The organism is Variovorax dokdonensis, assembly GCF_030316895.1.
GTDB lineage: Bacteria > Pseudomonadota > Gammaproteobacteria > Burkholderiales > Burkholderiaceae_C > Variovorax > Variovorax dokdonensis.
In genome coordinates this window covers 1-112290 of record NZ_JASZYV010000006.1, presented here as the reverse complement: position 1 = coordinate 112290, position 112290 = coordinate 1, and the positions used below count along the sequence as shown (strand labels likewise).

Sequence of the window (112290 nt, the reverse complement as noted above, 5' to 3'; positions counted from 1 at the left end):
CTTTCGCCCTCGCCATCGACCGCGTGCTCAATGGCCTGACCCGCCCTTTCTTCGGTTGGGTTTCCGATCGGATCGGCCGTGAACTGACCATGTTCGTCGCCTTTGGCCTGGAAGCCTTCGGCATCCTGGCGCTCTACCACTACGGCCACCATCCGGTGGCCTTCGTCATCCTGACTGGCCTGGTGTTCTTCGCCTGGGGCGAGATCTACAGCCTGTTCCCGTCGACCTGCGCCGACACCTTCGGCAGCAAGTTCGCAGCGTCGAACGCCGGCATGCTGTACACGGCCAAGGGAACGGCTTCGCTGGTGGTGCCTTTGACGAGCGTGCTGACCACCATGACGGGCAGTTGGCACGCGGTCTTCATCGCCGCCAGTTCGCTCAACGCGCTGGCTGCGCTGATGGCCTGGTTCATCCTGCGGCCGATGCGCCGGGCACACATCGAAGCGGCGAACCACGAGGTGAGTGCCGTCGACGCTCGGCCGGCTGGCGATCAGAGCGCGCTCGCGCACTGATCGGCGGGATCGCACATCGCTATTCGGAAAGGGCTTCGACCAGTTCCGTCTCGATGTCCATCTGAGAGCGGTGGGCCTGCAGTTCGTTGCCGCTGATGAGGAAGGTGTCTTCGACCCGCTCGCCCAGCGTCGTGACCTTGGCCAGTTGAAGGTTGATGTGGTGTCTGGCCAGCACGCGCGCCACCGAATACAAGAGGCCGGCGCGGTCGCTCGCGGAGATGTTGAGCACCCAGCGCTGCGCCTTCTCGTCGGGCGCAAGGGTCACGCGGGTCTTGATCGGGAAGCTCTTGACCCGGCGCGACACGCGGCCCCGGCTGGGCGCCGGCAGCTCGCCGCTTTGGGTGAGCGCCAGGGGCAGGTCGGTCTCGACCATGCTGATCAACTCGCGGTAGTGCTCGGGCAGGAAAGTCGTCACCACCTGGAAGGTGTCGAGCGCGTAGCCGTTGCTGGCGGTGTGGACCTTGGCATCGAGAATGCTGAACGAGGCCTGGTCGAAGTAACCGCAGATGCGCGCGAAAAGATCGGTCTGGTCGGGCGTGTAGACCAGCACCTGCAGCCCTTCGCCGACCGGTGAAAGGCGGGCGCGGACGATCGGTGCCGCATTGACGTCCACCGGCACGCCGCGCAGCGGCACATGGCGCGACAACTGGCGCGCATGCCAGGCGATCTCGCTGGCGTCGTGGCGCATGAAGTAGCCGACGTTCAGCGTCTCCCACAATGCCTTGTGGGCTTCGAAGGGCATGGCGTGCGGTGCGAGCAACGCCAGCGCCTCGCGCTTGCGCGCCTCGATCTCGGCGCCCGGGTCGGGTGCGTGGCCGCCCAATGCCCGCGACGTGGCCCGGTACAGGTCTTCGAGCAGCTTGCCTTTCCACGCGTTCCAGACGCGCGGCGACGTGCCCCGGATGTCGGCCACGGTGAGCAGGTACAAGGCAGTGAGGTAACGCTCGCTGCCCACCAGCTTGGCGAAATCGGCGATCACCTGAGGATCGCTCAGGTCCTTCTTCTGTGCGATCTGGCTCATCACCAGGTGCGATGCAACGAGGAACTCGATCAGCTTCGCGTCTTCGCGGTCGATGCCGTGCTGCTTGCAGAAGCGCCGCACATCACGCGCGCCGAGCTCGGAATGGTCGCCGCCCCGGCCCTTGGCGATGTCGTGGAAGAGGGCCGCCACGTAGAGCACCCAGGGCTTGTCCCATCCGCCGGCCAGCTGCGAGCAGAAGGGGTATTCGTGCGCATGCTCGACGATGAAGAAGCGGCGCACGTTGCGCAGCACCATGAGCACGTGCTGGTCCACCGTATAGACGTGGAACAGGTCGTGCTGCATCTGACCGACGATGTCGCGGAACACCTTCAGGTAACGGCCCAGCACCGAGGTCTGGTTCATCAGCCGGAACGCGTGGGTGATGCCGCGCGGCTCCTTGAGGATGCGCATGAACATCCCGTGATTGGCCGGGCTGTTGCGGAAGTCTGCATCCATCACGTGGCGGGCGTTGTAGAGCGCACGCAGCGTGCGCGCCGACAGGCCCTTGATTCCGACCGTCTTCTCGTAGAGCCAGAAAGTCTCGAGGATGGCGTTGGGCTGGCGCAGGTACAGATCGTCGCTCGCCACCTCCAGCGTGCCGCCCTTGTCGAAGAAGCGTTCGTTGATCGGCCGCGGCACCTCGACTTGCGGCGACAGGCGCTCGGCGATGTTGAGCAGCAGGATCTCGTTGAGCTGCGCCACGGCCTTGGCGGCCCAGTAGTAGCGGCGCATCAGCGCCTCGCTGGCCTTGCGCTTCGAATCGCCTTCGTAACCGAAGGCGGCCGCCACGGCGGTCTGCATGTCGAACACCAGGCGGTCTTCACGGCGGTTGGCAATCACGTGCAGCCGGGCACGGATGAGCGAGAGCAAGGCTTCGTTGCGCTTGATCTGCTGCACCTCGAACGCGGTGGCCAGTCCGTTCTTGGCCAGATCGTCCCAGGTGTTGCCGAAACCGGCCGCTCGGGACACCCACAGGATCACCTGCAGGTCACGAAGCCCGCCGGGCGACTCCTTGCAGTTGGGCTCGAGCGAGTAGGGCGTGTTGTCGAACTTCTGGTGGCGGTGGCGCATCTCCTGCGTCTTGGCCTCGAAGAAGTCGTTCGGGTCGATGGCGGCCATGAAGCGCTCGCGAAACCCGAGGTAGAGCTTGCGGTCGCCGGCCAGCAGGCGCGATTCGAGCAGGGCGGTCTGCACCGTGACGTCGCTGGCCGCCTCGGCCAGGCACTGCTCCGAGGTGCGCACCGACGAGCCGATCTCCAGGCCAGCGTCCCAGCACTGGCTGATGAAGGTCTCGATCCGAGCCAGCTCCTCGCCCTCGGCGGGCGCGTCGTCCGGCATGAGCAGAAGCACGTCGACATCCGAATGCGGAAACAACTCGCCGCGTCCGAATCCCCCCACGGCAACCAGCGCAAAGCGGTTGTGAAACCCGCCGGCGGTCCACAGGGCGCGCAGCGCCTCGTCGGCCAGGGTGGCCAACTGGCGCAGCACGCCACGGACGCTGCGGGCCGGCGCATGCGCGCTGCGCAGCGTGTCGAACACCGCGAGCTTGTGGCCGCGGTAGGCGTCGCGCAGCATGGGGAGGTCGACCATGTCCGCTCTCTCGAAATGCGGGAAGAGCCGCGAGCGCGCCGTTCGGTTCAAGCGGTCGCGACGCTGGGATTGACGAAATCGGGGATGGGCGGGCTGCCGGCCGACAGGGTCAACACCTCGTACCCGGTCTCGGTGACCAGCACCGTGTGCTCCCATTGGGCCGAGAGCGAGTGGTCGCGCGTGACGATGGTCCAGCCGTCGTTGCCGAACTCCTTGATGTCGCGCCGGCCGGCATTGATCATCGGCTCGATGGTGAAGGTCATGCCTGGCTTGAGTTCCTCCAGCGTGCCCGGCCTGCCGTAATGCAGAACCTGCGGCTCTTCGTGGAAGACCCTGCCGATGCCGTGGCCGCAGAACTCGCGGACCACCGAGAAGCCATTGCTTTCTGCAAAGCGCTGGATGGCAAAGCCGATGTCGCCCAGCCGCGCGCCCGGCTTGACCTTGGTGATGCCGTGCCACATGGCGTCGTAGGTGAAGGCGCAAAGGCGCTTGGCGGCAATCGATCCGTCGCCCACGATGAACATCCGGCTCGTGTCGCCGTGCCAGCCGTCCTTGATGACGGTAACGTCGATGTTGAGGATGTCGGCCTTCTTGAGCGCCCGGTCGTTCGGAATGCCGTGGCACACCACGTGGTTGACCGAGGTGCAGATCGACTTGGGGTAGGGCACGGTGCCGGCGCCCATGTAGTTCAGCGGGGCGGGGATCGCGCCTTGAACCTGGGTGATGTACTCGTGGGCCAGGCGGTCGAGTTCGTTCGTGGTCACGCCGGGCTTCACGTGCGGCGTGAGGTAGTCCAGCACTTCGGACGCAAGCCGGCACGCCACGCGCATGCCAGCCACGCCTTCGGCGTCTTTGTAGGTGATGCTCATGCCCGGGATTATCCCATCGGGCCTGAAAACACGTTCTAAAATTCACGGTTTGCGCGAATTGGCCCCAGTCAGCGGCCAAGCCCGTCGCAGCCCGAGCACCTGGCATCCGCCCCCATCTGCCCAAGTTACGCCTTCAACCTGCGGCCGCAAGGCCCGAGCACTCGTGACCTCTCAACGGCCCCATTCCCCCCCGCATGTAACGCGTTTTCATGGCGCGCGCGCCCTGAGCGACTTCCGCGCCCGCCAACTGCTGCCCCGATTGGCAGCGCTGGACGAGCGGATCGAGGCCATTTCGGCCCACTTCGTCCACCTGGTGGCCACCGACGAGGCGCTCGATGCTGCGCACCAGCAGCGCTTTGCCGCCCTGCTGACCTACGGCGAGCCGGCCGAGGCGCAGCAGGCGGCGCATGCCAGCCTGGTGGTGTCGCCCCGGCTGGGTACGGTTTCGCCGTGGGCTTCCAAGGCGACGGACATCGCGCGCAACTGCGGCCTTTCCGTGCGCCGCGTGGAGCGGGTCACGCAGTACCACCTGCAGCTCAAGTCCTCGCTGTTCAACCGTTCGCCCGAGCTTTCCGCGCAGACGCTGGCCGCCGCTGCCGAGTTGCTGCACGATCGAATGACCGAATCGGTCCTGCCCTCTCTGGAGGAGGCGCAGGTGCTGTTCGCCGAACTGCCCGCCACGCCGATGGCGCACGTGGACGTCGCCACAGGCGGGCGCGCCGCCCTGGAGGAGGCCAATCGCACCTTCGGCCTGGCGCTCGCCGACGACGAGATCGACTACCTGGTCGAAGCGTTTACCCGCCTGGGCCGCAACCCGACCGATGTCGAGCTGATGATGTTCGCCCAGGCCAACAGCGAGCACTGCCGCCACAAGATCTTCAATGCGGAGTTCAGCATCGACGGGCAAAAGCAGCCGCTGAGCCTGTTCGGCATGATCCGCAACACCGAGCGCCTGCACCCGCAGCACACGGTGGTGGCCTATTCGGACAACGCCGCCATCATGGAAGGCCATGACGTCGAGCGCTTCGCCGCGCGCATGGACATGCAGGGCTCGCCGCAATACGGCAAGCAGGCCGCCACGCATCACGTGCTGATGAAGGTGGAAACCCACAACCATCCGACGGCCATTTCTCCGTTTCCAGGCGCCTCGACCGGCGCGGGCGGCGAGATCCGCGACGAGGGTGCCACCGGCCGGGGCTCCAGGCCGAAGGCCGGCCTGACGGGCTTTTCCGTCTCCAGCCTGTGGCCGAAGGAGGGCGACGACTACGGCAAGCCCGAGCACATCGCCAGCCCGCTGCAGATCATGACCGAGGGTCCGCTGGGCGGAGCCGCCTTCAACAACGAATTCGGCCGGCCGAACCTGCTGGGCTATTTCCGCGAGTACGAGCAGACGGTGGCGAGCGATGTCGACAGCATCCGCCGCGGCTATCACAAGCCCATCATGATCGCCGGCGGCCTGGGTCAGATCGACGCTGGGCTGACGCAGAAGATCCAGTTTCCCGCCGGCACGCTGCTGATCCAGTTGGGAGGCCCCGGCATGCGCATCGGCATGGGCGGCGGCGCCGCCAGCTCCATGGCCACCGGCATGAACGCCGCCGAACTCGATTTCGACTCGGTCCAGCGCGGCAATCCGGAGATCGAACGCCGCGCGCAGGAGGTTATTAATCACTGCTGGTTGCAGGGCGATGCCAATCCGATCCTGGCCATTCACGACGTGGGTGCCGGCGGCCTTTCCAATGCGTTCCCCGAGATCACCAACGATGCCGGGCGTGGCGCCCGTTTCGACTTGTCGGCTGTCCCGCTGGAGGAAAGCGGTCTGGCGCCGAAGGAAATCTGGTGCAACGAAAGCCAGGAGCGCTACGTGCTGGCCATCGCGCCGGAATCGCTGCCGCAGTTCCAGGCCTTCTGCGAACGCGAGCGTTGCCCCTTCGCCGTGGTCGGCGTGGCCACGGAAGAGCGCCAGTTGATGCTCACGCAGGAAGGCGGCGAACAAGACCAGCCCGTGAACATGCCAATGGACGTGCTGTTGGGCAAGCCGCCCAAGATGCACCGCGACGTGAAGACGGTGGCCCGCCAGTTCAGGCCGCTCGAGCTGACCGGCGTCGAGTTGCAGAAGGCGGCGATCGACGTGCTGTCGCATCCGACGGTGGCCTCCAAGCGCTTTCTCGTCACGATCGGCGACCGCACGGTCGGTGGTTTGACCCATCGTGACCAGATGGTCGGCCCATGGCAGGTGCCGGTGGCCGACTGCGCCGTCACACTGGCCGATTTCAAGGGCTTCGCCGGCGAGGCAATGAGCATGGGCGAGCGCACGCCGCTGGCGGCGCACGATGCGCCGGCATCGGGCCGCATGGCGGTGGCCGAAGCCATCACCAACCTGCTGGCCGCGCCCATTGAACTGGCGCGCGTCAAGCTGTCGGCCAACTGGATGGCCGCCTGCGGGGAGCCTGGCGAAGACGCTGCGCTGTACGAGACGGTCAAGGCCGTCGGCATGGAACTGTGCCCGGCGCTGGGCGTGTCGATCCCGGTGGGCAAGGATTCGCTGTCCATGCGCACCCAGTGGAAGGAGGAGGGCGCGGACAAGCGCGTGACCTCGCCCGTCAGCCTGATCGTGACAGCGTTCGCCACCATCGACGACGTGCGCGCCACGCTCACGCCCCAACTCGATGCGCAGACCGAAGACACCACCCTGGTGCTGATCGACCTGGGTCGCGGCAAGCACCGCATGGCAGGCAGCGTGCTGGCCCAGACGCTGAGCCAGAGCGGCGACACCGTGCCCGATCTCGACGATGCGCAAGACCTGGTGCGGCTTGTGGATGCCGTCAACGAACTGCGTGGCCAGGGCCGCATCTTGGCCATGCATGACCGAAGCGACGGCGGCCTGTTCGCCAGCGCCTGCGAGATGGCCTTCGCCGGCCAGGTGGGCATTGCGCTGAATGTCGACATGCTGGTCACCGAAGGCGACGGCATCAGCGACAGCCGCGCCGAATACGGCGACGCCAAGAACTGGGCCGGCCAGGTGAGCGCGCGGCGCGAGGAACTCACCCTCAAGGCGCTGTTCAGCGAAGAGTTGGGCATGCTGCTGCAGGTGCGTACCTCCGAGCGCAACGAGGTCATGCAGATCCTGCGTTCGCACGGTCTTTCGGCATGCAGTCATTTCGTCGGCAAGACCCGTCCGGTGAGTTCGCCGATCGACGCCGGCAAGGGCCGCGTCGAGGTATGGCGCGATGCCAAGTCGGTGTTCGGCGCAAGCTTGCAGGATCTGCAGCAGGTCTGGGATTCGGTCAGCTGGAAGATCGCCCGCGAGCGCGACAACCCCCAATGCGCCGACGAGGAACACGCCGCCGCCGGCGATCCGTCCGACCTGGGCTTGCAGGTGGTGCTGCCGCGTCCGCTGCCCGAAGCACCGGCGGTGCTGACGGAACGTCCGCGCGTGGCCATCCTGCGCGAGCAGGGCGTCAATTCGCATGTCGAGATGGCCTACGCCTTCACCGAGGCCGGCTTCGACGCTTTCGACGTTCACATGAGCGACTTGCAATCGGGCCGCGCCGATCTCGCCAGCTTCAAGGGTGTGGTGGCTTGCGGCGGCTTCAGCTACGGCGACACGTTGGGCGCCGGCATCGGTTGGGCGCGCTCCATCACCTTCAACCCGCGCCTGTCCGAGCAGTTCCAGGGCTTCTTCGGGCGTGCTGACACCTTCGGTCTGGGGGTATGCAACGGCTGCCAGATGTTCGCCGAGCTGGCCGACATCATTCCCGGCGCACAGGATTGGCCACGCTTTACGACCAACCAGAGCGAGCGCTTCGAGGCGCGCCTGTCGCAAGTGGAAGTTCTGGATTCGCCCAGCCTCTTCTTTGCCGGCATGGCCGGTGCGCGCCTGCCGATTGCCGTGGCGCACGGCGAAGGCTTCGCCAATTTCCGCCATCGCGGCAACGCGGATCGAGCCATCGCCGCCATGCGCTATGTCGACAACCACGGCGTGGCGACAGAGCGCTATCCGTTCAACCCGAACGGCAGCCCGGGCGGATTGACGTCGGTCACCACCGCCGACGGCCGCTTCACCGCGCTCATGCCGCATCCGGAGCGCGTGTTCCGCAACGTGCAGATGAGCTGGACTTCGGGCGACAAGAGTGCGTTCAGCCCATGGATGCAGATCTGGCGCAACGCGCGCAAGTGGGTGGGATGAACACCCCGCTTCGGCCTTCGCCCACCATGCCGGTGATGTTCATCGGGCACGGCAGCCCGATGAACGCCATCGAGGACAACCATTGGCGTGCCGCCTGGCAATCGCTGGGCACGGAATTCGGCGAGCGCTATCCCACGCCGCAGTTGATTCTTTGCATCTCGGCGCACTGGCTCACGCGCGGCGGCTGGTTCCTCACCGGCATGGCCCAGCCGCGCACGATCCACGACTTCGGCGGCTTTCCGCAGGAGTTGTTTGCGCAGCAATATCCCGCGCCCGGCGCGCCGCAGGCCGCCGAGGAGATCGCTGCGGGCGTGCACCAGCCGGACAGTGGCGCTGCGTTGGGCATCGATGCAGACCAATGGGGGCTGGACCACGGCGCCTGGTCGGTGCTCAAACCCATGTTTCCTCAGGCGGACATTCCGGTGGTCCAACTGAGCATGAACTACGCCCGGCCCCCGGCCGAACACTTCGAACTTGCCCGCCAGTTGCGCGCACTGCGTGATCGCGGCGTATTGATCGTCGGCAGCGGCAACGTCGTGCACAACCTGCGGCAGATCCGCTTCGGCGTGCCCGACAACCAGGCTTACGACTGGGCGGTGGAGTTCGACGCGGTGGTCAGCGACCAGGTGAAAGGCGGCCGGCTGAGCGAACTCGTGAACTTCCAGCAGCTTGGCGCCGTGGCCCAGCAGGCCCACCCGACCTACGACCACTACCTGCCGTTGCTCTACGCGGCCGCAGCGGTCGACCCCGACAAGGACGTCCCGCGCTTCTTCAACGAAGGATTCCAGGCCGCATCGATCTCCATGCGCTCGATGGTCTGGGCCTGAATACCCGGGTGCCCCGCGCCCGATCCGCAGCCCAATGCAAAACGCCCTCCACCCCGAAGGGAGGAGGGCGTCGAGCGTGAACCGTTGAACGCTTACTCGACCTTGGCCTTGGCGCGAAGGTCTTCCTGATACTTCTGCAGTTGTTGCTGCTGCAGTTGCTGAGCGATCTGCGGCTTGAGTTCAGCCATGGTCGGCAGCTTGGCCTGGCGGACGTCGTCCACGCGGATGATGTGCCAGCCGAACTGGGACTTGATCGGCGCCTGGGTCATCTGTCCCTTGTCCAGCTTGACCATGGCTTCGGAGAATTCGGGCACGAAGCTGCTCGGCGTGGCCCAGTCCAGATCGCCGCCGTTGGCTGCGGAACCCGGGTCCTTGCTCTGCTTCTTGGCGATGTCCTCGAACTTGCCACCCTTCTTCAGGTCGGCGATGACCTTCTTGGCTTGGTCTTCGGTTTCGACCAGGATGTGGCGGACCTTGTATTCCTTGCCGCCATTGGCAGCGGCAAACTTGTCGTACTCGGCCTGGATCTGCGCGTCGGTGACCGGATTTGCCTTGGAGTAGTCGGCAAACAGCTGGCGGATCAGGATGGCCTGGCGGGCGAGTTCGACCTGGGCCTTGAAATCGTCGGTCTTGTCCAGGCCCTTGCTGCGGGCGGCCTGCATGAAGACCTCGCGCATGATGATCTCTTCCTTGAGCGCCGGTTCCATCTCGGGCGTGACCGGGCGGCCGGCAGCCGTCAATTGCTGCGTCAGCGCGTCCATGCGCGCCTTGGGCACCGGTTGCCCGTTGACGATGGCGATGTTCTGCGCCTGGGCGGCCACAGTCACCGCGCCAAGGAACGCCGCGGTCGCGGCGACCTTCAAGAGCTGTTTCTTCATGGGAAGCAAAAAAGGGAAGTTTTGTAGCGCCGACGCTGAAGGCGGCGGCAGGGTTCGATCCGGTGGGCCTAGAGGACCTCGATCGCCAGGGCGTGCAGGCCGCGGGCCATCAGATCGTGCGCCGCATCATACACAAGGCGGTGCCGCGCCACGCGCGGCTTTCCGGCGAAAAGAGGCGACGCGATTCGCACCCGGAAATGGGTGCCGTAGCCGGCGTCGTTGGCGCCCGAATGGCCGGCGTGCTGGGCGCTTTCGTCGATCACTTCGAGCTGCGTGGGCTGGAGCGCCGAGCGCAAAAGCGCATCGAGTTCGGCGGCGGTCGGAAGATTCTGGTCGATCAAAGCGTTCATTCGCATCAGGTTCCGGATTCGTCGGACTTCAGGTGAGGGGCGATGTACAGGCCTTGTGCCACCAGGAAGACGATCGGGAACGCGTAGCCCCAGAGCTTGAAGTTCACCCACGCCTCGGTGCTGTAGAAGGCCGCCACCCACGCATTGATGGCAGACATGAAAAGGCAGTAGCCGATCCAGGCGACGTTCAGGCGGCCCCAGACGCCGTCGGGCAGCGTCATCTGCGTGCCCAGCAGCATCTTGAGGAAGTTCTTCTTCATCACCCAGTAGGCGACCGCCAGTGCGATGCCCATGGCGGCATAGAGCACCGTGGGCTTCCATTTGATGAAGCGATCGTCATGCAGGGCGAGCGTCAGGCTGCCGAACAGCAGGATGAGCACCAGCGTGGCCTTCTGCATGGTCTGCAGCTTGCCGTCGATGAACTTCACGATGATCATCTGGACGACAGTGGCGGCCATCAGCACGCCGGTGGCGACGTAGATGTCGTAGAACTTGTAGGCGCCGAAGAAAAGCAGGATCGGCAGGAAGTCGAGCAGGAGTTTCATCAGTCCTTGGGCTGGAAATCCAGCGAAGCCGAGTTCATGCAGTAGCGAAGACCGGTGTCGGTGGGGCCGTCCGGGAACACGTGGCCGAGGTGTGCGCCGCAGTTGGCGCAGACGTTTTCGGTGCGCACCATGCCGTGCGAGCGATCCACCACGTTCTTGATCGCGCCGGGCACTGCCTCGCGGTCGAAGCTGGGCCAGCCGCAGCCGGCATCGAACTTGGCGCCGGACTCGAACAGCTTGGCGCCGCAGCAGATGCAGTGGTAGGTGCCGTCCGCCCACTCCGCTTCGTACTTGCCGGTGAAGGGGCGTTCCGTCGCCGCATGGCGGGTGACTTCGAAGGCGGCTGGCTCGGCGCCTTTTTCGGCCAGCAGGGCTTTCCAGTCGGCCTCGGACTTGTTCACGGGGAAGGTCATGGTGGCGTGCGGTGTGGGGCGGCTGTGCGCCCGGTTCTCGAAAAGCGCCATTGTCGTTCAGCCGCCTTAAAGACCCCTTATGCGCCGGGGCCAAGCGCAACCTGCCGCGCTACGGGCATTCCCCCAAACCGGACGATGCTGCATCGCGCAATACTCGGTTGCATTCTTTATCAGTGCTTCAGACCGAGGAGTTATCGACATGTTGAGCCTGATGCAGGACCATCCCCTGCTGATCTCGTCCCTGCTGACCTTCGCCGAGCGCCATCACGCGGACGGCGAGATCGTCTCTCGCCGCGTGGAAGGCGACATCCATCGCTACACATGGGCGGGCGTGGCGGACCGCTCGCGCCAGGTGGCCAATGCGCTGGACGCGGCCAAGCTGGCCTTCTCCGACCGGGTCGCCACGCTGGCGTGGAACGGCTATCGGCACCTCGAGCTGTATTACGGCGTCTCGGGTTCGGGACGGGTGCTGCACACGATCAATCCGCGGCTTCATCCCGACCAGATCGCCTGGATCGTCAACCATGCCGAAGACCAGATGCTGGCCTTCGACATCAACTTCCTGCCACTGGTGCAAGCCGTGCACGAGCGCTGCCCGACCGTGCGGCAGTGGATCGCGCTGTGCGACGCCGACAAGCTCCCGCAGGACTGCGGCGTCCCCAACCTGGTGAGCTACGAAGCGTGGATCGGCGCGCAGTCGACCCGCTATGACTGGCCCGTGTTCGACGAGAACTCCGCCTCGAGCCTTTGCTACACCAGCGGCACCACCGGCAATCCGAAGGGCGCGCTGTACGGCCACCGTTCGACCGTTCTGCATGCCTATGCCGCGGCGCTCCCCGACGTGATGCGCCTTTCCGCCCGCGACTCGGTGCTGCCGGTCGTGCCGATGTTCCACGTCAACGCCTGGGGCATTCCGTACTCCGCGGCGCTCACCGGCTGCAAGCTGGTGTTTCCGGGCGCGGCGCTCGACGGCAAGTCGGTCTACGAACTGATCGAGCAGGAGAAGGTGACGTTCGCCGCCGGCGTGCCGACCGTCTGGCAGATGCTGCTCACCCACATGAAGCCGCAGGGCCTGCGCTTCTCGACGCTCAATCGCACGGTGATCGGCGGCTCGGCCTGCCCACCGGCCATGATCCGCGCCTTCCAGGACGAATACGGCGTCGAGGTCCTCCATGCCTGGGGCATGACCGAGATGTCGCCGCTGGGCACGCTGTGCACGCTCAAGAACAAGCATCTGGATCAGTCGCCTGAAGAGCAACTGGCGGTGCGCCTCAAGCAGGGGCGGGCCATCTGCGGCGTCGACATGAAGATCGTCGACGGCAACGGCAAGGACCTGCCGTGGGACGGCAAGGCCTTCGGCGACCTGCTGGTGCAGGGGCCGTGGGTGGTCAAGTCGTATTTCAAGGGCGAGGGCGGCGATCCGCTCGTGAAGGACGAGCGCGGCAGCGGCTGGTTCCCGACAGGCGACGTGGCCACGATCGATCCGGACGGCTTCCTGCAGATCACCGACCGCAGCAAGGACGTCATCAAGTCCGGCGGCGAGTGGATCAGCTCCATCGACATCGAGAACATCGCCGTCGCCCACCCGGCGGTGGCCATGGCGGCGTGCATCGGCGTGTTTCACCCCAAGTGGGACGAGCGGCCGATCGTGGCGGTGATGAAGAAGCCCGGCGCCGAAGTGAGCCGCGAGGAACTTCTGGCCTTCTACGAAGGCAAAACGGCCAAGTGGCAGATTCCGGACGATGTCGTCTTCGTGGATGCGATTCCGATCGGCGCCACCGGAAAGATCCTCAAGACGCGCCTTCGCGAGGCCCTGAAGGACTACAAGCTCCCTGGCCTGTAGCCGCCGAACGACTCACTGCCACGCGCGTTTCCTACCCTCGGGTAGGAGGCGTGTCACCTGTGCGATAGCTTAGGGGCAATCCCGGGGAAAAGCTGCATTCGAAAGCGCTTGTAATTCCCTCGTTTCTTCGGGCAAATGCCCTGCAACTCTGGAGACCTTGAATGAAGTTCGCATTGAAGATCGTGACCGCCGGCGTCCTGGTGGCCAGCGCCACCGGCGCATTTGCCCAGAAGGGCGAGACCGTCAAGGTCGCATGGCTCGATCCGCTGTCTGGCCTGATGGCCGCCGTGGGTACCAACCAGCTCAAGACGCTGCAGTTCTTTGCCGAGAAGCTCAACGAAAAGAACCCTGCTGGGGTGAAGTTCGAAGTCATCGCGATCGACAACAAGCTCAGCCCGCAGGAAACCACCGTCGCGCTGCGTTCGGCCATGGACCAGGGCGCGCGCTACATCCTGCAAGGCAACGGCTCCGGCCCGGCCTTGGCCATCATCGACGCGCTGGAAAAGAACAACGCCCGCAACCCCGGCAAGGAGGCGCTGTACCTCAACTACGCCGCGGTCGACCCCGACCTGACCAACAGCAAGTGCAGCTACTGGCAGTACCGCTTCGACGCCGACACCTCCATGAAGATGGAGGCGCTGACCACCTTCATCAAGGAGCAGCCGGACGTCAAGAAGGTCTACCTGCTCAACCAGAACTACTCGCACGGCCAGCAGGTCTCGAAGTTCGCCAAGGAAAACCTGAAGGTCAAGCGTCCCGACATCGAGATCGTCGGCGACGACCTGCATCCGCTGGCCCAGGTGCGCGACTTCGCGCCCTACATCGCCAAGATCAAGCAGTCGGGTGCCGACAGCGTGATCACCGGCAACTGGGGTTCGGACCTGGCGCTGCTGATCAAGGCTGCCAACGACTCCGGCCTGAACGTCAAGTTCTTCACCTACTACGCCGTGACCACCGGCACGCCGACCGCCATGGGCGCGGCTTCCGATGGCAAGGTCTACCAGGTCGGCTATGCCCACTACAACATGGGCGGCCAGATGCAGAAGTGGGCCGACGAGTACAAGAAGCGCTTCAACGACGACATGTACACGACCGACCTGTACACCGTGCTGCTGGCACTGTCCGAAGCCATGGCCCGTTCCAAGTCGACCGATGTGCTCAAGGTCGCACAGACGATGGAAGGCATGAAGTTCACCAGCTACAACGGTGACATGGAACTTCGCAAGGCTGACCACCAGATGCAGCAGGGCCTGTACATCACCCGCTGGGAAAAGGCGAGCGCCAAGTACCCCTACAGCCCGGAGAACACCGGCTACACGCTGGCGCCCGTCAAGTACTACGAAGCCTACGTGGCGAGCACGCCCACCACCTGCCAGATGAAGCGTCCGGGCGGCTGATCCAGCCAAGCGGAGTCGCCGGGCCGAAACGCCCGGCCGCCCAGGGCCCGACACGCTATCGGGCCCTTTTTTTCTCTTGAAGGGGAGTGCAAGGTGGAATTTTTCGTGATCTCGTTGCTGAATGGACTCAGCTACGGGTTGCTCTTGTTCATGCTGAGCTCGGGCCTGACGCTCATCTTCAGCATGATGGGCGTTCTCAATTTCGCCCATACCAGCTTCTACATGCTGGGTGCCTATTTCGCCTACACGATCTCGGGCGTGCTGGGCTTCTGGCCGGCGCTGGTGATCGCACCGCTGCTGGTCGGCGGACTGGGCGCGCTGTTCGAACGCTACAGCCTGCGCCGCGTCCACAAGTTCGGCCATGTGCCCGAACTGCTGGTCACCTTCGGCCTGTCCTACCTGATCCTGGAACTCGTGCAGCTCGTCTGGGGCCGCTCGACGGTGCCCTATGGCCTGCCCGAGGCGCTGCAAGGGCCGCTCTTCACGCTCTACGGCACGCAGTTCCCCAAGTCGCGCTCGTTCATCATGCTGGTCGCGCTCCTGATGCTGCTGTCGGTGTGGCTGCTGCTGACGCGCACCCGCATCGGCCTGGTCATCCAGGCCGCCCTGAAGCATCCCGAGATGGTGGAAGCGCTCGGCCATAACGTGCCGCGCGTGTTCATGATGGTCTTCGGCGGCGGCGCTGCGCTGGCCGGCCTGGCCGGCGTGATCGGCGGCAACACCTACGTCACCGAACCGGCCATGGCCGCATCGGTCGGCTCCATCATCTTCGTGGTGGTGGTCGTGGGCGGCATGGGGTCGCTGGCCGGGGCTTTCCTGGCTTCGCTGCTGATCGGCATCGTGCAGACCTTCGCGGTGGCGCTCGACCATTCCGGCGCCTCGGCGCTGGCCGCGGTCGGCGTCAACGTGGGGCCGGACAACTTCGCCTACCCGCTGCTGTCGCTCACGATCTCGCAGGTGGCGCCAATCCTGCCGTACCTGTTCCTGGTGCTGATCCTGATCTTCCGCCCCAAGGGCCTGCTCGGAACCCGGGAGGACTGAAATGAACGCCACTTCCACCACAGTGAATTCCACTGCGCACCATCGCCAGAAGGGCTCGCTCAATCGCGGCCGGGTCATCGTCTGGTCGCTGTTCGCCATCGCCCTGATCGTGGCGCCGCTGATCTTCAAGAGCAGCCTGGCGCTGACCATGCTCTCGCAGATCGGCTACCTGATCATCATCTGCCTGAGCTACAACATGCTCCTGGGCCAGGGCGGCATGCTCAGCTTCGGGCATGCGGTGTACGTCGGGCTCGGATCGTTCATCGCCGTGCACGCCATGAACCTCGCCGGGGGTGACAAGCTCCCCATTCCGCTGAGCCTCATGCCGATCATCGGCGGACTGGGCGGGGCATTCTTCGCCGTGCTGTTCGGCTACGTCACGACCAAGAAATCGGGCACCACCTTCGCCATGATCACGCTGGGCATCGGCGAGCTGGTGGCGGCGATGTCGCTGATGTTCCCGGGCTTCTTCGGCGGCGAGGGCGGCGTGACCACCAACCGCGTGTATGGGCAGTCCTTCATGGGCATCACCTTCGGCCCGCAGATCCAGGTGTACTACCTGATCGCGGTGTACTGCTTCATCTGCACGGCCGCGATGTTCGCCTTCACCGGCACGCCGCTTGGGCGCATCCTGAACGCGGTGCGCGACAACCCCGAGCGGGTGGAGTTCATCGGCTACAACACCCAGCGGGTGCGCTACATCGCCTTCATCATCGCCGGCTTCTTCGGCGGGATCGGCGGGGGGCTGGCTGCCATCAACTTCGAGATCGTGAACGCGGCCGACAGCCTGAACGCCATCCGCTCCGGCGGCTACCTGCTGTTCACGTTCCTGGGCGGCGCTACCTTCTTCTTCGGTCCGATCATCGGCGCGGTGCTGTTGGTGTTCGCTTCGGTGCTGCTGTCCGAGCTCACCAAGGCATGGCTGCTTTACCTGGGGCTGGTGTTCCTGTTGATGGTGATGTTCGCTCCTGGCGGCGTGGCCAGCCTGATCATGATGAACGTGCGCGTGGCCGCCTTCGGCAAGTTCAAGCGCCTGGTGCTGCCTTACCTGGGCCTCATCGCCACGGGGTTGGTCGCACTCGTCGGCGCCGCCATGCTGATCGAGATGGCCTACCACATGCAGCTCAATGCGGCCCTGGGCCCGATGGTCCCGCTGGCCGGCTTCGAGCTCGACACGTCGCATGCACCGGCGTGGATCGGCGCCACGGCGGCGCTGGTGATCGGCCTGGGGTTGCTCGAGATCGTGCGCCGCCGCTTCGTGAAAGCCTGGGGCAGCGCGCAGGAAGAGATCGAGGCGGACATCAAGCGCCGCGAACGCCAGTGAGACGGGGAGCCAAAGAACACTCATGACCTACGCACTCGAACTCAAGAACCTGCGCAAGAGCTTCGGCCGCACGGAGATCATCCGCGGCGTCGACCTCGCGGTGAATGCCGGCGAACGGGTGGCCATCATCGGCCCCAATGGCGCTGGCAAGTCCACTCTGTTCAACCTCATCAGCGGCAGGCTCGCGCCCACCAGCGGCGAGGTGTTCCTCAACGGCAAGCGCATCGACGGGCTCAAGCCCTTCGAAGTCAACCGGCTGGGGCTGTCGCGCAGCTTCCAGATCACCAACATCTTCCCCAAGCTCAGCGTGTTCGAGAACCTGCGCTGCGGCGTTCTGTGGAAGCTGGGCTACCGCTACACCTTCCTGCGCTTTCTCTCGCGCCTGGACGACGCCAACGAGCGTGCGGAGCAGCTCATGCAGCAGATCGGCCTGGCGCGCAAGCGCGACGTGCTGGCGATGAACCTGACCTACGCCGAACAGCGGGCGCTGGAGATCGGCATCACGATCGCCGGAGGCGCCGAAGTCGTCCTGCTGGACGAACCCACGGCGGGCATGAGCAAGACCGAAACCGAGCACTTCACCGCGCTCATCAAGGAAGTGACCGTCGGCCGCACGCTGCTGACGGTCGAGCACGACATGGGCGTGGTCTTCGGCCTGGCCGACAAGATCGCGGTGGTCGTCTATGGGGAAGTGCTGGCCTACGACACGCCCGAGGCCGTGCGCGGCAACGCGCGAGTGCAGGAGGCCTACCTCGGCTCTCCGGTGGCCGACGCGCAGGGGGCGGGACACTGATATGTTGAAGCTGAACGACCTCCACGCCTATTACGGCAAGAGCCATGTATTGCATGGCGTTTCATTCGAGGTGGGCAAAGGCGAGATCGTGGCGCTGCTGGGGCGCAATGGATCCGGCCGCTCCACCACCGCCAAGGCCATCATGGGCCTGGTGCACGCCGAAGGTCATCTGAGCTGGAAAGGCCAGGAGATTCTCGGGCGCAAGGCGTACGAAGTGGCGCACCTGGGCATCGGCTACGTTCCGGAGAACCGCGACATCTTCCCCAAGCTCACGGTGCATCAGAACCTGCTGCTGGGCGTCAAGGGCAGTGGCAAGGGAAGCCGCTGGAGCTTCGACGACATGTACGACATGTTTCCGCGCCTGAAGGAGCGGCAGCACACCGAAGCGGGCGTGCTCTCAGGCGGCGAGCAGCAGATGCTCACGCTGTGCCGCACGCTCATGGGCGACCCCGACCTGATCATCATCGACGAGCCTACCGAAGGCCTTGCGCCCAAGATCGTCGAACTGGTCGGTCAATACCTGCAGCAACTCAAGGCGCGCGGCATCTCCGTGCTGCTGATCGAGCAGAAGCTGACCATCGCCATGCACATCTCCGACCGCGCGCTGGTGATGGGCCACGGCAGCATCGTGTTCGACGGCACGCCCGACTCGCTGCGTGCCGACGCCAACATCCGCAAGGAGTGGCTCGAAGTCTGAGCCCGCAAGGCGCCGGCGTTTGCCGGCTTCCCGGCCCGGCATCGGGCTTGGCCTGGACAAGTGCAAGGTGAGGGCGCTTGTCCCGGCTGCGACTTCAAAGGCGCTTTCCAAAGCCCTAGAATGCACGCAAAAAAAGAACACTCGTGCTTTTTATGTGACAACCCGGTGATGCCCCCGCTGGCATCGCCGAATTCCCCCGGGACGATCCCCTTCTTTCCAATCCAAAGGAACGCAGCATGACGGCTGAATACCAAGTTCGCGGCGATGTGGCCGTGATCACGCTGAACAACCCGCCGGTCAACGGACTGGGCTATGCCACCCGCCGGGGCATCACCGACGGCCTGGCCAATGCGCTGGGCGATGCGGCTGTCAAGGCGATCGTCATCACGGGGGCCGGAAAGGCCTTTTCCGGCGGCGCGGACATCAAGGAATTCGGCTCGCCCAAGGCGCTGGCAGAACCCAACCTCCTGTCGGTCATTCTTGCCCTGGAAGCCAGCACCAAGCCCATCGTGGCGGCCATCCACACCGTCTGCATGGGCGGCGGCCTCGAACTGGCCCTTGGCTGCCACTACCGCGTGGCCGCGCCGGGCACCAACGTCGCGCTGCCTGAAGTCAAGCTGGGCCTGATCCCCGGCGCTGGCGGCACGCAGCGCCTGCCGCGCGTGCTGGGCGTCGAGACCGCCTTGAACATGATCGTGAGCGGCGAGCCCGTCAAGAGCGAGATGCTCGCCAGCCTGCCGGGCCAGAAGCTGTTCGACAAGATGGCCGCATCGGCCGAGACGGTGGTCGCTGAGGCCATCGAGTTCGCCCAGGGCGTCGTCGCCAAGGGCTCTGAGATGCCGCTGGTGCGCAACCTGCCTTGCAAGCACCCACAAGGCGATGCCTACTTCCAGTTCGCCAAGAACATGGTCGCAGGCATGGCGAAGAACTTCCCCGCGCCCGTCAAGTGTGTGGAGACGGTGCAAGCCGCCACCAAGCTCAAGTTCGACGACGGCATGGCCGAGGAGCGCCGTGTGTTCACCGCGCTGATGTTCACGCCCGAATCGGCGGCGCTGCGCCACATCTTCATGGCCGAGCGCGGTGCGAGCAAGATTCCCGACGTGGCGGACGACACGCCCAAGCGCGAGATCAAGCTGGTCGGCGTCATCGGCGCCGGCACCATGGGTGGCGGCATCTCGATGAACTTCCTCAACGCCGGCATTCCGGTCAAGATCCTCGAGATGAAGCAGGAGGCGCTGGACCGCGGCGTCGCCACCATCCGCAAGAACTACGAAGCCCAGGTCAAGAAGGGCAAGCTCAAGCAGGACAAGTACGACCAGCGCATGTCGCTGCTGTCCACCACGCTGAGCTATGACGACTTCAAGGACTGCGACCTCATCATTGAGGCCGTGTTCGAGGAAATGGGCGTCAAGGAGCAGGTGTTCAAGAAGCTGGACGAAGTCGCCAAGCAAGGTGCGATCCTCGCGTCCAACACCTCGACGCTGGACGTGAACAAGATCGCCTCGTTCACCAAGCGTCCGCAGGACGTGGTCGGCATGCACTTCTTCAGCCCGGCCAACGTCATGAAGCTGCTGGAAGTCGTTCGCGGCGAGAAGACCGCCAAGGACGTGCTGGCCACCGTGATGGCCATCGGCAAGAAGATCAAGAAGACGGCCGTGGTCTCGGGCGTGTGCGACGGCTTCATCGGCAATCGCATGATCGAGCAGTACAGCCGCCAGGCCGGCTTCCTGCTCGACGAAGGTGCCACGCCGCAGCAGGTGGACAAGGCCATCGAGAAGTTCGGCTTTGCGATGGGTCCGTTCCGCATGGGCGATCTGGCCGGCAACGACATCGGCTGGGCCATCCGCAAGCGCCGCGCCGTCGAGCAGCCCGACATGAAGTACAGCCGCACCGCCGACAAGCTGTGCGAACTGGGCCGCTTTGGCCAGAAGACCGGCGCCGGCTGGTACGACTACAAGCCGGGCAAGCGCGACGCCATTCCGTCGGAGCTGGTCAACAAGATGGTCGAGGACCATCGCAAGGAACTGGGCATCACGCCGCGCAAGATCAGCGACGAAGAGATCGTCCAGCGCCTCGTATTCGCCCTGGTCAACGAAGGCGCCCACATCCTCGAGGACGGCATCGCTTCCAAGGCGGGCGACATCGACATGGTCTACCTGACCGGCTACGGCTTCCCGATCTGGCGCGGCGGCCCGATGCACTACGCGAGCCAGGTTGGCCTGTACAACGTGGCCTCGACCATGAAGCGCTTCGCCGCGAATCCGCTGGACGACGGCGCATTCTGGGAACCGGCTGCGCTGATCCAGAAGCTGGCCGCCGAAGGCAAGGGCTTCTGAGGCTCGACGCCCGGGCCAACCTCAAGCTGAACTGCCGATGACTTTCAAGCGCATTGTTTCGTTCCTCCTGCTGGCCATCCTTGCGCTGGCGGCGGTGGTGGGTGTCAAGACCTGGCGCACGCCGTCGCGCCAGGTCAGCGTGGCGCCGATCCAGAAGGCGCCCGTCGACGCCAAGGCCGTGGCCGAAAGGCTGGCCGGCGCGGTGCGCTTCAAGACCATCAGCAGCCTGGAAGACCCGCAGGCCAACAACGATCAGTTCGCTGGCCTGCATGCCTACCTGGCGCAGCAGTTCCCCGCGCTGCACGCGACCATGAAGCTCGAGCAGCCGGGCGACAACGCGCTCGTCTACGTCTGGCCCGGCAGCAATGCCAAGGCCCAGCCGATCGCGCTCATGGCGCATCAGGACGTGGTTCCGATCGCGTCCGGCACCGAGAACAAATGGCAGGCCGAACCGTTCGCAGGCACGATCCGCGATGGCTATGTCTGGGGGCGGGGTGCCTGGGACGACAAGGGCAACCTGCTGGCGCAGATGGAGGCGATCGAACTGCTGGCCAAGTCCGGCTTCAAGCCGGAGCGGACCATCTACCTGATCTCGGGCGCCGATGAAGAGGTGGGCGGCCATCGGGGCGCCGAGCGCATCGGCCAGAAGCTCAAGGCGCAAGGCATCCGCTTCGCCTGGGTGCTCGACGAGGGTCTGCTCGTCACCGAAGGCGTCCTGCCGGGCCTGAACCAACCGGCGGCGCTCGTCGGCGTGGCCGAGAAGGGCTACGCCAGTTTCAAGCTGAGCGTCGAAGCCACGCCCGGCCACTCGTCGATGCCGCCTTTGCATGGCAGCGCGATCGGCACGATGGGCGGAGCCCTGTCTCGCCTGGAAGCCCACCAGATGCCCGCCACGCTGGACGGCGGCGTGGCCCGCAGCATGTTCGACACGCTCGCGCCCGAGATGAGCGGATTCGGCCGCGTCGCCTTGTCCAACCTGTGGCTGTTCGGGCCGCTGGTTCAAAAGCAGCTGTCGGCCAGTCCCGCGAGCAATGCCATGCTGCGCACGACCACGGCGCTGACCATCATCGAAGGCGGCAACAAGGACAACGTGCTGCCCGGCCATGTGGAGGCGACGGTGAACTTCCGGGTGCTGCCTGGCGACACGCTGGCGTCGGTCGAGGAGCACGTGCACAAGGTGGTGGCCAACGACGCCGTCAAGGTGGCGCCGTATCCCGGCAACGCGGAGCCTTCGCCGGTGTCGCCGACGGACGGCCCCGGCTACGTCGACATCCAGAAAACCATCCGCCAGGTGTTTCCCGAAGGCGTCGTCGCGCCGGGCTTGATGCTCGGAGCCACCGATGGTCGTCACATGGCTGTAGCTGCCGACGCCGTCTATCGCTTCTCGCCAGTGCGTGCCAAGCCGGAAGATCTGCCGCGCTTCCATGGCACCAATGAGCGCATCTCGATCGACAACTACGTCGAGATGATCCAGTTCTATCACCAGCTTCTGCGCAACGCCGGCGTCGCCGCGCCGCAGGGCTGATCTCCAACCCTTTCCCGACCCCGCACACGCCAAAGGAACCCATCATGACCAATGCCGTCATCGTTTCCACCGCCCGCACGCCGCTCGCCAAGAGCTGGAAGGGCGCCTTCAACATGACGCACGGCGCCACGCTCGGCGGCCATGCGGTTCAGCATGCCGTGGCACGCGCCGGCATCGACGGCGCTCTGGTCGACGACGTCATCATGGGCTGCGCCACGCCCGAGGGTGCCACCGGCTCCAACATCGCGCGTCAGATCGCGCTCAAGGCCGGGCTGCCGATCACCACGTCGGGCATGACGATCAACCGCTTCTGCTCGTCGGGCCTGCAGACCATCGCCACCGCGGCTCAGCGCATCATCGCCGGCGAAGGCGAGGTGTATGTGGCCGGCGGCGTCGAGAGCATCTCGTGCGTGCAGAACGAAGCCAACACGCACATGCTGGTCGACCCCGCGCTCATGAAGCAGAAGCCCGAGATCTACTGGAACATGCTGCAGACGGCGGAGATGGTGGCCAAGCGCTACAACATCGGCCGCGAGGCGATGGACGAATACGGCGCGCGCAGCCAGCAGCGCGCCACCGCCGCGCTCGAAGCCGGCAAGTTCAAGGACGAGATCGCCCCCATCACCGTCCTGGCCGGCGTGGCCGATCCCGTGATGGGCCTGCGCACCAAGGAAGTCACCGTCGAGAACGACGAAGGCATCCGTCCCGGCACGACCGTCGAGGGCATCAGCGGCATTCGCACGGCCATTCCCGGTGGCGTGATCGCTGCGGGCAATGCGAGCCAGTTCTCCGACGGCGCCGGCGCCTGCGTGGTGGTGGACGAGAAGTTCGCCGAGAAGAACGGCCTCAAGCCGCTGGGCCGCTTCCTGGGCTTTTCGGTCGCCGGCTGCGAGCCCGACGAAATGGGCATCGGCCCGGTGTTCGCCATTCCCAAGGTGCTGAAGAAGCTCGGCCTGTCGGTCGGCGACATCGACCTGTGGGAACTGAACGAAGCCTTCGCCGTGCAGGTCATTTACTGCCGCGACAAGCTGGGCATTCCCGATGACCGCCTCAACGTCAATGGCGGCGCGATCGCCGTGGGCCATCCCTACGGCGTAAGCGGCCAGCGCCTGACCGGCCACGCGCTCATCGAAGGCAAGCGCCGCGGCGCGAAGAAGGTGGTGGTGACCATGTGCATCGGCGGCGGCATGGGCGCTGCAGGTGTGTTCGAAGTGCTCTGACGCTTACTCCAGCCAACAAGGGCGCATGCGGCATCTCGGATTGCCACATGCGCCCTTTGTCTTTGTGCCGCACCATTGGCTTGTGACCCGACTGTCATGAAGGAGTCAATGCACGCGGTGCGATTGGATTACATTGCCTCGCAACGCGGACCACGCTTGCCACAGTTCATCTCATGACGCTGCGCACCACCCTCGATTTCCTGCTCTACGATTGGCTCGCCGCCCCCGTTCTGACCGAGCGCGAGCGCTTTTCGGACCACTCCCGCGAAACCTTCGACGCCGTGCTCGACACCTGCGAGCGCATCGCCCGCGAGAAGTACGCGCCGCACAACCGAACGGTCGATACCCAGGAGCCGCACTTCGACGGCGAGAAGGTCATCCTGCCCCAGGCCACGCACGATGCGCACAAGGCCTTCGTCGAATCGGGAATGATGTCGGCCGCGCAGGACTACGACATCGGCGGCATGCAACTGCCCTATACCGTCCAGGCGGCGGCCAACAGCTTCTTCGCGATGGCGTCGGTGAGCATCGGCTCGAACATGCTCACCAGCGGCAATGCCAACCTGCTCATGGTGCATGGCACCGAGATGCAGAAGCAGGTGTTTGCGCTCAACGAGTTCTCCGGTCGCTGGGCGGGCACCATGTGCTTGTCGGAACCGCAGGCCGGCTCGTCGTTGAGCGACGTGGCAACGCGCGCGGTGCCCGACGGCGAGGACTACGAAAGCGATCCCCTGGGCCCGCGTTACCGCCTCACCGGCCACAAGATGTGGATCTCGGCGGGCGACCATGAGCTGACCGAAAACATCGTCCACATCGTTCTGGCCAAGATCCCCGATGAAAACGGCAAGCTCATCCCCGGTACCCGCGGCATCTCGCTGTTCATCGTGCCCAAGCGCATGGTCGACACCGAAGGGCAGCTGACGGGCGAGCGCAACGACGTGGCGCTGGCGGGCCTCAATCACAAGCTGGGCTGGCGCGGCACGACCAACACGCTGCTGAACTTCGGCGAAGGCAAGTACCCGGTGGGCGGCAAGGCCGGTGCGGTCGGCTATCTGGTCGGCAAGCCCGGCAAGGGCCTGGCCTGCATGTTCCACATGATGAACGAGGCGCGCATCGGCGTTGGCACGGCCGCCACGATGCTGGGCATGGCTGGCTATTACGCATCGCTCGACTACGCCAAGAGCCGTCCGCAAGGCCGCCCGGTCGGGCCGGAGGGCAAGGACGCGTCCCGCCCGCAAGTGCGCATCATCGAGCACGCCGACGTGCGGCGTATGCTGCTGGCGCAGAAGTCCTATGCCGAAGGCGCCCTGGCGCTCGAGCTGTATTGCGCGCGCCTGGTGGACGAACACAAGACCGGCGAAGCCCAGGCGGCGGACGACGCGCGCCTGCTTCTCGAAGTGTTGACGCCCATCGCCAAGAGCTGGCCCAGCGAATGGTGCCTGGAGGCCAATTCGCTGGCCATCCAGGTGCATGGCGGTTACGGCTACACGCGTGACTTTCCGGTGGAGCAGTACTGGCGCGACAACCGGCTGAACATGATCCACGAAGGCACGCACGGCATTCAGGCGGCAGACCTTCTGGGTCGCAAGGTGCTGATGGAAGAGGGCCGCGGACTGCAACTGCTGGCCGGCCGCATCCAGCAGACCATCGCACGCAGCGCGAGCGTGCCCCGGCTTGCCCCGCACGCCAAGGCGCTGGGTGCGGCGCTCGAACAGGTGGGCAAGGCCACGCGAGAAGCCTGGGCCACCGGCAACCCGCGCGATGCTCTTATCAATGCCGTTCCCTACATGCAGGCTTTCGGGCACATGGTCCTGGCATGGCTGTGGCTCGACGTGGCTGAGCGCGCGCTGGCCCTGGATGCCGATGCCGCCCAGCCAGCCACGGCCGGCCGTCTTGGCGCCACCGACTATTTCTTCCACTACGAGTTGCCCAAGATCGGTGCCTGGCTGCAGGTGGTGGAAAGCCGCGACGCCACCTGCGTCGACCTGCACGAGGACGCGTTCTGATGGCTGCGCCCAAGCCGCATGCCAGGCTCGAAGGCTGGATCTGGGTCCTGATCTACGGCGGGCTGTTCGGCGTGGTGCTTGGCCTGGCGATCGGCCGCGTCCATGAGGTAGCGGGCTGGTCGCTGGGCGTGCCGGGCGCCATTCTTGTCGTGGTGGGCGCGGCGCTCATCTACGTCCGCTCGCGCCTCGAGGACTCGCCCTGAGGCCCAAGGCCTTGCGCGCATTCCAAACATCGTTCGAAGAACCATTCAGCCATCCAACGGAGACCACCCGATGACCACTCCCCGCAACGTCAAGCAATTGTTCGACCTGACCGGCAAGACCGCGCTGGTCACCGGCGGCTCGCGCGGCCTGGGCCTGCAGATGGCCCATGCCCTGGGCGAGGCCGGCGCGCGCATCATGCTCAGCTCGCGCAAGGCCGATGACCTGGAACAGGCTGCGGCAGAGCTGCAGGCCGCCAACATCGACGCGCGCTGGATCGCCGCCGATTGCTCAAAGGAAGAAGACACCCGCCGCCTGGCCGACGAGACGCTGGAGCGCATGGGCCAGGTCGACATCCTGGTGAACAACGCCGGCGCCAGCTGGGGCGCCCCGGCGGAAGAACACCCGGTGCAAGCCTGGGACAAGGTGCTCAACCTCAACGTGCGCGGCTACTTCATCCTGTCGCAGCAGATCGCGCGCGCCAGCATGATTCCGCGCAAATCGGGTCGCATCATCAACATCGCGTCCATCGCCGGCCTGGGCGGCAATCCGCGCGAGATGAAGACCATCGCCTACAACACCTCCAAGTCGGCGGTGATCGGCTTCACCCAGACGCTCGCCTGCGAATGGGGCCACTACGGCATCAACGTCAATGCCATCTGCCCGGGCTTCTTCATGACGAAGATGGCCGCCGGCCTGATCCAGCAGCTGGGCGAAGACAAGATGGCCGCCCACGCGCCGCTGGGCCGCCTGGGCGACACCGAAGACCTCAAGGGCATCACGCTGCTGTTCGCCAGTGACGCGGGCAAGCACATCACCGGCCAGCACATCGCGGTGGATGGTGGCGTCAGCGCTGTCGTGGCCGGCTGAGGACGTGCTTCGAAACCGATGAGCGATACGCCAGCCGCATCCGCCATGCCCGCCGCCGACGAGCCATCCCGTGCCTTTACCCGCCGGATTCCCTTTGCGCGCCACCTCGGCATCGAGCTGGTCGCCTTCGGCGGCGGCCAATCCGAGTTGCACTACACCGCGAAGCCCGAGCATCTCAACACCTTCGACGTGACCCACGGCGGTGCGGTGATGACGCTGCTCGACGTGACGCTGGCGTCGGCAGCGCGCAGTGTGTCGCCCGAGATGGGCGTGGTCACGATCGAGATGAAGACCAGCTTCATGCGCCCGTCCGTCGGCCCCTTGGTGGCCAAGGGGCGGCTGATCGAACGAACCCTCACGCTGGCCTTCACCGAAGGCACCATCTACGACGCCAAGGGCCGCGCTTGCGCACACGCCACCGGCACCTTCAAATACGTCAAGCGGCGATTGCCCGCCGACCCGGCGGGCGCGGCCGAACCGCTGCCGCTATCGACCGACTGAGACTTTCATCCCTGGAGGGGCAGCGGGCGCTGGGCATCACCCTCGCGCCGCCAGCAGCACCTTCCGCCATCGAACCAGGAGTTCAACATGCCCACCAACAAGCAACAGCACCTCGACAACCGCCCCGAAGGCGAAGCCGTCGCCAGCAACTTCAAGCTCGTCACCTCGGAAACGCCGGCCCTGAAGGACAACGAAGTGCTGGTCCGCCATCACTACCTGAGCCTGGACCCGTACATGCGCGGCCGCATGAATGATTCCAAGAGCTATGCCCAGCCGCAGCCGCTCGGGCAGGTCATGCAGGGAGGAACCGCGGGCGAGGTGGTCGAAAGCCGCCATCCCAAGTTCGCCGTCGGCGACAAGGTCGTGGGCTTCGGCGGCTGGCAGGAATACAGCGTCGTCGATGCATCGCAACCCGGCATGCTGCGCAAGGTCGACACGACGCACGTGCCGCTGTCGTACTACCTCGGCGCGGTGGGCATGCCCGGCGTGACAGCCTGGTACGGGCTGGTGAAGATCATTGCGCCCAAATCGGGCGACACGCTCGTGGTCTCGGCCGCCAGCGGCGCGGTGGGCAGCGCTTTCGGCGCATTGGCCAAGGCGCGCGGATGTCGGGTCGTCGGCATCGCCGGTGGTCCGGACAAGTGCAAGTACGTGACCGATGAGCTGGGCTTCGACGCCTGCATCGACTACCGCCAGCACCCCGACGCCAAGTCGATGTCGCAGGCGTTGAAGGAAGCCTGCCCGAACGGCATCGACGGCTACTTCGAGAATGTCGGCGGCTACATCCTCGACGCCGTGCTCTCCCGCATGAACGCCTTCGGCCGCATCGCCCTGTGCGGAATGATCGCCGGCTACGACGGCCAGCCGCTGCCGATGACCAACCCGTCCATCCTGCTGATCAGCCGACTGAAGATCGAAGGCTTCATTGTCAGCGAGCACATGGAAGTGTGGCCCGAGGCGCTGCAGGAACTCGGCGGCCTGGCGGCCAGCGGCAAGCTGCGCCCACGCGAGAGCATTGCCCAAGGCATCGAATCGGCGCCCGAGGCTTTCCTGGGGCTGCTGAAGGGACGAAACTTCGGCAAGCAGCTCGTCAAGCTGATCTGAAACCGCGCCCGCCAAGGCGGGCAGCCATCCCCTCTGAAGGAGCACCACGTGGCCGAACTGATCCTGCATCACTATCCGACGTCGCCTTTTGCCGAGAAGGCACGCACGCTGCTGGGCTTCAAGCAGCTGCCCTGGAAGTCGGTGCACATTCCGCCCGTGATGCCCAAGCCTGACGTGGTGGCGCTCACCGGCGGCTATCGGCGCACGCCCTTGCTGCAGATCGGCGCGGACATCTATTGCGACACCGCGCTCATCGCCGACGTGCTGGAACACATCGCGCCTACGCCGACGCTGTACCCGCCGCTGCACAAGGGCATGGCGCGCACGCTGGCGCAGTGGGGCGACACCACGCTGTTCTGGACGTCGATGGCCTACAACTTCCAGCCGCAGGGGCTGGCCGACATGTTCGGCGCGCAGCCGGCCCTGGCCAAGACCTTCGCCGACGACCGCATGGCGATGAACAACAACCAGACGCGGCTGCGTCCGAAAGACGCGATCGCGGCGTACAAGTCGTACCTTCGCCGCATCTCCGAGACGCTGGGCAGCCAGGAATTCATGATGGGCGACGTGCCGACGATCGCGGATTTCTCGCTCTACCACCCGCTGTGGTTCACGCGGGTGCGCACGCCTTCACTGGCGGGCATCCTCGAACTGACACCGGCGGTGCTGCAGTGGATGGACCGCATGGCCGGCATCGGCCACGGCGAGCACGAGCCGATGAATTCGGCCGACGCCATCGCCGTGGCGGCCGCATCGACGCCGGCCTCGCTGCTGACCGACAGTACCTTCCAGGACGACCACGGCATCCCGCTGGGCTCGGCGGTGAGCATCACCCCCGAGAGCTTCGGCAAGGAGTCGTCCGAAGGCGAACTCGTGGCCGCCACGCGCACGCATTTCACGCTGCGCCGCACCGATCCGCGCGCCGGCACGGTGCAGGTGCATTTCCCAAGAATCGGCTATGTGCTGAAGAAACTGGAGACTCCCGCATGATTTCGGATTTCAAGGGCAAGACCGCCGTGCTCACCGGCGCCGGCTCGGGCTTCGGCCTGGAGTGCGCCCGCATCGGCGCCGCCCGCGGCATGAACCTGGTGCTGGTCGACGTGCAGCAGGACGCCCTCGACGCGGCCCAGGCCGAGATGGAAAAGGCCGGCGCGCAGGTGCTGGCCCGCAAGGTCGACGTGTCCGACGCCGCCCAGATGGAAGCGCTGGCCGAGGCCGTCAAGGCCCGCTTCGGCGCACCGCACTTCGTCTTCAACAACGCCGGCGTCGGCTCCGGCGGCCTGGTCTGGGAAAACTCCGTTGCCGACTGGGAATGGGTGCTGGGTGTCGACCTGTGGGGCGTGATCCACGGCGTTCGCCTGTTCGTGCCGATGATGCTCGAAGCGGCCGCCAAAGACCCGCAATGGCGCGGTCACGTCACCAACACGGCCAGCATGGCCGGCCTTCTGACGCCGCCCAACATGGGCATCTACAACGCGGCCAAGGCCGCGGTCGTCAGCCTGACCGAGACCATGTATCAGGACCTGCGCCTGGTCACCGACCAGATCGGTGCCAGCCTGCTGTGCCCTTATTTCGTGCCCACCGGCATTGCCGCCAGCGACCGCAACAAGCCCGGATCCCTGGCTTCGGAGAAGCCCACCCGCAGTCAGCTGATCGGCAAGGCGATGAGCGAGAAAGCCGTGGGCAGCGGCAAGGTGACGGCCGCCGAGGTGGCGCAGAACGTCTTCCATGCCATCGAGAACGACCAGTTCTACGTCTACAGCCACCCCAAGGCGCTGGGGAACGTGAAGAGCCGCATGGAAAACATCGTGGCCGGCGTCAACCCGGCAGACCCATTCCTGGAGCGGCCCGAAATCGGCCAGAACCTGCGCGCTGCGCTGCGCGGGATCTGACCGCTGCGCCGGTCAGGCGCGCTGGGGCGTGATGGTCATGACCTGGCCATTCACCCGAACTTTGACGCTGTCGGCGGCTCCGGGGCGGTCCGCGACGACGGTGAAGGCGGTCACCACGCCGCCGATCCAGGTGCAGCCGACCTTGAAGCCACCGCGTGCACGCAACCCGGTGAACGAGCCCGAAGGCCAGTCGGCCGGGCAGGCGGGCAGCAGGTCGATCATCCCGGCATGGCTTTGCAGAAGCATTTCGGGCACGGCGCCCACGATGCCCAGGTTGCCGTCAATCTGGAAGGGCGGATGCGTGGTGAGCAGGTTGCTGTTCGTGTTGTACGTGAGCAGCCCGCGCACCATGGTGCCCGCCCGCATGCCGTCGCCCAGGCGGGCGAACATGGCGCAGCGCCATGGCCACGTCCATGAGCGGCGGCTGTCGCCTGTCACCGATGCGGCGGAAAAGGCCACGCCGGCCCGCTCGCCGCAGCGCGCCTTGAGCGACACCTTGGCCGCCGCCGCCAGCGCGGGCGTCGCCGCGGGCGTGATCTGGCGGCCCGGATACACCGCAAACAAGTGCGACGTGTGGCGGTGCACGTCGGTGGGGTCGTCTCTGTCCACCTGCCATTCCTGCAACTGGCCCCAGGACCCGACCTTGTTGGGAGCCAACCGCGCTTGCATGGTCTGGACCGTATCGCGGAAGGAGCGGTCGACGCCCAGCGTGTCGGCCGCATCGATGTAGTTCTGGAACAGATCCCAGATCATCTGCTGGTCGTACATCACGCCGTCTTCGATCGGGCCATGCTCGGGCGACCAACCGTTGGCCGAAACCAGCAGGCCGTCGCCACGAGTCTTCAGCCGGTCCTGCCAGAACTCGCAGATCTCCTTGAGCATTGGGTAGACACGCTGCAGGTAGGCGCGGTCTTGCGTGAAAGCGAAATGCTCGTACAGATGCTGCGCATACCAGGCGCTGCCCACGTTGTTCCATTCCCAGCCGTTGCCGCCAAAGATGCTCTGGCTCATGCGCACCGTCCAGCCGCGCACGTTTGCGCCGAAGGCGCGACGTGTGGCCGTCCGATTGGGCACCAGCCCCGCCTCCAGGAAGTCGACCAGCGGCAGATGACAGGCGGAAAGCGCCGTGGTTTCGGCGCCCCAGTAGTTCATCTGGATGTTGATGTCGGTGTGATAGTCGCTCGCCCACGCGGGCGAGTTGGAGTTGTTCCACAACCCTTGCAGGTTGGCGGGCAGCCCGCCCGGGCGTGAGCAACTGGCCAGCAGATAGCGGCCGAAGTTGAACAGAATCTGCTCCAGCCGCGGGTCTGCCGCGCTGTCCTTCTCGCGGTAGCGCGCCAGTCGGTGGTCGGTAGGCAGCATCTCGACCTCGGCCGACGAAGCACCCCAATCGATCGCGATGGTCGACAGAAGCGACGACACGTCGGCCATGTGCGCCGACTGCAAGGCATCGAAGCCCTTGCTCGCTCCCGCCCCCAGCGTCTGGAGTGCCACCGGAAGGGGATCGGCACCGCGCCAGCCCTGGGCATGACTGGCCCGATAGTTCGTGCGCGCGTCCAGCAGCACGATCAGTTCGTTGACGCCCGCGAAGGCGATCTCGCGCCCGTTGGCCGAGAGCGTTCCCCCCACGTTGAACACGCGCACTGCGGCAGCGTGCTTGAGGCCGTTGGGCAGCACGCCGGCAAACGTGAGCTGGTTTCCCGAAGCGCTGGTCGAGGCGCCTGCTTGTGCCGACGTCAGTTCGACAAGGCCGGCCAGCGCGCCCGGCTTGTCAACGACATAGCGCAGCACGATCAACTGGTCGACATGACTGGCAAAAGCTTCGCGCGTGATGATGACGCCATCCTTGACCAAGCGCGTGGTGTGAACCGCCTTGGCAATGTCGAGTTGCCGCCGGTAGCCCGCCACGACGGGGTGCCCTGCGGTGTCGAAGCCGTTGCCCGAGAGGGAGATGCCGGCCACCTGGAAGTGAGTCACGCCTGCGGTCGGCGTGAAGCTGAACCGATAGAAGCGGTAGCTGCTGTTGTTGGAAAAACCGAATGATTGGGTCTGGTAGCGCTCCGGGAAGGGGCCGCTCAGGTTGCGACTGTCGAGTTGCACCCAGTTGTGGCCGTCGTTGGACGCATCGAGTGTCCAGCGCTTGGGGTCGCGCGCGGGGACGTCGTCGGCGCTGGTCAGTGCGTAGGCATTGAGCGCGCGTGGTGTGCCCAGGTCGATCTGCCAGCGCAGAGGGCTGCGGGGGTTTTCGATGCACCACTTGGTGCCACTGTTGCGATCCACCGTCCGCGAGATGTCCTGATCCGGTGTGCCGTTGCTGAAGTCTTCTCCACTGGGCGAATGGACGTACAGCGGTGCGATGCCTGCCAGGTTGACGCCGGTCAGGTCGATGTTCGCCACCTGGAAATGGCTGACGCCCCTGCGCGGCACGAAGGCGAAGCGATAGAAGCGGTAGTTCGCCGTAGCGCCCAATGCGAAGGTCTTGGTCCGGTAACGCGTCTCAAAGGGGGCGGGCAGTGTCCGGCGGTCGAGTTCGACCCACGAGCTGCCATCCATCGAGCCGGAGAACACCCATGTGGCCGGGTCGCGATCGGGCACGTCGTCGGCGCTGGTCAGCGAGTAGCTGCTGACGGCCTGTTTCGCTTTCAGGTCGAGCTGCCACACCACCAGCGAACCGGGGCCGTCAATGCACCACTTGGTGCCGGCGTTTCCGTCGATGGTCCGCAGCACGCCTTGGCCCTGTCCTTCAGCGCCCTGCATGCCCGGCGAAGTGAGCGTCGGGTCCTGCTGCTGGCCGAAGCCGATAGCCAGTTCGCCGAAGTTCAGGTACGACCCGAAGCCAGTCAGCCCCATGTCGTAGTTGGGACTGTCGTAGTTGTTCGCGCCGCCCCAGAGACTCTGCTCGTTGAACTGAATGGTGTCTCGCGTGACGCCGCCGAAGAGCATGGCGCCCAGACGTCCGTTGCCGATGGGCAGAGCTTCGGACTCCCAGTCGGCCGCCGGCCTGGCGTACCACAAGGTGCTGGCGCCGGGCCCCGTGACTGGCCCGACCGAGCTCGCCCTGGCCGAGGATGCGCGGCCCTGCGAGTCGGACACTGCGCTGAGCTGGTTCAGCCCAGCTTTCCCGCTTGTGGCGCTTGGCCCACTTGCGCCGCTGCTGCCGCCGCCACACGCAGCCAGTGCCAAGGGCATGGCGGCGACGCCGCATAACTTGCCGAGCGCCGTGCGCCGTTGTGGATTGGTGGGTTCGTTTCCTGCTGCTAACGAACGAGAACTAGCCGAATCGGCTGATGACATGATGACCTCCCTCTTTTAATAATCATTTGTGCCTTGGTGACGCTCGTGAAAGGCGCCTGACGCTCGAAACGCCTACACGCAAGGCCAAAAGAATCGGTTAGGGTTGGGAGCGATGCAAGAAGTTCCCGACCTGATCGTGTGCGAAGGCTGCGACGCGGTTTACCCGCGACCGGAGCTGCACAGCCGCGAGGTCGCGCGGTGTCGCCGCTGCGGCACCGTGATGGCGCGCCACTGGGGCCGGATGCACGAGCGGATGCTTCCGCTCACCGTGGCCTGCCTCATCCTCTTCGCCATCGCCAACTTCTTTCCGATCGTCAAGATTCAGTTGCGGGGCCTGCACAGCGAAACCACGCTCGTCGGCGCGGTCATGACGCTGGCGGGGGAGGGCTTGTCGGAAGTGGGCCTGCTGGTGCTGCTGACCACCTTGCTCTTTCCGCTGGTGCAGCTGTGCGTCCTGTTGTACCTGCTGCTACCGATCTCCCTTCGCAACCAGCCACCCGCGGGGTTTCGGATCCTGGTTCGGGCAATGCAGGTGATGCGGCCCTGGGGAATGATCGAGGTCTTCCTGCTGGGCGTGCTGGTGGCAGTGGTCAAGTTGTCGGGCATGGCGCAGGTCATTCCCGGTGCTGCGCTGTGGGCCTTCATGGGGCTGACGGTGCTGCTGACGGCGGTGCTTGCCTTCGAGCCGCAGGCTTTCTGGCGCCTTACCTTCGGCCGGCAGGGGGAGAACATGCCATGACGCAGGCCCGCGCCGCGCAGGGCGGCACGGACTATCGCACCGCCTCGCAATGCGGCCTGCTGGCCTGCCACCACTGCGGCACCGTGTGGCGCGGGGCGCAGGTCGGCCAGGCCTGCGGCCGCTGCGGCACGCACCTGCACCGGCGCAAGACCGACAGCCTTCGGCGCACCTGGGCGTTGCTCATTGCGGCGGCCATCCTGTACCTGCCTGCCAACCTGCTGCCCGTGATGGTCACCCGGTCGTTGTTCGGCACGCAGTACGACACGATCATGAGCGGGATCATCTACTTCTGGGTCACCGGTGCCTGGGGGCTGGCGGTCATCATCTTCGTGGCCAGCTTCCTGGTGCCGCTGTTCAAGCTGGTGGTGCTGGCCCTGCTGGCGATCGCCGCGGCCCGGCACAGCCGTTGGCGCCGGGAAGAGCGGGCCAAGCTGCATCGGATCGTCGAGTTCATCGGGCGGTGGTCGATGCTGGACGTGTTCGTCGTCTCCCTGCTGACGGGCCTGGTGCAGATCCACGGTTTCGCGGAAATCAGGGCGGGTGTCGGCATCGCGGCGTTCGGCGGCGTGGTGGTACTGACGATGCTCGCGTCCCTGAGCTTCGATCCGCGCCTGACCTGGGACGACGCGCCCGTCCCCGACAATGCAACACCGCTCGCGCACCAAGCAATTGCACATCCTCAATGAGTGAAGAGAAACCCGTCGCGACCCCAGAACCCTCACCAGACCGGCTTCCGGAGCCCGTGGTCGAACGCCGCCGCAACTGGCTGCCCTCGCTGATCTGGTTGATTCCCATCGTCGCGGCACTCGTCGGGGTGTTCCTGATTGCCCGCATCCTGCGCGAACAGGGGCCGGAGATCGAGATCACCTTCCTCACCGCCGAGGGCCTGGAGGCGGGAAAGACGGCCGTCAAGTACAAGGAAGTCGAGATCGGGACCGTGCAGTCGATCCGGCTGACGCGGGACCGGCTCGCCGTGCGCGTGCGGGTGCAGTTGCGAAAGGATGCCGAAGGCTTCACCGCCGCCGACACGCGCTTCTGGGTGGTGCGACCGCGCCTGGGTTCCAGCGGCATCTCCGGCCTGGGCACGCTGCTGTCCGGGGCCTACATCGGCGCCGACGCCGGCGAGTCGGAAGAGACTTCCAGCGAGTTCAAGGGCCTCGAGCAGCCACCCATCATCGTCAAGGGAACCACCGGACGCCAGTTCGTCCTGCACGCCAAGGACGCCGGCTCGGTCGACATCGGCACACCCGTCTATTTCCGGCGCATCGAGGTGGGGCAGGTGGCTTCCTACACCCTGGACGAGGACGGTCGGGGCGTGACGATCCGCGTGTTCGTCAACACCCCGTACGACCGCTTCGTGGGCGTGAACACGCGCTTCTGGCATGCGAGCGGCGTGGATGTGCAGCTCAATGCCAGCGGCCTGTCGCTGCGAACGCAGGCGCTCGCCACGGTCTTGCTCGGCGGCATCGCGTTCCGGGCGCCTGAGGACGATCCCGGCCCCGTCGCGGTGGAGAACACCGAATTCGTGCTGGCCTCCGACGAGAACACCGCCATGCGGCAGCCGGATGGTCCGGCGCGCAACGTGCTGATGTATTTCAACCAGTCGCTGCGCGGACTGGTGCCCGGCGCGCCCATCGATTTCCGCGGCATCGTGATTGGCGAGGTCAAGTCGATCGGGGTGGAGTTCGATCGCGAGAAGCGCCAGTTCCGCATGCCCGTCTACGCCGAGATCTACCCCGATCGCCTGCGGCGGCACTCGAAGGACGACGACCAGGACGACAAATGGGGACCGGACCAGCGCGTGCAATTCCTGGTCAACCGGGGCCTGCGCGCACAACTGCGCGTGGGCAACCTGCTGACTGGGCAGATCTACGTCGCGCTCGACTTCTTCCCCAAGGCGGCCAAGGTGGACTTCGACGCCACCCACTCGACCATGGAACTGCCCACCATTCCCAACAGCCTGGACGACATCCAGGCGCAGGTGCAGGAGATCGTCACCAAGCTCAACAAGGTGCCTTACGAAGAGATCGGCAACGATGCTCGCAAGGCGCTCGCGTCGCTCAACCGGACACTGGTCGAAGTGGAAGGCCTGGGCCGCACGCTCAACAAGGACGTCTCGCCCGAACTGCTGGCGGCCATGAAGGACGTGCGCCGCACGCTCGACACGGCGCAGCGCACGCTGCGCGAGGACTCGCCGCTTCAACAAGACATGCGCCAGACCTTGCAGGAACTCACCCGCGCCGCCAGTTCGCTGCGCGTACTCACCGACTACCTGGAGCAGCACCCCGAGTCGCTGCTGCGCGGCAAGCCGGAGGACTTGAAGAAATGACGACCGCAGCTGCGCCAACCCAACGCGCCAGGCAAGAACCATCGCATCCCGCGCGGTACGCGGCAGGGCGCCTCGCGCTCGCGTCGCTCGGCATCGGTGCCGCGCTTGTTCTGGGCGCCTGCGCCAGTGCCAAGCCGCCCACGTACTACACGCTGGCCGAGCCCGTGGCGGCGGCAGAGGTGATTGGCGGTGCGCCCACGCGCGCTCCGCTTGCCATCGATGTCGCCCCCATCCAGATGGCCCAGCGCTGGGCGCGCCCGCAATTGGTGGTGCGCCAGTCGGGCGACGCCGAGGGCAGGGCGCACATCCTGGAAGAAGCGCGCTGGACCTCCACCTTCGAAAGCGAGATGCGCGACGCTCTGGCGGCCGGTGTGGCCGGGCGTCTGGGCGCCTTGGACCTCAGCCGCACGACGGCGCCGCGCGAGCAGACGGTCTACCGTGTCGCGGTGCAAATGCTGGACTACGACGCACAGCCGGACGGGCAGGTGAGGGCGTCTTTCAACTGGACTTTGCGCCGCACCGACACCGACGGGCGCGCTCTGGCATGCAGCCAGCGCTTCGAGGCGCCGGCCGCGAATGGCGTCGATGGCGTCGCACTGGCCACCCGGCGCATCACCTCGCAACTGGCCGGCTCGGTTGCGCGCGGCATCGCGGCGCTGGCCGATGGACGCACGGCCGCCACGGCGGAATCGGGCACCTGCCGCTGAAAGAGCAGAAAGGCTGAGGCCGGCTCACGCTCGCGCCTACATCGCGTGGGGCGGCGTGCTGACACGATCCACCCTCGGTGCGGGCGATGCTCGGAGTTGTCATGCCGAGCCTGCCCCAGCATCCTGCCGACCTGTCCTTCCTGGCGCCTAGCGACAAGCCGGCGGATGGCCTGCGGGCGTTGGTCGAGCGGGGTATGGATCGTCTTCCACCACCCGGCAGCGACACATTGGGACGTTGGCGAATGCTCGCCGCCGTCGCGGCGGTCGACCTGTCGCTGGTCAAGCTGTATGAAGGCCACACCGATGCGTTGGCCATCCTCGGCGAGTTGGATGGACCGGCCCCCGCTCAAGGCAGCCGTTGGGGAACCTGGTGCGCAGAACCTCGGGATGCGCGGGTCGAGTTGGTGGGCCAGGGTCCAGGCGGCGCACGCCTGTGGGGTACCAAGGCTTGGTGTTCCGGCGCCGGCTCGCTGACGCATGCCGTCGTCAGTTGCTGGAACGCACATGGCGAGCCCTGCCTGGCCGCAGTCGCCCTTGATCAGCCAGGCGTTCATGTCACGCGCGTCGGATGGGAGGCGGTCGGCATGGCGGGCAGCGCCAGCGTCGACGTTCGCTTCGAGAATGCCGTGGCGACGCCCGTCGGTCGGCCAGGCACCTACGTGGCTCGCCCCGGCTTCTGGCAGGGCGGAGCGGGCATTGCCGCCTGCTGGTGGGGCGGGGCGGCAGGGCTGGTTCAGTGGTGCCGGGACATGACGCGCGACAACGCGGACCCGCATCGGCTGGCGCATCGCGGCGCCATGGAGGTGGCGCTCGACGCCGGTGCCGCGGTCTTGCGGGAGGCAGCCGCATGGATCGATGCCCATCCCCAGGACGACGCGCAGCAAGTCGCGCTGCGTGTGCGGGCGGCCGTGGAGCTGTCGGCTGAAGCCGTCATGCGACACGCCGGCCGAGCCTTTGGCGCCACACCATTGTGTCGCGATGCGCGCTTCGCCCGCCGCATGGCCGATCTGCCGGTTTTCCTGCGCCAGGGCCACGCCGAGCGCGATCTGGCGACGCTGGGCCGGCTGTCGCAGAACAAGGGGTCGGCGGCATGGCTGCTCTAGGCGAACGCGTCATCCAGGCTGGCGATGGGATTTCGGAGTTCGAGTGGCAGGCGTCGCCGCAACTGGCCGCATTGCCGCAAGCCAGTTGGCAAGATTGGGCAGCGCCCGAAGGCCGCGTGTTCGTGGTGGCGCCCCATCCGGACGACGAAGTCCTGGCCGCGGGTGGCTTGATGGCGCAGCTGGCCGCGGCCGGTCATGACGTTCAGGTCGTGGCCGTGACCGACGGCGGCGCCAGCCATCCGGGCTCGCGCCTCTGGCCGCAGGCGCGACTGCTGGAGCAGCGTCCTCGTGAATCCGGCGCCGCGCTTCGATGCCTCGGTGTGAGGAGCGCTTGCTTGCGCCTGCATCTTCCCGATGGCGCGATCGCCGTGCATCGAGCCACGCTGGTGCGTCGGCTCTGCCAACTGTTCGCGCCCGGCGATCGCGTCGTCACCACCTGGCGATGGGACGGCCATCCCGACCACGAAGAAACCGCGCAAGCCGTGGCCGAGGCGGCCGCTCGGCGCCATGTGCGACTGTTCGAGGCGCCCGTCTGGGCCTGGCACTGGTGCCTGCCATCCGACGAGCGCTGGCCATGGTCGCGTGCACGCCGGCTGCCCTTGGACCTGGCCACGCGCGAGCGCAAGCAGCGAGCGGTGCAGGCGCATGCGAGCCAACTTCATCCCGACCCGTCCACCGGGCGCGGCCCCGTGCTCCGACCGAGCATCGTCGCGCGCGCGGCGCGTCCCTTCGAGGTGTTCTTCGCCCATGACGGATGACCTGCACGGCTACTTCGCCGCCATGTACGGTCGCGACGAAGACCCATACGGCCTTCGCACACGCTGGTACGAAGAGCGCAAGCGACAGGTGCTGCTGGCGGCGCTGCCCCAACAGCGCTATCACCACGCCTACGAGCCCGGCTGTGGCGCCGCCGAACTCACGGTTCGGCTGGCCGAGCGTTGCGACGCGCTCCTGGCCAGCGACTTCGACCCCGGTGCTTGCGAAGTCGCCCACAGGCGCACGGCGCACCTGTCCCATGTGCGCATCGAGACGCACCAGCTGCCAAGCCAATGGCCGCAGACGGCGCGCTTCGATCTGGTGGTGCTGAGCGAGATCGGCTACTTCCTTTCCAGAGATGCGCTATCGCAGGTTGCGATCCGCGCCCGCGACTCGCTGACCGATGGCGGCACCTTGGTCAGCTGCAACTGGAAGCCGGACTTCGACCTCCGGCAGCTTTCGACCGACGCCGTGCATGCGCTGCTTCACGAGACGCTGCAGATGACCTCGCTCGTTCGACACGACGAGGCGGACTTCACGCTCCAGGTGTGGTCGCGCGACGGTCGCTCAGTGGCTCAGCGGGAGGGCTGGGCATGAACGAAGTCGTCATTGCTCGGGCCGGTCGGTTGCCTCGCGCGCCCAGGGCAACTTCCCGGCGTAGCGCGCCAGCATGCGTGCGTTGCCCTGGATGAAGAAATCCGGCCTGACCGACAGCGGCGAGTTGCCAACCCGGTAGTTCACCGTGTGGCGATAGGTGCCGTCCACCTCCGGTGCGATGCTCAGAAGGGCGCGGCAGATCACACGGTCGATCTCCATCTGGCCGGGCTCGCGATAGCGCCGGAACCAGAGCGGTGCGATCTGCAAGGCGAGTCGGCGCGGCAGGAAGTAGCAGTTGACGTCGATCATGTAGTCCTGCTCGTCCAGCACGCTTGGCCAGCGGCCCAGGCTTTCGCACTCGTCGCGGCAGATGAAGCGGTGCTGTTCGTCCACGATGTTGCGCAGCGCGTAAGTCCAGGGTCTGCCGCTTTCGATGACGGCCATGCAGTCGGCGATGTGCTCGGGCAGATAGGCGTTGTCGTCGTCCAAGAACGCGAAGTAGTCGCCATCGCCGAGGAATGTGCCGGCGCCGTAGATGCGATGGCCCGCCCAGCGGTCGACGCCGACGGCGTAGGGTAGCTCGATCAGCTCGCGTCGATGGCCCGATTCCAGGCCGGTGGGCGCGCGGGCCAGGGTCTCGCGCACCATCTGGTGGCGGCCAGGGCCATCGGCCATGAGCAGGTGCTGGACCCTGGGCCAGGTTTGCGCCGCCACCGACGCCACGCAGCGTTCGAGCAGCGGATTGCCGCCGCAAGCGGTGACCACCGTGACCAACGGCGGAGTCTGGCTGTCGACGGTGGGCATGTTCATCGAGGTCTGACTATGCCCCAACGGCGCGCCGCGTGTCGGTGGCGCAACGCCGACAGTTGCCGCCGCGCGAGCCTTGCGCTTAAGCTGCGCCTCTTGCCCTGCGCGAGGAATCGCGCCCATCCGGAGGCTTGCCACATGGCTGCAGCTCGATCGATTGCGTCGCTCACGCTTGGATTCGGCCTCGTGTCGATTCCAGTGCGCCTTTACTCCGCCACGGAGTCATCGGCCACCATCCACTTCAACCTGCTGGCACGGGACGGCTCCCGCGTGAAGCAGCAGTACGTCTCCGAAAAGGACGGCGCCGTCGTGCCGCGCTCCGAGATGGTCAAGGGCTACGAGTTCGAGAAGGACCGCTTCGTCATCTTCCAGCCCGACGAGCTCAAGGCCCTCGAAAACGGTGCCAGCCATGCGGTCGACATCGTGGCCTTCATTCCCGAGCGGGCCGTCGATCCGATCTTCTACGACAAGGCCTACCTGCTCGCGCCGGACAAGCGCGGCGGCAAGCCCTACAGCCTGCTCAAGGCCGCCATGCTCGAAAGCGGCCGATGCGCGTTGGCTCGCTGGGCATGGAAGGGCAAGCAATACGTGGTGCAGGTGCGCGCCGCTGCCGATGGCCTCGTGCTGCAGCAGTTGCTGTACGCGGACGAGGTGCGTTCCCTCAAGGACCTGGACATCGACCAGAGCGAGCCGTCGAAGGCCGAACTGCAATTGGCGCTGCAGCTCATCGACCAGATTGCCGCCGACAGCTACGACCCCGCCGAATTCCAGGACGAAGAGAAGAAGCGGATCCTCGCGGCCATCGACGCCAAGATCGCGGGCCAGGAGGTCGTGGCCAGCCAACCGGCCGAAGAACGCACCGGCGCCGAGGTGATCGACCTGACCGAAATGCTGCGTGCCAGCCTGTCGCGTGGCGGCAGAACTGCGCCCGCACGCGGCGCCAAAGGCGATGACGCAGCGGCAGCACCCTCCAAGCCTGCACGCGGCTCCTCTGTACGTGCAGGGGCGGTCGTCGCCGAAGCCAAGGGCGCCAAGCGCGCACCGAAGACGGCGGCCAAGGTACCGCCGAAGTCCGAGCCAGTGGCCGCCCGCGGCGGCGCGCGCATGAAGAAGTGACGAGCGCCACGGCTTCGCTGGACAGCACCCATCCCTACACGCTGCGCGGCATCATGCAGATGCTGGGCCTGTCGCGGCATTCCGTGGAACGTCTTGTCGCCATGGGCTTCGTGCGGCCGCAACGCGCACCTGGGGCGGGCAGGCCCTGGCGCTTTTCGTTCCGCGACGTAGTGCTGCTGCGCACGGCGCAGGAACTTCGCAACGCGCGCATTCCCACCCGGCAATTGCTGCGTTCGCTGCAACGCCTGCAGCAGGCCTTGCCGCACGAGGCGCCGGCTGACGCGCTGCGCATCAAGGCCGTGGGCGACCGCGTGGCGGTCCGATGGGGCGGTGCGCAGTGGGACGCGGAGACCGGCCAGTTGCTGATGGATTTTGCCGAAGGCGCGGGCAGCGCGACGGGCAGCATCCGCACGCTGGAACGGCCCCAGCCGCGCAAGAACCCGACGCAAACGGCACCAGCGCCAGAGTCCGTGGCGGAACAAGCGCAGGCACTCTACGAGCAGGCCGAGGCGCTCGAAGAGGCGGACCCCGCCGCCGCAGTGCGCCTGTACTGGCGTGTCGTGCGCCTGCTGCCGACGCATGCCGACGCGTATGCCAACCTGGGCTACCTGCTGTGCGAATCGGGCCGCTTCGCGCAGGCCCTTGCGCTGTATGCCCAGGGTGTCGCGTGCTGCCCGCGCGCGCCGCTTCTCCACTACAACCGCGCCGTCGCGCTGGAGGCGCTGGGCAAGCTGCCGGAAGCGATAGCGAGCTACGAGGCAAGCCTCGCACTCGACCCGACGCTGGCGGACGCGCATCAGAACCTGGCGCTCATCCACGACCGTCTGGGCAACAAGCAGCGGGCCATCCGGCACTTCAACGCATGCAGGCGCCTGTCGCCTCAGGCATGAGCAGGACGAGGTCTTGCATCTGCATCCTTGGGACCACGCGGCTCAGGCGGTATTCTCTGGACATCGCTGGCCTGCGAAGCAAGTTGGATGGTCGCTTGCCAATGGCCCAGCCGAAGACGGAGATATCGAGATGAACGACGAAAACGCCCCCGCAACCCAACCCGAGACGACGCAAGACGATGCGCACGGCAAGAACTTCGCTCAAAGTTCGCATGACGCCGCGCAAGATGGCGAGGCTGGTCTGGGAATGCTCGGTGGCGCATCCATCCGCGCCAGCGTGCGCAGCGGCATCCGCGAGGCACGTGCCCGTGGCGAGGCTGCGCTGGACGACTCGCGTCACTTCGCACATCAGGCCCAGGCGTCGGCGCGCAGCTATGCGCGTGAAGCCGTCAATGCCAGTGGCCGCCGCATCCGCCATGCGCGCTCGCGCTTCGACGGCCAGCGCGGCTGGAACGGCGAGGACTTCGTGAACGATCAGCCCATGCGTGCCGTGCTGCTGGCCGCTGCCGGCGGTGCCGTCCTGACGGCCGTGTTCATTGCCTTGCTGCGCGGCGGTTCGCGCCGCTGACGGGACAGGCTCAGGAAGCTTTGGGTTCTGCGCGGGCGGCATCCAGCGCGTAGAGCGCCGGCTTGTCGTGTGCCAGCTTGCCAGGCGCCGTGACCGGGCCGTTGGACACCGACTCATGGTGACCCGGATGCGAGGCGCCGTAGATCTCCCGCTCCAGGCGCTTCGCGCGGTCGGAGTACATGCGGGCCAGCGCTGCATGGTGCTCGGCAGCGGCCTGGTGCTCCAGGCGCGCCATCTGCGCTTCTTCCAACAATGCCATCGCACGGCGCAGATGACTGTTGCGGCTGAACAGGTTGAACATCGCACTTCCTCCACAGATCAAGGGCATCGCTACCCTCGCGGGCCACAGTGGGTTTCACTATAGGCCGCTTTTGCATCGTGTGCGTGACACTAGTTGCGCCAATGTTGCGGCCTACGCCGTTTGGTCGGGGGCTGGTGGTGTCGACACACCGAGTTCCGCGCACACCCGGGCGAGCAGGGCATTGGTTTGCCCGAGCTGTTCTTCCAGGGCACTCACGCGGGATTGCAGTGACGCCAGCTCGGCGTCGCGCGTGCCGGGTGCAGCGTCGTGGCGGCCCATGGTCGGCGCGTCGTCGGCGGGCAGCACGGGCTCGCCGCCAAGCAGGTGCACCCATCGCGCTTCGCGCGCTCCGGCCTGGCGCGGCAGCTTGCGCACCAGGGCGCCGGCGGCGCGCTCGGACAACTCGTCCAGAAACGCTTCGACCGACGAGATATCGGCAAAGTTGTGCATGCGATCGCAAGCCAGGCGCAGTTCGCCGGCGGTCTGCGGTCCGCGAAGCATCAGCACGGTGAGCAGCGCGAGCGATTGCGACGGGATCTTCAGCACGCGATCGGCGTTGTGGGCATAGCGGTACGCGCGTCCGCCGCTGGATTCGGTGACGAGGCTGCGTGAACGCAGCTCTTCCAGCGCCTGCTGCACCTGCGATTCGCTCAGCTCCATGATGGGGTGGCGGCTGGTCTTCTGGTTGCAGCCGGAGATCAGCGCGTTGAGCGTGAGCGGGTAGCTGTCGGGAACGGTGCGCTGCTTTTCGGCCAGCACGGCCAGCACACGAATTGGAATGGGTGCCAGGGGCGAAAAGGATTCGAGGGTGTCGGTCATGCGCGAAGCCTAACCCGAGCGCTGCACCCCGACGATCAAGGTGTGCGCGCCTGTTTCAGATGCTCGTAGCCGCTCAGTTCCAGGAAGCCTTCGCCGTGCTGGGCGCCACGCACGCCGATGGGGCCTTCCCAATAGAGGTTGGCCGAACTCGTGCCTGCGTCGAACTCGCTGTCGTCGTGCATGGCGTCGATCTCGAATTCGCCCCAGGGCACGTTCAAGCGCCACCCGAGGACGTATTGCACACCTGTCTTGGGGCTCGTCCAGCGCCGGGTAGGTTGCAAGGTGAGTTCGTCCGAGGCCAATGGGCGGGCGGTGCCGTCCGGGCGTACCGTCGTGCCGGTGGTGGTGACGGGACGCCCCTGCCGATCGAACAACTGGTAGACCATCAGGTCGCTGCCGTCGACCAGATGGATGGCAAACCAGCTCCAGCCCAACCGTCCGACGTCGAATTCGCCCCATTGATGATCGAACCAGACCACGCCCCGGACGGCGTGTTCGCGCCCGGCGCTGCGCACGCTGCCCGAGGCGGCCATGCGAGGGCGCGAGTAGTAGTAGCTGATGCCGCTGTCACCGAAGTCGAGCAGCCCCGGCGTGTTCGATCCCGCGGCCCGGTGAGCGACGACCGGCCGCGTATCCAGCAACTCCAGCGACAGGCTGTTGCCACCGATGTCGTCGAAGCGCAACCGATGGGCGGGACCAACCCCCGATAGCGACCACCCCGTCGCGCGAAAGTCGAAACCCCCACCGTCGGGCCTGGCGGGCAGGCCGCCGGTACGGCTCTGCGCCGTGTAGCGCCGGCCAGTGGCAAGGTCTGTCAGCGCGGCATGCATCACCGTGTGCTTGATCAGACCGTTGACCACGAACACCGCCACATGAAAAGCCCAGCGCTGGTTGGACTGGCCGTCGAGGATGCCGCTGTAGTACCACCACTCCATGGCGCTGCCGTGGGGCGCGTCGTCGGCCGGCAGGTTGAGCGGGGGCAGCTTGGCCGTGCGTTCGGCAGGCGCAGCCGGCGGTGCGACCTTGGAGGCCGCGAGCTTGCGGGCTGAAGCGGCATCGGCGTCCAGGAACTGAAGTGCGAAGACGGCGGCTGCAGCAATCACGAACAGCGCAAGGACGGGGATCACCAGTCGACGCCACAAAGGCCGGCGACTTCGGCTGCGCCCGAATCGGTTGTAGCTCGTGAGGGAACGTCGGCCGGCTCGCTTCATGAATAGGATGCAAATGAAGAATGGGCTGCGTGCCATGATGACACGCTTGGCAACACTTTTCACACAAGGAGGCTCACGTTGAATCGACGGCTTATCAGTTCGGGTTCGACCTTCGAGGCGCAGATTGGCTATTCGCGCGCCGTGGTGGTCGACGAGTGGGTGTTCGTTTCCGGCACCACCGGCTTCGACTACAGCGCAATGACCATCGTCGACGACGTGGCGGGCCAGGCGGAGCAGGCGTTGGCGAACATCGACGGGGCGCTCCGGGAAGCCGGCGCGAGCATGCAGGACGTGGTGCGGGTCACCTACATGCTGCCGGACGCCTCCGAGTTCGAACAATGCTGGCCCGTGCTGCAGCGGTGGTTCGGCCAGATCCGGCCGGCCGCGACCATGATCTGCGCCGGCCTGGCCGATCCGCGCATGAAGATCGAGATCGAGGTGACGGCACTCGTCCGACGCTGAGCCTCGGCGCCGATCAGCGCAGCATCCAGGCGGCGGCCTGGTCCATCATGCCGTCCAGCACCTGCGCATCGGTGCGGCCCGAGCGAGCGGGGACGTGGAAGGCGTGGTCGGCCTCGTCGATCTGAATCAGCGTTGCGCGCTCGCGCAGATCAACCATCAGGGCCTGCATGAGCGGCCAATGCGCGAGCTTGTCGCGCGTGCCCTGGACGAACAACATCGGCACGGCCACGTTGTGGAGATGCTCGGCGCGCGTGCTCGAAGGCTTGTCTGCCGGGTGGAGCGGAAAGCCCAGGAAAACCAGCCCGTTCACACCGGCCAGCGGCTCTTTTGCCTGAGCCTGCGAGGTCATGCGGCCGCCAAACGACTTTCCGCCGGCAAACAGGGGAAGCCCCTCGAACAACTCGCCCGCCCGGGCCACGGCGGCCCGCACGGTCGCTTGCGCCAGCGCCGGGGTGTCGGGCCGCTTGCTGCCGCGCTCCATGTAGGGGAACTGGTAGCGCAGGCTGGCGATGCCGCGCGCGGCCAGGGCATCGGCCGCGGCGGCCATGAAGGCATGACGCATGCCCGCACCCGCGCCGTGAGCCAGCACGTAGGCCGCCTTGGCGCCTTCCGGACTCTGGGCCAGCGCCGAGACATGCTCGCCGTCCGGCATCTGGATGCGCAGTTCCTGCACTGAAACACTCACGGCGGATTCCTTTCGTTGCACATGGCCACGGCCAACGTTTAGCAAGAATGGCGACAGAATGTCGCATGGACCTCACGAACCACGACCTCAAGGATCTGTTCGAGCAGCTTGGCCTGCCGAGCGCACCCGGCGACATCGACGCCTTCATCGGCAAGCACCGTCCGCTGGACGACGGCGTGGCGCTGGCCGACGCGCCGTTCTGGACCGAGGCGCAGGCGCAGTTCCTGCGCGAAGAGATCAACGAGGACGCCGACTGGGCCGAGATGGTGGATCAGCTCAACGTGCGGCTGCGCGGCTAGGACGGCGCTGCCTGCTTCGGCTCGCGCCCGGCCAGGAAGGGCCATGCGCATTCACGCCGCTTGCACGATCACCAGCGTGACGAGCACATCCGAATCTTCGAGCGCCCGCAGCGCGTGCGGCACGCCGCCGCCCAGGTAGGCGAACTGGCCGGCCTCCAGGACGGGGCTTCGGTCCGGCAGCACGAGTTCGATGCGCCCTTTGAGGCATTGCACCGTGAGCGATCCGGGCACGCTGTGCTCGGGCATGGTCTTGCCGGCCGCCAGGATGAGGCGCATGGCCTCCAGGTCGGGCGCCTTGAACAACGCCACCGTCCGGTCGGGCGAGGAGGGCGCGCGCAGATCCACCACGTCGCCCGAGACTGCATGTGCGATTGCCATGCCCGCCAGTGTGGGCAGATGCCGGAACCAAATCAAGCGGTCATCCACCCGGAAGGCGAAGGAGTGCGAGCGGCGACAGCGCATGGCGGCGGTGGGGGCTTGGCTTGCCTGTGCCGCGCCAGCGGGAGTAAAACCCGCACCCCGGGCCGGTAATTTCGAGATCGAGGTGGCGCATGAACAGCGAAGGGTTTGCTCTTTTCGAGACTCGCTACGGCGCCTGCGGGATTGCCTGGGGCGAGCGCGGCATCGTAGGGGTGCAGTTGCCCGAGGCAGATGAGGCGGCCACCCGCGCCCGCATGCACAAGCGGTTTTCGAGCCTGAAGGAGGGCGCTCCCCCGCCCGACGTGCGCGCTGCCATGGCGCGCATCACGCATTTCCTCGGCGGCGCCATCGACGACCTGGGCGACCTGGACCTCGACTGGCACGGCGTGAACGACTTCCAGCGCCGCGTCTATGAGTTGGCGCGGCGCATTCCCTTGGGCGAGACCCGGACTTACGGCCAGATTGCCGGCGAACTGGGTGACAAGAACCTCGCGCGCGCGGTCGGCCAGGCCTTGGGGCAGAACCCGTTTGCCCCCGTTGTGCCCTGCCACCGGGTGCTGGCGGCGGGCGGCAAGACCGGCGGCTTCTCGGCCCACGGCGGCACCAAGATCAAGATGCGGATGCTGGCGGTGGAGGGCGCGGAAGCGGCTGCCCTCAGCGGCACCGGATCACTGTTCTCCGCGCAGGCCATGCGGCAACCTTGAGCCGGCCCGGCCTTTGGCCGGGGGTGCCAGCGCGAGGCATGGGGCTTGGCGACAATCAGCGCCAATGACATCGCGCTTATTTCGCCTGGCTCTGGTTCTGGGCCTCATCACGGCCATCGGGCCCTTCGCCATCGACATGTATCTGCCGGCGCTGCCGGCCATCGGTACCAGCCTGAACGCGGACTCGACCCAGGTTCAGATGAGCCTGACGGTCTTCTTCCTGGCGATCGGCATCGGGCAGCTTCTGTACGGGCCGGTGTCGGACATGGTGGGACGCAAGGCGCCGCTGTATTTCGGGCTCGCCTTGTATGCGATGGCGAGTGTCGGCTGCGCCCTGGCGCGCGATGTCGAGACGCTGGTGGCGTTCCGCTTCGTGCAGGGCCTGGGCGCCGCGGCTGGCATGGCGATCCCGCGCGCCGTGGTGCGCGACCTGCATACCGGCAACGAGGCGGCTCGGCTGATGTCGCTGCTGATGCTGGTCTTCAGCGTCTCGCCCATCCTGGCGCCGCTGGCGGGCAGCGGCCTGATCGCCCTTGGCGGCTGGCGCGTCGTCTTCTGGTTTGCGGCGCTGGCCGGCGTCGCCGGACTGGCGCTGACGGCCTTCAGCCTCGCCGAGACGCGCGATGCGCGCGAGCGACTGGACAGCACCCTTGCCGGCGCGCTGCGCGCCTATCTCCTGCTGCTGCGCGACCCGCATTACCTGGGCTTGGTGTTCATCGGCAGCTTCGCGATGGGTGGCTTTTTCGTCTTCCTTTCGAGCTCATCCTTCGTCTTCATCGACCACTACGGTTTCTCGCCGACGCAGTACAGCCTTGCCTTCGGGGTGAATGCGGCGGCGTTCATCGGGGCGGCGCAATTCACGGCCCATCTTGGCCATCGCCTGGGCCTGGTGACGCTGGTTCGCCGCTCGGCGCTGGCCTGCGCGGTCGACATGGCCGTGCTTCTGGGTTACTTCCTGCTCGGTGGCGATGACTTCCGCGTGCTGATGGCGCTGTACTTCGTCGCCAGCGCCTTCATGGGTTGGGTCATTCCCAGCACCAGCGTGCTCGCACTGGACACGCACGGCAGCATCGCCGGAACCGCGTCGGCGCTGATGGGCACACTGCAGATGCTCACGGGGGCGCTGATGATGGGGCTGGTCTCGCTGTTTGCCGGCCACTCGCCGGTGGTGATGGTCTCGGGCATGGCGGCGGGCGTCTTCGTGGCGCTCGCGCTGACCTGGATGTCCTTGCGCGGCCCCGCGCGGCTGGCGGTCGGGCAGGCATGAGCGCGGCCGCACCGACGGTTCGCGACGGCCTGCCGCAGCCCCAGCGCATCTATTCGATGATCGTGATCCTGCTGGGGATCGCGGTGTCGGTGCTCGACGGCACCATCGTCAACCTGGCGCTGCCGGGCATCGCGCACGAACTCGACGCCAGTCCGTCGACCGCCATCTGGGTGATCAACGCCTACCAGATCGCCACCCTGGTCCTGCTGCTGCCGCTGGCGGCGCTGGGCGACCGGGTGGGCTACCGGCGCGTCTACCTGGTGGGCATGGTGCTGTTCACGGCGGCATCGCTCATGGCTTTTTTCGCGCAGTCGCTGGGCATGCTGATCGCGGCGCGCACGCTGCAGGGGCTGGGTGCGGCCGGCATCATGAGTGTCAATGCCGCCCTGGTGCGGCTGACCTTCCCGGCCGCCGTGCTGGGCCGCGGGGTAGCGATGAACTCCCTGACCGTCGCGGTCGCGTCGGTGGCCGGGCCGACGCTGGCTGCGGCGATTCTCTCGGTCGCCTCCTGGCCGTGGCTGTTCGCGCTCAATCTGCCCTTGGGTCTGCTCGTGCTGGGCCTGGGCTTCAAGGCGCTGCCGCACAACATCGTCAAGGCCAGCGGGCTGCGCATCGCGCCGCTGGATGTCGCGCTCAACATCCTGATGTTTTCGCTGATCTTCATCGGTGCCGACGGCCTGGGCGTGCGCGACACCGGCGCCGCGCACGGCACGCCCGCGGTGGCATGGGGACTGCTGGGCGCGGGCGTGTTGGTCGGGGTGTTCTACATCGGGCGCCAGCGAAAGCTGCCCTTGCCGCTGTTTCCGGTGGACCTTCTGCGCATTCCCGTGTTCGCGCTGTCGATGTGCACCTCGGTCATGGCCTTCTGCGCACAGATGCTTGCCTACATCGCAATGCCGTTCCTGCTGCTCGGGCCGTACGGGCGAACCCATGTGGAAGCCGGCCTGCTCATCAGCGCGTGGCCGCTGGGCATCGTGGTGGCCGCGCCGATTGCGGGCCGCCTCATCGGGCGCTATGCGGATGGCTTGCTCGGCGGGGTCGGCATGAGCCTGATGGCTGTTGGACTGGCTTGCCTGGCGATGCTGCCCGAGCACGCGGGCAATGCCGACATCGCATGGCGCCTGGCCCTGTGCGGCATCGGATTCGGGCTGTTCCAGTCGCCCAACAACCACACGATCGTCACGTCGCCGCCGCCGCATCGCAGCGGTGCCGCCAGCGGCATGCTGGGATCGGCCCGCCTGACGGGCCAGACGCTGGGCGCGGTGCTGCTGGCGGTGCTTTTCAGTTTCTGGCCGCCGCAGGAAGGGCGCGGGCTGGTCATCGCCCTGGCCCTGGCCGCCTGCTGCGCGGCCTGCGCCGCGGTGACGAGCACGCTGCGCGTGCGTGTGGGTCTGCCCGTGCGACCGGTCTCCGGCGCCTGATTTCCGGCCGGGTGCCAGGGACGCATCCGGCAAAATGGCCATACCTGGGAATAAATGTCCATTTTTGCCATAATGGACCTACTCCAAAGGGAATCACCATGACCACCACCGTATTGCCCAGCCTCGAACTTCTGCCGCGCCAGAACGCGTCGCAGGTCAAGAACAAGTGGGGCGACGTGGTGCGCCAGGTGCGCCAGAACGGCAGCGTGGCCATCACGAACCATGCCTCGGTCGAGATGGTGCTGCTCGACGCCGCCATGTACCAGCAGTTGAGCGAAGACCTGCAGGCCCTGCGCGCGCGCGAGCGCAATCAGCTCGATGAGCTGTCACAGCGTTTCGACGAGCGCCTGGCGGCCTTGCAGCAGCCGGATGCGGCGCGGCGCGTCGATGCGCTGTTCGAATCCCGGGGTCGCCTGGGCGGCAAGCGACCCAAGGCAGGCGCCACGTTCTGATGGCGCGTGCGCCGCGCGCTGCGCGAAAGGCGCGGCCTTTCATCTTCGTGCTGGCGGGTGTCAATGGCGCCGGCAAAAGCTCCGTCGGTGGCGCGCTGCTGGCGGAACATGGCCTGACCTGGTTCAACCCCGACACCCATGCCCGCGAGCTGGTCGCCGCACTCGGCCTGCCGATCCAGGAAGCCAATGCCCGGGCTTGGCAGCAGGGACGCACGCGCCTGGAGGCGGCAATGGCCAACGGCCAGAACTTTGCCTTCGAAACGACCTTGGGCGCCAACACCATCCCGCAGTTGCTGGCGCAGGCCGCCAGCACGCACGACGTGGTGATGATCTATTGCGGGCTGGCCAGCGTCGAGCACCACCTGAAGCGGGTGAAAGCGAGGGTGGAGCAGGGTGGCCACGACATTCCGACCGACAAGATCCGCGAGCGATGGACGGCTTCGCGCCTCAACCTCATCCGCCTGATGCCGCATCTGGCCCGCCTGCAGGTGTTCGACAACAGCGTCGAAGTGGCGCCCGGCCAGCCGATCGCCGACCCGGTGCTCCTGCTCGACGTGCAGGGCGGCCTGGTGCGCTTTCCGGGGCCGGGCGATGCGCAGGCACTGCGCGCCACGCCCGAATGGGCCCGCCCCGTGCTGCAAGCCGCCTTCGAGCACCAGGCGCGCCTGGGCGGCGCCGCGACATCATCGGCAGCGCCAGATCGCAAGCCGGCCGCCAAGGGCGCGCCGAAGTCGCGCAAGCTGCTCCAATAGCGACGAAGTCATCGCGCGCACCGAATTCTTCCAATGAACCGATGAAGGAGATCCCATGACGTTCCAGGCCCTCGTGATCGACAAGGACGACGCCGGCTACCGCGCAGCCGTGCGCTCCCTGGCGGACAGCGATCTGCCCGAAGGCGATGTCACCGTCGGCGTGCAGTACTCCACCATCAACTACAAGGACGGATTGGCCATCACCGGCAAGTCGCCGGTGGTGCGCAAGTTCCCGCTGGTGGCCGGCATCGACTTTTCCGGCGTGGTGCAGCAAAGCACGCATGAGAAGTGGAAGCCGGGCGATCGCGTGATTCTCAACGGCTGGGGGGTCGGCGAGACGCACAGCGGCGGCTTGTCGCAGGTCGCGCGGGTCAAGGGGGATTGGCTGGTGGCCCTGCCGGACGGGTTGAGCACGCGGCAGGCCATGGCCATCGGCACGGCCGGCTACACCGCCATGCTTTGCGTGATGGCCCTCGAACGGCACGGCCTGAAGCCGGCCGACGGCGATGTGCTCGTCACCGGCGCGAACGGTGGCGTGGGCAGCGTGGCCATTGCGCTGCTTTCGAAGCTCGGGTTCCGGGTGGTGGCGTCGACCGGCCGCATGGCCGAAGCCGAACATCTGAAGGCCCTGGGCGCCGCCGAGGTGATCGACCGCGCCGAGCTGTCCGCGCCCGGCAAGCCCCTGGGCAAGGAGCGCTGGGCGGGCGTGGTCGACTCGGTGGGCAGCCACACGCTGGCCAATGCCTGCGCGACCACGCGCTATCGGGGCGCCGTCGCGGCCTGCGGACTGGCGCAGGGCATGGATTTTCCGGCGACGGTCGCGCCCTTCATCCTGCGCGGCGTCACGCTCTACGGCATCGACAGCGTGATGGCACCGCAGGCGCTGCGCCAGGAAGCCTGGGGCCGCCTGGCGAAAGACCTCGACCTGTCGAAGCTCGATGCCATCACGAAAGAGATCGCGCTGTCCGACGCGCCCCAGGCCGCCGCCGACATCCTGGCCGGCAAGATCCGCGGCCGCCTGGTGGTGAACGTGGGCAGCGGCGGCGCACCGGCCGCCTGAACTCAGTCGACGCTGGCGCCCGACTCCTTGACCACCTTGCTCCACTTGAGCGTCTCGGCCTTGATGAAGGCAGCGAACTGCTCGGGCGTCTCGGCAACCACGTCGCCGCCCTGAGCGGCGATCTTCTGCTTCACCTCGGGCTGGTTCAGCACCTTGACCAGGGACTTGTTGAGCTGGGCAACGATGGGCGCAGGCGTGCCGGCGGGAGCGAACAGCCCGAACCATGACGTGGCCTCGTAGCCGGGCACGCCGGCTTCGGCGATCGTCGGCACGTCGGGCAGCTCGGGCGAGCGCTTGGCGGTCGTCACGGCAATGGGACGCAGCTTGCCGGCACGCACGTGCTGGATGGCCGAAGGCATGTTGTCGAACATGATGGCGATCTGGTTGCCCAGCAGGTCGTTCACGGCCGGAGCGCTGCCGCGATAGGGGATGTGGACCATGTCGACCTTGGCCATCGACTTGAACAGCTCACCCGACAGGTGGATCGAGCTGCCGCTGCCCGACGAGCCGAAGTTCACCTTGCCGGGGTTGGCCTTGGCATACGCGATCAGCTCGGGCACGGTCTTGAACGGCTGCGCAGGATTGGCCACGAGCAGGTTCGGCACCGTGGCGACGCGCGACAGCGGCGCAAAGTCCTTGATCGGGTCGAAGGGCATCTTCTTGTACAGCGATTCGTTGATCGCATGGGTGCCCACGGTGCCCATGAACAGCGTGTAACCGTCGGCCGGCGAGCGCGCGGCCAGCTGGCCGCCGATGTTGCCGCCCGCACCGGCGCGGTTGTCGATCACCACGCTCTGGCCCAGGTCGGCGCCCAGGGCCTGGCCCACGATGCGAGCCAGGATGTCGGTGGTGCCACCGGCCGCGAACGGCACGATGATGGTGATGGGCTTGCTCGGGAAGTTGTCAGCCGCAGCAGAGAACGGAAGCATGGCGGCTGCCGCGCTGGCGATGGCGGCCAGGGCGAAGCGGCGGGTAGGCAGGTTGCGGCTCATGAGAAATTTGACTCCTTGGAATAGTGATGAGAAAGGCGGGCGGCGCACTCAGACGGGCGCCACGCCCAGGGTGGTTCCGCCGCACACGTAGAGCACCTGGCCGGTGACGAAGCCGTTCTCGGGCGCCAGGAAGAACAGCACGGCGCGCGCGACGTCTTCCGGCGTGCCCATGCGGCCCACGGCAATGCTCTTGAGGATGCGTTCCGTCTGCGGAGCGCCTTCGGGGTTGCTCTGGCGGAACAACTCGGTGGCGATCGGCCCCGGCCCGATCGCGTTGACGGTGATGGCGTCGCGGCCCAGCTCCATGGCCAGGGTGCGGGTAAGTCCGATCAAGCCGGCCTTGGTGGCCGAATAGACGATGCGCTCGCCCTTGCCCAGCGCCGCGCGCGACGACATGTTGACGATCCGCCCCTCGCCGCAGGCGCGCAGCGTGGGCAGGAAGGCTTGCACCAGCAGCATCGGCGCGCGCAGGTGCAGACCCACCACGTCGTCGAGCTGGCCGGTGGTGGCCGTGTCGATCGTGCCGGGCCGGGTGGCGCCGGCGTTGTTGACGAGGGCCGTCACGTTGAAGCGGGCCGCGATGTCTTGCGCCGCGCGCCGCGTTGCCTCTTCGCTGGTCAGGTCGGCCTGGAACGACGCCAGCCGTGAGTGCTCCCATTGGGGCAGGGCATGGTCGAGATTGACCACCGTGCGGCCCTGCGCGAGCAGTGCTTCGGCGATGGCGCGGCCAATGCCGTTGCTGGCGCCTGAGACGACGGTGACGGGGGTGCCGGCTTCAATGCTCACACGCGCTCCAGGATCACGGCGATGCCCTGGCCCACGCCGATGCACATGGTGCACAGCGCATAGCGGCCGCCGGTGGCGTGCAGCCGGTTGACGGCGGTGGTCGCCAGGCGGGCGCCGCTGGCACCGAGCGGATGCCCCAGCGCGATGGCGCCGCCCCAGGCGTTGACACGCTCGTCGTCGTCCGCGAGGCCCAGCATGCGCAGCACGGCGATGCCTTGCGCGGCGAAGGCTTCGTTGAGTTCGATCACGTCCATCTGCGCCAGCGTCAGGCCAGCCTGGGCCAGCACCTTCTGCGTGGCCGGCGCCGGGCCGATGCCCATCACGCGCGGGGCCACGCCGGCCGTGGCCATGCCGACCACGCGCGCCTTCGGCGTGAGGCCGTTCTTGCTGGCCTGCACTTCGCTGGCGAGCAGCAGCGCGCACGCGCCGTCGTTCACGCCGCTGGCGTTGCCGGCGGTTACGGAGCCATCCGGGCGGACCACGCCCTTGAGCTTGGCGAGCGCCTCGAGGCTGGTGTCGCGGGGATGCTCATCCTTGTCGACAACCAGCGGATCACCTTTCTTCTGGGCGATGGTGACCGGCGTGATTTCGCGTGCCAGATGGCCGGCCTGTTGCGCGGCCACGGCCTTCTTCTGGCTGGCCAGCGCCATCCGGTCCTGGGCCTCGCGCTCGATCTTGTGGTCGTCCGCCACGTTTTCGGCCGTCTCGGGCATGGAGTCGACGCCGTACTGCGCCTTCATCAGCTTGTTGACGAAACGCCAGCCGATGGTGGTGTCGTACACCGCGTTGGCGCGGCTGAATGCCGTCTCGGCCTTGGGCATGACGAACGGAGCGCGGCTCATGCTTTCCACGCCGCCGGCGATCATGAGGCCGGCTTCGCCCGCCTTGATGGCACGCGCGGCCGAGCCCACGGCGTCGAGGCCGGAGCCGCACAGGCGGTTGATGGTGGCGCCGGGCACGTCGATGGGCAGGCCGGCCAGGAGCGCCGCCATCCGCGCGACGTTGCGGTTGTCTTCGCCGGCCTGGTTGGCGCAGCCGTAGAGCACGTCGTCGATGGCGGTCCAGTCGACCTGCGGGTTGCGCGCCATCAGCGCCTTGATCGGAATGGCGCCCAGGTCGTCGGTGCGCACGGAAGACAGCGCGCCGCCGTAGCGCCCGAAAGGCGTGCGGATGGCGTCGCAAATGAAAGCTTGTTGGCTCATGGTTTCGTCTCCTTGGGTGGTGGTCAGGCGGGCAGGATCGGCAGGCCGATCAACTGTTCGAGTTCCGGAATGGAAAGGCCTTCGACCATGTCGACCAGTTGCAGGCCCTCGGGCGTGCAGGCGAGGGTGGCGAGGTCGGTGTAGATGCGCTTGACGCAGGCAAGCCCGGTCAGCGGATAGGTGCAGTGCGCAACGATCTTGCTCTGCCCTTGCTTCGTGAGCAGGTCCATCATGACCCAGGTCTGCTTGGCGCCGATCGCCAGGTCCATGGCGCCGCCGACGGCAGGAATCGAGCCGGCTTCGCCGGTGCTCCAGTTGGCCAGATCACCCGTCGCCGAGACCTGGAAGGCACCCAGGACGCAGATGTCGAGGTGGCCGCCGCGCATCATCGCGAAGCTGTCGGCGTGGTGGAAGAACGCACCGCCCGGCAGCAGTGTCACGGGCTGCTTGCCGGCGTTGATGAGGTCGTAGTCTTCCTGCCCCGCCGCGGGCGCCGGGCCCATGCCCAGGATGCCGTTCTCGCTTTGCAGGATCACCTCGCGACCGGCGGGGATGTGGTTGGCCACGAGCGTGGGCTGGCCGATGCCCAGGTTGACGTAGGCGCCGTCGGGAATGTCCTGCGCTACGCGGCGCGCCAGTTCGTCCTTGCTGCGTCTGGTGTAGGTCATGCTCATGCCGCCTTCTTGAAACCAGCGGCCTGGGTGGCCACGCGGGGAACCTTCACCACCCGGTGCACGAAGATGCCCGGTGTGACGATGCTTTCGGGGTCGAGGGCGCCCAGGTCCACGATCTCGTGGACGGAGGCGATGGTGTGGCGTGCGGCCATGGCCATCACCGGGCCGAAGTTGCGCGCCGACATGCGGTAGTCGAGGTTGCCCCAACGGTCGCCGCGTTCGGCCTTGACCAAGGCCACGTCGCCATGGATGGGGTATTCGAGCACGTAGTGCTTGCCGTCGATCTCGCGCGTTTCCTTGCCCTTGGCCAGTTCGGTGCCGTAGGCCGTTGGGCAGAAGAAGGCGCCGATGCCGGCACCGGCAGCCCGCAGGCGCTCGGCCAGGTTGCCCTGCGGCACGAGTTCCAGCTCGAGCTTGCCGCTGCGATAAAGGCCGTCGAACACGTGGCTGTCGACCTGGCGGGGAAAGCTGCAGATGATCTTGCGCACGCGGCCGGCGGCCAGCAGGGCGGCCAGGCCGGTGTCGCCGTTGCCGGCGTTGTTGTTCACGACCGTGAGATCGCGCGCACCCTGTTCAATCAGCCCGTCGATGAGTTCGGAAGGGATGCCGGCGGTACCGAATCCGCCGATCAACACGGTGGAGCCGTCACGCACTTGGGCAAGCGCGTCGGCCACGGACGGTGCAATCTTGTCGATCACTGCACGCTCCTTCGATCAAATATGTTCTAAAGGCGAACACATGTTCGCTAAAAGAATTATAGTCCTGCAACCATGGCCACCGATCCAACCAAAGACGTCACGGCGACAGCCAAGCCGAGCGACAGCTATGTCCAGTCCTTTGCGCGGGGGCTGGAAGTCATCCGGTCCTTCAGCGCGCAGGCGCCACAGCAGACGCTCAGCGAGGTGGCTTCGCGCACCGGGCTCACGCGTGCGGGAGCACGCCGCATCCTGCTCACGCTGGTGAACCTGGGGTACGTGGAAAGCGACGGCCGCCTGTTCCGGCCGACGGCCCGGCTGCTGGACCTTGGCTTCGCTTACCTGTCCTCGCTGCCCATCTGGAACCTGGCCGAACCGGTCATGGAAGACCTGGTGGAGCAGGTGCGGGAATCCAGCTCCGCCGCGGTGCTGGATGGCCTGGACGTGGTCTATGTGCTGCGCGTGCCGACGCACAAGATCATGAGCACCAACCTGGGCATCGGCTCGCGATTGCCGGCGTTCTGGACGTCGATGGGCCGTGTGCTGCTGGCGACGCTGCCCGACGGCGAACTGCATGAGCGGCTGGCACGCGTGCCCCGCGTGCGCTACACGTCGCGCACGGCGATGGACGACCAGACCTTGCTCGAACGTATCCACGAGGTGCGTCGACAAGGCTGGTGCCTGATCAATCAGGAACTGGAGGAGGGGCTGATTTCGATCGCGGCGCCGCTGATCAATCGCTCGGGCAAGACGGTGGCAGCGCTCAACATCAGCGGCCAGGCCAACCGGACGAGCGAGGCCCAGATGCGCGACGAATTCCTGCCGGCGCTGCTGGCCGCGGCACAAGCCATCGGCCAGCGCATGCCGCGTACCTGAGGGCGCCCGGCCCGCGCCGGGCCGGCGTCAGATCAAGGTCTTGATGGTCTTCTTGCGCCAAACGAGGCGGTAATACAAGGCCTGCAGCACGAGCATGGCGCTGAAGGCGACCGGGTAGGCGACCCACACGCCATCGAGCCCGATCCGCTGACTCATGAACCAGGCGGTCGGCAACTCCACAACCACGATGCAGCCGATCGAGATCAGCGTGGGCACCAGGACGGACCCGCTCGCGCGCATGATCCCCGACAGCGCCGAGGCCATGCCGAAGATCACGCAGCTCCAAAGCATGATGTGAAGGAGCGTCTGCGCCACTTCGATCACTGGCTCGCTGGTGATGAACAGACCCATCAACTGCCGCGACAGCAGGTAGCCCAGCAGCACCAGCGAACCGGTCAGCACCAGGTTCATCAGCAAGGCCGTGCGCGTGATCGCGCCCAGTCGTTCGCTGCGCCCCGCGCCAATGGCTTGCGCGCCGAGGATCGATGCAGTGATGGCGATCGAGATGGCCGGGAACTGCACATAGGCCACCACCTGGTTGACCGCGCCGTAGGCCGCAGTCGCGGACGATCCGAAAGCGTTGACGAACGACAGCAGCGCCAGTTCCGCCGATGCCACCACGATCATCTGCACCCCGGTGGGCACGCCCACGCGCAGCACGCCCTTGAGCAGCTGCGGCTGGATACGCAGATGCCGCACGAAGTCCGCATCGGGCGCGAGCGGACTGCCTTTGCGCCGCAGGTGGAAAGCCAGCCAGGCCGTCGCGGCGACAAAGCCGACGACCGTTGCCCACGCCGCACTGGTGACGCCCATCTGCGGCAGGCCGAACCAGCCGCGAATGAGCGCGGGCGTCAGCACCAGGCCGGTGGCGGTGGAGATCATCAGCGTGTACAGCGGCGAGACCGTGTCGCCGACGCCGCGCAACATGGCGGTGGACAGCAAGAACACGAACAGCCCCGGCATGGCCAGAAGAATGATGCGGGCGTAGCGGGTGGCGTCGGGCAGGATGTCCGGCGGTGTTCCCAGCGCCCTGAGCATCGGCTGCGTGAACCAGCCCCCGAAGATGGCGACCACCAGCGCGAACAGCACGCCGACGGTGAGCGTGGTGCCGGCGACAGCGCGGGCCGTCTCGGCCTTGCGGGCACCCCAGGCTTGTCCGATCAGCACCGACGCGCCGGCGCCCAGGCCGATCGTGAAGGCGATGAAGAAGAACATCACCGGAAAGAAGCTCGACACGGCGGCCAGCGCTTTCACGCCGATCATCTGCCCGATGTAGACGTTGTTGAGCGTGCCCGAGGCCGACTGCAGGATGTTCGACAGCAGCATCGGCGCCAGGAAGACCAGGAAGGTCTTCCAAAGCGGCCGGGTCTCGGTGCTGCCGGTGGGCTGATGAGGTGGCGGCGGTGCCGGTTGCGCCTGTGGTCCGGCGCCGGCGGTCGCCACCGTGGCGGCGGGCATCGCAGTGGCGGCCTCGGCGACAGCCATCGCTGCGGCGGTGCCTGGATCGGAAGGGGAGTTCGAATCGCTGGAGGTGTTCACTGCGACGTCCACGCGCCCAGCGCGAGCCGTCGCAGGTAGGCCTTGAGGTCATCGGGCCACGCTTCGACCAGACGATCGAACCGCTCGGCCTCGCCGGCAAAGAGCGCCCTCGACGCTTCTTCGAAGCCTGGCAGGTCGCCGGCCATTTCCTTCATCACACGGTAGGTGGTTTCCTGGGCGGCGCGCTGGGCATCGCGTTCGCGGTGCACCTGGCGCGCCTCGTCGACCAGCCGGCGCAATGCCGCGGAGGCCCCGCCGGGCTGGCGGTTCAGCCACTCCCAATGGCGCGGCAACAGCGTCACTTCGCGCGCAACCACGCCCAGCCGCGGCCGGCCGACCGAACGCGGCGCCGGAGCGGGTGGGGGCAGGGCGGTGGCCCCGCCTTCGGGACGCAGATCGAGTTCAAGACGCTCGCCGGTGGCGTCGTCGAAGATCCGAAGCAGCACGTCGGGTTCGGGCGGCGCGGCGCGCAGGCGTGCGATGAGTTCGGGTTCGGGCCCGGCATCGACACGTGACAAACCGGCGAACGCGCTCAACTGGCGAACGGCAGGATCGGCAAGCTCTGTTTCTTGTGCGGGTTCCGTCGACATGGATCTTCTCCAGAAGATGGTGATTTTACCCTGATTTAATTAAAGCTTTGCAAGCCCCTCACCCTGCTCGCGTCGGTCGGCATTTTTACCCCCGATTGACGGGCAGGGAAGGGGCGGCGTCAAGTCGGGAGTTCGCTTGGGCGCCGGGACCGGTCTGTAGCGATCGCCTTGGCAGCGTGTGGCAAACTTTGCGGCTTTGCCGGCTGGCGCCCGAATACTTTGTCGCCGCCGGGGCTTCGCGTTCAGGATTTCATGCAGAAGATCATTCGCCAGATCGCCGACGAGCTGAAAGTCGGCGAGGCCCAGGTGAAAGCGGCCGTCGAACTGCTCGACGGCGGCTCCACGGTTCCCTTCATCGCCCGCTATCGCAAGGAAGTCACGGGCGGACTCGACGATGCGCAACTGCGCGAACTGGAAGTGCGCCTGTCGTACCTGCGCGAGCTGGAAGACCGCCGAGTCGCCGTGCTCAAGAGCATCGACGAGCAGGGCAAGCTGACGGACGCATTGCGCGCCGCCATCGCCGCCGCGCCGACCAAGCAGGAACTCGAAGACATCTACCTGCCCTTCAAGCAGAAGCGCCGCACCAAGGGGCAGATTGCCCGCGAGGCCGGCATCGAGCCGCTGGCCGACCGCCTGCTGGCCGACCCCACGCTCGATCCCGCCAAGGAAGCCCAGGCCTACCTGAGCCCGCCGCAGACCCTGGACGACGGCAAGCCGGGCCCGGATTTCTCCACGGTGCCAGCCGTGCTCGACGGCGTGCGCGACATTCTTTCCGAGCGTTGGGCCGAAGACGCCGCGCTCGTGCAGTCCTTGCGCGAATGGCTATGGGCCGAGGGCCTGCTCAAGTCCAGCCTGGCCAGCGGCAAGGACGAAAACAACCCGGACGTCGCCAAGTTCCGCGACTATTTCGACTACGACGAGCCGATCAACCGTGTGCCCTCGCACCGGGCCCTGGCTGTCTTTCGCGGACGCGCGCTGGAAATCCTGGACGCCAGGCTGGCGCTGCCGGTCGAGCCCGAGCCCGGCAAGCCGAGCCTGGCCGAAGGCAAGATCGCGCTTCACCTCGGCTGGAGCCATGCCGGACGTCCTGCGGACGACCTGCTGCGCAAGTGCGTGGCCTGGACCTGGCGCGTCAAGCTCAGCCTGTCGTCGGAGCGCGATCTTTTCAGCCGCCTGCGCGAGGACGCCGAGAAAGTCGCGATCAAGGTGTTCGCGGACAACCTGCGCGACCTGCTGCTCGCGGCGCCGGCCGGCCCGCGCGTGGTGATGGGCCTGGACCCCGGCATCCGCACCGGCGTCAAGGTGGCAGTGGTCGACGCCACGGGCAAGTTGGTCGACACCTCAACCGTCTATCCGCATGAGCCGCGCAAGGATTGGGAAGGCTCCCTGCACACGCTGGGCAAGCTGTGCGCCAAGCATGGCGTGAACCTGATCGCCATTGGCAACGGTACCGCCAGCCGCGAGACCGACAAGCTGGCCGCCGACCTCATCAAGCTGCTGGCCAAGATGGCAGCGCAGGCCGGCGCACCGGCACCCGCGGTCGAGAAGGTGGTCGTGAGCGAGGCGGGCGCCTCGGTCTATTCGGCCAGCGAGTTCGCGTCGCTTGAAATGCCCGATGTGGATGTCAGTCTGCGTGGCGCCGCGAGCATTGCGCGCCGCCTCCAGGACCCATTGGCCGAACTGGTCAAGATCGACCCCAAGAGCATCGGCGTGGGCCAGTACCAGCACGATGTGAACCAGAGCGAACTCGCGCGCACCCTGAGCGCCGTCGTCGAGGATTGCGTGAACGCGGTCGGCGTGGACCTGAACACCGCCAGCGTGCCGCTGCTGTCGCGCGTGTCGGGCCTTTCGCCCAGCGTGGCCAAGGCCGTGGTGCGGTGGCGCGAGTCCAACGGCGCCTTCGGCAGCCGTCAGCAACTGCTGGAAGTGAGCGGCTTCGGCGCCAAGACCTTCGAGCAGAGCGCGGGCTTCCTGCGCGTGCGCGGCGGCACCAATCCGCTCGACGTGACCGGCGTCCACCCCGAGACCTATCCGGTGGTCGAGCAGATCATGGCCAAGACCGGCAAGGCGGTGGCCGACCTGATGGGCCGCGCCGACATGCTCAAGACGCTGCGGCCCGAACTCTTCGCCAACGAGAAGTTCGGCGTGATCACCGTCAAGGACATCCTGGGTGAACTGGAGAAGCCCGGTCGCGACCCACGCCCCGACTTCAAGGTCGCGCGCTTCAACGACGGTGTCGAAGACATCGTCGACCTCAAGGAAGGCATGGTGCTCGAAGGCACCGTGAGCAACGTGGCGCAGTTCGGCGCCTTCGTCGACCTGGGCGTCCATCAGGACGGCCTGGTTCACGTGAGCCAGCTGTCGAACAAGTTCGTCAACGACGCGCGCGAAGTCGTCAAGACCGGCGACATCGTCAAGGTCAAGGTGCTCGAAGTGGACGTGCCGCGCAAGCGCATCAGCCTGACAATGAAGCTCGATGCCGCCCCGGCCCGCCGCGACGGCCCGCGCGACAACCGCTTCGAATCGGCAGGACGTGGCGACCAGCGCCGCATGCGGGACAGCAACGCGCCGCAAGCCGGCAGCCAGATGGCCAGCGCGTTCGCCAAGCTGCAAGGTCTGCGCAAGTAGACAGCGCCAGACTGGCTCGCATGAAAGCCCTGCGCATCCATGCCGGTCCACTGGCGCGTGCCCATATCGAGCAGCACGGACTGCGTCCGGCCGACGTGCGCGTCATCCCGGGCGCGGCCGGTGGGCCGAAGGGGCTCATCCTTGGGCCGATCGATCGCTTTCTTTTCGGCGAGTGGCTGCCGCAGTCCGACCAGCCGGTCGACCTGGTGGGGGCTTCGATCGGCGCATGGCGGTTGGCCAATGCCTGCCTGAACGACAGCGTGCGGGCCTTCCAGGATTTCGAGGATGGCTACATCGCTCAGCACTTCGAGGTGCCGCCGGGGCAGAAGCGCCTGACGGCGCGGCAGGTCAGCGATCAGTTCGGTGCCGGCCTGCGTTCGTTCTACGGTGGGCGCGCGCGGGAGGTGCTTCACCATCCCCGCTACCGGCTGCACGTCATCACCGCCCGCGGGCGGCACATCCTCGGTCGCGAAGGCAAGGCGCGCACCCCGGTGGGCTACCTGGGCGCCTTCGTCGCCAACAGCGTGCGCCGCAAAAGCCTGGGCGCCTGGCTGGAGCGCGTGGTGTTCTCGGCGCCCGGGGCGGAGCTGCCGTTCGGAACGCAAGATTTCAGAACGCGCCGTGTCGATTTGAGCGAGGCGAACTTCGAGCCGGCCCTGCAGGCTTCGTGTTCCATTCCGTTCATGCTGGCCGCGGTGCATGACATTCCCGGCGCTCCTCCCGGCGCCTATTGGGACGGCGGGATCACCGACTACCACCTGCACCTGCAGTACGCCAACGCCGACGGGATCGTGCTCTACCCGCACTTCCAGCAGTCCGTGGTGCCCGGCTGGCTCGACAAGGGTTTGAAGTGGCGCCACGCGGCCACGCCCTGGTTGGATCGGATGGTGGTGCTGGCACCCGACGCGGAATGGGTCGCGTCGTTGCCCAACGGCAAGCTGCCCGATCGCAACGACTTCGTCCGCTATGGCAACGATGCGGCAGCGCGCAGCGCCGTGTGGCGCAGTGCCGCGAGCGCTGCCCAGCAACTGGCGGACGAATGGAGCGAGTGGCTGCGCCGTCCTGATCCGAGCCGGCTGCGGCCGCTTTAGCCATCGCTCGCGTGTGGCTCGCGGTTCGGCGCGGGCACCTGTGAACGGGTCAGGCCGGAAAGTCGGTCGGCGTCAGCTCGATGGGTTGACCGTGCGGCGTGCGGTCCGCCGCCCGATGCCAGGCCTGCCGATAGCTGGCGAGTTCGGGCCCGCTGGCTGCACCCTTCGCGGCGACCAGCGACTCGAGGGCCGCCAGCCAGTGGTGGTAGTAGTGCTCGCCGGTGTCCGAATGGCCGGATGCATCGTCGGCACGGATCTGCTGGCTCAGGGCGTCCGCCCACTCCGCCCATGTGAACAGCCCGCGCTCATGCAGCTTGACGGTGATCGCGAAGGCATGGGCCTCCCAGGGCTCACGGAACACGGTTTCGTCGTCGGCGCGGCGCAGGGCGACATCGATTTGGGGTGCGCGATTCATGCCGCCTCCAGGTAGCTTTCCCAGGCGTCTACGGAAATGCGCAAATCGGCCGCGGCATCGGCGCCCCACAACTCGCGTCCCTCGAAGACCACGGTGTAGAGGTGTTGCGGCTGCTCGCCCAGGCCTTGGGCGTTGGCATCGGCGAACACATGGCCGCCATGCAGGTGCTCGACCAGGCCGACCTTGCCGCGGACATAAGCCGGCAGGCGGCAATGGTGGTCGAATGGCCCATTGGCGCAGCGCACCACATCGCCCGCCTTGAAGCGAGGCGCGGTCGCGAGCTCGCGGGCCGTGGGCGAGCCCTTGGCCAGCGCAGCGGGAACGTCCTGCGCCCGCAGCACGCGCTGGATCGGGGCGGCCGGCTCGAGCATGCGGCCTGCCTGCAATTCGGCAGCGCTGACCTGGTGGCGCTCGATCATCAGTTTCTCCAGCGCGGCCAGCCAGATCTGGTAGTAGCTCAGTTGCAGGTAGTCGGGCAGCGTCTCGCGGGCGCTTCGGCTTGCGTCGATGTTCCACGAGCCGGTGCCGCCCATGGCCAGTGTCAGGGCGAGGGCGCGGGCCTCCCACTCGGCATGGAACAGTTCGCCTTCGGGCTCGGCCACGATGGCGCCAGTGATGTTCCGCCCCCCCAGGTCGGCATGGGTGACGTAGCTCATGCGCGCGAACCCGGCGCACGCGCCAGACCGGTGCCGATCATCGAATCGCGAGTGACCAGATCGGCCAGTTGGGCTTCGGTCAGGTGCTCGGTGCCGGCCGGGCGCTGCGGAATGACGAGGTAGCGTACTTCGGCGGTGGAGTCCCAAACCCGGATTGCGGTCGACTCCGGCAGCGTCACGCCAAATTCCTGAAGCACGCCGCGAGGGTCCTTGACGGCGCGCGATCGATAGGGGGCGCTCTTGTACCAGGTGGGCGGCAAACCCAGCACCGACCACGGGTAGCAACTGCACAGCGTGCACACCACCATGTTGTGCTGCGCGTCGGTGTTGGCCACGGCCACCATGTGTTCGCCCTGGCGGCCTGAATAGCCCAGCGATGCGATCGCGGCCGTGGCGTCGCGCAGGAGCCAGTCGCGGAACGCCTCGTCGACCCACGACTTCGCGACCACCCGCGCGCCATTGCGCGGCCCGACCTTGGTCTGGTAGGTATCGATCAGGACATCGAGCGCCGCCGGATCGATGTAGCCCTTTTCGGTGAGCACGGACTCGAGTGCCCGCACGCGCAGGTCCATCTCGCCGATCTCGCTGTGGTCGTGCTCGTGCTCGTGCTCATGGTGATGGTGGTCGTGTCCGCCGGGGTGATCGTGTGCCATGGATGTCCTTCTGGCGCGGCGCGGCTACATCGATGCTTCGAGCATCTGCAGGTAGTCCTCGCGGCTTGCCAGGCGCGGGTTGGTCTTGTGGCAGTGGTCCGCCATGGCACCGTCGATGACGCGGTCGAACACATCGGGCGTGACGCCCACTTCCGCCAAGCCGCTCGGCAGGCCCAGCCGCTGGTTCATGTCCCGGATGGCCGGTCCCAGATCGGCGGCTGAGTCCAGATGCATGGCCTGCGCCATGCGCTGCAGGCGCTGTTCCTTGCGCACCGACTCGGCTTCGCCGTTGAAGGCGATCACGGCGGGCAGGAAGAGGGCGTTGAGCGTGCCGTGGTGCAGGCGCGGGTCGACGCCACCGAGGCTGTGGCTGAGCGAATGCACGCAGCCCAGGCCCTTCTGGAAAGCCATGGCGCCTTGCATCGAGGCGCTCATCAGGTTGAGTCGCGCCTCGCGGTCGCTGCCGTCCTTGGTGGCGCGCTCGATGTGGCTCCAGGCGCGTTCCAGGCCATCGAGCCCGATGCCGTCGGCCGGTGGGTTGAAGGCCGCCGACATGAAGGTCTCCATGCAATGGGCGATGGCGTCCATGCCGGTGGCGGCCGTCAGGCGCGGCGGCAGGCCCAGCGTGAGTTCGGGGTCGCAGATGGCGGCCTTGGGCATCAGGAACCAGCTGTGAAAGCCCAGCTTGCGGTGGTCGTCCACGATGATGATGGCGCCGCGCGCCACTTCGCTGCCGGTGCCGCTGGTGGTGGGGACCGCGATCAGCGGCGCCACCTTGTCGGTGATCTTGGGCGAGCCGCCTTCAATGGTGGCGTAGGTCTTGAGCGGGCCTTCATGCGTGGCCGCGATGGCCACGCCCTTGGCGCAGTCGATGGCCGAGCCGCCGCCCACGGCCACCAGGCCATCGCACCGCTGGTCGCGGTAGATCGCCACGGCGGCGCGGACTGCCGCCTCGGTCGGGTTGGAGGGTGTCTGGTCGAACACGGCAACTTCCATGTCGCCGAGTGCATCCAGCGCCTTTTGCAGGATGCCGGCCGCACGCACACCGGCGTCCGTCACGATCAGGGGCCGGTTGATGCCCACCCGCGCACATTCGGCACTGAGCTGGCGCACCGCGCCAAACTCGAACTGGATCTGGGTCAAGTACTGGATGAGAGCCATGGATATCGAGGGGCTTTAGGATTCGGGTTCGCCAATCTAACAAGAGGAGCCCGCCTTGCCCATGCCCCGAACCCTTGCCCTTGTCGCGCTTGGTACAAGTGCGCTGCTCGCTGGCTGCCAGATCGCGCCGCCCGCGCTGCAGGTGAACGAGGCGCCGAGTTGCCTGTCGGACAAGCAGGTCGACGCCATGATGCAGGCGCGTGAGGCCAGGCAGCCCTTCCCGGCGCCGGTCGGCCTGAGTGAGGAGGGTGCGGCATGCACCCGCGCCAAGGTGGTCGCCCGCCTGGCCAACACCGAAGGGATGCGGGTGGGCTACAAGGCGGGCTTGACCAACCCGGCCGTGCAGCAGCGCTTCCGCGCCAATCAGCCCGTCTGGGGAGCGCTGCATGGCGACATGCTGCTGCGCGACGGCGCCAACGTCAGCGCCGCATTCGGCGCGCGTCCGCTTTACGAGGCCGACCTGCTGGTCCGGGTGCGCAGCGCCGAGATCAACCAGGCCCGCACGCCCGCGCAGGTGCTGGCCAACATCGACCAGATCATTCCATTCATCGAGCTGCCGGACCTGGTGGTGGATGCACCACCCAAGCTCGATGGCAACGGCGTGACCGCCATCAACGTCGGCGCGCGCCTGGGCGTACAGGGCAAACCCCTGATCGTGCCCGTCGAAGCACCACAGATGCAGGCGATGCTTGCTCAGCTCGCCGACATGAAGGTCGTGCTGCGCGATGGCGATGGCAAGGAACTGGGCGGCGGAAAGGGAAGCGACGTGCTCGGCCATCCGCTCAACGCGGTGGTCTGGCTCACGCAGGCGCTTGCGCGGGAAGGGCAGGCGCTCAGGCCGGGGCAACTGGTCAGCCTCGGCTCCTTTTCAGCCCTCCTGCCGCCCAAGCCCGGCCTGAAGGTGACGGCCAGCTACGAAGGCGTCCCGGACCTCCAGCCGGTGAGCGTGAGTTTCAAGTGAAGTCCATGCCGCCCTTGACGCCTCGGATGGCGGATGTGGTCGCACGCATGGCGCGCGCCGGCCACCCGCCTTTGCATGCCCTCGCCCCGGACGATGCCAAGCTTGCCTACGAGAAGGGCTCCGGCGTCCTCGAAGTTCCCAAGCCGGCGCTCGAACGCGTGCAAGACCTTCGCATCGCGGCACGCGACGGCCAGGCACTCCCGGCGCGGCTGTATGCGCCCTCGCACGAACGCCTGCCGCTGCTGCTCTACTTTCATGGCGGTGGTTTCACGGTGGGCAGCATCGCCACGCACGACACGTTGTGCCGCGTGCTGAGCGAACGTTCCGGCTGCGCCGTGGTCTCGCTCGACTATCGGCTGGCACCGGAGCACCGCTTTCCCACAGCGGCCAACGATGCATGGGACGCGCTGAGCTTCGTCGCTCGCGAGGGCGCCCACGCATGGGGCCTCGATGCGTCGCGCATTGCGGTGGGCGGCGACAGCGCCGGCGGCACGCTGGCGGCCGTCTGCGCCATCCAGGCCCGCGACGCCGGCCTGCCGTTGGCGCTGCAGTTGCTGTTCTACCCAGGCACCACGGCGCATCAGGACACGCCGTCGCACCAGGCGCTGGCCGATGCGCCGCTGCTGTCGCAAGATCTCATCGGCTATTTCTTCGGCCAGTACGTGACGAGCCGCGCCGACCGTGACGACTGGCGCTTCGCACCGCTCAATGCGCCTGACGTGGACGGCGTCGCGCCGGCCTGGTTCGGCCTGGCCGAAATCGATCCTCTGGTCGACGAAGGCATCGCCTATGCCGACAAGCTGCGTCTGGCCGGCGTGCCGGTCGACCTCGAAATCTATCGCGGCGTGACCCATGAGTTCATCAAGATGGGACGCGCCATTCCTGAAGCTTTGATCGCGCATGCCGACGCTGCGCGTGCTCTTGCCCAAGCCCTCCATGCCTGATACGACCCCGCCCCAGGTGCCCCAGCGCGCCGACTTCCGCTTCTTCCACCGGCTGCGCGTGCGCTGGGCCGAGGTGGACATGCAGAAGATCGTGTTCAACGCGCATTACCTGATGTACTTCGACACCGCCGTCGCCGACTACTGGCGGGCGCTGGCCTTGCCCTACGAATCGTCGATGCACGAGCTGCAAGGCGACCTCTACGTGCGCAAGGCAACGGTGGAATTCCATGCCTCCGCGCGCGTCGACGAACTGATCGACGTCGGCATGCGTTGCACGCGCGTCGGCAACAGCTCCATCCTGTTCACCGGCGGCCTGTTTCGCGGTGATCAACTGCTGGTCAGCTGCGAGCTGGTCTATGTGTTCGCCGATCCGAGCACGCAGACCTCGCGGCCGGTGCCGGCGTTGTTGCGCGAGTTGCTCCTGGGCTACGAGCGGGGCGACGATGTGTGCCAGATGCGGACGGGCACGTGGGATGAGCTGGGCGAACGCGCCAGCGTGCTGCGGCGCGAGGTGTTCATCGGCGAGCAGGCCATTCCCGCCGACATGGAATGGGACGACGCCGACGCCGGGGCCGTGCATGGCGTGGCCCTGAATGCGCTGGGGCACGCGATCGCCACCGGCCGGCTACTCCAAGGCGAATCGCCGGGTCTTGCGCGCATCGGACGAGTCGCCGTGCATCGCAATCTGAGGGGAGGGCGCTGGGGCGCAGCCTTGATGCGGCTGCTGGAAGACGCAGCGCGGGCTCGCGGCGACCGCGAAATTCGGCTGCATGCACAAGTCAGCGCGCGTGCCTTCTATGAACGACTGGGGTATGCCGCTTGCGGCGATGTGTTCGAAGAGGCGGGCATCGCCCACATCGAGATGAGCCGGTCACTGCATTGAGCGGCCGGCCTGGCGCGGCTCATGCCCGGGTCAAGCGATGAAGCACACGGCGATCGGAATTTTCTGATGCTTCGGCGGAATCACCTTGCATCCGGGACGCGGCAAAAAAGGTCCAATACATACATGCGCTGTCACGCATCCCAGGGAAAACATAAAAAGACGATTCAAACCAACTAGAAGCAACGTAAACCAAGAAGACAAAGAAGAAAAAGACAAAGAGTAGGAGGACAAATCCCCGAGCCGCGAGATCCGCGCCTCGGGGATTTTTTTTTGGTTCAGTCAGATATCGGCCAGCAATTCATAGGGCAGAGGCAGCAAAGAAATCGGCTGCCCCTGTGCGTTCTGAGCGCGCAAACTTCCGGCCTCGGCCGCTGAAACCTGCAGCGATGCAATGGCGTCGAAACCGCCGTCAGGCGACGCGGCCGCTTGCACCACCGTGCCGACCGGCTGTTCGGCGTCGGCAGGTGAATAGATTTCCTGTCCAACCTCGAGGGGACCATCCGCCTGGACCACATAGGCGCGCCGCTTGAGCGTTCCGCGGAACTGGCTGCGCGCGACGACTTCCTGGCCCGGGTAGCAGCCCTTCTTGAAATTCACGCCGCCCACCGATTCATAGTTGAGCATCTGCGGCACGAACGCGTCGAGCACAGGCGTGCTCAAGCTGGCCACGCCGCTGCGCACTTCGCTCCAGGCCCAAAGTGCTGGTTCCATCGCATTGCCTTTCGGCGGCTGCGCATCGGCCGGGCCGATCCACAGCGCGCGTGGAACGCCGTCCGCCGGATAGAGAGAAACGACACTGGCGGTGCCGACGGCCTTGCGAACCCAGGCCGGCGCGGCCGCATCGAGGCCATTCGCCACAACGGCCGAGCCGGCCAGGCCGAAAAGGGCGAACTCGGTGCTCGCGTCGCGCAGTTTGACCTTGGCGCGCAACACGTACATCTGAAGGCGCTTGAGCGTGGCTGCCAGGATGTCGGCGCCAAGCATCAGGACGATGGTCTCCGGCTGCGGACGGATGCCGATGAAGCTGGCAATCATCCGGCCCTTCGGCGTGCATAGCGCCGCCAGTCGGGCCTGGGTGTCGTTCAGAAGGGAAATATCCTGCGTGAGCTGGCCATGCAGGAAGGCTGCGGCGTCAGGGCCTTCGGCCACGATCACGCCGAGATGGGACAGGGCGCAGGTCCCGTCGAGGGCGGCTTGTTGAGTCATCGCTGAATTATCATGGCCGGCTGCCATTCCTTTCGGGCTGCGGGGCCTTGCGAACCCGGCCTGCGATACGCTCATTCCGCCTGTGCTGCGCTTTCTACGAACCATCATCCTGCTTGCCGTGCTGGTCGCGGCCGGCGCTGCCGCCTGGGGCCTATGGTGGCTGCAGCAGCCCCTGAAGCTTGCCACTGCGACGATCGATCTGCCTGTGGAGCCGGGTACCACGCCCCGCGGCGTGGCCGAACTGGTGGTCAGCAAAGGCGTACAGACCTCGCCCGACTTGTTGTATTGGTGGTTCCGCCTGTCGCGAAAGGATCGGCAGATCCGCGCCGGCAGCTACGAACTGGAGCAGGGCATCACGCCTCGGATGCTTCTGGAGATCCTGGTCCGGGGCAAGGAAGCGACGCGCAGCCTGGCGCTGGTCGAGGGCTGGAACTGGCGGCAGGTGCGAGCGGCGCTGGCCAAGGGCGATCAACTACAGCAGCTCACCGCCGGCGACACCGACGAGCAACTGATGGAGAGGTTGGGGCGGCCCGGCGTCGCGCCGGAAGGTCGCTTCTTTCCCGACACCTACACCTACTCGAAGGGCTCGACCGACCTGGCGCTCCTGCAGCGGGCAATGCGCGCCATGGACCGTCACCTTCAGGCTGCCTGGGAAGCGCGCGCCACCGACCTGCCGCTCAAGACACCCGACGAAGCGCTGGTCCTGGCCAGCGTCGTCGAGAAGGAAACAGGGCGGGCGCAGGACCGTCCCGAAGTGGCGGCGGTTTTCATCAATCGCCTGCGCATCGGCATGCCGCTGCAGACAGACCCGACGGTGATCTATGGCATCGGCCCGAGTTTCGATGGCAACCTGCGCAAGAAGGACCTTCAGACCGACACGCCCTACAACACCTACACCCGAGCAGGCCTCCCGCCCACGCCGATTTCCATGCCGGGCAAGGCTGCCCTGCTTGCGGCCGTGCAGCCGGCGCAGAGCAAGGCGCTCTATTTCGTCTCGCGCGGCGATGGCAGCAGCCAGTTCAGCACCACGCTCGACGAACACAACCGGGCGGTCAACCGCTATCAGAGAGGAAACAAGCAGTGATCAAGCGCCGGCCAACATTCGGGCAGACGATTCGATGAGCGCGCTGTTCCTTTCGCTCGAAGGCATCGACGGCGCTGGCAAGTCCAGCCACCTCGACGCGCTCGAAGCGTTGTTCAGGGGCCAGGGCAGGGCGGTCACCCGCACCCGCGAGCCCGGCGGCACGCCATTGGCGGAGCGCCTGCGCGAGATGGTCTTGCACGAAGCCATGGATCCGCTGACCGAGTCACTGCTCGTCTTTGCGGCCCGGCGGGATCATGTGGTCCAGGTGATCGAGCCGGCCCTGGCGCGTGGCGACGTCGTCATCTGCGACCGCTTCACCGACGCCACCTTTGCCTATCAAGGCGGCGGGAGGGGTTTCGACCTGCAAGTGCTCGATCAGCTCGAACGATGGGTGCAGCACAGGGATTCGCATGCGGCTGCACTCTTGCAGCCCGATCTGACACTGTGGTTCGACCTACCGCCCGAAGTGGCAGCTGCCCGCCTCGCCGATGCGCGTACGCCAGACAAATTCGAGGCGCAGTCGGCTGAATTCTTCCGCCGCGTGTCGGCTGGCTATGCCCGGCGCGCTGCCCAGTCGCCACGCTTCGCACGCATCGATGCCGAGCGCAGTCGCGAAGCAGTCTGGGAACAGGTGCACCAGGCGCTGACGCAAAGAGGCTTTCTCGGATGAGCGAAATTGCCGACACGCTTCCCGACTGGCTGCAAGGCACACTGACCGAACTCTTGCGCCTGCGCGGGCATGCCTTGCTGGTCGAAGGTCCGTCCGGCCTCGGCCAGTATGAATTGGCCCTGGCGCTTTCGGCGGCCTGGCTGTGCGAGCAACCCAAGCCCACCGGCGCATGCGGCCATTGCCCAAGCTGCCATTCGATTCGGGTGCGCACGCATCCGGATCTGTGCGTCCTGATGCCTGAATCCTTGCAGTTGGAACTCGGCTGGCCGATGGATGAGCAGACTCAGGCCGAGCTGGACAGCAAGAAGCGCAAGCCGAGCAAGGAGATTCGGGTACAGGCGATGCGCGAGGCGGTCGTCTTTTCCCAGCGCACCAGCTCTCGCGGCCGGGGCAAAGTGGTGTTGGTGTACCCGGCTGAGCGGATGAACGGCATCACCGCGAACACCTTGCTCAAGACCCTGGAGGAGCCGCCGGGCGACGTGCGCTTCGTGCTGGCCAGCGAAGCCGCCTGGAAGCTTCTTCCCACCGTACGCAGCCGGTGCATGTCGCACGCCATGCCCTGGCCGGACACCGGACACGCCGTGGCCTGGCTGAAGCTGCAGGGCGTTCCCGAGTCGGAGGCTTCGGTGCTTCTGCGCGCCGCCGGCGGTCGTCCCCAGGATGCCCTGGCCTTGGCGGGCAGCGGCGTCACCGCCGAGGCGTGGACGCGCCTTCCCAAGGCCGTGCGTCGCGCCGAAGTGGCGGCCTTGGGTGAAAGAACGCCCGCCCAGGCGATCGAGGCGCTTCAGAAGCTCTGCCACGATCTGCTGGCCCAGGCTGTCGGCGCCGAGCCCCGATTCTTCGCCGCAGCGGACCTTCCAAGCCCACCACCAATGCGAGTGCTTTCGGACTGGTCACATTCGTTGACAGAGGCTGCAAAGAGTGCAGAACACACGTTCAATCCCGGATTGATGCTGGAATCGCTTGTGAGCCAAGCCAGTGTCCACCTAAACTCCGGCGGAAATTCCAAGCGCCCATGAGCACAGCACCCAACTCCGCCGCCCCTGCCGCCTCGGCGCGCCCCAGCGTCATTCAGCTCGCCATCAAGGAAAAAGGTGCGCTCTACGCCGCATACATTCCCTTGTTCGAACAAGGCGGCATCTTCATTCCGACCTCACGCGAGTACCGCCTGGGTGACGACGTGTATGTGCTGCTCACCTTGCCCGAGGATCCGCAGCGCTACCCGGTGGCCGGCAAGGTGGCATGGATCACACCGGAGCGCGCAGCGGGCAACCGTGCGCCGGGGGTGGGCATCCGCTTTCCGAGCGACGAGAAATCGCGACAGCTGAAGGCGAAAATCGAAGAAATGCTGGCGGGCGCCGCCAACTCGGATCGACCCACGCAGACCATCTGATACCCGAGGGTCGATCGGCCCGGCAAGACCTGCCCAGCCTGCGTGGATCCAATCTCTGGCATTCTTGAGCCATTCCCATACGCGGGCCTTCCTGAACTGAACGGGAAGGCCCGCATCGCCTTTGGACCGCGCCCGCGCCCCAGTCATTCGATGTTCACCGACTCCCACTGTCATCTCAACTTTCCCGACTTCGCCGGGCAGATCCCGCAGATCCGCGACGCCATGGCGGCGGCGCATGTCGATCGCGCCCTGTGCATCTGCACCACGCTGGAGGAATTCGACGGCGTACACGCTCTTGCCACGCAATACGACAACTTCTGGGCCAGCGCCGGCGTGCATCCGGACAACGAGGACATCGAGGAACCGTCGGTGGAGCGTCTGGTTGAACTGGCTTCGCGGCCCAAGGTCGTCGCCATCGGCGAAACCGGCCTTGACTACTACCAGATGGAAGAGCGCAAGGGTGGCCGCACCGTGGCTGATATGGAGTGGCAGCGCGACCGCTTTCGCACCCATATCCGCGCCGCGCAGCAGGTGAAGATGCCGCTGGTGATTCACACTCGCGCTGCCTCGGTCGACACCTTGGCGATCCTGAAGGAAGAGGGCGAGGACGGCACGGGCAGGGCGGCCGGCGGGGTGTTCCATTGCTTCACCGAGACCGCCGAAGTGGCCCGCGCAGCGCTCGACCTCGGCTTCTACATTTCCTTTTCGGGCATCTTGACCTTCAAGAAGGCTGCAGACCTGCGCGAGGTTGCGGCCTTCGTGCCGCTCGACCGCATGCTGATCGAAACCGACAGCCCGTATCTGGCGCCAGTGCCGTTTCGCGGCAAGACCAACACACCGGCTTTCGTGCCTTACGTGGCTCAGCAGATTGCTGAAATCCGACATATGAAGGCCGAAGATATCGGATATACGACAAGTCAGAATTTCGAAAACCTGTTCAAGGGAGTCACCAAATCATGAGAAATAACTTCAAGAATGCAGCGATTGCTGTTGTTATTGCAGCGTTTTGTTCCATCGGTCATGCCGACGACAAGGTCGATTTCTTCCGAGCAGTGGGCGTCGACAACTCAGGCGGTGTGCAGCGCTTGATCGACAAGGGGTTCGATCCGAACGTGAAGGATGAACGAGGCCAGACCGGCCTGATCCTGGCGATTCGCGAGCAATCGCCCAAGGTCGTCGACGTGCTCATCGCGTCGCCGAAGGTGAACGTCGAGGCGCGCAACAGCAGCGACGAAAGTCCACTGATGATGGCTGCGCTCAAGGGCAACAAGGCGGCCGTCGACAAGCTGATCGCACGCGACGCCGACATCAACAAGACCGGCTGGGCGCCGCTGCACTATGCGGCCACAGGCGGCCAGATCGAGATCATGAAGGTGTTGCTTGAGAAGTCGGCCTTCATCGACGCTCAGTCGCCCAACGGCACAACGCCCTTGATGATGGCCGCGATGTACGGCTCGCCCGAGGCCGTGAAGCTCCTCATCGACGAAGGCGCCGACCTGAACATGAAGAACCAGCAAGGCATGACGGCGCTGGACTTTGCCAACAAGGGCAATCGCAAGGATGCGGCGGGCTTGTTGACCGACGCGGCCAAGGCCAGGAAGCCGGCTGCAGCTGGCAAGTAGGCGCGGCACGTTGGCCTGGTGGCTGGGTCTCTGATTAATACAATGTGTATTATGTTAAATGAAGGCGGTTAAGAGCGAGGCTCGCGTCGACAGGACGCCAGTCCAAGTTCGAACTCGATCCGAAGTACAAAAGCCTAGTCCGGAACGAACTTGGCCTTGAACTTGGCGACGTCGTCCGCCTGCTCCATCGTCACGAGTTGGCCCATCTTCCCATCGGAGAGCCGGCACGCGGCAAAGAGGCTGTAGCGTCCGGTCAGGTCATAGCTCGGCAGATCGATAAGCGCATAAGGTTGCGGCACAAAGACCTGGTGCTCGAACACCACTCGGTGCACGTTACGTGGCGAGGGAAAGAGCTTGTAATCGGTGGTCTCGAAGGACCTTGCAGTAGCCATTCCGCATTCTCGCTCCGTTGGCTTCGGTTCGAGGCCACGCCCTGCCCTCAGAACACCGACAAGCCCGTCTTCGCCACGAACAACTCCAGCGCCTTCATCCCCAGCAGCGAGTTGCCGGTGGCATCGAGCGCGGGCGACCACACGGCGAGCGTGAGGTGATCTGGCACCACGGCGACAATGCCGCCGCCCACGCCGCTCTTGCACGGTAGGCCGATCGAAAAGGCGACGTCGCCGGCCGCGTCGTAGGTGCCGCAGGTCAGCATCAGCGCATTGATGCGGCGCGTCTGACGCTCGGTGGTCACTGCCGGGCGGCCGTCGAAAGGATGCGCGCCGTCGCGGCACAGGAAGGCGGCGGCGCGCGCCAGTTGCACGCAGTTCATGCGGATCGCGCACTGGTGAAAGTACATATCCAGCACGGACGACACGTCGTTGTCGATCTTGCCGAAGCTCTTCATGAAGTTCGCCAACGCGTAATTTCGATAGCCGGTCGCGGCCTCCGATGCGGCAACCTCGTCGTCGAAAGCGACAGCCTCGTTCGCAAGGCTCGACATCAGCGCCAGCACCATGGCCTTGGCATCGCCCACGCTCAGCAGCCGGTCGGCCACCGCGATCGCGCCGGCATTGATGAAGGGGTTGCGTGGCTTCCCCTGTTCGTTTTCGAGTTGCACCAACGAATTGAAAGGGTTGCCTGACGGCTCGCGGCCGATGCGCTCCCACAGCCGTTCGCCCAGGTGCTGCATGGCGAGCGTGAGCGTGAACAGCTTGGACACGCTCTGGATCGAAAATGGCACTGCCGCGTCACCGGCGCAGGCCTCGTGGCCGCTGCAGGTGCGAAGCGCAATCCCGAACTGGGCGGCGGGCACGCGCGCCCGCGCCGGGATGTAGCTGGCGACCTCGCCGCCGACGCCGAGCAATGGGCGGATCTCGTCGTTGATCTCGTCGAGCACGGGCTGGAAGTTCTGGGTTTTCGTCGTCATCGTGGGTGAATTGTTCAGGGGGCGCAGTATGTCCCGCTCATCAACTTGACGATGGGCGTGCTTTGGCTGGCCGTGGACTCGTTCATGCTGGGCGGCTCCCGGTAGCTGGTTCTGGACAACCCCGCATACCGACAGGCGCGGCGCTCGCTGATGGACAGTTCCTGAACCATTCTGCCAACGGCCTCGCGCCTGGCCTGCGGGGTCAGCGCTTTACCCCGAAGCCCACTTTCGCCAGCGTGCGAACGGCCGTCAGTTGGTTGTGCGACTGGCCGACGACGCCTGCTGATGCATGGGCGTGCCCGGAGGCACGCCCTCGCTCTGGCGCACCTGCCAGATTCGCAGCGCCTGCGACACCCGCGCGCCACCGCCTTCGACTTGATCGGCAAGCGACAGGCGGGCGTGACGGAAAGCGTCGAGCACCGCCAGCATGTCGTCACCCAGACTCAACTCCAACCCGCGCAGGCTGCGCAGCGACAGCGGCTCATCGCGCCATACGGCCGCCAACAGTTCTGCGGCGTCGCGCGCGTGCGGGCGTTCGGGGTGTTCCGCCAGTTGTAGCAGCCGCTCGAAGGCCGCAAGGCCACGTTCGGTCGCGTCGTGGGCGCACAGCTCTTCATCGAGCATGCGAGCTCGCGCAATCGTGGTGGCTTCATGGTCGACGCGCGCGAAGTCGCCGGTGCCGGTGACCCGCTGCATGCGATTGATGTGCTCCAGCCTTGCCTGGTGCTGGAGCCTGCGCTCGCCCTGGTTCATGGCTTTGTCTCCCCGCAGCCTTGATGCAGGCCGCAGGATCGTGCTTTTACTCCTCCTGGGGCGTTGCGGTAAGGGGGATTGCGCGGAAGGCACGGCACGCAGGCATCAGGTTTATGGAGCGCCGGCATCGACGGACTACGTCGGATCCTTGCTCGAGCGCGGTGCGGCGAGGTCGAAGGCGGAAGGCCTTGCGTGGGGTTCCAGGTCGCCGATGTGGAGGAACTGCCCTTTGCCGACGCCAGCTTTGACGGTCGTTTCGACCTTCGGCCCAAATGCCGCAAAAACCGAGGATCTCAATCGGCGGCGTTGCCATCCGGCCTGGAAACTTCGTCGCAGTGGATGCCGATGGCGTTGCCGTCCTGGCAGTTCATGCAGGATGACGGCGCCTTGGCATCAGGACCGCCACATGCCCTGCGCAGCCATTTCGCCGACGATGCGCACGATGTGCCCCGTCACCGCCGTCACGGCGCGGGACGGCCCCTTGGCCCGCGAAAAGGCCAATGCGACCGTGCGCTGAAATGGAGGCTCGACGATGCGTGCCGCCTGCAGCTTGCCCTCCTGCACCTCCTGCCACACGGCGTGCAGCGGCAGCACCGTGTACAAGCCCTCTTGCGCCGTCAGTTGTTTTTGCAGCGGCAGCGAATCCGCTTCAATCACCGGCGCCAGGGTGATGCGAGCTTGGCGCGCGCCGGCATCGAGTGCTGTGCGCAGCCCGTTGGGCGCGCTCGGCAGGATGAAAGGCAGCCCGTCGAGGCTCGCGAAGGGCACTTGGCCACTCGCTGTGAGCCGGTCGTCGCGCCTGCCGATCAGGTAGCTGTCGACCGTGGCAAGGGCCTCCTCGCCATCCGGCAGCGTCGCGGAGTAGCGATAGAGAATGGCGATGTCGACACGCGCGTCGGTGAGCCATTCCTCCACCTGCCCGCTCGAGCCTTCCAGCACTTTCAGACTCACGCCAGGCAAGAGAGCGCGCGCGGCTGCGTAGAGCCGCCCGGTGAGGATTGTTCCGATGGACGGAAGGCTGCCCAGCGTGACCGTACCGACGGGTTCGCGCAGATCGGCCCGGATATCGTGTTCCAGCGCCTGTGCGCGTTCGAGCAACTCCTTGACCTGTGGAAACAGGCGCTGGCCCGCTTCTGACAACTCCACGCCGCGGCCCGTGCGGTTGAACAACCGGGTCCCGCATTCGCGCTCCAGTGCGTTGACCTGCCGGCTCAGGAAGGACTGATTGCTGTCCAGGAAAAGCGCAGCGCGCGTCAGGCTTCCGAGTTCGCCAATGGCAATGAAAGAGCGCCACTTCTGAAGATCAGATGCGATGTTCAGTTCGAAGTCGGTGGCGCGAGGCTTGTGCATGAGCGGTGATTATCGGACTGGACGTTGCCTTCATGTGTTCAGCCTCGGCCTGACTGGCGGCGAAGGAAGTCCAGCACGATGCGGTTGAAAGCATCGGGCTGCTCCCAATTCGGGCAATGTCCCGCCTCCGGGACGATGGCCACTTCCGCATGCGCCAGGTGCTTCGCCTGCATGCGCAGCAAGGCCGGCGGCGCGTAGAGGTCACCGTCTCCCGTCATGAGCAGTGTCGGATGCTCGATGCTCTCGACGCGCTCCCATGTCATCGGAAAAGGTCGCCGCGCGACGACTGGCGGCCCTGAACGAGCCTCGCGCGCCAGCGCCAGCCAGGCTTGCACGCCGTCCGGCTTGCCGGCGCGATACGACGGGTGGAGTTCCTTGAATTCCACAGGCAAGGCTTCGAATTCTGGCGGGCGCAGCCGGGCATTTGCCTGCGCGTACGCCGTCTCGGAACTGTCGATGCCCAGGTAGGACGATGCCACCGTCAATGTTCGCAGGCGTTTCGGATGCAAGAGGGCAAAGTCCAGGGCGTAAAAGGCACCCAGCGCAACCGCCACCAGATGGGCCCGCGCAACGCCGCAGTGGTCCAGCAGGCAACGCAGATCTTCGGCAGCAACTCCGGGCTCGTTGCGATCGCCCGCCTCCGAGCGCCAGCAGCCACGTCGGGAATAGCCGATGACCCGGAAGCCGGCCTCGACAAACACCGGCTGCTGGTAAGCCCAGCCGGCGCCGCTCTGGCTGCCCGCATGCAGGAAGACGACGGCCTCCCCTTCCCCTCCGGTGTCCCAATACCAAAGCCGGCATGCGCCGACATCGATCAGGCCTTCGGTCGCGGGCGCCTGCGGCGGCGGCGGTCGCCAATCGCTCATTCGGTGCGTCTCCTGTTTGCGGTAACTCTAGTCGCGCTGCGCTCGCCTTTCATGCCGGCGCGGACATGACTGGTTTGCCGGATCCATCAGGGCCGGATGCATAGCAGCCTTGCGCGATCGGTGCATGGCTCGCAAGAGGACCGGCTTCTAGACTGCCTCCATCCAACTCCAGGAGACAAAAATCATGGCCCACAGCCGCCGCTTCTACTCCACTGCCCTCGCACTCACGCTCACGCTTGCCGGCGGTCTTTTCTCGACCAACGCCGTGCAGGCACAGGAGTGGCCCGCCCGGCCGATCAAGCTGATCGTGCCGTACGCGGCGGGAGGACCGACCGACGCCATCGCACGGTTGCTGGCCACGAAAGTGGGCGCTGCCCTGGGTCAACCCGTCGTCGTCGACAACCGGGCCGGCGCCGGCGGCACCATCGGCGTGGATGCCACCGCGAAGGCGCCCGCCGACGGCTACACCCTCGCCCTGGTTGCCCCCGGGCCACTGGCCGGCATGCCCAATCTCATGAAAGCCCCCTACGCGCTGGGCGACCTGCAGTACCTGACCCTGGTCGCCAAGATTCCCAGTGTGGTGGTGGTCAACAAGAAGTCGGGCATCGATTCGCTGGAGGCGCTCGTGAAGAAGGCGAAGGCCGAGCCCGGCAAGCTGAGCTACAGCTCTGCAGGGCCCGGCACCACGCCGCACATCGGCATGGAGATCTTCGACGATCAGGCCGGGGTCAGCATGCTGCACGTTACGTACAAGGGTGCAGCTCCGGCGATTACCGGACTGCTCGGCGGCGAAGTCGACGTTGCCATGGTCGACATGCTGCCGGTGCTTGCGCACATCAACAGCGGTTCGCTCAAGGCCCTGGCCGTCGCTGCGACGGCCCGAGTCCCGCAATTGCCCGATGTGCCCACAACCGCGGAAAAGGGTCTGCCCGGAGTCCTGATGGAAACCACCTACGGCATTGTCGCGCCCAAGGGCATTCCTGCACCCATCGCCACCAAGGTCCGAGAAGCCTTCGTCGCCGCCGTCGAAGCGCCTGAGACCAAGCAGCAGTTTCTCCAGCAGGGCGCCCTGCCCGTGACTTCAACCGGCGCCGCCTACCAGCAACTGATGCAGGCGGAATCGGACAAATGGAAGAGCATCATCGTCAAGGCCAAGATCACGATGCAGTGACCGGCACCATGAAAATTGCCGCCGCCACGATCGAGCCCTGCACCCAGGCGCTCGCTGACCCGCAGTGGAAGTTTGCACGCGCCCAGGTCCCGCACTTGGAAGGCTGGGTGCTGCGCCTGGCTGATGACGACGGGCACCAGGGGCTCGGCTACTGCCATGCCATCCCTGCCATCTCCACCGATGGCGCTGGCGCCCGGGCTGGACTTGGCTTTCTGGCGCCGCGCCTCGTCGGCCGCGCCGTGGACGATCTCGCAGGCACGATGGAAGAGATCGACGCAGTGCTGGCCTACCAGCCGACCGCGAAAGCTGCGATCGACATGGCACTGCATGACCTGCTCGCGCGTCGCCTCGGTGTGCCTGTGCATGTGCTGCTCGGTGGCAAGCTGCGCGACTCGGTTCGTCTGTCGCGCATCCTGTCCATCAAGGCGCCGGAAGAAATGGGCGCGATTGCAGGCCGTCTGGCAGCCGAAGGCTATACGCAATTGAAGCTGAAGCTCTCGGGCGATGGCGATGCCGACGTGCAGCGCATCGCAGCAGTGCGCTCTGCCGTCGGGGACGGCGTGGCGCTGACGTTAGACCCGAATCAGTCGTACAACGCCAAGCAACTGATTGCCGCCTTCCGTCGCATGGAGCGGTATGACATCGCCCTGATCGAGCAACCCGTGCCAGCCGCCGACTTCGCCGGGCTTGCGCTTCTCACGCGGACCCTACCGGTCGCGATCGAGGCAGACGAAAGCGCGCAGAGCGTGCGCGACGTCTTTCGCTTGGTCTCCGAACGGGCTGTGGATGTGATCAATCTGAAAGTCACCAACCTGGGCGGCATCCGGCGCTTCCTGCAGGCCGTGCGCATCTGCGAGGCTGGCGAAGTCGGTTGCCGCGTGGGCGCAGCCTTCGGCCCTGCTCTGTTGCAGGCCATGGCCTTGCAGGCGGCCAGCGTCATCCGCCGCCTGCCCTATGCCTGCGAGCTGTCGGAACACCTGCACCTGCAGGACGACCCTTTCACCCCACTGCCCATGCAGGATGGGCAGTTGCGACTGCCCCCAGGACCCGGCTGTGGTGTCACCTACAAGAACCAAGGAATCCGATGAAGACAAGCCTTTGCAAAGCCATGGCCCTGCTGCTCGCCACCGTTGCTTTCGGCGCCGCAGCGCAGGACTACCCCAGCAGGCCGTTGCGGCTGGTCGTGCCTTTTGCGCCCGGCGGCGGGGCAGACTTTGTCGCCCGCGCGATTGCTGCGCCGCTTTCCAAGCGACTCGGGCAACCCGTGGTGGTCGACAACAAGCCGGGCGGTGGTGCCACCCTTGGCGCGGACATCGTCGCCAAGGCGCCAGCCGATGGCTATACCTTGCTGTACACCACCCCTGGGCCTCAGATGGCCAACCCCTATCTGATGGCAAAGCTGCCCTATGACCCAACGCGCGATCTGGTGGCGGTGACCGAAGTGGCGATCGTTCCCAACGTGCTGGTCGTCAACAAGGACCTGCCGGTGCGCACGCTCAAGGAATTCATCGACTACGCGAGGGCGAACCCGGGCAAAGTCAACTTCGCCAGCGCGGGCCAAGGCGCCAGCAGCCACCTCGCCGGCGAGCTCTTCAAGCAATCGGCCGGTGTCTCGATCGTCCACATCCCCTATCGCGGGACCGGCCCGGCGCTGACCGATCTGCTATCGGGACAAGTGCAGATGGCGATCGACAGCATCGCGGTGTACAAGCCGCACATCGACAGTGGCGCCTTGCGCGCGCTCGGTGTCGCCACTGCAAAGCGCTCGCCGCTCTTGCCGGACGTGCCACCGATCGCCGACGAGTTGAAGGGCTTCGAGGCTGCCCCGGTGAACTACATCTCCGTGCCACGCAATACGCCGCAGGCCGCGATCGAGCGGCTGAACCGCGAGATCAACGCGGTCCTGCAGACGCAGGAACTCAAGGACCAGCTTGCAGCCGGCGGCGTCATTCCCCAGGGTGGAACGCCAGAAGAGATGGCCGCGCTGGTCCGCAGCGAGGCGATGAAATGGAAGAAGGTGATCGAGGTCTCCGGTGCCCGCATCGAATGAACTGGACAGGAAAAGGATAGAAACCATGAACGACTTGACCCAACTCGAAGTCCGCATCGAGGATTTCGTTGCCACCCTCACGATGAACGCGCCGCCGGTCAACGCGCTGACCCGCACCCTCAACGACGAACTCATCCTTGCGCTTGACCGCATCAGCGAAATGGACGAAGTGCGGGCGGTGGTGCTGACGGGCGCCGGCAAGGTGTTCTGCGCCGGCGCGGACCTCAAGGGCCGCAAGGACGTCATCAAGGGACCGGGCGACCTTCCTGCCCATTCGCGCCGTACCCGCGAATGCTTCCACGCGATCCGCGAGTGCGCCAAGCCGGTGGTGGTCGCCATCAATGGCGCTGCGTTGGGCTCTGGCTTGGCCATGGCAGCCTCCAGCGACATTCTGGTCGCATCGGAAAAAGCCACCCTGGGCATGCCGGAAGTGGATGTCGGCCTGCTCGGAGGCGGCCGTCATGCCATGCGCCTGTTCAGCCACTCGCGACTGCGCTTCATGGCCCTGACCGGAACGCGTGTCGACGGCGCCGAGATGTACCGCCTGGGCATCGTCGAGGCCTGCGTCCCGCCGGAGGAACTGATGCCCAAGGCATTGTCCATCGCCCGAAACATCGCCTCCAAGAGCCCGATCGCCACCCGCATGTTCAAGCACACCCTCAATACCATCGAGGACATGAGCCTGCGGGACGGCTACCGCTACGAGCAGGACATGACGGCGCAGATCGCCAAGACCGAAGACGCCAAGGAAGCACAGCGCGCCTTTGCCGAGAAGCGTCAGCCGGTCTTCACGGGCCGATGAACTGTCGCTGGAGTGACCGACAAGATGCTCCAGTGCCGATTCAATCGGACCGTCATCCAAAGGAGATTCCATGTTCGCCGAACCATCGCCGAAGTCCGCCGAGTTGCTGCAACGCCTGCGCGCATTCTTCGATGAGCACATCTACCCCAACGAAGAGCGCTACCACCGCGAGACGGATGCATTCCGGCGCGCGGGCAACCCCTGGCAAGTGGTGCCGCTGATCGAGGAGCTCAAGCCCAAGGCGCGTGCCGCCGGACTGTGGAACATGTTCCTTCCGCACCCGTACGAGGGCCAGGGCGGCATCTCGAATCTCGACTACGCGCCGCTGTGCGAGGTCATGGGTCGCGTCTCGTGGTCGGGAGAGGTTTTCAACTGCTCCGCGCCCGATACCGGCAACATGGAGACGCTGGAACGCTATGCCACTGACGCGCAGAAGAAGCAGTGGCTCCATCCCCTGCTCGCCGGAGAGATCCGATCGGCCTTCCTGATGACCGAGCCTGCCGTCGCATCGTCAGACGCCACCAACATCCAGTGCTCGATCCGACGCGATGGCGATCACTACGTGATCAACGGCCGCAAGTGGTTCTCTTCCGGCGCCGGCAGCCCGCGCTGCCAGATCTTCATCGTGATGGGAAAGACCGACCCGGACGCCCCGCGGCACGCGCAGCAGTCCATGGTTCTGGTGCCTCGCGATACCCCCGGGGTCACGGTCGTGCGGCACCTGTCGGTGTTTGGCTATGACGATGCACCGCACGGACACATGGAGGTCGCACTGGAAAACGTGCGAGTCCCGGTCGACAACATCCTGCTGGGCGAAGGCCGCGGATTCGAAATCGCACAGGGCCGCCTGGGACCAGGCCGCATCCACCACTGCATGCGGTCGATCGGCGCTGCCGAACGCGCGCTGGAGTTGATGTGCGATCGGCTGCAAAAGCGCATCGCCTTCGGCAAGCCCCTTGCCGAACAGTCGGTCTGGCATGAGCGCATCGCCGAGTCGCGCTGCATGATCGACCAGGCGCGTCTGCTGACGCTGAACGCTGCCTGGAAGATGGATACGGTCGGCAACAAGGTCGCTCGCGCCGAGATCGCCATGATCAAGGTCGTGGCCCCCAACATGTCGTGCAAGGTGGTGGACTGGGCCATTCAGGCCCACGGCGGCGGCGGCGTGAGTCAGGACTTCTGGCTGGCCGAAGCCTATGCGCACCAGCGCACGGTCCGCCTGGTCGATGGTCCTGACGAAGTGCATCGCAACGCCATTGCCAAGCTGGAGCTCGCCAAGCACCGCTAGCACGCTCGCATGCGGATGCCACGTGCTATGCGCCATGCGGCATCACAGGGTTGACGTGGGCGCGCTAGTCGCGCCGGTTCTGGCCTCCGAAAATTCATGGGCACAAGGAGATATCCGCCATGAATACCGCCGGTCCGCTGTCCCACGTCAAGGTCCTGGACCTCAGCCGCATCCTCGCCGCGCCCTGGGCCGGCCAGATCCTTGCCGACCTCGGTGCAGAAGTGATCAAGGTCGAGCGACCCGGTGCCGGTGACGACACCCGCAGCTGGGGCCCGCCCTTCCTGAAAGACAGCGAGGGCCACGACACCAGGGAAGCCGGCTACTACCTGGCGGTCAACCGCGGCAAGCGATCCATCACGATCAGCATCGACAAGCCTGAAGGCCAGGCGATCGTGAGGGAACTGGCGAAGCGCGCAGACATCGTGCTGGAGAACTACAAGGCCGGCACATTGGCGCGCTACGGCCTGGACGAGGCCTCGCTTCGCAAGATCAACCCCCGCCTGATTTACTGCTCGGTCACGGGCTTCGGCCAGACGGGCCCCCGCCGCGATCAGCCCGCCTACGACTTCTTGATCCAGGCCATGGGCGGCCTGATGAGCGTGACCGGCGAAAAGGACGGCAAGCCCGGAGGCGGCCCGCAGAAGGTCGGCGTTCCTATCGTCGACATCATGACCGGCATGTATGCGGCCGTGTCGGTGCTTGCCGCTCTGGCGCGCCGAAACGAAACCGGCGTGGGCGGCAACATCGACATCGCCATGCTGGACGTGCAAGTGGCGACCCTGGCCAACCAGGCGATGAACCACCTCGTGTCGGGCAAGGTGCCGCGCCGCAACGGCAATGCCCACCCCAACATCCAACCGCAGGACGTGTATGCCTGTGCCGATGGAGAGGTGATTCTGGTCGTCGGCAACGATGGGCAGTTCGCCAAGCTGTGCCAGGTGTTCGGCCATCCGGAGTGGATCGTCGACGAGCGCTTCGCCACCAACGCGCAGCGCGTTCGCAATATCGGCGAGCTGTCCGCGCTGCTGAAAGACGCGTTCGGTGAGTGGGAGCGCGACAAGCTCATCGATGCTCTGGATGTCGCCGGCGTACCGTGCGGACCGATCAATAGCGTTGCCGACGTTTTCAAGGAGCCGCAGGTTCAAGCACGCGAAATGCTTCGCCACGTACCCCATCCTGCAGGCGTTGAAGTGCCGCTGGTGGCCAGTCCGATCCGACTCGACGGTGATGCCCTGCCCATTCGGTCTGCACCGCCGCTTCTGGGCCAGCACAGCGACGACATCCTGTCCGAGTTGGGCTATGCGCCTGCGGACATCATCGAGCTGCGCGCTCAAGAGGTGATCTGATGGCGTCCAAGCTGACCCTGCACTGGTCGCCCAAGTCACCCTATGTGCGCAAGGTGATGGTCTGCGCGCATGAACTGAAGTTGATCGACAGGCTGAGTCTGGTGCGATCGGTGGCTGCCATGCTCAAGCCCAATCCGGCGATCATGGCCGTGAATCCGCTGTCCAAGATTCCCACGCTGGTGCTGGAAGATGGTTCAGCGCTCTTCGATTCGGCAGTGATCTGCGAGTATCTCGACGACCTGGCTGGCGGCACGCTCTTCCCGCGCACAGGCGAGGACCGCTGGCAGGCGCTGCGCTGGCACGCGTTGGGCGACGGTCTCCTGGACGCATTGATCCTGTGGCGCAATGAGCGCGAGCGATCCGTCCCGCTTCAGCCCCTCCTGGACGCATTCGACCTCAAAGTGCGCGCCGCGCTGCAAGTCCTGGACGCAGAGGCCGAGGCACTGATGCGGGCGCCCTTCTCCATCGGCCCCATCACCGTCGCTTGCGCGCTCGGCTATGTCGACTACCGCTTCGACACGCTGGAGTGGCGAACGCTCGCCCCTCGACTTGCCAACTGGAATTCGGAGATCACGAAGCGCCCCTCGTTTCAGGCCACGGCACCGACCGACGGCTGAAGCGGCAGGGCTTCGTCAGCGATAGAGTTGCTCCGGATTCACGGACAGCACCTGGCGCACGACCTCTTCGCTGTCCGCCCATTCCATGAACATGTCGAGCAACCGCACCGGGTCTGGCACGGGCGTCACGCGCAGGTGGGGCCAATCGCTGCCCCAGATGAGCCGCTGGGGGTTGGCGGCCACCAGCTTCTGCTGGAAGATGCGTCCCGCTTCCCAATCAGGTTCGACCAACAGGTTGCGATAGGCGCACAGCTTGACCCAGACCTGCCCACTCTCCAGCAACCGCAAGAGCGACTGAAAACCAGGATCGTCGACGCCGCCCTTTGCATCGAAGCCACCCATGTGGTCGATGACCACGGGCACTGGCAGTTGTCGAATGTCGTCCGCAATGTCCGTGAGCGCGCGGCAATCCGTCCAAAGCTCCGCATGCAAGCCGGCGTCGGCGAGCGCAGGCGCAAGCGCGCGCAGGTCGGCGAATGAGGCACTCCCGGCAAAGTTCGCGCCCGCCCCACTGCGGTGGCTGAAGCGCGCGCCGCGCACGCCGCGATCACGCAGGCCGGCCAGCGGCAGCGTGCTGCCCGGTCGGACCACGACGACGCCGCGCAGAGCCGGCTGGGCCGACAGCGCATGCAACAGCAACGAATGATCGTCCCCATAGGCGCTCGGATGCACCAGCACGCCATGCGCCAGTCCCAGGCGACGCAGCAGGGCCAGGTATTGCGGCTCCAGTGCCTCGGGTGGCGTGTAGCTGCGATCCGGTGCCAACGGGAATCGCTCGTAGGGTCCGAACAGGTGCGCGTGGCAGTCCCAGCCGCCGTGGTTGGATTCGTTCACTTCGGCGCCTCGTGCTGCGGTAGAGGGAATGCCGGTGACACGCCATCCGGCAGCGGAATCTCGTGGCAATTGAGTGTCATGGCGACCATGGTGTAGTAGCCGATCAGTGCGGTCAGCTCCACCACCGTGCGGGCGCCAAAGCGTTCCAGCGCTGCCGCATAGGTCGGACCGGAGACCGAGTTGTCGCGATTGAGTTCGACCGCGTAGCGCCAGACGATGGCGTCGTCTTCCGACAGGCCGGGTGGTTCTGCCTGAGCCAGCAGCGCTTCCAGCACAGGCGCTTCAATGCCGGCCTTTTCCCCTTCGATGCGGTGCGCGTACCACTCGAACGGCGAATTGCAAGCACGACCCGTTACCAGGATCGCAATTTCAGAATGCCGAGGCGACAGCGAGGTGCCATATCGAAGCAGCGCACCAAGTGCCTGCCACTTGTCCGAAAGGTCGGGGTTGTGCAGCGCCGCGCGCAACGGGCCCTGGATCCGACCACGCGGGCCGGAGAGGATCTTCGCCAGGACCGCCTGCTGGGCGGCGTCCATCGTGTCATTGGGGAAAAGCGGAATGCGAGGCATGGAGCCATGATAGGCATCACGGCGCCTGGGCAGGTCGGTCCAACGGCAAGACTGGGTTGCTGAATGCGCATAGCCGCATGGGCTGCGTCAAGCTCGACTTACGTCCCGCATGGCAGCTTCTCACTTTGCTGCGCCGTCGCAAGTCATTGTGTAGTTTGCTCGCTAGACTATTGAAACTCACAAGATCAGGTTCTCTCCATCTGACAGATCCCTGTCGTCCATCGACTTCCCCATGGGCTCCGAAGCGTGCGCTGGCAAGGAAGCCGGTTGGATTTCGAGCGATCCTCCTCGCAAGTCAACTAGCCGCATGCCCGACGTCCGCCCTGCCCCCAAACCGCGCTCCGATCCGCAGTTTGCCAACACGTTGGAGCGCGGCCTGCGTGTGCTGCAATGCTTCAGTGCAAATGCGCCGGACCTGGGCAACCGTGACATCGCGGAGATGACTGGCCTGCCGCGCCCAACGGTTTCGCGTTTGACCCACACCCTGGTCGAGCTTGGCTACTTGCGGCGCAGGCCTGACAGCGCGCGCTTCGAAGTGGGCAACGGCGTGCTGTGCCTTGGCTATCCCGTGTTGGCGCGGCTGGCGTTTCGCCGCGTGGCGATGCCCCACATGCGGCACCTGGCACTGGAGATTGAGGGCACAGTCTCGGTTGCCGTGCGCGACCGCTTGCGCATGGTGTCGCTGGAGACTTTCACCAAACGCGACGTTCTTCGGCGACAGCCCGCCACCGGCGTGACCATCGACTTGGTCGGCACTGCCACCGGGCTGGGCTGGCTGGTGGGCGCGAGCACAGGCGAACGCGAGCGCGCCTTGCGTGAGCTGGCTCACAGCGCGCCAGAGTCGCTCGACGCTGTGCGAGCCGACTACGAGGAAGGATTACGACAGCTGGCGCACCATGGCTACGTGTACCGCCGCGCCATCGTGCGACCGGACACCACCGCCATCGCCACGCCTTTGCGCCGACGGCCGGGTGACGAGTTGCTTGTGTTGATCTGTGCCCTGAGCACTCCCGCGGCACAGGCCGAGGCGCTCGAGCGGCGTGCGGGCGAACTGCTCCTGGATGCGTCGCGGCGCATCTCGGCGGAACTGCTGGCCGGCTGAGGATTGCCGCTCAGTCCCAGGAAAAGTTCATCGGCGGGTCACGCTCGCGAGTCGAGCCGATGGGCAGGCCCCGCAGGTCTTCGGCGCAGCTGAGAAGAATCTGCCGCGACACCACCGAGCTGCATTGCGTCGACCTTTCCTCACACAGGCTTGCCTTGAACTCGCGCGCCTCGGCCAGCACGGGATCGTCGCCGCCTGCTTGTGCGATCAGGTCAATCACATGCATGGCCAGCTGGGTCTGCCCCGCTTGCGCCAAACTGCGGCAATGCGCCACCACGGAGGCAGGCTCGCCCAGCGCCGCCAGGATCGCCGCTGCCGCATCGGCTGGACGGGCCGGATGCAGCTGCGTGGGATTGCGGTCCCACCATCCGTTCTCGCTGCGCCAGATGTCGCGCACGATGTAGTCGGGACTGCCGTAGATGGCGCGCATGAAATGGTGGCCGAAGAGCTCGCTCGGATAGCGCATGTCAGCCAATATCTCCCGCTCGCCCATGCCCTGGTTCATCCGCGCCACCACCTCGTCACGCAGGTAGTAAAGCGCGCGCATGGGAATGCAAAAGGCGTCCTCGATCTGCTGAGCGTCAATGATGGGCTGGCCGAACTCGGGCAGCACGATGCGCGGGCGCAGCGCATGCAGGCGCTCCAGCGTGGCAGCCCAGCGCATCGGGTCGCGCAAAGTGCGTAGCGGCGTCCCGATGTTGGGAATGCTGCGAATCATGGCCGCGCTGCCGTACAGGAAGCGCTCCTCCTGAAGCCACAGAGCCACGGTGTCGTCGGTCTCGGAAGGCGCCGCGATCAGCTCGATGCGCCGGTCGGCGCACTCGAGGACCAGCGTATCGTCGAAAGCCAGTTCTGGCGCAATCCAGTTCGCTGCTGCGGCGGCCTTGTAGCTGCGGCGGAACTGCCGGCTGTTGAGCCAGGCCTGCAGGCCCGCGGTCTCCTGATAGCGACGGTAGCGCGCCTGCACGCGCCGGTGGCCGATGAGGATGGGCGGCGCCTCGTTGCGCGCTGCCGCGTGCTCAAGCCACGCGGGCACTCCGGCGTTGTAGCCGGCATGGCCATGGCTGTAGACGATGGCATATACACGCGCATCGGTGATCGTGCGCAGCCGCTCGATCATCTGGCGGCTGACCTGCCCGCCCGGGCCAGCATCGACAACAACCACGCCCAGGCCTGTCTCGACGGCCAGCGTGTTGCCCTGCCCGCCCAGCGTGTGCACGCCGGGAACGACGTCACGGATGCTCTGCGCACGCAGCAGCACGCCGATGCCCGTAGCGTCTGTGCGCTTCTCTTGTTCCATGGTCACGCCCATTGCGGCTCCTGTTGTTGCACTTCGTCGTCACCGATCGCCCGCCCCACCAACTCGTCGGCTGCGCTGAGATACAGGTTGCGCGAGACCATCGAGCTGACCTGCAGAGCTCGCTCACGGCACAGTTGCGCCTTCAGCTCGCGAGCCTGAATGAGCAACGGGTCATCGTCGGCCGTCTCGCACAGTGCCAGGAGGTCCACCACGTGCAGCGCCAACTGCGTCTGACCGTTGCGCTGCAGTTGTCGCGCATGCGTCAGCACACGCTGCCGGTCCGGGATTGCATCGAACACGGCTTGAGCTGCGGCGGCCGGCGCGGCCGGATGAAGGTCGGTAGGATTGCGGTTCCACCAGCCGTTCTCGCTGCGCCAGATGTCGCGCACGATGTAGTCGACGCAACCGTATACCGGCTTCATGCACGGATGCGCGAAGAGCGCCTCGGGCAGCGCCAGGTCATGCAGGATGTCCAGCTCTCCGATGCCCTGGTTCATGCGCTCCACCACTTCCCTGCGCAGCCAGCGCAGCGCGTCTGCGGTCACCCGCAACGCGCCATCGATCTCGCCCATGTCGTCCAGCGGCTTGCCGAACTCGGGAATGAGCAAGTGCGGGCGGAGCGCACGGAACATGTCCAGCGTACCGGCCCAGCGCACCACGTCGCGCTGTATGCGCAAGGGCGAGCCTGCGTTGGGACAGGTCTTGATGAAGGCACAGGAACCGTACAGCGCACGCACGCCCGGCACCCAGACAGCGGTGCCGTCGTCCGTCTCCGAAGGAGCGTGCAGCAACTCTACGCAGTTTCGGCTGCCCGGGATGACGAGGCGGCTCGCGTAGGTCTGGTCGGGCATGCGGAACCAGTGGGCAGGCGGCTCAGCCGGATAGGGCGTGCGAAACTGCCGTGAGTTGGTCCAGGCTTGCAGGCCCGCGGTCTCGCGGTAGCGCCGGTAGCGGTGCGGTACGCGTTCGTGAGCCACGATGCGTGGCAGCGCTTCGCCTTGCGCCTGGGCCGCTTCCAGCCACTGGGCGACGCCGTTGTTGTAGCCCATGTGGCCGTGGCTGTAGACGATGTGGCTGACCGGCTTGTCAATGCCAGCGCGCACTTGCGCGATCATCCGCTGCGTGACGGCGCCGCCCGGCCCGGCGTCCACCAGCAGCAGGCTCTCGCCCAGGTCCACCACCAGCGAGTTGCCTTGGCCGCCCACCGTATAGACGCCGTCGGCCTGCTCCACCAAGCCCTGCTTCATCATGAGCATATCGCTTGCATTCATGGCAGCGGTCTCCTCATTCCGGCTGGATGCCGGCGGCCTTCACCATCGTTTGCCAAGCCTTGTAGTCTGAGGCGACGCGGCGCTTGAACTCCTCGGCACTGGGCGTGGGCGGATTGGGCATGTTCAGCTGCAGCAACCGCGCCCGCACGTCGGGCTGACCCATGATGCGGACCACCTCGCGATTGATGCGCTGCACAAGCTCCGGCGGCGTGCGCGCCGGTGCGAATAAGCCATACCAGGCATCCACGTCCAGCGGGTAGCCCTGCTCGCCCATGGTCTTCACCTCCGGCGTCTGCGGGGCTCGGGCGCTGCCGCTGATCGCGATGGCGCGCAATTTGCCGGCCTGCACATGCTGGATCTGCGAGCTCACGTCGACCCAGGCCACCTTGATCGAGCCGCCGAGCAGGTCAGCCGCCAGCGGCGCCACGCCTTTGTACGGAACATGGACAACCTTCAGGCCGGCGCGCCGCGCATAGTCCTCCATGACGAGGTGGCCGCCCGAGCCGGTCCCCCAGCTGCCGTAGCTCATCTCGCCAGGTTGGGCCTTCGCGTAGGCAGCCAACTCCTGCAGGTTGTGCACCGGCAGGTCGGGCGTTACCACCAGCATGTTGCCAACCGAGCCCACTTGTGCCACCGGCTCGAAGTCCATAAGCGGGTCGACGGGCGATTTAACGTGCATCGCGGGATTGATGAGCATGGCCGCGGTGTAGGAAAAGAGCAGCGTGTAGCCATCGGGTGCCGCGCGCGACACGGCCTCGGCCGCCAGCAGGCCGTTGGCACCGGCCTTGTTGTCGACGATGAAGCTCTGCTTGAAGGCGGTGCCCAGCTTGTCGGAAAGGAGCCGCGCAAAGACATCGGTGCCGCCGCCCGCAGCGGCGGCCACCACCACCCGCACCGGCTTGGTTGGCCAGGCGATGTTGTTGTCCTGCGGCTGGGCCCCGGCGCCTTGCGGCAGCAGCGCGGCAAGAGGAAGGGCCATCAGCGCGCGACCGAGGGCGCGCCGGCTTCTTTGTTCGGGTGTCATCGAGCTTGTCTCCATGGTTGTGGCGGGTCTCGGATTCATGCTAGGCACGGCCCTCTCGCGACAGGCTCAAAATTTCGACTGTCGAAACTGCGCTGTCGCGCAGATGACGCCACCTACGGGCCAACCCGAAGGCGATTTCGAATATCGAAAACCAAGCCCAAGGCAAGGCGTCGTGTTCCTAGAGTGACTGTCTTCTTCACGAGCAAGCTAGCCGTCATGTCTCTGCAAGCCCTCTTTCATCCCCGCCGCGTCGCCATCGTCGGCGCCTCTTCCCAACCCCAGAAGATCGGTGGACTGCCGGTGCGCATGTTGCGCGAGTTGGGATATGCCGGAGAGATCCTGCCGGTGAACCCCGGTGCGGCCGAGATACAGGGCCTGCGCGCCTGGCCGAGCCTGCGAGCGCTGCCCGACGCGCCCGATGTGGCCATCGTGGCCGTTCCCGCTGCGGCGGTGTCGGCCACCATCGAAGACTGCATCGGCCGCGGCGTCGGGGCAGCAGTGGTGTTCAGTTCGGGTTTTGCCGAGGCCGGCAGCGAAGGCCTGGCGATGCAGCAGCGGATAGCAGGACTCGCTCGCGAAGGCGGGCTGACCCTTCTGGGACCCAATTGCCTGGGCGTCATCAACGTGCGGCAGCGCTGGGTGGGCACCTTCTCGCCCGCGCCGCTCTCTGGCCTGCCGGATGCCGGCGGCGTGGCCATCGTCAGTCAAAGCGGCGCCTTCGGTGCCTATGCCTATGTGCTCGCGCGCAAGGCGGGACTGGGCCTGAGCCAGTGGGTCACTACCGGCAACGAGGCGCAGGTGTCGGTCGCGGACCTCATCGACTGGTTGGCTGACGACGAGGAGACTCGCGTCATCGTGGCCTACATCGAGGGTGCGCGTGACGGCGAACGCCTGCGCCAGGCGCTGTTGAAGGCGCGGCGCGCAGGCAAGCCGGTGGTGGTGACCAAGGTGGGCCGCACGGCAGCTGGCGCCAGCGCCGCGATGTCGCACACCGCCAGCCTGTCGGGCGAGGATGCGGTCTATCAGGCGGTGTTCGAGGAGTGCGGCGCCGTGCGCGCCTACACCGTGGAAGAGATGTTCCGCCATGCGCAGGCCTTTGCCACGGCGCCCTGCCCGCGCGGGCGGCGGCTGGGCATCATCACCGTGTCGGGCGGCGTTGGCACGCTGATGGCCGACGCCGCCAGCGACGCCGCGCTGGAGCTGCCCCCATTGCCGCAGGACATCGCCACCCGACTGCGCGAGCGCGTGCCCTTCGCATCCACCGCCAACCCGGTGGATGTCACCGGTCAGATCACCGCCGACTACGACGTGCTGGAGCAGACCGCCGTCGATGCCGCACGCAGCGGCGCCTACGACGCGGTCGCGCTCTTCCTGGCCGCCGCGGCCTCCGCGCCGGCCCTTGGCCCCAAGGTGATCGAGACGGTGCGCCGCATCCGCGAAGCCGCGCCGCATCTTCCGCTGGCCTTGTCGGGCATCCTGAATGCAGAGCAGTCGCGCGAGTTGCAGACGCTGGGCTGCCTCGCCTGCGAGGAACCCACGCACGCAGTCGAGGCGATGGCGCGCCTCGAGCGTTGGCAGTCCTTCGCCCCGGCGGCGACACCGCCTTCCGTGCCTCTGGCGCGCCTGCCCGCCGGAACCCGAAACGAGGCCGAGGGCTTGGCCTGGCTGGCTGCGCAGGACCTGCCCGTCATGCCGCACCGCGTCGTCCACGGCGAAGACCAGGCGGTGCAGGCTTGGCGGGAACTGGGCGAAGGCCCGGTGGTGATCAAGGTCGTCTCGCGCGACATCCTGCACAAGAGCGATGTGGGCGGCGTGCGGGTTGGCCCGCGAAGCGACGCCGAGGTGCGCGAAGCCTGCCGCGCCATCGGCGAGTCGGTGGCATGCCGCGCGCCGCAAGCCGCCCGCGAAGGCCTCCTGGTGGCGCGGCTGCTGAAGCCGCGCGTGGAGCTGATGCTGGGGGCGCGCCACGACCCGGTGTTCGGCCCGATCGTGGTGGTAGGGCTGGGTGGCGTGGCGGTGGAGTTGCATGCGAAGACCTTCGTTCTCAGCGCACCCGCGGCTGCCTCGCGTGTGCGCGAATTGCTTGGCCGTCTTGGCGTGAGCACGCTCATGGGCGCGTGGCGCGGGCAGGCGGTCATCGACGATGCGTCGCTGGTTCAGGCGGTGCTGCGCTTTTCACAGCTGGCCGCGGGTTTGGGGGCTTCGCTGCGCTCGCTCGAGATCAATCCGCTCATGGTCTGCGACGATGGCGTGTTCGCTGCCGACTCGGTCATCGAGATCGACGCGTGACCGGCTTCGCGCTGGCGTACAGTGCGGCGCAGCCGAACCGACCTACGCGCCATTCGATGACACCCAAGCGCACCCGCCGCACCGCAATAACCGCACCGTCGCCCATCGAGCCCGCCTCCGAGTCGGGAACGCGCCAGCTCATGCTCGAAACGGCTGAGCGTCTCTTCGCGCAGGACGGACTGGACTCGGTACCGTTGCACCGCATCGTTCAGGACTCGGGACAGCGCAACCGCTCCGCGTTGCGCTACCACTTTGGCTCTCGCCCCGAAGTGGTCGCCCATGTGATCAACATGCGCATGCCAGTGGTGAACGCACGCCGCCATGTGGCGCTGGACGAGGTCGAGGCCCAGCCCAGCGGCTTCGGCGTGCGTGACGTGATGCTCGCCTCGGCCCAGGCGCTGGCCCAGGTGATGGACCAGGAGCACTGGGGACGCGACTACGTGCGCATCATCTCGCAGGCCAATTTCAACCCGGCCGCCTGCCGCTACGACCTCATTCCGAACGAAAGCACCTCCAGCCTGCGTCGCGTGCGCAGCCTGATCACCGCGCTGCTGCCGGGGGTTCCCGGGCCGATCCTCGATGAGCGCTTGCTGTGGGCCGAAGACACTGTGGTGATGACCATGGGCCGCCTCGCACGCATTGGCGCTGCCGCGGCCGGCACCAACGTGCTGCACAACCTGGCGGACCACTGCACCGGAGCGCTGCAAGCCGAAGTCTCGCCCGCCGCGCGCGGCCGTCGTGAGACACCTGCCTTTGCCGTCACGCGCCATCTCGCGGCCCGGCCGCACGAGGCGCAGCGCATCACTCGCCCTTGATGTCCGCAGCCTTCACGACGGCGGCCCACTTGGTCGTCTCCTTGCCGATGAAGGCCGCGAATTCGGCCGGGCTGCTGCCCTGCGCCTGCAAGCCCATGGCCAGCATCTTCTGGCGCACGCCGGCATCTTCCAGGATCGCCTTCATCTCCGCATTTACTTTCCCGACGACGGCATCGGGCGTCCCCGCCGGCGCCATCATCCCGAACCAGCCGTAGCCGACAACGCCGGGAAAGCCCTGCTCGGCCATCGTCGGCGCCTCGGCATAGACCGGGCTGCGTGCGTCGCTGGCCACCGCAAGTACGCGCAGCTTGCCGCTTTGCACATGCGGTAGCGCGCTGGTGATGGCGGTGAGCGTCGCGTCCACCCGCCCCGCCAGCAACTCGGTGTAGGCAGTGGCATCGCCGCGAAAATGCACCGTCAGGCCCTTCACCTTGGCTTCTCGAAAGAACAGCTCGCCCGCCAGGTGGGGGCCCGAGCCTGCGCCCGGCGATGCAAAGGTCAGCCCTTGCGGATTGGCCTTGCCGTGAGCCACCAGGTCGGCCACCGTCTTGAAGGGCGAGGCCGCATTCACCACCAGGAAGATCGGGGCCACCACCGCCAGGCTGATTGGCTTGAAGTCCTTGCGTGGATCGTAGCTGAGCTTGCCGTACAGGCTCTCGACGATGGCAAAGGGCGCGGCTGCGAAAAGCAGCGTGTAGCCGTCGGGCGTGGCACGGGCCACCATCTCGTTGCCCAGGCGCGTTCCGGCGCCGGGCTTGTTCTCCACGATGAACTGCTGACCCAGCCTGCGGCCGAGCTCCTCGCAGACGATGCGCGCGGAGATGTCGTTCGAGCCCCCCGCGCCGTATGGCGAGATCACGCGCACGGGCCTCGTTGGCCAGCTGCCGGCGTTACCTTGCGCGAGCGCCAGGCTGGGCATGGCCAGCGCACCCAGCGCGGCAAGTGCGGCATGTGCAATGGCGCGGCGCGCCGGGTCCTTTGGTGGGCGATGCATGTCTTGTCTCCTGTGTTGTCGTTAACAAATCCCGGTAACCTGCTCAGTCCACGCGCCTGAGCGGTGGGTAGGCGAAGCGCATCTGCAGATGCGCCTCGCGGGGTTGGTATAGGCGCAGCGCCAGATAGAAGGGCTCGGCCGGCGCCGGCAGCCAGTTGTGCGCAGGCCCCGGGTCGGTCGCCTGGATGCGGACGCAAAGCGACCCATCGGCCTCGTAGCGCAGCCCGCGCGTGCGGTCGCCGACGGAACAGCGACCGATGGCGTTGTCCACCAGCATGCAATCCGAGCGTCGATACATGGTGAGCGACCAGAAAGCATCCACCTGCGGCGCCTCGCCGGGGCCGAAGCGCAGCTCGTAGGCATGGTGGCCGTCCAGTGCCTGGCCGGATTCGTCGACTTCGCCCATCACATACATGGCCTCCTCCATGCCCAGCGCGCCGATCAGGTTGCGAGCCACGCGGGCGCGGGTCAGGTAGTCCTGGCCGAAGGATTCGCGTACCAGCACTGGCACGCTCCAGCCGCCCCCCACGTCCGACGCCTGAACCGCGCCGCGCAACTGCGCATGCACCTCGGCCAGAGCCTCGGCGAAGGCCTCATGGTGCTCGGGACTTTGCGGCCGCAAGAAGCTCAGTGCCGACGCAAGCGCATCTGCATCGGCAGCGGGTGCGGCGTTGCGCGCGAGCACGGCCAGGACGACGCGGCGATAGAGCTCGGCGCCGGGCGCCGCGGTGACGCGCCCGTCCAGGCTGGTATCGAACACATGCGCGGCACGCTGGCCGCTGCCGTCCGCACGCAGGATGGCGTGATCCGCCTGCAGGCCTCGTACGCGGGCCATATCCGCCGCGTCGTCCTCGACCAGGATGCGACCGATGATCCAGGCGTCATCGCCTGGCACGGCGATGGGCACCGTGGCGTCCGGCCTCTGGCCCTGCCAATGGGGCCCGTGCACAAAAAGCCGCTGCGCGCGGTTGCCCGTGGTGCGGCGACCGGCGTAGGCGAAGGGGTTGGTCCACATGTCCAGAAAGCCCAACGTCCAGTAGCGTTCACCCATGTCCGGGACTTCGATCAGCACTGGGCCCCGGCTCAGGTCCAGCCAGGTGGTGTTGTAGAGCGTGTCGTTGTTGGGGCTGACCACGTGGCGGTCTTCCGGGCCGAGCAGCCTCTGGGTATGTGTCATGTGGTTGACCCAGCGCATCGTCGACCCGGGCGTGTCCCCCGCTTCGCCCAAGGCGCCATGGCGGCGCGGTGCCGTGGCCGCGCGCATGCGCGCCGTCTCGAACAGTGGCAGCGTGAAGATGACGGCATCGCGCGCCTCGTTCATCAGCTCGTCGTGGGTCATGCCAGGCGCTCCATGGCTGGGAAGAGGTAATGGCCGTCGAACAGGCGCTGCTGCGGGTGGTACATGCGAAGGATCAGATAGAAGGGCCCGTCCGGCGCGGGCAGCCAGTTGGCCTGTGGCCCAGGCGCCGGCGCATGCGAGACGTGCAGCACCAGGCTTCCGTCGGGTTCTTGTTGGAGCTGGCTGCGATTGCCCAGCGCATGGCGGCCGATGGCATTCGCAGCCAGGTAGCGGTCCTTGCCGTAAAGCGTGATCGACCAGAAGGCGTCGGCTGGCAGCGCACCGCCGTCCTCGAAGCGAATGCGGTAGGTGTGGCGGCCGTGCAGCGGCTCGCCTTCGTGGTCGAAGTCGGTCATGGCGTAGACCGCCTCGTCGACCGCGAGCGCCCCCAGCCCCTTGAACGCGGTGGCCGCGCGCAACATGAGGTCGTCGCCATAGCGGCCCAGGCGGGACGAAAAGCGCCAGGGCGCGCGCGAATGACTGCGCGTATGCGCTTCCACCAGGCACAAGGCGGTCTCGTGGGCCTGGCGCAGGGCCTCGGCCATGCCGGGGCGCAGGCCATCCAGCTTGCCGTCGGCACGCAGAGGCACGTGCGCACCAGCCAGCGCCTCGAACACGCCGAGCTGCGAGGGCGGTGGCGGAAAGTCATGCAGCGCACGCGCCAGGTTGGCCACGAAGTCCAGTGCCGCATCCCCGCCTTGCTGCCATTGCGCCACGCTCGCTGGCGGCTGCGGCGCGGGTGAGCCTTGCAGAGCAAAGCCGGCCTGGAAGGCGCGGGCCGCTGGCAGGTCGGCCTCGTCGTCCACCAGCACACGGCCCAGAAGCCACACGAGACTGCTCGGGCTGCGAATCACGGTGGAGCCGATGGGCGGCTCGCTCGTGTCCTGCGCATGCATCAGCGCAAAGCGACCGCCCTCGGCCGGCACGTTGCGAGTGCCGATGTTGTGGAAGTTGTTGGTGTAGATGTCCATCAACTCCAGCACGAAGTAGCGGCCTGTCTGCCTGGGCACGGTGATGACCACCGGCCCGCGACGCAGGTCGATCCAGGCATTGCTGTAGAGCAGGTCATTGGCCGGCGTGACGATGTCGCGGTCGCGGTCGGTCCACCGCTGCTCGCTTCGGCCTAAATGGTTGAAGGGCGCGCGGCCGTAGGCCGTTGCGCCTGGCGCGGTCTGCAGTGCGCAGGTGCGCACCGCCTCGAGCAACGCATAGCCGGCCACCATGGCGGGCACGGCGGCATGCATCACCCAGGCGGCCTGCGCGTTGGGCTGCGGAGACTGCGGGGGGTGCGAGGTAGGGATTGGGTGATTCATGGGTCGTTGTCTCCTGCTTCTGTCTCGTGCGTCCAATCTATCGAGCACTCACGGCGCGCTGGGCGCGAATTTCGAATGTCGAAAAAATGGCTCGCTTGTCCCGGTGGCGACAGACCCAGAACGCTCATTTAATACAGCATATTAGAAGCCCCTCGCCGCATCGGCAGGAGCTACGAGAACAAAACCCAGGAGACAACGAAAGATGATGAAGCGAATCGCAGTCGCCCTGTGCGTCCTGGCTGTCGGTGCCAGCGCAGTGGCGCAGGACACCTTTCCGAGCAAGCCCATCACCTTTGTCGTGCCCTATCCGGCCGGCGGTGGTACCGACGTGGTGGCTCGAGCGCTGGCCGACGAGATGGGCCGACGCATGGGTCAGACCATCCTGGTAGACAACAAGCCGGGCGCTGCCGGCATCCTTGGCACCATGACCGTGGTGAAAGCGCCGGCCGACGGGCATACCGTGCTGATCTCTCTGGTGCAATCGGCCCTCACCAACCAGTTCCTGTTCAAGAAACTGCCCTACGACACGCGGCGCGACCTGGCCTTCGTCACTGAAATCGCCACGGCGCCACTGGTACTGGCGGTGAACGCATCCAACGTCCCTGCGCGGGACCTCGGTCAGCTGCAGGCCTGGGCCGCGAAGAACAAAGGCAAGGTGAACTACGGCTCCTGGGGGCCGGGCTCCTTTCCCCATCTGGCCGGCTCCTTGCTCAGCAGTCGTGGCGAGCTCGACATGACCCATGTCGCCTACAAGGGCGAAGCGCCGATGACACAGGACCTGGTGGGCGGACAAATCAGCTTCGTGATCGGTTCGCCGCTCACACTCAAGCCCTTCATCGACGATGGCCGCGTGCGGCCGCTGGCAGTCACGGGCCACTCGCGCTCATCGGTATTGCCGCAAGTGCCAACCTTTGCCGAATCCGGCGACAAGGACCCCGCCTTCCAGTTGCTCGGCTGGATGGGCATGCTGGTGCCCAAGAGCACACCAGCGCCCGTGGTGGCGCGCCTGGAGAAGGAGGCGCGCGAAGCCATCAACTCGACCGCGCTACGCGCACGGTTCCAGGCGCTCGGACTGCTGCCGCTCGGCTCGACCGCGGCGGAGTTCCAGGCTGACTTCGAGTCGGCGCTGCCGGTGTGGGAGAAACTGGTGAAGGTTTCGGGCGCGCAGCTCGATTGAGCCAAAGACTGGCTCGTCTACGAGGCGCAGCAGGTTCCGAGATCTGCTAACAGGACTGTGAGTCGCTGTCGCAGTGGGCGCTTCATCGCTCAGTCAGCCCAGTGTGCAACGACGGCTGCTCGTCATACCCGCCGCCAAGAGCGAGGTAGAGGTTGGCGCGTTGCGCCAGTTGCTCGGACTGCACGCGCAGCCGCGCCGTTCGTGCCACGTAAAGGAGCAACTGGCTTTGGGACACGGTGTTCATGTCTCCGGCGCCCACCCGATACTGCACCTGGGCCAGCCTCAGGGCCTCCTCGTTGTCGCGCACGTTCTCGGTGAGGATGGCGCTGCGTTCGCGCAGGGCCGCCTCGGCGCCAAGTGCGTTCTCGACCTCGCTGAAAGCCTTCTGCCCTGCCCTCGCATATTCGGCCACGGCCTGCTTCTGCTCGGCGGTACGGATTTCCACCTGCGCCCGCAGCGCGCCACCCTGGTAGATCGGAGCGATCAGGTTGGCGCCGAGACTCCACACCGGGTTGCTCACATCCTTGAGCACGATCAGGTCGCTCGACACATTGCTGCCCCCGGCGGTGAGACTGATGCGCGGCAGTTGCGCCGCCTTGGCCTCGCCGACACGGTCGAAGGCGACCGCCACCCGCCGCTCCGCCGCCACCACGTCCGGCCGGCGCTCGAGCAGACTGGAAGGCACGCCCACCGGCAAGGGCGGCGGCATCGACGAAAGCGTGTCGGCCACCGCAATCTCCGCTGCCGGATAGCGCCCCACAAGCAGCTCCAGCGCGCGCATCGCCTGCTCGCGCGAGAACTCCACCTGCCGCAAGGTGTCTCGGTAGCTGCCCACGTTGGCTCTCGCCTGCGCCGCAGCAACGCCACTGCCGCTGCCCACACGCAAACGATCGTCGGCCACTTGCGCCAGCGTCTGGGCGGCCTGCAGCGCCTCCCTGGCGATGCCGCGCTGAAGCCCCGCCTCCACCGCCAGGAACCAGGCCTTGGCCACCATCGCGGCCAGCGACTGACGTGCGTAGGCGTAGTCGGCTTGTGCAGCCTCCAATTGCGCCTCGCTCGCGGCCTGGCCATAGCGCAGACGGCCCCACACGTCCAGTTCGAGCGATGCGTTCAGGAAGACCCCGTCCAAGCCGCCACCTCCGCCGGACTTGCCACCACCCAGGCCGACCACGCCCACCGAAGGCAAGAGCGCACCCGACGCTACCTTCACATAGCCTGCCGCCTGCTCCACCCGCGCCGCGGCGATGCGCAGATCGGCGTTGTAGGCCATGGCCTGGACGACGAGTGAATCGAGCGCCGGATCTCCGAAACTGGCCAGCCAGCGATCGGGTACCGGATCGGTGCTGGCCGCGCCCTTGAAAGTCGAAGGCAACTGCGCCTGCGGCAGGACTTCCTTTTGCAGGTCCTGCGCCGTCGGCGGCGGTGACAGCGCGCAGCCGCACAAGGCCGATGCGATCAGCAAGGCCCCGGATCGACGAAGCGTCGCAATCGCCTTCATCAGTGCAGCTTCAGGACCAGGTAGTCCATGATCGTGCTCACCCGCAGCAGAACCATGCGCAGGATGTGGATCGCTGCCACGCTGTCGGTATAGACGGCGCCCTGACCCGTTGCACCGGCAGCCAGGAAGATGCCGGCATCCTTCTCGTCGACGATGAGCTTGACGGGAAAGCGCCCCGGCGGGATTGCCGTGTTCACGGTCTGCGGCAACTGGCCGGACTGGGCGATCTGGCCTTGGCCCTGTGCCCAGACGATCGAGTCGACCTTTGCCGAAAACACATGGCCGGGAACGGTCTTGAGAATGAACTCGGCCCGATTGCCGCCCTGCACAAGGCGCAACTCGTTCTGGTCGTACATCGCCAGCACCTGGTAGGTCTCTTCCACGAAGGTCATGGCCGGAACGATCGGGGCCGCGACGACGAAGGACCCTGGACGCAACTGCACGTTGATGGCGTAGCCATCGGCCGGCGCATAGACAGTGGTCTGGTCGAGGTTCCACATGGCGTTGCCCAATTCCGCCCGGCTCAGGTCGACCTGGGCCTTGGCCATCGCCAATTGGGCTCGCGCATTCGCGACCGACGCCTGCTCGCCATTGACGCGCGCAGAAATCTTCTGCGTGACCTGCGCCTCGTTTGCCACGGCCGTGGCGGTCTGGCCCTGCAACTCGATCAGGGTGGACTCGGCCTGCTCCAGCGCGAAGCGGTCGGCGGCGCCGGTGGCCACCAGTTCCTTGTATTGCCGCACGCGCGTGCGCGCGAGTTCCAGCTTCGGCTGCAAGGCCCTGACCTGGCCGGTCGCGGACTTGAGCTGTTCCTGCAACTGCCGCGCACCGGCCGACGCATCCACCAACGCCGCGGCGGCCTGAGCCATCCTGGCTTCGTCCGCGGCCAGCTTGGCCTTGGCAGCATTGGCTTCGTTGTCGTACTGGGTCGGATCGAGGCGGAACAGCAGTTCGCCCTTCTTGACCAGGCGATTGGGCTCCACCGGCACTTCAAGAACACGGCCGCGCACCTGCGGTATGACCTGCACCACGTACTTGACCACCCGCACGTCGGCGGAGGACGGCGCCACCACATTCAGCGTCAGGATCAGGATCGACAGCCCCACGATCGGGATGATCACCACCGTGACCTGCCACGCCGTGTTCCACGGCAGCCACTTCAGCTTGATGAAGATCAGCCAGACGAAGAAGGCATAGATGCCAAGGATCAGCAGGTCCATCAGGCGCTCGCGGCGTTGGAGTTGGCAACCTCGGCACGTCGTGCGCGCACTTCGGCAAGGTCCCTGCGAAGCTGCTTGAGCTCGGCCGACAGGGCCCCGCGAGCATCCATGGCGTCGAGCTGCTCGCGAAGGTGCTGAAGATCGAGCTCGCCCAGTTCGCCTGCCCTGGCCTTGACGCCCTGTTCATGGAAATAGTCGTCGTGCAACTCGGTGCCGTAGGCCGACTGATGCATCACCGGCCGCACGTAGGCCCACAGCCATGCGAGCGGCCACAGCAGGCCGCCGAACGCCAGCGACAGAAGGCACAGCGTCTTGATCGCGTCGCGCTGCGGGTGGTGGCGCTTGTGCGCAATCTTCTCGGGCAGCACATGCACCATCCAGAACAGCACGATGACCGCGATGGGCACCACGACCACGACGAACCAGGCGATCGCCGTGGCCGCCGTGTCCATCATCTCCGGCGGGAGGAATGACGCATGGGCCGACAGCGGTGCCAGCCAGATTGGCAATGCGAGCAGGGCCGAGGCGCCACGGCGTGCCCGGCGCCCCATGGCGGATCCAAGGAGAGGGTCAGTCATGATTTCATGGGAAGAACTGAACACGATGGCATCGACCGACGCCAGAACTCGAGCCCGCACCTGTGGCCGCGCAGGCGAGCGTTTGGCGCGTTTGCCTTCGGCCGGCCGCCACCAAGAACGCCCGGCCTCTCAGAACCGCTCCTCGACATAGCGGATGGGGTGTTCCGACTTGCGGTGACTGTCGAGCTTGTGGCGCTTTGGCAGCTTGACCTTTTCGCGCTTGACCTCGCCGTAGGGCACGTGTGCCAGCAGGTGCGTGATGATGTTCAGCCGAGCGCGGCGCTTGTCGTCCGAGCGCGCCACGTTCCAGGGCGACAGGTCGGTGTCGGTGGCGGAGAACATGTCGTCGCGGGCCTTCGAATAGTCGTTCCAGCGGGTGTACGACTTGATGTCCATCGGCGAGAGCTTCCAGACCTTGCGCGGATCATCGATTCGCGATTCGAGCCGGCGGGTCTGCTCCTCGGGGCTCACCTCCAGCCAGTACTTGAGCAGGATGACACCCGAGTCGATGATGGCCTGCTCGACCAGCGGCACGGCGCGCAGGAACTCCTTGGCCATCGCCTCAGTGCAAAAACCCATCACCCGCTCGACGCCGGCGCGGTTGTACCAGCTGCGATCGAAGATCACGACCTCGCCGGCGGCTGGCAGGTGCGGCAGGTAGCGCTGCACGTACATCTGGCTCTTCTCGCGCTCGGTCGGCGCCGGCAGCGCGACCACGCGGAACACGCGGGGGCTGACCCGTTCGGTGATCGCCTTGATGGTGCCGCCCTTGCCTGCGCCGTCGCGCCCCTCGAACACCACGCACACCTTCAGACCCTTGTGGACCACCCATTGCTGCAGCTTGACCAGTTCGCCATGCAGGCGCTCCAGCTCCGCCTCGTAGTCCTTGCGGCCGAGCCGGGGTTTGGGCTTCTTGCCGTCGGCCTCGGCCTTGGCTGCACCCCGTTTGCCCTTGTCTGGCCGCGCTTCCGCCTCGCCGTCTTCAACTGTGATTTCGTCGCTGTGCTGCTGGCCCGGCCTGGTTTTCTGCGTCATTGCGTCCTCGCGCTTGGCTTGCTTCATCGTTCGAACGTAGCGCAGTCCTACATCGCGGCCCATCCTACTTTGGTGGGATGGCCGAGCCGACTCCGGCGGCCTCGCAGGCGCGTACCAGGTCGGCCAGAGACCGCACGCCCATTTTTTCCATCACCCGGCCCCGGTGCTGCTTGACGGTCTGCTCCGAGATGCCAAGGTCCGCCGCGATCTGCTTGTTCAGCCTTCCCCTGACCACGTGGCCGACGATCTCGCGCTCGCGCGACGAAAGCAGCGCCATGCGCTGTCTTGCCCCGGCCAGCACCTGCGCCTGCGCGGCAACGGCGGCGTGCCTGTCGCACGCTCGCTGCACCGCGGCCAGCAAGACCGCCTCATCGACCGGCTTTTCGAGGAAGTCCACGGCGCCCAGCTTCATGGCGTCGATGCCGGCCGCCACATCGCCGTGCCCGGTGACGAAGATGACGGGCGCCGAGATCCCGTTTTCCACGAGTTGCTGTTGCAACTGCGGCCCCGAAATACCCGGCATCCGCATGTCGAGCACCAGACAAGCCACATCGCCCTCGGGCGGCTCGGCGAGGAACTCGTCGGCCGAGGCATAGCTCGTCGTGGACCAGCCGGCCTCGTCCAACAACCGGACGAGGCTTTCGCGCACGCCGCCATCGTCGTCCACCACGCACACCAGCGGCGCGGCCGGCTCGGTGGGCGACGCTTCGTGCTGGGCGGTGACGATGCGCGCCGGCATCGGTGCCTGCACCTGAGACTTCGGCTTCTCGGCGTCCGCCAGCGGCAGCTCCACATGGAACGTCGTGCCATGGCCGAGGCTGGACTTGCCCCAGATCCGCCCGTTGTGCGTCTCCACGATGGAGCGGCAGATGGCCAGCCCCAGGCCCAGCCCTTCCTGGCGCGTGGTCCAGAAAGGCTCGAAGATGGTCTCCAGGTCACGGGCTGCGATGCCCTGGCCGGCGTCGCTCACCTTGACCAGCACCTTGCCGGGCGCGCCGCGCGACACCTCCACCGTGATCAAGCGGTCTGCCGGCTGGCAGCCCTGCATCGCCGCCGCTGCGTTGAACATCAGGTTGAGCAGCACCTGCTCCAGCTGCGTCCGGTCGCCCGACACCTGGCAGGAACGGTCGAAGCGCGTCTGCACCCGTATTCCCTGCGACTGCAGTTCGGCGCCCAGGAGGCGCAGCACCTCTTCCAATGCGCCGGCCAGTTCGAAACGCTCGCAGCGGGTGTCCTCGCGTTTCATCAGCGAACGCATCGCGCGAATGGTCTGCGCGGCGCGCTTCTCCTCGCGCTCCACCGCTTCGAGCACTTCGCGCATGACCACCGGGCTCGCATTGCCCCGCTCGATGTAGCGCAGCCCGGCCTGCGCATTGCTGAGGATGGCCGCCAGTGGCTGGTTGACCTGGTGCGCAATGGCGGCGCTGAGGGTGCTCAGGCGCTGCACCCGATCGGCATGCCAGATGCGCTCGCGCAAGTGGCGCACCTCTTCGCCCGACCGCGCCAGCGCCAGCAGGCCTGCCAGGAACTGCCCCACCATCTTCAAGCGCGCAGCCACCGTCATCGACCATTCGCGGTGCTGGCGGAAAGCGGCGAAAGACAGCACAGCCGTCACCCGCCCGCCCATGTGCAGCGGAATCGACAGATGGGACAAGAGGCCCATCGAAATCACATGCGCCAGTTCGTCGGCGGCCTCGGGCGGCAGGTCTTCGGGCAGCCGGACCATCTGGACCACCTGGCCCGAGCGCAACTGCGACAGGAACCACGGCAGCCGCCGGTCGAAACGCCCGCGCGGCAACGGCGGCACGTCACCAGCGCCGACCGAACACAACACGTTCAAGTAGTCGCCAGCGATGAATTCGGAGAAGGTGCAGCGGTCGTAGCCCAGGTAGTCGATGAGTTGCCTCAACGACGCCTCGACGCCCACGAGGAAATCGCCGTCGACGATCTCGCCCATGCGCTCGGAAATACCGATCAACAGACTCTCGAACTCGGCACGATCGTGCAAAGAATGAGACAGATCGCCCGCCGCGGCGTGTTGCACTGCAGCGGCAGCCGGCAAGCGGCCCATACGCACCCCTCCTCGCTTCGGGTCGTGAGTGGCACGAATAATCGTCACTTAACGTTAACTATGTCAAGCCCTCGACAAAGGGGGCGCGCCAGGCGCCGCCCCGCCCTTCCCGCGCCAGTCGCCGTGCATGAGCCAGTCGATGCTGTCGAGCAAGGCCGCGCCGTCCACCGGCTTCTGGAAGAACGAACGCACGCCCAGATCGCGGGCCAGATGGCGCACCGCCGGGTCGTCGCTGGACGAAAGCCCGATCACCGGCAGCTTGCTGGCTACTGACTGCAACGCCGTGCGCAGCGCCAGGTCGCTGTCGTGGGCGCGCGTCACGTCGAGCAGCACGCAGGCCACGCGTATGCCATGCGCCTGCTGCAGGAACTCTTCGAGCGACGTGCAAGGACGCGCTTCGAGCCCTGACGAGTCGATGAGGCGGGCCAGCGCTTCACGCACCGGGACATCCTCATCCACGATGTAGACGATGCGAAGTCCGTCAGGTTGGGGCATATCAAAGCCTGCTACAGAAAGCGCTCGGCCTTGGCGAGCAGGTCTTCTTCGGGCGGCATTTCGGCGCGCGGGCAATGGGCGATCGCGATGGCAACGCTGCGGCCAGCGCCCATGTCCAACTCCGTCAGCACGAAATCGTTGACCGGGCCCGAATACTCGCCTTCCACGCGCACGCCCAGCCGGGTCAGGTGCTGCGGCGTCTGGCGCAGGCCCACGTGCTGCGCCGGATTGGAAAACACCGACACGATCTGGCGCACGAAAGCGTCCAGCGTGGCGACGCCCGCCTTGACCTCGATGTACTCGTGCACTGTATCTTTCAACTCTCGTTCCAGCGCGGCGATCTGTGTTCGGTTTTCGGGCGTGTCGTCGAGCAGGCCCACCGCGCTTCCGGAAGCCAGCTTCACCAGGCGCAGGCGGGCCGCCAGCCATGCCTTGCGCTCGTTCAGTTCGCTGGCCTTCATGTCTTGCTGGACGATGCGAGACAGCGCCACATGCGCCAGCCGTTTGATCAGGCGATGGCCGACCTCCAGCCGGGTGCGCTCCAGCGAGTCGGCCGGCGCCACGAGCCGATGGCCGGAGAAGCTGACCGTGACCTGCGCCACGTCGTGTTCCACCTGGTCGCCCCGCTGACGCGGTGCCAGCACCTTGCGTTCTTCGTATTTCATCGCCAGGAGTGCAAAGGCGGACTCCTGGGCCGCATGGCCCGGGTCGGAAAAGTAGTCGCGCAGTTCGCGCGTGCGCCCGAGTAGGGCGGGCACGTCGTCCGCCGCGGCGAAGTACGCGTTGACGCAGGGATCGTCGCGCCAGGCGGCGCGCGCGAGCGTCACTGGCGCCATCGGCCGGCTGCCCAGTTCTCGAAGGTAGGCGATGGTGGTGCGCACGCACGGCGCGAGCTTGTCGGCATAGCGCGCCTGCAAGCGGATGCGCGGCTCGACAGTCTCGACCACCAGTTCGATCATGTCCCCCACGAGTTGGCGCTCCTGCTCGTCGTCCGGCGCTGCTCGTCCGCTGCCGAACAAGGCACCGGCAACGCGCTCGAAGAGGCCAGTCAAGTCCAATTTGCGGCTCGCTACCAATCCATCTTGGGCACCCAGGCGCGCAGCACGCGGCCCTGGTAGGAACGGCCGTTGATGCGCCCGGCCAGTGTCTCCGCCTGCGCACGCGGCAGATCGACGTCGATCAGGGCCGTGGGCGTGCCGCTTTCCTTGGCCAGCCGGATCTTGTCGGCCTGCGCGAAGCTGCTGAGCGCCTCGCGGATGCCCTCTTCGGTGACGTCGTCCGGCAGGTTTCCGATGACGATGTGGATCTGCTGCATGCGCTTTTCCTCCAGGCTAGGGGCGCCCTCTGCGGCCAGGGGCGGGGTGCATCCCTGCCCAGATGGGACATGCAACGCTAGCGCTGCGCGCGCTGCGAGCAAACCCCTACTTTGGTCGGATAGCCGTGGCCCGCCCGCTTTCGCATGCTGCGCCATCCAACTTTGGTGCGATGGCCGAGGCACGGTCGCGCCCCTACCCTTGACGCGCGCGCTCTGTCCGCGGAGCCCGCGCAATGGCCCTGGCCATACGAGCATGGAGGTGAACGAATGAGCGCGCCGATCACGAACCTTTGCCGCACCGCGCGACTGCGCGGCCCCAATTTCGGCCTCTTCGGCCTCTTCCGCCTTTGCAGCCTCTTGTCGGCCCGGCTGGCCGTGGCACGCATGGCAGCGGGCTTCTTCGCGCTCGTGTTCTGCGCGATGGCCACGGCCCAGACTGCACCCGCGTTCTCGCGCGAGCAGATCGACCAGATGATGGCGCCCATCGCGCTCTACCCCGACTCCCTCTTGTCGCAGGTGCTGATGGCGGCCACCTATCCCGCCGACGTGGCGGATGCGGCCAAGTGGTCCAAGGCCCACCCCGACCAGAAGGGTGACGCTGCCGTCAAGGCTGTGCAAACCCAGTCGTGGGACCCGAGCGTCCAGTCGCTGGTCGCGTTTCCGCAGGTGATCCAGACCATGGGCGACCAGCCCGATTGGGTGCAGAACCTGGGCGATGCCTTCCTGGCCTCGTCCAAGGACGTGCTCGATTCCACGCAGCGCCTGCGCCAGCAGGCCCAGCGCAGCGGCAACCTCAAGTCCAATGAGCAGCAGAAGGTGATCGTGGAGCAGGAGCCGCAGACGCAGCAGACCGTCATCAAGATCGAGCCGGCGCAGCCACAGACCGTCTACGTGCCCGCCTACAACCCGACCGTGGTCTACGGCGCCTGGCCCTATCCCGCCTATCCGCCCTACTACTACCCACCGCCGGTGGGCTGGTATCCAGGCGCCGCGCTGGCCACCGGCATCGCCTTCGGCGTCGGCGTGGCCGCGGTGGGTGCTCTCTGGGGCAACTGCAACTGGGGCGGCGGCAACGTGAACGTCAACGTCAACCGCTACAACAGCATCAACACCAACCGCCAGATCTCCGCCAACCAGAGCAACTGGCAGCACAACGCCGCCAATCGGCGCGACGTGCCCTACCGCGACCAGGCCAGTCGCCAGAAGTACGAGCGCGGCAATGCCGGCGCCGAGCAGCGCGCCGACTTCCGCGGGCATGACGGTGCGCGCGACAGCCAGCGGCAGCAGGCCCAGTCGGCCCTCCAGCAGCGTGGCATGGACCCTGGGGCCGGCCGCGAAAGCCTTCGCAACGACCCGGCCACGCGCGATCGCGCACAGCGTGCTGCCGAGGGCACGGCGCGTGACCGCGCCGGTGCAGGCACCGCCGATCGCGGCGGCCTGGGCGGCGGCGATCGCGCAGGTGGGGCCGGTGGATTGGGCGGCGGCGACCGCGCAGGCGCGGCAGGAGGATTGGGCGGCGGCGATCGTGGTGGGATCGACCGCGGACAAACCTCGCAGATCAGCAATCGCGCCAGCGACAACGCCTTGCGTGGCGCTGGCGGCGGGATGGACACGCAGCGCCAGATGGACCGCGGCGCGGCCAGCCGCCAGTCATTCGGCGGATCGCAGGCGGGCGCAGGCTCGGCGCGCATGAGCGGGGGTGGTGGCGGCGGCGGTGCCCGCATGAGCGGGGGCGGAGGTGGCGGTGCGCGCATGGGCGGCGGTGGCGGCCGTGGCGGCGGGCGCCGCTGAACGTCGATCGAGCACGCCATGAACCTCAACCCCATCACCGGACGAAGCACCATGCAACTCAAGCAGCGCACACTGGCAGCGGCAGCCATTGCCGCAATGGCGTTGGTCTGGCTGCCGGCTGCCGCACAGCACGTCTACGACACGCCGCAGGCTGCGGCCGACGCCTTTGCCAATGCCATTGCCACCAACGACGAAGCCGCGCTGCGCACCGTGCTGGGCAACGACTGGCGGCGCTTCGTGCCGGCCGACGAGATCGACCGCGAAGACATCTACGCTTTTCTGGAGGCCTGGTCGCACAAGCACGGCGTCGTCCCCGCCGGTGAAGGCCGCATGCTGCTGGCAGCCGGCGAAGGCAACTGGACCATGGCGGTGCCGATCGTGAAGGTGGGCGGCGGATGGCGCTTCGATCCGCGTGCGGGCGCGGACATGATGAAGACGCGCCGCATCGGTCGCAACGAACTGTCGGCGATGCAGGCCGTACTCGCTTACGTGGATGCGCAGCGCGAGTATTCGCGTGTCGATCACGATGGCAACGGCGTGCTCGAGTACGCGCAGAAGTTCGCCAGTTCGCCGGGCAAGCGCGATGGTCTCTACTGGCCGCAGGAACCCGGCCAACCGCTGAGCCCGCTGGGACCGGCCTTCGCGCCCGACAAACCTGGCGCGGGCTATCACGGCTACCGGTTCAAGATCCTCAAGGCGCAGGGCCCGGGCGCCGATGGCGGTGCTCGCAGCTACCTCATCGGCTCGCGCATGCGCAGTGGCTTCGCGCTGGTGGCGTGGCCGGTGCGATACGGCGAGACGGGCGTGATGAGCTTCATCGTCAACCAGGACGGCGTGGTGTACGAGAAGGACCTGGGCAGCGGCACGGATGCCGCGGCGCGGGCCATGACTCGCTTCGATCCGAGCGGTGGCTGGCGCAAGGCCCAGGTGCCCGATCAGTGATGGCGCACGCCCGGCAACAAGCCGCGCGCCCCCTTCCACGCATCCGACCAAAGTAGGATTTGCGCCGCCAAAGGCCAGCCGTATGTTCCGCGTGTCGATCAAACACGAAGATGCGAAGGAGACATACCCATGGATTGGCTCGTTCAAACCTTGCGGCAATACCCTGAGCTGGGACTCTTCGCAGCATTGGCCTTCGGCTTCTGGCTGGGCCCGAAGAAGTTCTTCGGATTCAATCTGGGTGCAGTCACCGCGACCTTGATCGCGGGCGTGGCGATCGGGCAGTTG

Annotated in this window: 108 protein-coding genes (1 of these 108 only partly in view); 62 read left to right on the top strand and 46 right to left on the bottom strand. The window is 66.4% G+C overall.

Annotation, left to right across the window (positions count from 1 at the left end; translation table 11 throughout):
• On the top strand, positions 1-512 hold the 3' portion of the coding sequence (oxlT, locus tag QTH91_RS22070) for an oxalate/formate MFS antiporter (protein ID WP_286662312.1). It extends 844 nt beyond the left edge of the window; the window shows 512 of its 1356 coding nt (coding positions 845-1356); its start codon lies off the left edge, out of view; it ends in the stop codon at positions 510-512.
• Between the two features lie 19 nt (positions 513-531).
• Here the strand turns inward: oxlT and QTH91_RS22065 are convergent, their stop codons facing one another.
• The gene (locus QTH91_RS22065) at positions 532-3123 is read right to left on the bottom strand and encodes a [protein-PII] uridylyltransferase (protein WP_286662311.1); all 2592 of its coding nucleotides are present in this window, start codon (positions 3121-3123) and stop codon (positions 532-534) included.
• Between the two features lie 47 nt (positions 3124-3170).
• Positions 3171-3992, bottom strand: a complete 822-nt coding sequence (map, locus tag QTH91_RS22060) for a type I methionyl aminopeptidase (protein ID WP_286662310.1) — start codon at positions 3990-3992, stop codon at positions 3171-3173.
• A gap of 163 nt (positions 3993-4155) precedes the next feature.
• On the opposite strand from map, the gene purL reads away from it, so the two are divergent.
• Together purL and ygiD are read left to right on the top strand one after the other, a co-directional pair.
• Complete coding sequence (gene purL, locus QTH91_RS22055) at positions 4156-8178, top strand: phosphoribosylformylglycinamidine synthase (RefSeq protein ID WP_286662309.1); 4023 nt, start codon at positions 4156-4158, stop codon at positions 8176-8178.
• Positions 8175-9005 carry a 4,5-DOPA-extradiol-dioxygenase gene (gene ygiD / locus QTH91_RS22050; protein ID WP_286662308.1) on the top strand — a complete coding sequence of 277 codons (831 nt, stop codon included), beginning with the start codon at positions 8175-8177 and terminating at the stop codon, positions 9003-9005. The genes purL and ygiD overlap by 4 nt, the downstream gene beginning before the upstream one ends.
• A gap of 92 nt (positions 9006-9097) precedes the next feature.
• On the opposite strand, the gene QTH91_RS22045 is transcribed toward ygiD, so the two are convergent.
• The 4 genes from QTH91_RS22045 to msrB form a co-directional block, all read right to left on the bottom strand.
• The gene (locus QTH91_RS22045) at positions 9098-9883 is read right to left on the bottom strand and encodes a foldase protein PrsA (protein ID WP_286662307.1); all 786 of its coding nucleotides are present in this window, start codon (positions 9881-9883) and stop codon (positions 9098-9100) included.
• A 68-nt stretch (positions 9884-9951) separates the two neighbouring features.
• On the bottom strand, positions 9952-10233 hold the full coding sequence (locus tag QTH91_RS22040; protein WP_286662306.1) for a BolA family protein: 282 nt from the start codon (positions 10231-10233) through the stop codon (positions 9952-9954).
• Positions 10234-10238: 5 nt separating this feature from the next.
• Entirely contained in the window at positions 10239-10778 is a 540-nt protein-coding gene (locus QTH91_RS22035; RefSeq protein WP_286662305.1) for a septation protein A, read from the bottom strand.
• A complete protein-coding gene (gene msrB, locus QTH91_RS22030) occupies positions 10778-11191 on the bottom strand; it encodes a peptide-methionine (R)-S-oxide reductase MsrB (protein ID WP_286662304.1) in 414 nt (137 codons plus the stop codon). Before msrB ends, QTH91_RS22035 begins: the two co-directional genes overlap by 1 nt.
• Before the next feature lie 199 nt (positions 11192-11390).
• Here msrB and QTH91_RS22025 point away from each other — a divergent pair, with 199 nt between their 5' ends.
• The 16 genes from QTH91_RS22025 to QTH91_RS21950 all read left to right on the top strand — a co-directional run bounded on the left by QTH91_RS22025 (position 11391) and on the right by QTH91_RS21950 (position 29941).
• Positions 11391-13034 carry a 3-(methylthio)propionyl-CoA ligase gene (locus QTH91_RS22025; RefSeq protein WP_286662303.1) on the top strand — a complete coding sequence of 548 codons (1644 nt, stop codon included), beginning with the start codon at positions 11391-11393 and terminating at the stop codon, positions 13032-13034.
• A gap of 161 nt (positions 13035-13195) precedes the next feature.
• Positions 13196-14431: a branched-chain amino acid ABC transporter substrate-binding protein gene (locus tag QTH91_RS22020; protein ID WP_286662302.1), complete on the top strand. Its 1236-nt coding sequence runs from the start codon at positions 13196-13198 to the stop codon at positions 14429-14431.
• Between the two features lie 93 nt (positions 14432-14524).
• Positions 14525-15472 carry a branched-chain amino acid ABC transporter permease gene (locus tag QTH91_RS22015; RefSeq protein WP_286662301.1) on the top strand — a complete coding sequence of 316 codons (948 nt, stop codon included), beginning with the start codon at positions 14525-14527 and terminating at the stop codon, positions 15470-15472.
• A 1-nt stretch (position 15473) separates the two neighbouring features.
• A complete protein-coding gene (locus tag QTH91_RS22010) occupies positions 15474-16796 on the top strand; it encodes a branched-chain amino acid ABC transporter permease (protein ID WP_286662300.1) in 1323 nt (440 codons plus the stop codon).
• A gap of 22 nt (positions 16797-16818) precedes the next feature.
• On the top strand, positions 16819-17589 hold the full coding sequence (locus tag QTH91_RS22005; RefSeq protein ID WP_286662299.1) for an ABC transporter ATP-binding protein: 771 nt from the start codon (positions 16819-16821) through the stop codon (positions 17587-17589).
• A gap of 1 nt (position 17590) precedes the next feature.
• Positions 17591-18286 (top strand): ABC transporter ATP-binding protein, encoded by a 696-nt coding sequence (locus QTH91_RS22000; RefSeq protein WP_286662298.1) that lies wholly within the window; start codon positions 17591-17593, stop codon positions 18284-18286.
• A gap of 236 nt (positions 18287-18522) precedes the next feature.
• Positions 18523-20622: a 3-hydroxyacyl-CoA dehydrogenase NAD-binding domain-containing protein gene (locus QTH91_RS21995; protein WP_286662297.1), complete on the top strand. Its 2100-nt coding sequence runs from the start codon at positions 18523-18525 to the stop codon at positions 20620-20622.
• Between the two features lie 37 nt (positions 20623-20659).
• Entirely contained in the window at positions 20660-22147 is a 1488-nt protein-coding gene (locus QTH91_RS21990; protein ID WP_286662296.1) for a M20 family peptidase, read from the top strand.
• 44 nt (positions 22148-22191) lie between these two features.
• Entirely contained in the window at positions 22192-23367 is a 1176-nt protein-coding gene (locus QTH91_RS21985; RefSeq protein WP_286662295.1) for an acetyl-CoA C-acyltransferase, read from the top strand.
• A 173-nt stretch (positions 23368-23540) separates the two neighbouring features.
• Positions 23541-25373 (top strand): acyl-CoA dehydrogenase family protein, encoded by a 1833-nt coding sequence (locus QTH91_RS21980; protein WP_286662294.1) that lies wholly within the window; start codon positions 23541-23543, stop codon positions 25371-25373.
• Positions 25373-25576 (top strand): hypothetical protein, encoded by a 204-nt coding sequence (locus QTH91_RS21975; protein ID WP_286662293.1) that lies wholly within the window; start codon positions 25373-25375, stop codon positions 25574-25576. The genes QTH91_RS21980 and QTH91_RS21975 overlap by 1 nt, the downstream gene beginning before the upstream one ends.
• A gap of 70 nt (positions 25577-25646) precedes the next feature.
• Positions 25647-26444 carry an SDR family oxidoreductase gene (locus QTH91_RS21970; protein ID WP_286662292.1) on the top strand — a complete coding sequence of 266 codons (798 nt, stop codon included), beginning with the start codon at positions 25647-25649 and terminating at the stop codon, positions 26442-26444.
• Positions 26445-26462: 18 nt separating this feature from the next.
• Positions 26463-26945 carry a PaaI family thioesterase gene (locus QTH91_RS21965; protein ID WP_286662291.1) on the top strand — a complete coding sequence of 161 codons (483 nt, stop codon included), beginning with the start codon at positions 26463-26465 and terminating at the stop codon, positions 26943-26945.
• A gap of 87 nt (positions 26946-27032) precedes the next feature.
• Positions 27033-28049, top strand: a complete 1017-nt coding sequence (locus tag QTH91_RS21960) for an NADP-dependent oxidoreductase (RefSeq protein ID WP_286662290.1) — start codon at positions 27033-27035, stop codon at positions 28047-28049.
• A gap of 48 nt (positions 28050-28097) precedes the next feature.
• On the top strand, positions 28098-29039 hold the full coding sequence (locus tag QTH91_RS21955; protein ID WP_286662289.1) for a glutathione S-transferase family protein: 942 nt from the start codon (positions 28098-28100) through the stop codon (positions 29037-29039).
• Complete coding sequence (locus QTH91_RS21950) at positions 29036-29941, top strand: SDR family oxidoreductase (protein ID WP_286662288.1); 906 nt, start codon at positions 29036-29038, stop codon at positions 29939-29941. The genes QTH91_RS21955 and QTH91_RS21950 overlap by 4 nt, the downstream gene beginning before the upstream one ends.
• A 12-nt stretch (positions 29942-29953) precedes the next feature.
• On the opposite strand, the gene QTH91_RS21945 is transcribed toward QTH91_RS21950, so the two are convergent.
• Positions 29954-33034 carry a glycosyl hydrolase family 95 catalytic domain-containing protein gene (locus QTH91_RS21945; protein WP_286662287.1) on the bottom strand — a complete coding sequence of 1027 codons (3081 nt, stop codon included), beginning with the start codon at positions 33032-33034 and terminating at the stop codon, positions 29954-29956.
• Between the two features lie 313 nt (positions 33035-33347).
• Here QTH91_RS21945 and QTH91_RS21940 point away from each other — a divergent pair, with 313 nt between their 5' ends.
• The 7 genes from QTH91_RS21940 to QTH91_RS21910 all read left to right on the top strand — a co-directional run bounded on the left by QTH91_RS21940 (position 33348) and on the right by QTH91_RS21910 (position 39466).
• Complete coding sequence (locus QTH91_RS21940) at positions 33348-33974, top strand: paraquat-inducible protein A (RefSeq protein ID WP_286662285.1); 627 nt, start codon at positions 33348-33350, stop codon at positions 33972-33974.
• Positions 33971-34660, top strand: coding sequence for a paraquat-inducible protein A (locus tag QTH91_RS21935; RefSeq protein WP_286662283.1), 690 nt, complete (start codon positions 33971-33973; stop codon positions 34658-34660). The genes QTH91_RS21940 and QTH91_RS21935 overlap by 4 nt, the downstream gene beginning before the upstream one ends.
• Entirely contained in the window at positions 34657-36303 is a 1647-nt protein-coding gene (locus QTH91_RS21930) for a PqiB family protein (RefSeq protein ID WP_286662282.1), read from the top strand. The genes QTH91_RS21935 and QTH91_RS21930 overlap by 4 nt, the downstream gene beginning before the upstream one ends.
• Entirely contained in the window at positions 36300-37010 is a 711-nt protein-coding gene (locus tag QTH91_RS21925; RefSeq protein ID WP_286662281.1) for a PqiC family protein, read from the top strand. The genes QTH91_RS21930 and QTH91_RS21925 overlap by 4 nt, the downstream gene beginning before the upstream one ends.
• Before the next feature lie 101 nt (positions 37011-37111).
• A complete protein-coding gene (locus QTH91_RS21920; RefSeq protein ID WP_390368892.1) occupies positions 37112-38113 on the top strand; it encodes an acyl-CoA dehydrogenase family protein in 1002 nt (333 codons plus the stop codon).
• Positions 38101-38871 carry a PIG-L deacetylase family protein gene (locus tag QTH91_RS21915; RefSeq protein ID WP_286662280.1) on the top strand — a complete coding sequence of 257 codons (771 nt, stop codon included), beginning with the start codon at positions 38101-38103 and terminating at the stop codon, positions 38869-38871. Before QTH91_RS21920 ends, QTH91_RS21915 begins: the two co-directional genes overlap by 13 nt.
• Positions 38861-39466 carry an SAM-dependent methyltransferase gene (locus QTH91_RS21910; RefSeq protein WP_286662279.1) on the top strand — a complete coding sequence of 202 codons (606 nt, stop codon included), beginning with the start codon at positions 38861-38863 and terminating at the stop codon, positions 39464-39466. Before QTH91_RS21915 ends, QTH91_RS21910 begins: the two co-directional genes overlap by 11 nt.
• A gap of 9 nt (positions 39467-39475) precedes the next feature.
• On the opposite strand, the gene QTH91_RS21905 is transcribed toward QTH91_RS21910, so the two are convergent.
• Complete coding sequence (locus tag QTH91_RS21905) at positions 39476-40276, bottom strand: glycosyltransferase family A protein (RefSeq protein WP_286662278.1); 801 nt, start codon at positions 40274-40276, stop codon at positions 39476-39478.
• A gap of 135 nt (positions 40277-40411) precedes the next feature.
• On the opposite strand from QTH91_RS21905, the gene ku reads away from it, so the two are divergent.
• The 3 genes from ku (at position 40412) to QTH91_RS21890 (ending at position 42847) form a co-directional block, all read left to right on the top strand.
• Positions 40412-41389, top strand: a complete 978-nt coding sequence (gene ku, locus QTH91_RS21900) for a non-homologous end joining protein Ku (RefSeq protein ID WP_286662277.1) — start codon at positions 40412-40414, stop codon at positions 41387-41389.
• Positions 41386-42279 (top strand): tetratricopeptide repeat protein, encoded by an 894-nt coding sequence (locus tag QTH91_RS23125; protein WP_286662276.1) that lies wholly within the window; start codon positions 41386-41388, stop codon positions 42277-42279. The genes ku and QTH91_RS23125 overlap by 4 nt, the downstream gene beginning before the upstream one ends.
• 130 nt (positions 42280-42409) lie before the next feature.
• Positions 42410-42847, top strand: a complete 438-nt coding sequence (locus tag QTH91_RS21890) for a hypothetical protein (RefSeq protein ID WP_286662275.1) — start codon at positions 42410-42412, stop codon at positions 42845-42847.
• A 10-nt stretch (positions 42848-42857) separates the two neighbouring features.
• On the opposite strand, the gene QTH91_RS21885 is transcribed toward QTH91_RS21890, so the two are convergent.
• The 3 genes from QTH91_RS21885 to QTH91_RS21875 all read right to left on the bottom strand — a co-directional run bounded on the left by QTH91_RS21885 (position 42858) and on the right by QTH91_RS21875 (position 45094).
• Entirely contained in the window at positions 42858-43148 is a 291-nt protein-coding gene (locus QTH91_RS21885) for a hypothetical protein (RefSeq protein ID WP_286662274.1), read from the bottom strand.
• Positions 43149-43259: 111 nt separating this feature from the next.
• Positions 43260-43967 (bottom strand): YceH family protein, encoded by a 708-nt coding sequence (locus QTH91_RS21880; RefSeq protein ID WP_286662273.1) that lies wholly within the window; start codon positions 43965-43967, stop codon positions 43260-43262.
• 35 nt (positions 43968-44002) lie between these two features.
• A complete protein-coding gene (locus tag QTH91_RS21875; RefSeq protein WP_286662272.1) occupies positions 44003-45094 on the bottom strand; it encodes a lipocalin-like domain-containing protein in 1092 nt (363 codons plus the stop codon).
• A gap of 162 nt (positions 45095-45256) precedes the next feature.
• On the opposite strand from QTH91_RS21875, the gene QTH91_RS21870 reads away from it, so the two are divergent.
• Positions 45257-45640: a RidA family protein gene (locus QTH91_RS21870; RefSeq protein ID WP_286662271.1), complete on the top strand. Its 384-nt coding sequence runs from the start codon at positions 45257-45259 to the stop codon at positions 45638-45640.
• Positions 45641-45653: 13 nt separating this feature from the next.
• Here QTH91_RS21870 and QTH91_RS21865 read toward each other — a convergent pair whose 3' ends face one another.
• Complete coding sequence (locus QTH91_RS21865; RefSeq protein ID WP_368389482.1) at positions 45654-46325, bottom strand: alpha/beta hydrolase family protein; 672 nt, start codon at positions 46323-46325, stop codon at positions 45654-45656.
• Positions 46326-46390: 65 nt separating this feature from the next.
• Here QTH91_RS21865 and QTH91_RS21860 point away from each other — a divergent pair, with 65 nt between their 5' ends.
• Entirely contained in the window at positions 46391-46624 is a 234-nt protein-coding gene (locus tag QTH91_RS21860; protein WP_286662270.1) for a DUF2789 domain-containing protein, read from the top strand.
• Positions 46625-46675: 51 nt separating this feature from the next.
• Here the strand turns inward: QTH91_RS21860 and QTH91_RS21855 are convergent, their stop codons facing one another.
• Entirely contained in the window at positions 46676-47002 is a 327-nt protein-coding gene (locus tag QTH91_RS21855; protein WP_286662269.1) for a cupin domain-containing protein, read from the bottom strand.
• Positions 47003-47175: 173 nt separating this feature from the next.
• Here QTH91_RS21855 and QTH91_RS21850 point away from each other — a divergent pair, with 173 nt between their 5' ends.
• The 6 genes from QTH91_RS21850 to acuI all read left to right on the top strand — a co-directional run bounded on the left by QTH91_RS21850 (position 47176) and on the right by acuI (position 52700).
• The gene (locus tag QTH91_RS21850) at positions 47176-47748 is read left to right on the top strand and encodes a methylated-DNA--[protein]-cysteine S-methyltransferase (RefSeq protein ID WP_286662268.1); all 573 of its coding nucleotides are present in this window, start codon (positions 47176-47178) and stop codon (positions 47746-47748) included.
• 64 nt (positions 47749-47812) lie between these two features.
• The gene (locus QTH91_RS21845) at positions 47813-49015 is read left to right on the top strand and encodes a multidrug effflux MFS transporter (RefSeq protein ID WP_286662267.1); all 1203 of its coding nucleotides are present in this window, start codon (positions 47813-47815) and stop codon (positions 49013-49015) included.
• Positions 49012-50436: an MFS transporter gene (locus QTH91_RS21840; RefSeq protein ID WP_286662266.1), complete on the top strand. Its 1425-nt coding sequence runs from the start codon at positions 49012-49014 to the stop codon at positions 50434-50436. Before QTH91_RS21845 ends, QTH91_RS21840 begins: the two co-directional genes overlap by 4 nt.
• Before the next feature lie 98 nt (positions 50437-50534).
• The gene (locus tag QTH91_RS21835; protein ID WP_286662265.1) at positions 50535-50888 is read left to right on the top strand and encodes a type II toxin-antitoxin system prevent-host-death family antitoxin; all 354 of its coding nucleotides are present in this window, start codon (positions 50535-50537) and stop codon (positions 50886-50888) included.
• The gene (locus QTH91_RS21830; RefSeq protein ID WP_286662264.1) at positions 50888-51640 is read left to right on the top strand and encodes an ATPase; all 753 of its coding nucleotides are present in this window, start codon (positions 50888-50890) and stop codon (positions 51638-51640) included. Before QTH91_RS21835 ends, QTH91_RS21830 begins: the two co-directional genes overlap by 1 nt.
• Positions 51641-51695: 55 nt before the next feature.
• A complete protein-coding gene (gene acuI, locus QTH91_RS21825; RefSeq protein ID WP_286662263.1) occupies positions 51696-52700 on the top strand; it encodes an acrylyl-CoA reductase (NADPH) in 1005 nt (334 codons plus the stop codon).
• 2 nt (positions 52701-52702) lie between these two features.
• Here the strand turns inward: acuI and QTH91_RS21820 are convergent, their stop codons facing one another.
• Genes QTH91_RS21820 through QTH91_RS21800 form a run of 5 tightly spaced genes read right to left on the bottom strand, consistent with a single transcriptional unit; the run spans position 52703 to position 57052 of the window.
• Complete coding sequence (locus QTH91_RS21820) at positions 52703-53692, bottom strand: Bug family tripartite tricarboxylate transporter substrate binding protein (RefSeq protein WP_286662262.1); 990 nt, start codon at positions 53690-53692, stop codon at positions 52703-52705.
• Between the two features lie 48 nt (positions 53693-53740).
• Positions 53741-54472 carry an SDR family NAD(P)-dependent oxidoreductase gene (locus QTH91_RS21815; protein ID WP_286662404.1) on the bottom strand — a complete coding sequence of 244 codons (732 nt, stop codon included), beginning with the start codon at positions 54470-54472 and terminating at the stop codon, positions 53741-53743.
• 2 nt (positions 54473-54474) lie between these two features.
• A complete protein-coding gene (pcaF, locus tag QTH91_RS21810; RefSeq protein WP_286662261.1) occupies positions 54475-55680 on the bottom strand; it encodes a 3-oxoadipyl-CoA thiolase in 1206 nt (401 codons plus the stop codon).
• A gap of 23 nt (positions 55681-55703) precedes the next feature.
• Positions 55704-56348, bottom strand: a complete 645-nt coding sequence (locus QTH91_RS21805) for a 3-oxoacid CoA-transferase subunit B (protein ID WP_286662260.1) — start codon at positions 56346-56348, stop codon at positions 55704-55706.
• A gap of 2 nt (positions 56349-56350) precedes the next feature.
• Entirely contained in the window at positions 56351-57052 is a 702-nt protein-coding gene (locus QTH91_RS21800) for a 3-oxoacid CoA-transferase subunit A (RefSeq protein WP_286662259.1), read from the bottom strand.
• 72 nt (positions 57053-57124) lie between these two features.
• Between QTH91_RS21800 and QTH91_RS21795 the strand changes: the two genes are divergently transcribed.
• Positions 57125-57925: an IclR family transcriptional regulator domain-containing protein gene (locus tag QTH91_RS21795; RefSeq protein WP_286662258.1), complete on the top strand. Its 801-nt coding sequence runs from the start codon at positions 57125-57127 to the stop codon at positions 57923-57925.
• A 27-nt stretch (positions 57926-57952) separates the two neighbouring features.
• On the opposite strand, the gene QTH91_RS21790 is transcribed toward QTH91_RS21795, so the two are convergent.
• Both QTH91_RS21790 and QTH91_RS21785 read right to left on the bottom strand, forming a co-directional pair.
• A complete protein-coding gene (locus tag QTH91_RS21790; RefSeq protein ID WP_286662403.1) occupies positions 57953-59251 on the bottom strand; it encodes an MATE family efflux transporter in 1299 nt (432 codons plus the stop codon).
• A 209-nt stretch (positions 59252-59460) separates the two neighbouring features.
• Positions 59461-60054: a DUF2239 family protein gene (locus tag QTH91_RS21785; RefSeq protein ID WP_286662257.1), complete on the bottom strand. Its 594-nt coding sequence runs from the start codon at positions 60052-60054 to the stop codon at positions 59461-59463.
• Between the two features lie 252 nt (positions 60055-60306).
• Between QTH91_RS21785 and QTH91_RS21780 the strand changes: the two genes are divergently transcribed.
• Positions 60307-62682, top strand: a complete 2376-nt coding sequence (locus QTH91_RS21780) for a Tex family protein (RefSeq protein WP_286662256.1) — start codon at positions 60307-60309, stop codon at positions 62680-62682.
• 20 nt (positions 62683-62702) lie between these two features.
• Positions 62703-63773 carry a patatin-like phospholipase domain-containing protein gene (locus tag QTH91_RS21775; protein ID WP_286662255.1) on the top strand — a complete coding sequence of 357 codons (1071 nt, stop codon included), beginning with the start codon at positions 62703-62705 and terminating at the stop codon, positions 63771-63773.
• A 49-nt stretch (positions 63774-63822) separates the two neighbouring features.
• Here the strand turns inward: QTH91_RS21775 and QTH91_RS21770 are convergent, their stop codons facing one another.
• Genes QTH91_RS21770 through gbd form a run of 4 tightly spaced genes read right to left on the bottom strand, consistent with a single transcriptional unit; the run spans position 63823 to position 66658 of the window.
• A complete protein-coding gene (locus QTH91_RS21770; protein ID WP_286662254.1) occupies positions 63823-64188 on the bottom strand; it encodes a nitrile hydratase accessory protein in 366 nt (121 codons plus the stop codon).
• Positions 64185-64844, bottom strand: a complete 660-nt coding sequence (gene nthB / locus QTH91_RS21765; protein WP_286662253.1) for a nitrile hydratase subunit beta — start codon at positions 64842-64844, stop codon at positions 64185-64187. Before nthB ends, QTH91_RS21770 begins: the two co-directional genes overlap by 4 nt.
• Positions 64841-65497, bottom strand: coding sequence for a nitrile hydratase subunit alpha (nthA, locus tag QTH91_RS21760; protein WP_286662252.1), 657 nt, complete (start codon positions 65495-65497; stop codon positions 64841-64843). Before nthA ends, nthB begins: the two co-directional genes overlap by 4 nt.
• 24 nt (positions 65498-65521) lie before the next feature.
• Positions 65522-66658 (bottom strand): 4-hydroxybutyrate dehydrogenase, encoded by a 1137-nt coding sequence (gbd, locus tag QTH91_RS21755; RefSeq protein WP_286662251.1) that lies wholly within the window; start codon positions 66656-66658, stop codon positions 65522-65524.
• Positions 66659-66719: 61 nt separating this feature from the next.
• On the opposite strand from gbd, the gene QTH91_RS21750 reads away from it, so the two are divergent.
• From QTH91_RS21750 to QTH91_RS21740, 3 genes are read left to right on the top strand one after another with little or no spacing between them, the layout of a single operon-like run.
• Positions 66720-67619: a 2-keto-4-pentenoate hydratase gene (locus tag QTH91_RS21750; RefSeq protein ID WP_286662402.1), complete on the top strand. Its 900-nt coding sequence runs from the start codon at positions 66720-66722 to the stop codon at positions 67617-67619.
• A 5-nt stretch (positions 67620-67624) separates the two neighbouring features.
• The gene (locus QTH91_RS21745; protein ID WP_286662250.1) at positions 67625-68563 is read left to right on the top strand and encodes an alpha/beta hydrolase; all 939 of its coding nucleotides are present in this window, start codon (positions 67625-67627) and stop codon (positions 68561-68563) included.
• Positions 68556-69446, top strand: coding sequence for a YbgC/FadM family acyl-CoA thioesterase (locus QTH91_RS21740; protein ID WP_286662249.1), 891 nt, complete (start codon positions 68556-68558; stop codon positions 69444-69446). Before QTH91_RS21745 ends, QTH91_RS21740 begins: the two co-directional genes overlap by 8 nt.
• A gap of 279 nt (positions 69447-69725) precedes the next feature.
• Here QTH91_RS21740 and ygfZ read toward each other — a convergent pair whose 3' ends face one another.
• On the bottom strand, positions 69726-70727 hold the full coding sequence (ygfZ, locus tag QTH91_RS21735) for a CAF17-like 4Fe-4S cluster assembly/insertion protein YgfZ (protein ID WP_286662248.1): 1002 nt from the start codon (positions 70725-70727) through the stop codon (positions 69726-69728).
• A 7-nt stretch (positions 70728-70734) separates the two neighbouring features.
• Between ygfZ and mltG the strand changes: the two genes are divergently transcribed.
• The 6 genes from mltG to QTH91_RS21705 all read left to right on the top strand — a co-directional run bounded on the left by mltG (position 70735) and on the right by QTH91_RS21705 (position 75421).
• Positions 70735-71736 (top strand): endolytic transglycosylase MltG, encoded by a 1002-nt coding sequence (mltG, locus tag QTH91_RS21730; RefSeq protein WP_286662247.1) that lies wholly within the window; start codon positions 70735-70737, stop codon positions 71734-71736.
• 34 nt (positions 71737-71770) lie between these two features.
• Positions 71771-72406 carry a dTMP kinase gene (gene tmk, locus QTH91_RS21725; RefSeq protein WP_286662246.1) on the top strand — a complete coding sequence of 212 codons (636 nt, stop codon included), beginning with the start codon at positions 71771-71773 and terminating at the stop codon, positions 72404-72406.
• Positions 72403-73425 carry a DNA polymerase III delta subunit-related protein gene (locus tag QTH91_RS21720; RefSeq protein ID WP_286662245.1) on the top strand — a complete coding sequence of 341 codons (1023 nt, stop codon included), beginning with the start codon at positions 72403-72405 and terminating at the stop codon, positions 73423-73425. Before tmk ends, QTH91_RS21720 begins: the two co-directional genes overlap by 4 nt.
• Positions 73422-73799, top strand: coding sequence for a PilZ domain-containing protein (locus QTH91_RS21715; RefSeq protein WP_286662244.1), 378 nt, complete (start codon positions 73422-73424; stop codon positions 73797-73799). The genes QTH91_RS21720 and QTH91_RS21715 overlap by 4 nt, the downstream gene beginning before the upstream one ends.
• Positions 73800-73949: 150 nt before the next feature.
• Positions 73950-74759 carry a TatD family hydrolase gene (locus tag QTH91_RS21710; RefSeq protein WP_286662243.1) on the top strand — a complete coding sequence of 270 codons (810 nt, stop codon included), beginning with the start codon at positions 73950-73952 and terminating at the stop codon, positions 74757-74759.
• Positions 74756-75421, top strand: a complete 666-nt coding sequence (locus QTH91_RS21705) for an ankyrin repeat domain-containing protein (protein WP_286662242.1) — start codon at positions 74756-74758, stop codon at positions 75419-75421. The genes QTH91_RS21710 and QTH91_RS21705 overlap by 4 nt, the downstream gene beginning before the upstream one ends.
• Before the next feature lie 134 nt (positions 75422-75555).
• Here the strand turns inward: QTH91_RS21705 and QTH91_RS21700 are convergent, their stop codons facing one another.
• From QTH91_RS21700 to QTH91_RS21670, 5 genes are all read right to left on the bottom strand, one after another.
• Positions 75556-75813: a hypothetical protein gene (locus tag QTH91_RS21700; protein ID WP_286662241.1), complete on the bottom strand. Its 258-nt coding sequence runs from the start codon at positions 75811-75813 to the stop codon at positions 75556-75558.
• Positions 75814-75860: 47 nt separating this feature from the next.
• Positions 75861-76790 (bottom strand): glutaminase, encoded by a 930-nt coding sequence (locus tag QTH91_RS21695; protein WP_286662240.1) that lies wholly within the window; start codon positions 76788-76790, stop codon positions 75861-75863.
• Between the two features lie 249 nt (positions 76791-77039).
• Positions 77040-77543, bottom strand: coding sequence for a DUF7673 family protein (locus QTH91_RS23150; protein WP_438273545.1), 504 nt, complete (start codon positions 77541-77543; stop codon positions 77040-77042).
• A gap of 393 nt (positions 77544-77936) precedes the next feature.
• On the bottom strand, positions 77937-78893 hold the full coding sequence (locus QTH91_RS21675; protein WP_286662237.1) for a LysR family transcriptional regulator: 957 nt from the start codon (positions 78891-78893) through the stop codon (positions 77937-77939).
• 38 nt (positions 78894-78931) lie between these two features.
• Positions 78932-79759, bottom strand: coding sequence for an alpha/beta fold hydrolase (locus QTH91_RS21670; RefSeq protein ID WP_286662236.1), 828 nt, complete (start codon positions 79757-79759; stop codon positions 78932-78934).
• Between the two features lie 184 nt (positions 79760-79943).
• Here QTH91_RS21670 and QTH91_RS21665 point away from each other — a divergent pair, with 184 nt between their 5' ends.
• From QTH91_RS21665 to QTH91_RS21635, 7 genes are all read left to right on the top strand, one after another.
• Positions 79944-80930, top strand: a complete 987-nt coding sequence (locus QTH91_RS21665; RefSeq protein WP_286662235.1) for a Bug family tripartite tricarboxylate transporter substrate binding protein — start codon at positions 79944-79946, stop codon at positions 80928-80930.
• Between the two features lie 8 nt (positions 80931-80938).
• Positions 80939-82018 carry a mandelate racemase/muconate lactonizing enzyme family protein gene (locus QTH91_RS21660; protein WP_286662234.1) on the top strand — a complete coding sequence of 360 codons (1080 nt, stop codon included), beginning with the start codon at positions 80939-80941 and terminating at the stop codon, positions 82016-82018.
• Complete coding sequence (locus QTH91_RS21655) at positions 82015-82980, top strand: Bug family tripartite tricarboxylate transporter substrate binding protein (RefSeq protein WP_286662233.1); 966 nt, start codon at positions 82015-82017, stop codon at positions 82978-82980. The genes QTH91_RS21660 and QTH91_RS21655 overlap by 4 nt, the downstream gene beginning before the upstream one ends.
• Before the next feature lie 25 nt (positions 82981-83005).
• Positions 83006-83782: an enoyl-CoA hydratase/isomerase family protein gene (locus tag QTH91_RS21650; protein WP_286662232.1), complete on the top strand. Its 777-nt coding sequence runs from the start codon at positions 83006-83008 to the stop codon at positions 83780-83782.
• Between the two features lie 70 nt (positions 83783-83852).
• Entirely contained in the window at positions 83853-85070 is a 1218-nt protein-coding gene (locus QTH91_RS21645; RefSeq protein WP_286662231.1) for an acyl-CoA dehydrogenase family protein, read from the top strand.
• A 119-nt stretch (positions 85071-85189) separates the two neighbouring features.
• A complete protein-coding gene (locus QTH91_RS21640) occupies positions 85190-86416 on the top strand; it encodes a CaiB/BaiF CoA transferase family protein (protein ID WP_286662230.1) in 1227 nt (408 codons plus the stop codon).
• Positions 86416-87033: a glutathione S-transferase family protein gene (locus tag QTH91_RS21635; protein WP_286662229.1), complete on the top strand. Its 618-nt coding sequence runs from the start codon at positions 86416-86418 to the stop codon at positions 87031-87033. The genes QTH91_RS21640 and QTH91_RS21635 overlap by 1 nt, the downstream gene beginning before the upstream one ends.
• A gap of 15 nt (positions 87034-87048) precedes the next feature.
• On the opposite strand, the gene QTH91_RS21630 is transcribed toward QTH91_RS21635, so the two are convergent.
• Positions 87049-87867: an amidohydrolase family protein gene (locus QTH91_RS21630; protein ID WP_286662228.1), complete on the bottom strand. Its 819-nt coding sequence runs from the start codon at positions 87865-87867 to the stop codon at positions 87049-87051.
• On the bottom strand, positions 87864-88403 hold the full coding sequence (locus QTH91_RS21625; RefSeq protein WP_286662227.1) for a carboxymuconolactone decarboxylase family protein: 540 nt from the start codon (positions 88401-88403) through the stop codon (positions 87864-87866). Before QTH91_RS21625 ends, QTH91_RS21630 begins: the two co-directional genes overlap by 4 nt.
• Positions 88404-88743: 340 nt before the next feature.
• Between QTH91_RS21625 and QTH91_RS21620 the strand changes: the two genes are divergently transcribed.
• Positions 88744-89538, top strand: coding sequence for an IclR family transcriptional regulator (locus tag QTH91_RS21620; protein WP_286662226.1), 795 nt, complete (start codon positions 88744-88746; stop codon positions 89536-89538).
• Positions 89539-89548: 10 nt separating this feature from the next.
• Here QTH91_RS21620 and QTH91_RS21615 read toward each other — a convergent pair whose 3' ends face one another.
• From QTH91_RS21615 to QTH91_RS21605, 3 genes are read right to left on the bottom strand one after another with little or no spacing between them, the layout of a single operon-like run.
• A complete protein-coding gene (locus QTH91_RS21615; protein ID WP_286662401.1) occupies positions 89549-90838 on the bottom strand; it encodes an alkyl sulfatase dimerization domain-containing protein in 1290 nt (429 codons plus the stop codon).
• Between the two features lie 2 nt (positions 90839-90840).
• Positions 90841-92109 (bottom strand): alkyl sulfatase dimerization domain-containing protein, encoded by a 1269-nt coding sequence (locus QTH91_RS21610; RefSeq protein WP_286662225.1) that lies wholly within the window; start codon positions 92107-92109, stop codon positions 90841-90843.
• 13 nt (positions 92110-92122) lie between these two features.
• On the bottom strand, positions 92123-93133 hold the full coding sequence (locus tag QTH91_RS21605) for a Bug family tripartite tricarboxylate transporter substrate binding protein (protein WP_286662224.1): 1011 nt from the start codon (positions 93131-93133) through the stop codon (positions 92123-92125).
• Positions 93134-93349: 216 nt separating this feature from the next.
• On the opposite strand from QTH91_RS21605, the gene QTH91_RS21600 reads away from it, so the two are divergent.
• Positions 93350-95422 (top strand): acetate--CoA ligase family protein, encoded by a 2073-nt coding sequence (locus QTH91_RS21600; RefSeq protein WP_286662223.1) that lies wholly within the window; start codon positions 93350-93352, stop codon positions 95420-95422.
• Positions 95423-95478: 56 nt separating this feature from the next.
• On the top strand, positions 95479-96237 hold the full coding sequence (locus QTH91_RS21595) for a TetR/AcrR family transcriptional regulator (RefSeq protein WP_286662222.1): 759 nt from the start codon (positions 95479-95481) through the stop codon (positions 96235-96237).
• Here the strand turns inward: QTH91_RS21595 and QTH91_RS21590 are convergent.
• The 3 genes from QTH91_RS21590 to QTH91_RS21580 are packed head-to-tail and all read right to left on the bottom strand — an operon-like array spanning position 96224 to position 99883.
• A complete protein-coding gene (locus QTH91_RS21590; protein ID WP_390368913.1) occupies positions 96224-97231 on the bottom strand; it encodes a Bug family tripartite tricarboxylate transporter substrate binding protein in 1008 nt (335 codons plus the stop codon). The genes QTH91_RS21595 and QTH91_RS21590 overlap by 14 nt on opposite strands.
• Positions 97232-97274: 43 nt before the next feature.
• Positions 97275-98570 carry a DUF1254 domain-containing protein gene (locus tag QTH91_RS21585; RefSeq protein WP_286662221.1) on the bottom strand — a complete coding sequence of 432 codons (1296 nt, stop codon included), beginning with the start codon at positions 98568-98570 and terminating at the stop codon, positions 97275-97277.
• Positions 98567-99883 carry a DUF1254 domain-containing protein gene (locus QTH91_RS21580; protein ID WP_286662220.1) on the bottom strand — a complete coding sequence of 439 codons (1317 nt, stop codon included), beginning with the start codon at positions 99881-99883 and terminating at the stop codon, positions 98567-98569. The genes QTH91_RS21585 and QTH91_RS21580 overlap by 4 nt, the downstream gene beginning before the upstream one ends.
• A 202-nt stretch (positions 99884-100085) precedes the next feature.
• Here QTH91_RS21580 and QTH91_RS21575 point away from each other — a divergent pair, with 202 nt between their 5' ends.
• Complete coding sequence (locus tag QTH91_RS21575; protein ID WP_286662219.1) at positions 100086-101060, top strand: Bug family tripartite tricarboxylate transporter substrate binding protein; 975 nt, start codon at positions 100086-100088, stop codon at positions 101058-101060.
• 82 nt (positions 101061-101142) lie between these two features.
• Here the strand turns inward: QTH91_RS21575 and QTH91_RS21570 are convergent, their stop codons facing one another.
• The 8 genes from QTH91_RS21570 to QTH91_RS21535 all read right to left on the bottom strand — a co-directional run bounded on the left by QTH91_RS21570 (position 101143) and on the right by QTH91_RS21535 (position 109272).
• On the bottom strand, positions 101143-102558 hold the full coding sequence (locus QTH91_RS21570) for a TolC family protein (protein ID WP_286662218.1): 1416 nt from the start codon (positions 102556-102558) through the stop codon (positions 101143-101145).
• A complete protein-coding gene (locus QTH91_RS21565; RefSeq protein ID WP_286662217.1) occupies positions 102558-103778 on the bottom strand; it encodes an HlyD family secretion protein in 1221 nt (406 codons plus the stop codon). The genes QTH91_RS21570 and QTH91_RS21565 overlap by 1 nt, the downstream gene beginning before the upstream one ends.
• Complete coding sequence (locus QTH91_RS21560) at positions 103778-104356, bottom strand: DUF3302 domain-containing protein (RefSeq protein ID WP_286662216.1); 579 nt, start codon at positions 104354-104356, stop codon at positions 103778-103780. The genes QTH91_RS21565 and QTH91_RS21560 overlap by 1 nt, the downstream gene beginning before the upstream one ends.
• A gap of 129 nt (positions 104357-104485) precedes the next feature.
• On the bottom strand, positions 104486-105418 hold the full coding sequence (gene ppk2, locus QTH91_RS21555) for a polyphosphate kinase 2 (protein ID WP_286662215.1): 933 nt from the start codon (positions 105416-105418) through the stop codon (positions 104486-104488).
• A gap of 37 nt (positions 105419-105455) precedes the next feature.
• Positions 105456-107462 (bottom strand): ATP-binding protein, encoded by a 2007-nt coding sequence (locus tag QTH91_RS21550; protein WP_286662214.1) that lies wholly within the window; start codon positions 107460-107462, stop codon positions 105456-105458.
• 63 nt (positions 107463-107525) lie between these two features.
• Positions 107526-107957: a response regulator gene (locus tag QTH91_RS21545; protein ID WP_286662213.1), complete on the bottom strand. Its 432-nt coding sequence runs from the start codon at positions 107955-107957 to the stop codon at positions 107526-107528.
• Between the two features lie 11 nt (positions 107958-107968).
• Positions 107969-109009 (bottom strand): hypothetical protein, encoded by a 1041-nt coding sequence (locus QTH91_RS21540; protein ID WP_286662212.1) that lies wholly within the window; start codon positions 109007-109009, stop codon positions 107969-107971.
• Between the two features lie 17 nt (positions 109010-109026).
• Positions 109027-109272 (bottom strand): RNA-binding protein, encoded by a 246-nt coding sequence (locus QTH91_RS21535; protein WP_286662211.1) that lies wholly within the window; start codon positions 109270-109272, stop codon positions 109027-109029.
• A gap of 267 nt (positions 109273-109539) precedes the next feature.
• Between QTH91_RS21535 and QTH91_RS21530 the strand changes: the two genes are divergently transcribed.
• Together QTH91_RS21530 and QTH91_RS21525 are read left to right on the top strand one after the other, a co-directional pair.
• On the top strand, positions 109540-111063 hold the full coding sequence (locus tag QTH91_RS21530) for a DUF3300 domain-containing protein (protein WP_286662210.1): 1524 nt from the start codon (positions 109540-109542) through the stop codon (positions 111061-111063).
• A gap of 18 nt (positions 111064-111081) precedes the next feature.
• Positions 111082-112005 carry a DUF2950 domain-containing protein gene (locus QTH91_RS21525; RefSeq protein WP_286662209.1) on the top strand — a complete coding sequence of 308 codons (924 nt, stop codon included), beginning with the start codon at positions 111082-111084 and terminating at the stop codon, positions 112003-112005.
• Positions 112006-112290: the final 285 nt, after the last annotated feature.

Coding starts and splice junctions, on each gene's coding strand:
- QTH91_RS21995 (WP_286662297.1), top strand. CDS start 18,523: ATGACGGCTGAATACCAAGTTCGCGGCGATGTGGCCGTGATCACGCTG.
- QTH91_RS22065 (WP_286662311.1), bottom strand. CDS start 3,123: ATGGTCGACCTCCCCATGCTGCGCGACGCCTACCGCGGCCACAAGCTC.
- QTH91_RS21535 (WP_286662211.1), bottom strand. CDS start 109,272: ATGCAGCAGATCCACATCGTCATCGGAAACCTGCCGGACGACGTCACC.
- QTH91_RS21670 (WP_286662236.1), bottom strand. CDS start 79,759: ATGAGCGATTGGCGACCGCCGCCGCCGCAGGCGCCCGCGACCGAAGGC.
- QTH91_RS21910 (WP_286662279.1), top strand. CDS start 38,861: ATGACGGATGACCTGCACGGCTACTTCGCCGCCATGTACGGTCGCGAC.
- QTH91_RS21775 (WP_286662255.1), top strand. CDS start 62,703: ATGAAAGCCCTGCGCATCCATGCCGGTCCACTGGCGCGTGCCCATATC.
- QTH91_RS22010 (WP_286662300.1), top strand. CDS start 15,474: ATGAACGCCACTTCCACCACAGTGAATTCCACTGCGCACCATCGCCAG.
- QTH91_RS21835 (WP_286662265.1), top strand. CDS start 50,535: ATGACCACCACCGTATTGCCCAGCCTCGAACTTCTGCCGCGCCAGAAC.
- ygfZ (WP_286662248.1), bottom strand. CDS start 70,727: ATGAGCGTATCGCAGGCCGGGTTCGCAAGGCCCCGCAGCCCGAAAGGA.
- tmk (WP_286662246.1), top strand. CDS start 71,771: ATGAGCGCGCTGTTCCTTTCGCTCGAAGGCATCGACGGCGCTGGCAAG.
- QTH91_RS21590 (WP_390368913.1), bottom strand. CDS start 97,231: ATGCATCGCCCACCAAAGGACCCGGCGCGCCGCGCCATTGCACATGCC.
- QTH91_RS21570 (WP_286662218.1), bottom strand. CDS start 102,558: ATGAAGGCGATTGCGACGCTTCGTCGATCCGGGGCCTTGCTGATCGCA.
- map (WP_286662310.1), bottom strand. CDS start 3,992: ATGAGCATCACCTACAAAGACGCCGAAGGCGTGGCTGGCATGCGCGTG.
- QTH91_RS21780 (WP_286662256.1), top strand. CDS start 60,307: ATGCAGAAGATCATTCGCCAGATCGCCGACGAGCTGAAAGTCGGCGAG.
- QTH91_RS21620 (WP_286662226.1), top strand. CDS start 88,744: ATGCCCGACGTCCGCCCTGCCCCCAAACCGCGCTCCGATCCGCAGTTT.
- QTH91_RS23150 (WP_438273545.1), bottom strand. CDS start 77,543: ATGAACCAGGGCGAGCGCAGGCTCCAGCACCAGGCAAGGCTGGAGCAC.
- QTH91_RS21950 (WP_286662288.1), top strand. CDS start 29,036: ATGATTTCGGATTTCAAGGGCAAGACCGCCGTGCTCACCGGCGCCGGC.
- QTH91_RS22000 (WP_286662298.1), top strand. CDS start 17,591: ATGTTGAAGCTGAACGACCTCCACGCCTATTACGGCAAGAGCCATGTA.
- QTH91_RS21890 (WP_286662275.1), top strand. CDS start 42,410: ATGAACGACGAAAACGCCCCCGCAACCCAACCCGAGACGACGCAAGAC.
- QTH91_RS21610 (WP_286662225.1), bottom strand. CDS start 92,109: ATGAATGCAAGCGATATGCTCATGATGAAGCAGGGCTTGGTGGAGCAG.
- QTH91_RS21920 (WP_390368892.1), top strand. CDS start 37,112: ATGCCGAGCCTGCCCCAGCATCCTGCCGACCTGTCCTTCCTGGCGCCT.
- QTH91_RS21925 (WP_286662281.1), top strand. CDS start 36,300: ATGACGACCGCAGCTGCGCCAACCCAACGCGCCAGGCAAGAACCATCG.
- QTH91_RS21940 (WP_286662285.1), top strand. CDS start 33,348: ATGCAAGAAGTTCCCGACCTGATCGTGTGCGAAGGCTGCGACGCGGTT.
- QTH91_RS21655 (WP_286662233.1), top strand. CDS start 82,015: ATGAAGACAAGCCTTTGCAAAGCCATGGCCCTGCTGCTCGCCACCGTT.
- QTH91_RS21805 (WP_286662260.1), bottom strand. CDS start 56,348: ATGACCTACACCAGACGCAGCAAGGACGAACTGGCGCGCCGCGTAGCG.
- QTH91_RS21930 (WP_286662282.1), top strand. CDS start 34,657: ATGAGTGAAGAGAAACCCGTCGCGACCCCAGAACCCTCACCAGACCGG.
- QTH91_RS21880 (WP_286662273.1), bottom strand. CDS start 43,967: ATGACCGACACCCTCGAATCCTTTTCGCCCCTGGCACCCATTCCAATT.
- QTH91_RS21860 (WP_286662270.1), top strand. CDS start 46,391: ATGGACCTCACGAACCACGACCTCAAGGATCTGTTCGAGCAGCTTGGC.
- QTH91_RS21905 (WP_286662278.1), bottom strand. CDS start 40,276: ATGAACATGCCCACCGTCGACAGCCAGACTCCGCCGTTGGTCACGGTG.
- QTH91_RS21635 (WP_286662229.1), top strand. CDS start 86,416: ATGGCGTCCAAGCTGACCCTGCACTGGTCGCCCAAGTCACCCTATGTG.
- QTH91_RS21640 (WP_286662230.1), top strand. CDS start 85,190: ATGAATACCGCCGGTCCGCTGTCCCACGTCAAGGTCCTGGACCTCAGC.
- QTH91_RS21845 (WP_286662267.1), top strand. CDS start 47,813: ATGACATCGCGCTTATTTCGCCTGGCTCTGGTTCTGGGCCTCATCACG.
- QTH91_RS21790 (WP_286662403.1), bottom strand. CDS start 59,251: ATGCTGCTGTCGAACATCCTGCAGTCGGCCTCGGGCACGCTCAACAAC.
- QTH91_RS21615 (WP_286662401.1), bottom strand. CDS start 90,838: ATGGAACAAGAGAAGCGCACAGACGCTACGGGCATCGGCGTGCTGCTG.
- QTH91_RS21980 (WP_286662294.1), top strand. CDS start 23,541: ATGACGCTGCGCACCACCCTCGATTTCCTGCTCTACGATTGGCTCGCC.
- QTH91_RS21650 (WP_286662232.1), top strand. CDS start 83,006: ATGAACGACTTGACCCAACTCGAAGTCCGCATCGAGGATTTCGTTGCC.
- QTH91_RS21700 (WP_286662241.1), bottom strand. CDS start 75,813: ATGGCTACTGCAAGGTCCTTCGAGACCACCGATTACAAGCTCTTTCCC.
- QTH91_RS21965 (WP_286662291.1), top strand. CDS start 26,463: ATGAGCGATACGCCAGCCGCATCCGCCATGCCCGCCGCCGACGAGCCA.
- QTH91_RS21695 (WP_286662240.1), bottom strand. CDS start 76,790: ATGACGACGAAAACCCAGAACTTCCAGCCCGTGCTCGACGAGATCAAC.
- QTH91_RS21600 (WP_286662223.1), top strand. CDS start 93,350: ATGTCTCTGCAAGCCCTCTTTCATCCCCGCCGCGTCGCCATCGTCGGC.
- QTH91_RS21990 (WP_286662296.1), top strand. CDS start 20,660: ATGACTTTCAAGCGCATTGTTTCGTTCCTCCTGCTGGCCATCCTTGCG.
- QTH91_RS21740 (WP_286662249.1), top strand. CDS start 68,556: ATGCCTGATACGACCCCGCCCCAGGTGCCCCAGCGCGCCGACTTCCGC.
- QTH91_RS22035 (WP_286662305.1), bottom strand. CDS start 10,778: ATGAAACTCCTGCTCGACTTCCTGCCGATCCTGCTTTTCTTCGGCGCC.
- QTH91_RS21675 (WP_286662237.1), bottom strand. CDS start 78,893: ATGCACAAGCCTCGCGCCACCGACTTCGAACTGAACATCGCATCTGAT.
- QTH91_RS21645 (WP_286662231.1), top strand. CDS start 83,853: ATGTTCGCCGAACCATCGCCGAAGTCCGCCGAGTTGCTGCAACGCCTG.
- QTH91_RS21530 (WP_286662210.1), top strand. CDS start 109,540: ATGAGCGCGCCGATCACGAACCTTTGCCGCACCGCGCGACTGCGCGGC.
- ygiD (WP_286662308.1), top strand. CDS start 8,175: ATGAACACCCCGCTTCGGCCTTCGCCCACCATGCCGGTGATGTTCATC.
- QTH91_RS21785 (WP_286662257.1), bottom strand. CDS start 60,054: ATGTCGACGGAACCCGCACAAGAAACAGAGCTTGCCGATCCTGCCGTT.
- QTH91_RS21820 (WP_286662262.1), bottom strand. CDS start 53,692: ATGAGCCGCAACCTGCCTACCCGCCGCTTCGCCCTGGCCGCCATCGCC.
- QTH91_RS21595 (WP_286662222.1), top strand. CDS start 95,479: ATGACACCCAAGCGCACCCGCCGCACCGCAATAACCGCACCGTCGCCC.
- QTH91_RS21560 (WP_286662216.1), bottom strand. CDS start 104,356: ATGACTGACCCTCTCCTTGGATCCGCCATGGGGCGCCGGGCACGCCGT.
- QTH91_RS21935 (WP_286662283.1), top strand. CDS start 33,971: ATGACGCAGGCCCGCGCCGCGCAGGGCGGCACGGACTATCGCACCGCC.
- QTH91_RS22020 (WP_286662302.1), top strand. CDS start 13,196: ATGAAGTTCGCATTGAAGATCGTGACCGCCGGCGTCCTGGTGGCCAGC.
- QTH91_RS21745 (WP_286662250.1), top strand. CDS start 67,625: ATGCCGCCCTTGACGCCTCGGATGGCGGATGTGGTCGCACGCATGGCG.
- QTH91_RS21970 (WP_286662292.1), top strand. CDS start 25,647: ATGACCACTCCCCGCAACGTCAAGCAATTGTTCGACCTGACCGGCAAG.
- QTH91_RS21550 (WP_286662214.1), bottom strand. CDS start 107,462: ATGGGCCGCTTGCCGGCTGCCGCTGCAGTGCAACACGCCGCGGCGGGC.
- QTH91_RS21975 (WP_286662293.1), top strand. CDS start 25,373: ATGGCTGCGCCCAAGCCGCATGCCAGGCTCGAAGGCTGGATCTGGGTC.
- nthB (WP_286662253.1), bottom strand. CDS start 64,844: ATGAGCTACGTCACCCATGCCGACCTGGGGGGGCGGAACATCACTGGC.
- QTH91_RS21580 (WP_286662220.1), bottom strand. CDS start 99,883: ATGAATCACCCAATCCCTACCTCGCACCCCCCGCAGTCTCCGCAGCCC.
- QTH91_RS21985 (WP_286662295.1), top strand. CDS start 22,192: ATGACCAATGCCGTCATCGTTTCCACCGCCCGCACGCCGCTCGCCAAG.
- QTH91_RS21585 (WP_286662221.1), bottom strand. CDS start 98,570: ATGACCCACGACGAGCTGATGAACGAGGCGCGCGATGCCGTCATCTTC.
- QTH91_RS21605 (WP_286662224.1), bottom strand. CDS start 93,133: ATGACACCCGAACAAAGAAGCCGGCGCGCCCTCGGTCGCGCGCTGATG.
- QTH91_RS21960 (WP_286662290.1), top strand. CDS start 27,033: ATGCCCACCAACAAGCAACAGCACCTCGACAACCGCCCCGAAGGCGAA.
- QTH91_RS21830 (WP_286662264.1), top strand. CDS start 50,888: ATGGCGCGTGCGCCGCGCGCTGCGCGAAAGGCGCGGCCTTTCATCTTC.
- QTH91_RS21840 (WP_286662266.1), top strand. CDS start 49,012: ATGAGCGCGGCCGCACCGACGGTTCGCGACGGCCTGCCGCAGCCCCAG.
- QTH91_RS21545 (WP_286662213.1), bottom strand. CDS start 107,957: ATGCCCCAACCTGACGGACTTCGCATCGTCTACATCGTGGATGAGGAT.
- msrB (WP_286662304.1), bottom strand. CDS start 11,191: ATGACCTTCCCCGTGAACAAGTCCGAGGCCGACTGGAAAGCCCTGCTG.
- QTH91_RS21915 (WP_286662280.1), top strand. CDS start 38,101: ATGGCTGCTCTAGGCGAACGCGTCATCCAGGCTGGCGATGGGATTTCG.
- QTH91_RS22040 (WP_286662306.1), bottom strand. CDS start 10,233: ATGAACGCTTTGATCGACCAGAATCTTCCGACCGCCGCCGAACTCGAT.
- gbd (WP_286662251.1), bottom strand. CDS start 66,658: ATGGCTCTCATCCAGTACTTGACCCAGATCCAGTTCGAGTTTGGCGCG.
- pcaF (WP_286662261.1), bottom strand. CDS start 55,680: ATGAGCCAACAAGCTTTCATTTGCGACGCCATCCGCACGCCTTTCGGG.
- QTH91_RS21660 (WP_286662234.1), top strand. CDS start 80,939: ATGAAAATTGCCGCCGCCACGATCGAGCCCTGCACCCAGGCGCTCGCT.
- QTH91_RS21665 (WP_286662235.1), top strand. CDS start 79,944: ATGGCCCACAGCCGCCGCTTCTACTCCACTGCCCTCGCACTCACGCTC.
- ku (WP_286662277.1), top strand. CDS start 40,412: ATGGCTGCAGCTCGATCGATTGCGTCGCTCACGCTTGGATTCGGCCTC.
- QTH91_RS21525 (WP_286662209.1), top strand. CDS start 111,082: ATGAACCTCAACCCCATCACCGGACGAAGCACCATGCAACTCAAGCAG.
- QTH91_RS21575 (WP_286662219.1), top strand. CDS start 100,086: ATGATGAAGCGAATCGCAGTCGCCCTGTGCGTCCTGGCTGTCGGTGCC.
- QTH91_RS21795 (WP_286662258.1), top strand. CDS start 57,125: ATGGCCACCGATCCAACCAAAGACGTCACGGCGACAGCCAAGCCGAGC.
- QTH91_RS21855 (WP_286662269.1), bottom strand. CDS start 47,002: ATGGCAATCGCACATGCAGTCTCGGGCGACGTGGTGGATCTGCGCGCG.
- QTH91_RS21770 (WP_286662254.1), bottom strand. CDS start 64,188: ATGAATCGCGCACCCCAAATCGATGTCGCCCTGCGCCGCGCCGACGAC.
- QTH91_RS22045 (WP_286662307.1), bottom strand. CDS start 9,883: ATGAAGAAACAGCTCTTGAAGGTCGCCGCGACCGCGGCGTTCCTTGGC.
- QTH91_RS21565 (WP_286662217.1), bottom strand. CDS start 103,778: ATGGACCTGCTGATCCTTGGCATCTATGCCTTCTTCGTCTGGCTGATC.
- acuI (WP_286662263.1), top strand. CDS start 51,696: ATGACGTTCCAGGCCCTCGTGATCGACAAGGACGACGCCGGCTACCGC.
- QTH91_RS22025 (WP_286662303.1), top strand. CDS start 11,391: ATGTTGAGCCTGATGCAGGACCATCCCCTGCTGATCTCGTCCCTGCTG.
- QTH91_RS21750 (WP_286662402.1), top strand. CDS start 66,720: ATGCCCCGAACCCTTGCCCTTGTCGCGCTTGGTACAAGTGCGCTGCTC.
- QTH91_RS21705 (WP_286662242.1), top strand. CDS start 74,756: ATGAGAAATAACTTCAAGAATGCAGCGATTGCTGTTGTTATTGCAGCG.
- nthA (WP_286662252.1), bottom strand. CDS start 65,497: ATGGCACACGATCACCCCGGCGGACACGACCACCATCACCATGAGCAC.
- QTH91_RS21720 (WP_286662245.1), top strand. CDS start 72,403: ATGAGCGAAATTGCCGACACGCTTCCCGACTGGCTGCAAGGCACACTG.
- QTH91_RS21710 (WP_286662243.1), top strand. CDS start 73,950: ATGTTCACCGACTCCCACTGTCATCTCAACTTTCCCGACTTCGCCGGG.
- ppk2 (WP_286662215.1), bottom strand. CDS start 105,418: ATGAAGCAAGCCAAGCGCGAGGACGCAATGACGCAGAAAACCAGGCCG.
- QTH91_RS21625 (WP_286662227.1), bottom strand. CDS start 88,403: ATGGACGCCGCCCAGCAGGCGGTCCTGGCGAAGATCCTCTCCGGCCCG.
- QTH91_RS21715 (WP_286662244.1), top strand. CDS start 73,422: ATGAGCACAGCACCCAACTCCGCCGCCCCTGCCGCCTCGGCGCGCCCC.
- QTH91_RS21850 (WP_286662268.1), top strand. CDS start 47,176: ATGAACAGCGAAGGGTTTGCTCTTTTCGAGACTCGCTACGGCGCCTGC.
- QTH91_RS22005 (WP_286662299.1), top strand. CDS start 16,819: ATGACCTACGCACTCGAACTCAAGAACCTGCGCAAGAGCTTCGGCCGC.
- QTH91_RS21885 (WP_286662274.1), bottom strand. CDS start 43,148: ATGTTCAACCTGTTCAGCCGCAACAGTCATCTGCGCCGTGCGATGGCA.